94 protein-coding genes, 1 tRNA gene, 1 pseudogene and 2 CRISPR repeat arrays (2 of these 98 running past the window's edge) are annotated in these 115,343 nt (G+C 65.2%); of the genes and pseudogenes, 62 read left to right on the top strand and 34 right to left on the bottom strand.

Going from position 1 to position 115,343, the window contains the following annotated elements:
* Positions 1-147: the 3' end of a BtpA/SgcQ family protein gene (locus ACNSN7_RS04295; protein WP_418280919.1), read on the top strand. Its footprint begins 681 nt before the window's first position; the window shows 147 of its 828 coding nt (coding positions 682-828); its start codon lies off the left edge, out of view; it ends in the stop codon at positions 145-147.
* Positions 148-198: 51 nt separating this feature from the next.
* On the opposite strand, the gene ACNSN7_RS04290 is transcribed toward ACNSN7_RS04295, so the two are convergent.
* Complete coding sequence (locus ACNSN7_RS04290) at positions 199-924, bottom strand: guanosine phosphorylase (RefSeq protein WP_418280918.1); 726 nt, start codon at positions 922-924, stop codon at positions 199-201.
* A 153-nt stretch (positions 925-1,077) separates the two neighbouring features.
* Between ACNSN7_RS04290 and ACNSN7_RS04285 the strand changes: the two genes are divergently transcribed.
* The 5 genes from ACNSN7_RS04285 (at position 1,078) to ACNSN7_RS04265 (ending at position 6,319) form a co-directional block, all read left to right on the top strand.
* A complete protein-coding gene (locus tag ACNSN7_RS04285) occupies positions 1,078-1,278 on the top strand; it encodes a hypothetical protein (protein ID WP_418280917.1) in 201 nt (66 codons plus the stop codon).
* Positions 1,279-1,456: 178 nt separating this feature from the next.
* Positions 1,457-3,664, top strand: coding sequence for a hypothetical protein (locus ACNSN7_RS04280; protein ID WP_418280915.1), 2,208 nt, complete (start codon positions 1,457-1,459; stop codon positions 3,662-3,664).
* A gap of 106 nt (positions 3,665-3,770) precedes the next feature.
* The gene (gene hmgB / locus ACNSN7_RS04275; protein WP_418280913.1) at positions 3,771-5,114 is read left to right on the top strand and encodes a hydroxymethylglutaryl-CoA synthase; all 1,344 of its coding nucleotides are present in this window, start codon (positions 3,771-3,773) and stop codon (positions 5,112-5,114) included.
* Between the two features lie 101 nt (positions 5,115-5,215).
* Entirely contained in the window at positions 5,216-5,671 is a 456-nt protein-coding gene (locus ACNSN7_RS04270; RefSeq protein WP_418280912.1) for a 30S ribosomal protein S19e, read from the top strand.
* 144 nt (positions 5,672-5,815) lie between these two features.
* Positions 5,816-6,319 (top strand): DUF367 family protein, encoded by a 504-nt coding sequence (locus ACNSN7_RS04265; protein ID WP_418280911.1) that lies wholly within the window; start codon positions 5,816-5,818, stop codon positions 6,317-6,319.
* Positions 6,320-6,341: 22 nt separating this feature from the next.
* Here the strand turns inward: ACNSN7_RS04265 and ACNSN7_RS04260 are convergent, their stop codons facing one another.
* Positions 6,342-6,986, bottom strand: coding sequence for a phosphoribosyltransferase (locus tag ACNSN7_RS04260; protein ID WP_418280910.1), 645 nt, complete (start codon positions 6,984-6,986; stop codon positions 6,342-6,344).
* A 215-nt stretch (positions 6,987-7,201) separates the two neighbouring features.
* Here ACNSN7_RS04260 and ACNSN7_RS04255 point away from each other — a divergent pair, with 215 nt between their 5' ends.
* Entirely contained in the window at positions 7,202-8,485 is a 1,284-nt protein-coding gene (locus ACNSN7_RS04255) for a tRNA pseudouridine(54/55) synthase Pus10 (protein WP_418280908.1), read from the top strand.
* A 66-nt stretch (positions 8,486-8,551) separates the two neighbouring features.
* Here the strand turns inward: ACNSN7_RS04255 and ACNSN7_RS04250 are convergent, their stop codons facing one another.
* The 3 genes and pseudogenes from ACNSN7_RS04250 to ACNSN7_RS04240 all read right to left on the bottom strand — a co-directional run bounded on the left by ACNSN7_RS04250 (position 8,552) and on the right by ACNSN7_RS04240 (position 11,345).
* Positions 8,552-9,757 (bottom strand): DUF418 domain-containing protein, encoded by a 1,206-nt coding sequence (locus ACNSN7_RS04250; RefSeq protein ID WP_418280907.1) that lies wholly within the window; start codon positions 9,755-9,757, stop codon positions 8,552-8,554.
* Positions 9,758-9,933: 176 nt separating this feature from the next.
* Positions 9,934-10,344 (bottom strand): annotated as a pseudogene (locus tag ACNSN7_RS04245) (Gfo/Idh/MocA family protein); the annotation flags it as partial.
* A 2-nt stretch (positions 10,345-10,346) separates the two neighbouring features.
* Positions 10,347-11,345, bottom strand: a complete 999-nt coding sequence (locus ACNSN7_RS04240; protein ID WP_418280905.1) for an HVO_0234 family beta-propeller protein — start codon at positions 11,343-11,345, stop codon at positions 10,347-10,349.
* Positions 11,346-11,445: 100 nt separating this feature from the next.
* On the opposite strand from ACNSN7_RS04240, the gene ACNSN7_RS04235 reads away from it, so the two are divergent.
* Positions 11,446-12,426, top strand: coding sequence for a nucleoside recognition protein (locus ACNSN7_RS04235; RefSeq protein WP_418280904.1), 981 nt, complete (start codon positions 11,446-11,448; stop codon positions 12,424-12,426).
* A gap of 7 nt (positions 12,427-12,433) precedes the next feature.
* Here the strand turns inward: ACNSN7_RS04235 and ACNSN7_RS04230 are convergent, their stop codons facing one another.
* On the bottom strand, positions 12,434-13,771 hold the full coding sequence (locus ACNSN7_RS04230; RefSeq protein WP_418280902.1) for a hemolysin family protein: 1,338 nt from the start codon (positions 13,769-13,771) through the stop codon (positions 12,434-12,436).
* 186 nt (positions 13,772-13,957) lie between these two features.
* Between ACNSN7_RS04230 and ACNSN7_RS04225 the strand changes: the two genes are divergently transcribed.
* Complete coding sequence (locus ACNSN7_RS04225; RefSeq protein ID WP_418280901.1) at positions 13,958-14,365, top strand: DUF8147 domain-containing protein; 408 nt, start codon at positions 13,958-13,960, stop codon at positions 14,363-14,365.
* 19 nt (positions 14,366-14,384) lie between these two features.
* Here ACNSN7_RS04225 and ACNSN7_RS04220 read toward each other — a convergent pair whose 3' ends face one another.
* Entirely contained in the window at positions 14,385-15,596 is a 1,212-nt protein-coding gene (locus ACNSN7_RS04220; protein WP_418280899.1) for an MFS transporter, read from the bottom strand.
* A gap of 389 nt (positions 15,597-15,985) precedes the next feature.
* Between ACNSN7_RS04220 and ACNSN7_RS04215 the strand changes: the two genes are divergently transcribed.
* From ACNSN7_RS04215 to ACNSN7_RS04205, 3 genes are all read left to right on the top strand, one after another.
* Positions 15,986-17,965, top strand: coding sequence for a hypothetical protein (locus tag ACNSN7_RS04215; protein WP_418280898.1), 1,980 nt, complete (start codon positions 15,986-15,988; stop codon positions 17,963-17,965).
* Positions 17,966-18,086: 121 nt separating this feature from the next.
* Positions 18,087-19,472 (top strand): CapA family protein, encoded by a 1,386-nt coding sequence (locus ACNSN7_RS04210; RefSeq protein ID WP_418280897.1) that lies wholly within the window; start codon positions 18,087-18,089, stop codon positions 19,470-19,472.
* Between the two features lie 453 nt (positions 19,473-19,925).
* On the top strand, positions 19,926-23,147 hold the full coding sequence (locus ACNSN7_RS04205; protein WP_418280895.1) for a right-handed parallel beta-helix repeat-containing protein: 3,222 nt from the start codon (positions 19,926-19,928) through the stop codon (positions 23,145-23,147).
* Between the two features lie 230 nt (positions 23,148-23,377).
* Here ACNSN7_RS04205 and ACNSN7_RS04200 read toward each other — a convergent pair whose 3' ends face one another.
* The 3 genes from ACNSN7_RS04200 to ACNSN7_RS04190 form a co-directional block, all read right to left on the bottom strand.
* Positions 23,378-24,079, bottom strand: a complete 702-nt coding sequence (locus ACNSN7_RS04200) for a DUF2270 domain-containing protein (RefSeq protein ID WP_418280894.1) — start codon at positions 24,077-24,079, stop codon at positions 23,378-23,380.
* Positions 24,080-24,150: 71 nt separating this feature from the next.
* On the bottom strand, positions 24,151-25,125 hold the full coding sequence (locus ACNSN7_RS04195) for a DUF7972 family membrane protein (protein ID WP_418280893.1): 975 nt from the start codon (positions 25,123-25,125) through the stop codon (positions 24,151-24,153).
* A gap of 521 nt (positions 25,126-25,646) precedes the next feature.
* The gene (locus ACNSN7_RS04190) at positions 25,647-25,922 is read right to left on the bottom strand and encodes a PadR family transcriptional regulator (RefSeq protein ID WP_008001139.1); all 276 of its coding nucleotides are present in this window, start codon (positions 25,920-25,922) and stop codon (positions 25,647-25,649) included.
* 172 nt (positions 25,923-26,094) lie between these two features.
* Between ACNSN7_RS04190 and ACNSN7_RS04185 the strand changes: the two genes are divergently transcribed.
* On the top strand, positions 26,095-26,373 hold the full coding sequence (locus tag ACNSN7_RS04185; protein WP_418280892.1) for an amphi-Trp domain-containing protein: 279 nt from the start codon (positions 26,095-26,097) through the stop codon (positions 26,371-26,373).
* Between the two features lie 210 nt (positions 26,374-26,583).
* Here the strand turns inward: ACNSN7_RS04185 and ACNSN7_RS04180 are convergent, their stop codons facing one another.
* The gene (locus ACNSN7_RS04180) at positions 26,584-26,730 is read right to left on the bottom strand and encodes a DUF8555 family protein (protein ID WP_418280890.1); all 147 of its coding nucleotides are present in this window, start codon (positions 26,728-26,730) and stop codon (positions 26,584-26,586) included.
* A 98-nt stretch (positions 26,731-26,828) separates the two neighbouring features.
* On the opposite strand from ACNSN7_RS04180, the gene priS reads away from it, so the two are divergent.
* Both priS and ACNSN7_RS04170 read left to right on the top strand, forming a co-directional pair.
* A complete protein-coding gene (gene priS / locus ACNSN7_RS04175; RefSeq protein WP_418280888.1) occupies positions 26,829-27,992 on the top strand; it encodes a DNA primase small subunit PriS in 1,164 nt (387 codons plus the stop codon).
* A gap of 16 nt (positions 27,993-28,008) precedes the next feature.
* Positions 28,009-28,962 carry a DNA replication complex subunit Gins51 gene (locus ACNSN7_RS04170; protein WP_418280886.1) on the top strand — a complete coding sequence of 318 codons (954 nt, stop codon included), beginning with the start codon at positions 28,009-28,011 and terminating at the stop codon, positions 28,960-28,962.
* Between the two features lie 28 nt (positions 28,963-28,990).
* Here the strand turns inward: ACNSN7_RS04170 and ACNSN7_RS04165 are convergent, their stop codons facing one another.
* On the bottom strand, positions 28,991-30,109 hold the full coding sequence (locus ACNSN7_RS04165; protein WP_418280884.1) for a 60S ribosomal export protein NMD3: 1,119 nt from the start codon (positions 30,107-30,109) through the stop codon (positions 28,991-28,993).
* Between the two features lie 141 nt (positions 30,110-30,250).
* Between ACNSN7_RS04165 and ACNSN7_RS04160 the strand changes: the two genes are divergently transcribed.
* From ACNSN7_RS04160 to hisS, 4 genes are all read left to right on the top strand, one after another.
* Positions 30,251-30,601, top strand: a complete 351-nt coding sequence (locus ACNSN7_RS04160) for a DNA-binding protein (protein WP_418280883.1) — start codon at positions 30,251-30,253, stop codon at positions 30,599-30,601.
* Entirely contained in the window at positions 30,602-31,195 is a 594-nt protein-coding gene (locus ACNSN7_RS04155) for a DUF7411 family protein (RefSeq protein WP_418280882.1), read from the top strand.
* Positions 31,196-31,385: 190 nt separating this feature from the next.
* Entirely contained in the window at positions 31,386-31,748 is a 363-nt protein-coding gene (locus ACNSN7_RS04150; protein ID WP_418280880.1) for a DUF5518 domain-containing protein, read from the top strand.
* A 134-nt stretch (positions 31,749-31,882) separates the two neighbouring features.
* Entirely contained in the window at positions 31,883-33,205 is a 1,323-nt protein-coding gene (gene hisS, locus ACNSN7_RS04145) for a histidine--tRNA ligase (protein ID WP_418280879.1), read from the top strand.
* A gap of 28 nt (positions 33,206-33,233) precedes the next feature.
* Here the strand turns inward: hisS and ACNSN7_RS04140 are convergent, their stop codons facing one another.
* The 7 genes from ACNSN7_RS04140 to ACNSN7_RS04110 all read right to left on the bottom strand — a co-directional run bounded on the left by ACNSN7_RS04140 (position 33,234) and on the right by ACNSN7_RS04110 (position 39,944).
* Positions 33,234-34,013: an ABC transporter permease gene (locus ACNSN7_RS04140; protein WP_418280878.1), complete on the bottom strand. Its 780-nt coding sequence runs from the start codon at positions 34,011-34,013 to the stop codon at positions 33,234-33,236.
* Complete coding sequence (locus tag ACNSN7_RS04135; RefSeq protein WP_418280876.1) at positions 33,979-35,301, bottom strand: ABC transporter substrate-binding protein; 1,323 nt, start codon at positions 35,299-35,301, stop codon at positions 33,979-33,981. The genes ACNSN7_RS04140 and ACNSN7_RS04135 overlap by 35 nt, the downstream gene beginning before the upstream one ends.
* A complete protein-coding gene (locus tag ACNSN7_RS04130) occupies positions 35,301-36,146 on the bottom strand; it encodes an ABC transporter ATP-binding protein (protein ID WP_418280875.1) in 846 nt (281 codons plus the stop codon). The genes ACNSN7_RS04135 and ACNSN7_RS04130 overlap by 1 nt, the downstream gene beginning before the upstream one ends.
* A 3-nt stretch (positions 36,147-36,149) precedes the next feature.
* Positions 36,150-37,085 carry an ABC transporter substrate-binding protein gene (locus ACNSN7_RS04125; RefSeq protein ID WP_418280874.1) on the bottom strand — a complete coding sequence of 312 codons (936 nt, stop codon included), beginning with the start codon at positions 37,083-37,085 and terminating at the stop codon, positions 36,150-36,152.
* A gap of 244 nt (positions 37,086-37,329) precedes the next feature.
* The gene (locus ACNSN7_RS04120) at positions 37,330-38,130 is read right to left on the bottom strand and encodes an Nmad3 family putative nucleotide modification protein (RefSeq protein ID WP_418280872.1); all 801 of its coding nucleotides are present in this window, start codon (positions 38,128-38,130) and stop codon (positions 37,330-37,332) included.
* A gap of 18 nt (positions 38,131-38,148) precedes the next feature.
* Positions 38,149-38,640 (bottom strand): DJ-1/PfpI family protein, encoded by a 492-nt coding sequence (locus ACNSN7_RS04115; RefSeq protein ID WP_418280870.1) that lies wholly within the window; start codon positions 38,638-38,640, stop codon positions 38,149-38,151.
* A gap of 401 nt (positions 38,641-39,041) precedes the next feature.
* Positions 39,042-39,944 carry an acyltransferase gene (locus tag ACNSN7_RS04110; protein ID WP_418280869.1) on the bottom strand — a complete coding sequence of 301 codons (903 nt, stop codon included), beginning with the start codon at positions 39,942-39,944 and terminating at the stop codon, positions 39,042-39,044.
* 142 nt (positions 39,945-40,086) lie between these two features.
* On the opposite strand from ACNSN7_RS04110, the gene ACNSN7_RS04105 reads away from it, so the two are divergent.
* From ACNSN7_RS04105 to ACNSN7_RS04095, 3 genes are all read left to right on the top strand, one after another.
* Positions 40,087-41,160, top strand: a complete 1,074-nt coding sequence (locus tag ACNSN7_RS04105) for an aldo/keto reductase (RefSeq protein ID WP_418280867.1) — start codon at positions 40,087-40,089, stop codon at positions 41,158-41,160.
* 436 nt (positions 41,161-41,596) lie between these two features.
* Positions 41,597-42,268 (top strand): deoxyribose-phosphate aldolase, encoded by a 672-nt coding sequence (deoC, locus tag ACNSN7_RS04100; RefSeq protein WP_418280865.1) that lies wholly within the window; start codon positions 41,597-41,599, stop codon positions 42,266-42,268.
* Between the two features lie 52 nt (positions 42,269-42,320).
* Positions 42,321-43,412 (top strand): bactofilin family protein, encoded by a 1,092-nt coding sequence (locus tag ACNSN7_RS04095; protein WP_418280864.1) that lies wholly within the window; start codon positions 42,321-42,323, stop codon positions 43,410-43,412.
* A 115-nt stretch (positions 43,413-43,527) separates the two neighbouring features.
* Here ACNSN7_RS04095 and ACNSN7_RS04090 read toward each other — a convergent pair whose 3' ends face one another.
* Entirely contained in the window at positions 43,528-43,905 is a 378-nt protein-coding gene (locus ACNSN7_RS04090) for an Hsp20/alpha crystallin family protein (RefSeq protein ID WP_418280863.1), read from the bottom strand.
* A 189-nt stretch (positions 43,906-44,094) separates the two neighbouring features.
* On the opposite strand from ACNSN7_RS04090, the gene gap reads away from it, so the two are divergent.
* Both gap and ACNSN7_RS04080 read left to right on the top strand, forming a co-directional pair.
* A complete protein-coding gene (gap, locus tag ACNSN7_RS04085; protein ID WP_418280862.1) occupies positions 44,095-45,147 on the top strand; it encodes a type I glyceraldehyde-3-phosphate dehydrogenase in 1,053 nt (350 codons plus the stop codon).
* A 96-nt stretch (positions 45,148-45,243) separates the two neighbouring features.
* On the top strand, positions 45,244-46,464 hold the full coding sequence (locus tag ACNSN7_RS04080; RefSeq protein WP_418280860.1) for a phosphoglycerate kinase: 1,221 nt from the start codon (positions 45,244-45,246) through the stop codon (positions 46,462-46,464).
* A gap of 33 nt (positions 46,465-46,497) precedes the next feature.
* Here ACNSN7_RS04080 and lrp read toward each other — a convergent pair whose 3' ends face one another.
* Positions 46,498-46,956: an HTH-type transcriptional regulator Lrp gene (gene lrp / locus ACNSN7_RS04075; protein ID WP_418280858.1), complete on the bottom strand. Its 459-nt coding sequence runs from the start codon at positions 46,954-46,956 to the stop codon at positions 46,498-46,500.
* 126 nt (positions 46,957-47,082) lie between these two features.
* Here lrp and glnA point away from each other — a divergent pair, with 126 nt between their 5' ends.
* Complete coding sequence (gene glnA / locus ACNSN7_RS04070) at positions 47,083-48,450, top strand: type I glutamate--ammonia ligase (protein WP_418280857.1); 1,368 nt, start codon at positions 47,083-47,085, stop codon at positions 48,448-48,450.
* A 100-nt stretch (positions 48,451-48,550) separates the two neighbouring features.
* On the opposite strand, the gene ACNSN7_RS04065 is transcribed toward glnA, so the two are convergent.
* Positions 48,551-49,510, bottom strand: a complete 960-nt coding sequence (locus tag ACNSN7_RS04065) for a phosphatase PAP2 family protein (RefSeq protein WP_418280856.1) — start codon at positions 49,508-49,510, stop codon at positions 48,551-48,553.
* On the bottom strand, positions 49,511-50,782 hold the full coding sequence (locus ACNSN7_RS04060) for a YihY/virulence factor BrkB family protein (protein WP_418280976.1): 1,272 nt from the start codon (positions 50,780-50,782) through the stop codon (positions 49,511-49,513).
* A 339-nt stretch (positions 50,783-51,121) separates the two neighbouring features.
* Here ACNSN7_RS04060 and ACNSN7_RS04055 point away from each other — a divergent pair, with 339 nt between their 5' ends.
* Together ACNSN7_RS04055 and ACNSN7_RS04050 are read left to right on the top strand one after the other, a co-directional pair.
* Complete coding sequence (locus tag ACNSN7_RS04055; protein ID WP_418280854.1) at positions 51,122-51,772, top strand: DJ-1/PfpI family protein; 651 nt, start codon at positions 51,122-51,124, stop codon at positions 51,770-51,772.
* Positions 51,773-51,858: 86 nt separating this feature from the next.
* Positions 51,859-52,092: a DUF7860 family protein gene (locus ACNSN7_RS04050; protein WP_418280853.1), complete on the top strand. Its 234-nt coding sequence runs from the start codon at positions 51,859-51,861 to the stop codon at positions 52,090-52,092.
* A 39-nt stretch (positions 52,093-52,131) separates the two neighbouring features.
* On the opposite strand, the gene ACNSN7_RS04045 is transcribed toward ACNSN7_RS04050, so the two are convergent.
* Both ACNSN7_RS04045 and ACNSN7_RS04040 read right to left on the bottom strand, forming a co-directional pair.
* Positions 52,132-52,533, bottom strand: coding sequence for a universal stress protein (locus ACNSN7_RS04045; RefSeq protein WP_418280851.1), 402 nt, complete (start codon positions 52,531-52,533; stop codon positions 52,132-52,134).
* A gap of 133 nt (positions 52,534-52,666) precedes the next feature.
* Positions 52,667-53,686, bottom strand: a complete 1,020-nt coding sequence (locus tag ACNSN7_RS04040; protein WP_418280850.1) for a succinylglutamate desuccinylase/aspartoacylase family protein — start codon at positions 53,684-53,686, stop codon at positions 52,667-52,669.
* Positions 53,687-53,887: 201 nt separating this feature from the next.
* Between ACNSN7_RS04040 and ACNSN7_RS04035 the strand changes: the two genes are divergently transcribed.
* A complete protein-coding gene (locus tag ACNSN7_RS04035) occupies positions 53,888-55,237 on the top strand; it encodes a putative ATP-dependent zinc protease (protein WP_418280848.1) in 1,350 nt (449 codons plus the stop codon).
* 209 nt (positions 55,238-55,446) lie between these two features.
* Here ACNSN7_RS04035 and ACNSN7_RS04030 read toward each other — a convergent pair whose 3' ends face one another.
* Positions 55,447-56,037, bottom strand: coding sequence for a DNA-3-methyladenine glycosylase family protein (locus ACNSN7_RS04030; protein ID WP_418280847.1), 591 nt, complete (start codon positions 56,035-56,037; stop codon positions 55,447-55,449).
* Positions 56,038-56,158: 121 nt separating this feature from the next.
* Here ACNSN7_RS04030 and ACNSN7_RS04025 point away from each other — a divergent pair, with 121 nt between their 5' ends.
* Positions 56,159-58,144: a 3-hydroxyacyl-CoA dehydrogenase/enoyl-CoA hydratase family protein gene (locus ACNSN7_RS04025; RefSeq protein WP_418280845.1), complete on the top strand. Its 1,986-nt coding sequence runs from the start codon at positions 56,159-56,161 to the stop codon at positions 58,142-58,144.
* 38 nt (positions 58,145-58,182) lie between these two features.
* Here ACNSN7_RS04025 and asd read toward each other — a convergent pair whose 3' ends face one another.
* Positions 58,183-59,226 carry an aspartate-semialdehyde dehydrogenase gene (gene asd / locus ACNSN7_RS04020; RefSeq protein ID WP_418280844.1) on the bottom strand — a complete coding sequence of 348 codons (1,044 nt, stop codon included), beginning with the start codon at positions 59,224-59,226 and terminating at the stop codon, positions 58,183-58,185.
* Between the two features lie 201 nt (positions 59,227-59,427).
* Between asd and ACNSN7_RS04015 the strand changes: the two genes are divergently transcribed.
* Entirely contained in the window at positions 59,428-61,107 is a 1,680-nt protein-coding gene (locus tag ACNSN7_RS04015) for a Na+/H+ antiporter NhaC family protein (protein ID WP_418280843.1), read from the top strand.
* 66 nt (positions 61,108-61,173) lie between these two features.
* On the opposite strand, the gene ACNSN7_RS04010 is transcribed toward ACNSN7_RS04015, so the two are convergent.
* Positions 61,174-62,076 (bottom strand): Vms1/Ankzf1 family peptidyl-tRNA hydrolase, encoded by a 903-nt coding sequence (locus ACNSN7_RS04010; RefSeq protein ID WP_418280842.1) that lies wholly within the window; start codon positions 62,074-62,076, stop codon positions 61,174-61,176.
* A gap of 98 nt (positions 62,077-62,174) precedes the next feature.
* A complete protein-coding gene (locus tag ACNSN7_RS04005; RefSeq protein WP_418280975.1) occupies positions 62,175-62,519 on the bottom strand; it encodes a DUF5802 family protein in 345 nt (114 codons plus the stop codon).
* Between the two features lie 151 nt (positions 62,520-62,670).
* On the opposite strand from ACNSN7_RS04005, the gene ACNSN7_RS04000 reads away from it, so the two are divergent.
* Both ACNSN7_RS04000 and ACNSN7_RS03995 read left to right on the top strand, forming a co-directional pair.
* Positions 62,671-63,120, top strand: a complete 450-nt coding sequence (locus ACNSN7_RS04000; protein WP_418280840.1) for a universal stress protein — start codon at positions 62,671-62,673, stop codon at positions 63,118-63,120.
* Between the two features lie 82 nt (positions 63,121-63,202).
* On the top strand, positions 63,203-63,988 hold the full coding sequence (locus ACNSN7_RS03995) for a sulfite exporter TauE/SafE family protein (RefSeq protein WP_418280838.1): 786 nt from the start codon (positions 63,203-63,205) through the stop codon (positions 63,986-63,988).
* An 18-nt stretch (positions 63,989-64,006) separates the two neighbouring features.
* Here the strand turns inward: ACNSN7_RS03995 and ACNSN7_RS03990 are convergent, their stop codons facing one another.
* Positions 64,007-65,485, bottom strand: coding sequence for a cryptochrome/photolyase family protein (locus tag ACNSN7_RS03990; protein WP_418280837.1), 1,479 nt, complete (start codon positions 65,483-65,485; stop codon positions 64,007-64,009).
* Between the two features lie 191 nt (positions 65,486-65,676).
* Between ACNSN7_RS03990 and ACNSN7_RS03985 the strand changes: the two genes are divergently transcribed.
* From ACNSN7_RS03985 to ACNSN7_RS03920, 14 genes are all read left to right on the top strand, one after another.
* A complete protein-coding gene (locus ACNSN7_RS03985; RefSeq protein ID WP_418280836.1) occupies positions 65,677-66,129 on the top strand; it encodes a DUF7969 family protein in 453 nt (150 codons plus the stop codon).
* A gap of 102 nt (positions 66,130-66,231) precedes the next feature.
* The gene (gene mch, locus ACNSN7_RS03980; protein ID WP_418280835.1) at positions 66,232-67,170 is read left to right on the top strand and encodes a methenyltetrahydromethanopterin cyclohydrolase; all 939 of its coding nucleotides are present in this window, start codon (positions 66,232-66,234) and stop codon (positions 67,168-67,170) included.
* Positions 67,170-67,796, top strand: coding sequence for a double winged helix-containing putative transcriptional regulator (locus ACNSN7_RS03975; RefSeq protein WP_418280834.1), 627 nt, complete (start codon positions 67,170-67,172; stop codon positions 67,794-67,796). Before mch ends, ACNSN7_RS03975 begins: the two co-directional genes overlap by 1 nt.
* Before the next feature lie 35 nt (positions 67,797-67,831).
* A complete protein-coding gene (locus ACNSN7_RS03970) occupies positions 67,832-69,037 on the top strand; it encodes a potassium channel family protein (protein WP_418280833.1) in 1,206 nt (401 codons plus the stop codon).
* 66 nt (positions 69,038-69,103) lie between these two features.
* On the top strand, positions 69,104-69,490 hold the full coding sequence (locus ACNSN7_RS03965) for a nuclear transport factor 2 family protein (protein WP_418280832.1): 387 nt from the start codon (positions 69,104-69,106) through the stop codon (positions 69,488-69,490).
* A gap of 82 nt (positions 69,491-69,572) precedes the next feature.
* Entirely contained in the window at positions 69,573-70,562 is a 990-nt protein-coding gene (locus ACNSN7_RS03960; RefSeq protein WP_418280830.1) for a class I SAM-dependent methyltransferase, read from the top strand.
* Between the two features lie 585 nt (positions 70,563-71,147).
* Positions 71,148-71,220: transfer RNA gene (locus ACNSN7_RS03955), tRNA-Thr, on the top strand.
* 93 nt (positions 71,221-71,313) lie between these two features.
* On the top strand, positions 71,314-76,617 hold the full coding sequence (locus ACNSN7_RS03950; protein WP_418280829.1) for a hypothetical protein: 5,304 nt from the start codon (positions 71,314-71,316) through the stop codon (positions 76,615-76,617).
* Between the two features lie 111 nt (positions 76,618-76,728).
* A complete protein-coding gene (locus ACNSN7_RS03945) occupies positions 76,729-76,869 on the top strand; it encodes a hypothetical protein (RefSeq protein ID WP_418280827.1) in 141 nt (46 codons plus the stop codon).
* 5 nt (positions 76,870-76,874) lie between these two features.
* Positions 76,875-77,210 carry a hypothetical protein gene (locus ACNSN7_RS03940; RefSeq protein WP_418280826.1) on the top strand — a complete coding sequence of 112 codons (336 nt, stop codon included), beginning with the start codon at positions 76,875-76,877 and terminating at the stop codon, positions 77,208-77,210.
* An 866-nt stretch (positions 77,211-78,076) separates the two neighbouring features.
* Positions 78,077-78,721: a hypothetical protein gene (locus ACNSN7_RS03935; protein WP_418280824.1), complete on the top strand. Its 645-nt coding sequence runs from the start codon at positions 78,077-78,079 to the stop codon at positions 78,719-78,721.
* 28 nt (positions 78,722-78,749) lie between these two features.
* The gene (locus tag ACNSN7_RS03930; protein WP_418280822.1) at positions 78,750-80,465 is read left to right on the top strand and encodes a helicase HerA domain-containing protein; all 1,716 of its coding nucleotides are present in this window, start codon (positions 78,750-78,752) and stop codon (positions 80,463-80,465) included.
* 528 nt (positions 80,466-80,993) lie between these two features.
* Complete coding sequence (locus ACNSN7_RS03925; RefSeq protein WP_418280821.1) at positions 80,994-81,749, top strand: hypothetical protein; 756 nt, start codon at positions 80,994-80,996, stop codon at positions 81,747-81,749.
* 246 nt (positions 81,750-81,995) lie between these two features.
* Positions 81,996-86,078 (top strand): outer membrane protein assembly factor BamB family protein, encoded by a 4,083-nt coding sequence (locus tag ACNSN7_RS03920; RefSeq protein WP_418280819.1) that lies wholly within the window; start codon positions 81,996-81,998, stop codon positions 86,076-86,078.
* Between the two features lie 127 nt (positions 86,079-86,205).
* Here the strand turns inward: ACNSN7_RS03920 and ACNSN7_RS03915 are convergent, their stop codons facing one another.
* Genes ACNSN7_RS03915 through ACNSN7_RS03905 form a run of 3 tightly spaced genes read right to left on the bottom strand, consistent with a single transcriptional unit; the run spans position 86,206 to position 87,574 of the window.
* Positions 86,206-86,889, bottom strand: a complete 684-nt coding sequence (locus ACNSN7_RS03915; protein ID WP_418280818.1) for a zinc ribbon domain-containing protein — start codon at positions 86,887-86,889, stop codon at positions 86,206-86,208.
* Positions 86,886-87,272, bottom strand: coding sequence for a hypothetical protein (locus tag ACNSN7_RS03910; RefSeq protein WP_418280816.1), 387 nt, complete (start codon positions 87,270-87,272; stop codon positions 86,886-86,888). Before ACNSN7_RS03910 ends, ACNSN7_RS03915 begins: the two co-directional genes overlap by 4 nt.
* The gene (locus ACNSN7_RS03905; RefSeq protein ID WP_418280815.1) at positions 87,269-87,574 is read right to left on the bottom strand and encodes a hypothetical protein; all 306 of its coding nucleotides are present in this window, start codon (positions 87,572-87,574) and stop codon (positions 87,269-87,271) included. The genes ACNSN7_RS03910 and ACNSN7_RS03905 overlap by 4 nt, the downstream gene beginning before the upstream one ends.
* 192 nt (positions 87,575-87,766) lie before the next feature.
* On the opposite strand from ACNSN7_RS03905, the gene ACNSN7_RS03900 reads away from it, so the two are divergent.
* The 8 genes from ACNSN7_RS03900 to ACNSN7_RS03865 all read left to right on the top strand — a co-directional run bounded on the left by ACNSN7_RS03900 (position 87,767) and on the right by ACNSN7_RS03865 (position 92,864).
* Positions 87,767-88,582 (top strand): recombinase family protein, encoded by an 816-nt coding sequence (locus ACNSN7_RS03900; protein ID WP_418280814.1) that lies wholly within the window; start codon positions 87,767-87,769, stop codon positions 88,580-88,582.
* A complete protein-coding gene (locus ACNSN7_RS03895) occupies positions 88,575-88,982 on the top strand; it encodes a hypothetical protein (protein ID WP_418280813.1) in 408 nt (135 codons plus the stop codon). Before ACNSN7_RS03900 ends, ACNSN7_RS03895 begins: the two co-directional genes overlap by 8 nt.
* Positions 88,945-89,850 (top strand): DUF8172 family protein, encoded by a 906-nt coding sequence (locus tag ACNSN7_RS03890; RefSeq protein ID WP_418280811.1) that lies wholly within the window; start codon positions 88,945-88,947, stop codon positions 89,848-89,850. The genes ACNSN7_RS03895 and ACNSN7_RS03890 overlap by 38 nt, the downstream gene beginning before the upstream one ends.
* A gap of 597 nt (positions 89,851-90,447) precedes the next feature.
* Complete coding sequence (locus tag ACNSN7_RS03885) at positions 90,448-91,203, top strand: hypothetical protein (protein ID WP_418280810.1); 756 nt, start codon at positions 90,448-90,450, stop codon at positions 91,201-91,203.
* A 91-nt stretch (positions 91,204-91,294) separates the two neighbouring features.
* Entirely contained in the window at positions 91,295-91,690 is a 396-nt protein-coding gene (locus ACNSN7_RS03880; protein ID WP_418280808.1) for a hypothetical protein, read from the top strand.
* Positions 91,691-92,224: 534 nt separating this feature from the next.
* Positions 92,225-92,497: a hypothetical protein gene (locus ACNSN7_RS03875; RefSeq protein WP_418280807.1), complete on the top strand. Its 273-nt coding sequence runs from the start codon at positions 92,225-92,227 to the stop codon at positions 92,495-92,497.
* Positions 92,494-92,682, top strand: a complete 189-nt coding sequence (locus ACNSN7_RS03870) for a hypothetical protein (RefSeq protein WP_418280806.1) — start codon at positions 92,494-92,496, stop codon at positions 92,680-92,682. The genes ACNSN7_RS03875 and ACNSN7_RS03870 overlap by 4 nt, the downstream gene beginning before the upstream one ends.
* The gene (locus ACNSN7_RS03865; RefSeq protein WP_418280804.1) at positions 92,682-92,864 is read left to right on the top strand and encodes a hypothetical protein; all 183 of its coding nucleotides are present in this window, start codon (positions 92,682-92,684) and stop codon (positions 92,862-92,864) included. Before ACNSN7_RS03870 ends, ACNSN7_RS03865 begins: the two co-directional genes overlap by 1 nt.
* Here the strand turns inward: ACNSN7_RS03865 and ACNSN7_RS03860 are convergent.
* Positions 92,861-94,093, bottom strand: coding sequence for a tyrosine-type recombinase/integrase (locus ACNSN7_RS03860; RefSeq protein WP_418280802.1), 1,233 nt, complete (start codon positions 94,091-94,093; stop codon positions 92,861-92,863). The two genes, ACNSN7_RS03865 and ACNSN7_RS03860, sit on opposite strands and share 4 nt — an antisense overlap.
* 420 nt (positions 94,094-94,513) lie before the next feature.
* Positions 94,514-99,963: direct repeats of the CRISPR family, unit length 30 nt; unit sequence GCTTCAACCCCACAAGGGTTCGTCTGAAAC.
* Between the two features lie 584 nt (positions 99,964-100,547).
* Here ACNSN7_RS03860 and cas6 point away from each other — a divergent pair.
* The 8 genes from cas6 to cas2 are packed head-to-tail and all read left to right on the top strand — an operon-like array spanning position 100,548 to position 109,941.
* A complete protein-coding gene (gene cas6 / locus ACNSN7_RS03855; RefSeq protein ID WP_418280800.1) occupies positions 100,548-101,360 on the top strand; it encodes a CRISPR-associated endoribonuclease Cas6 in 813 nt (270 codons plus the stop codon).
* A complete protein-coding gene (cas8b, locus tag ACNSN7_RS03850) occupies positions 101,357-103,513 on the top strand; it encodes a type I-B CRISPR-associated protein Cas8b/Csh1 (RefSeq protein WP_418280799.1) in 2,157 nt (718 codons plus the stop codon). The genes cas6 and cas8b overlap by 4 nt, the downstream gene beginning before the upstream one ends.
* Positions 103,506-104,636 (top strand): type I-B CRISPR-associated protein Cas7/Csh2, encoded by a 1,131-nt coding sequence (cas7b, locus tag ACNSN7_RS03845; protein WP_418280798.1) that lies wholly within the window; start codon positions 103,506-103,508, stop codon positions 104,634-104,636. The genes cas8b and cas7b overlap by 8 nt, the downstream gene beginning before the upstream one ends.
* Entirely contained in the window at positions 104,636-105,430 is a 795-nt protein-coding gene (gene cas5b, locus ACNSN7_RS03840) for a type I-B CRISPR-associated protein Cas5b (RefSeq protein ID WP_418280796.1), read from the top strand. Before cas7b ends, cas5b begins: the two co-directional genes overlap by 1 nt.
* Positions 105,427-108,084 carry a CRISPR-associated endonuclease Cas3'' gene (locus ACNSN7_RS03835; RefSeq protein ID WP_418280795.1) on the top strand — a complete coding sequence of 886 codons (2,658 nt, stop codon included), beginning with the start codon at positions 105,427-105,429 and terminating at the stop codon, positions 108,082-108,084. Before cas5b ends, ACNSN7_RS03835 begins: the two co-directional genes overlap by 4 nt.
* The gene (locus ACNSN7_RS03830) at positions 108,081-108,686 is read left to right on the top strand and encodes a CRISPR-associated protein Cas4 (protein ID WP_418280793.1); all 606 of its coding nucleotides are present in this window, start codon (positions 108,081-108,083) and stop codon (positions 108,684-108,686) included. The genes ACNSN7_RS03835 and ACNSN7_RS03830 overlap by 4 nt, the downstream gene beginning before the upstream one ends.
* A gap of 2 nt (positions 108,687-108,688) precedes the next feature.
* Positions 108,689-109,681 (top strand): type I-B CRISPR-associated endonuclease Cas1b, encoded by a 993-nt coding sequence (cas1b, locus tag ACNSN7_RS03825; RefSeq protein WP_418280791.1) that lies wholly within the window; start codon positions 108,689-108,691, stop codon positions 109,679-109,681.
* On the top strand, positions 109,681-109,941 hold the full coding sequence (gene cas2, locus ACNSN7_RS03820) for a CRISPR-associated endonuclease Cas2 (RefSeq protein WP_418280790.1): 261 nt from the start codon (positions 109,681-109,683) through the stop codon (positions 109,939-109,941). The genes cas1b and cas2 overlap by 1 nt, the downstream gene beginning before the upstream one ends.
* Before the next feature lie 114 nt (positions 109,942-110,055).
* Positions 110,056-115,343: direct repeats of the CRISPR family, unit length 30 nt; unit sequence GTTTCAGACGAACCCTTGTGGGGTTGAAGC (it continues 1,102 nt past the right edge of the window).

The raw sequence follows: 115,343 nt of genomic DNA, 5'->3' as shown, positions 1-115,343 counted from the left end.
GTTCGACCGGAGACGGTCGCGGACCACCTCCGACTCGCGGACGGCGTCATCGTCGGCACCGCGCTCAAACGGGGCGGCGAGACGACCGCTCCCGTCGACGGCGACCGCGTGACCGAACTGGTGGCCAGAGCCGACGACGCGCGGTAGCGACGGTCGGCGAGTCGGAGTCCAGCGTCGATGCGTCGACGCTCGCGGAACTTATAAGGAAACGACCGCGTTCAGCGTGATCCGGATCGCGCGCTCGACGTTGTTCTTCGCCTTCTCCGGCAGTTCACCGTCGGAGTCCGCGCCCTTTTGCGTGCCCTCGACGAGGTTGCCGTCGACGGTGCAGATCGCGCCGGCGCGCAGTCCCTTTCGGCGGGCAAGCGCGAACACCGTGGCGGCCTCCATCTCGATCGCGAGCAGGTTCGCGGCCTCCCAGTCGTCGACGAACTCGTCGCTCTCGTTGTAGAACGCGTCGTCGGAGACGATCGGTCCGACGTGGACGTCCTCGTCGTTGTCCTCGGCGGCGTCGACGAGCCCGGAGAGCACGTCGTAGTCCGGGACGGCGGGGTAGACGGCGGACTCGTAGCGCTTGCTCGTCCCCTCCTCTTTGGCCGCGCCCGTCGCGACGACCATGTCGCCGATCTCCATGCCCGCCTGGAGCGCGCCGCAGGTGCCACAGCGGACGAACGTCTCGACGCCGACGCGAGACAGTTCCTCGACGGCGATGGCCGCCGACGGGCAGCCGATGCCGGTCGAACAGATGGTCAGCTCGTCGCCCTCGTAGCTCGCGTTGACGACCTTGTACTCGCGGTTCTCGGCGACGACCTCGCTGTCGTCACAGAGGTCGGCGATCCGGTCGACGCGTCCCGGATCGCCGGGGATTATCGCGGTCTCGTGGACGTCGCCCTCCTCGATCAGCAGGTGCGGCTGTTTCGCCATGTACACGACTGCAGCCGCCGACCGCAAAAACCGACCGGTCCGGCACCACGGTCCGACTGTTCACATCGACGATCGGCCCGTTACATATCGACGATCGGCCCGTTGCATATCGACGATCGGCCCTTTTAGGTGGCGGGCGAGCGGGGTACGCGCATGAGCGACGACAACGACGTCTCCGAGCCGGGACTCGGCGCGGTACTGGCGGCAGCGATCGTCTCCTTTCTCGTGATCGTTCCGGTCGCGACGTACCTGCTAGGGTTCAACACGACGCAGGCGGTCCTGATAGGCGGGTTCTCCGCGCTGGTCGCAGCGTTCGCCGCCGTGAGGAGCGGCCGGCGGGCCGCGCAGGACTGACCTGTCGCCGATCGCGACAGCCGCCGGCGTGTGTTCGACGAACACGTGTCCGACGACGGGCGTCCGACGACACCGGACGTCGACACCGGGTGTCCGGCGACGCGCGTCCGACGACGTCGCGTATCACCCGTGAGCGGTGGTGCCGGATTTTATAAGCGTCCGCGTCGGAGAACGAGCAATGCGATTCAGCCACGACCGTCGGGGGCAGTCGGTCGTGATCGGGACGGTGATCCTGTTCGGCTTCCTGATCGTCGCGATGGCGGTGTATCAGGCGCAGGTGGTCCCGACGGAGAACGCGAACGTCGAGTTCGAGCACAGCCAGCAGGTGGAAGGCGATTTCGTCGATCTCCGGAACGCCCTCCTGAGTGCGGTGCAGACGGGGGACGGCCGTTCCACGTCCGTAACGCTCGGCACACGATATCCGCAACGGACGTTCTTCGTGAACCCACCCTCCGTGACCGGATCGGTCTCGACGACCGAGTCCCGCGAGCTGCGGGTCTCGAACGTCACCGTCGACGCCGAGGACAACGCCGCCTTCTACTGGGACGATAGGACGGGGGAAAACGACACGATCACCTTCGACACGCGATCGCTTCGGTACTCTCCGGAGTACAACGAGCTTCGGGACGGCCCCGACCTCGTGTACGAACACTCGCTCGTCGTCGGCGAGTTCGACGGGGCCGTGCTCGGACGCACCGGTCAGACCACGGTGAGCAGCGATCGGAACCGGATCCGGCTGACGGCGCTCGATGGTGACCTGTCGGAGTCCGCGATCGAGCGCCGGACCGTCGACCCGGTTCCGATCTCACAGAGCCGACGGTCCGTGGCGCTCAACTCGACCGGGGACGATCCGATCGTCCTCGAACTTCCGACCGACGTGTCGATGGAGAGGGCCGACGATCTCGAGAGCGAGTGGGAACGTCGACTCGGCGCGAACGCGGAGAGCGTCACGGTCGCCGACGGCGTGATCCGGATCGAGCTCGACGGCGGGGAGGGATACCGCCTGGACCTGGGGAAGGTCGGCGTCGGGACCGGGGCGACCGTTCCGAACGAGTCCGACGGCTACGTCGTCGCCGTCCCCTCGAACGACGACGCCGCGGTCGTGGAGGTCCGCGATCGCTTCAACAATCCCCTCCAGGGAGCCAACGTCTCCGTCTTCGTCGACGACGACCTCGAGACCACGCGCCGTACCGACGACGACGGGCGTGCCGAGTTCACGCCGGAGCGAAGCCCGAGAGTCGAGATGACGATCAACGACGGCGAAGCGCCGTGGGAGGGGGTCCTCTTCCGTGCGGGCACCGTCGGGAGCGGTGCCGGCGGCGACAACATCAACCCGAGCGGGGAGACGGACATCGTCCTGAACGACATCGGGCAACCCGGCAACGACGTCGTCGAGTTACAGTTCAAAAACGCCGGGGACGAGCCACGGGAGTTCCGGGAGGCCGAGTTTACCCTCTACTACCGCCCACAGGGGGCCACGCGGGAGACGTTCACCATAACGGGTCCCGGAGATCGCAACCAGGAGCTGAGTCTCCGTGGCGGCTTTCAGGACCTGGACGAGCCGTTCGAGATCCTGGCGGGTGCAACCAAAACGATGACGTTCCAGTTCCAGGATAACGTGGGCGGTGATCTCCTCGGCGTGAGCTTCCGTGACGACCTGAACCAGCAGTCCCTCTACCTCGCCGGCATCGAAGGCGATATCGAAGAGGGGGACGGAGGCGGTGAGAACGGCGGAGACGGTGGGGATGCGGGCGACATAGAGATGCGAGTTGACGACTTGACTCGCCTCGCGTCCGACGACCCGGAGTTCTACGTCTCCTACGACGTCGGCGTCGACTTCGACGAGATACAGATCTCCGCCGAGGACTCCCAAAACGAGTTCGGGGCGAGCGATCAAACGACCGCTACTGACGGGCGAAACGGCGTCACGCTCGAGCCGGGATACGATGCCGGTTCGGAGTTCGCGGTGACGGTGACGGCGACCGAGGGCGGCGAGGTGGTCGCCGAACGGACGATACTCACGGACGCCGACACGCAGAACCCGACCGAGAACGACGACCTCTCGCTGGGTACCAGCGCGACGCTCGACGCGTCCGACATCATCGACCGTACACAGACGGCCCAGGACAACGTGAGGTACCGGTTCGACTACGACGTGTCCGGGACGGGGTCGTTCTCCGAGACCCAACTCCACGTCGTCAACCGGAACGGAAACGGTGCGTCCGGATCGACGACGCTCACGCAGCGGAGCGTGAACAACGCCGACGTGGAACCCGGTAACGGAGCGAACACGGAGTACAAGCTCGCCATCCTCGTCGTCGACGCCGACGGTGCGGTCGTCGACGATCGGATCGTCGTCGACGTCGCGGACGGAACCGATCCCTGATCGGACGACCGGAGGGTCCAGTCCGCCTCGGTGCCGAACAACTCATCGACGATCGACGTAACTCTCTATCGACAGGCCCATATGCCCGCTGTCTGAACCTCCACCCATGACCGCAGTGGGGATCGACGCCATCGAGATCCGATCGGGGAACTTGAAACTCGACTTACCGAACACGTTCGCGCCGCAGAAGGGCGACGACCCGGAGAAGTACACGAAGGGACTCGGCCTCGTCAACTCCTCGTTCCCGGACGTGTACGAGGACATCGTCACGATGGGCGCGAACGCGGCGAAGCGTCTGATGGACCGCAGGGGGCTCGAACCCGCCGACATCGGTCGGATCGACGTCGCGACCGAGTCCGCGTTCGACCACTCCAAACCCGTCTCGACGTACATCGCGGGCTGTCTCGAGCAGGTGTACGACGGTGACTTCCGCCACGCTAACAAGGGCGAGCGCAAGTTCGCCTGCGTCGCTGGCACCCAGGCGATCGACGACGCGTACAACTGGATCCGGGCGGGGCGCAACCGCGACCGAGCGGCGCTCGTGATCGCGACGGACACGGCGCTGTACGCGCGCGGCGACCCCGGCGAGGCTACCCAGGGCGCGGGCGCGGTGGCGATGCTGATCGACGAGGACCCCTCCATCGTCGAGCTGTCGACCCATCAGGGGTACGGCTCGATGGACGAAACGGACTTCCTGAAGCCGAACCAGCAGTTCCCGAGCGTCGACGGCAAGCGTTCGATGCAGGTGTACCTCTCGCGGATGCGCGAGGCGCTGGAGGACTACCAGTCGGTCGCGGGCAAGGTCCACCTCGAGGACTTCGCGTACGCCCCCTTCCACACGCCGTTCCCGGGGATGGTCCGCAAGGCGGCGCTTCTCGCGTACCGACACGTCATCCGCGACACCGAACACGAGGACGCGCTCGCGGAGCGGATCGGCCGTCAGCCCCGCGAGGACGAGTTCGCGGACCGCGAGGCGTTCGAGGAGGCGATCCGCGAGCACATGGACGAGCTGAAGACGACCGAGGAGTATCAGGCGTGGTACGACGACGTCGTCGAGCCGACGCTCGGGCTCTCGCGGGAGGTCGGCAACTGGTACACGGGCTCGGTCCACATCGCTCGCGCGAGCGCGCTCCGGGACGCTGTCGACCGCGACCGCGACCTCGTCGGCGAGTCGCTGCTCGTCGGGTCGTACGGCTCCGGCGCACAGGCGGAGATACACGCGGAGACGGTCCGGCAGGGCTGGCGCGAGGAGATCGAGGCGCTCGACATCGACGAGCAGCTGGCGGCGCGCTACGACCTCACGTGGGACGAGTACGAGGACGTCCACGACGTTCACGAGTACGACATGGACGTCGACCGCGAGATCGAGGAGTTCACCCCGCCCGAGGCGGAGTTCGTCTTCACCGGTTGGGGCCGGATGAACGAGCGGAAGTACGACTACGTCGCGTGAGATCCCGCACCGAAAGCCGCGGCACGAGCGCGTGAAAACCGGTCACACGCGGCTTCTCCAATACGATGGGTTTAAACGACGTTAGGCTGAATTCTTCCCCAATGGTAACCATCTACGACGTGCCGGCCGACGCCCTCATCGAGGAGGTCGCCGCACGGCTCGAGGACCGGATCGACGAGCCCGACTGGGTCGCGTTCGCCAAGAGCGGTGCCGGAAACGAGATGCCCCCCGAACAGGAGGACTTCTGGTACGTCCGCTCCGCGAGCCTGCTCCGGAAGGTCGCACAGAACGAGCCCGTCGGCGTCGAGCGGCTCGCCACGGAGTACGGCTCAAAGAAGCGCGGCTCGAACCGCTACATCGTCCGCCCCGGCGAGCACGCCGGCGGCTCCCGAAAGCTCATTCGCGCGTCGCTGCAGGCGCTCGAGGAGGACGGACTCGTCACCACCGCCGCCGGCGAGGGTCGCCGGATCTCCGAGGAGGGCGAGGCGTTCCTCTCCGAGGTCGCCGCCGACGTGCTGGAGGACCTGGACCGGCCGGAGCTCGAACGCTACGCTTGAACTCCTCCCCGCGCTGAAGCGCGAGGATTCCTCCGTGGGTAACCGACGGGTTCCTGCGACCGGTTCTTGCGGCGGAGCTCGTGACGCGGAGCCGCAGCGCTGTCGCTCCGCGCCGCTTATAAGCGTCTCCGGCCAACGGTCGGCGTGGATCTACACGTCCGGTACGAGGGCGACGACGACCCCGACAAGTGCACCGCGCGCAAGCTCGCGCGGTTCGATCTCGCGACCCTCCACCGGTCGGACCGTGCGATGCCGTACGGGGTCGTGTTGAACCCGCACGCCGAGCGCGCGCTGTCGCCCGCGGACGCCGAGCGTGCCCGCGACGAGGCGCTCATCGCGCTCGACTGCTCGTGGGAGTCGGCCGGCGAGAAGCGGTTCTCGCTGCCGGGCGACCACCGCGCGCTCCCGTACCTCGTCGCCGGCAACCCCGTGAACTTCGGACGGCCGATGAAGCTGACGACCGTCGAGGCGTTCGCCGCCGCGCTCTCGATCCTCGGCGAACGCGACCACGCCGAGCGCGTCCTCTCGAAGTTCACGTGGGGCGAGACGTTCCTCGATCTCAACGCGGAGCCGCTCCGGCGGTACGCCGCCTGTGAGGACTCCGCGGCGGTCGTCGAGGTCCAACAGGAGTACCTCGATCGGGAGTAGCCGGTCGCTCCCGGGACGGCGCTTACGGCTCCGCCTCGAGGTACGCCATCGCCTCCGCGTCGGACACCTGATCGAACCGCGCGTAGAACGCGCCGACCCCGCTGAAGCGGCTCGGCGTTTGGAGGCAGACGACCTCGTCGGCCAGCCCCCGTAGCTCGCGGATCGTATCGGGCGGACCGACGGGAACCGCGACCACGATCCGTGCGACGTCGGTGTTCTCGAGCATCCGAAGACACGCCATGAGCGTCGACCCCGTGGCGACGCCGTCGTCGACGACGACGACGGTTCTTCCCGTCACGTCGAGAGCCGGCCGGTCACCCCGGTAGCGGTCGACCTTCCGACGTGCGACCGCCATCTCCGTTTCGCGCTCCCGCTGGAAGTACACCTCGTCCGCGCCCGTCCCGCGAATCGCCGACTCGTTGCGCCAGACGCTCCCGTCGCTGGCGACGGCACCGACGGCGTACTCCGGGTTCCCCGGCGCACCGATCTTCGACGCGACGACGATATCGAGGGGGACGTCGAGCGCGTCGGCGACGGCCCGTCCGATCGGGAGACCACCCCGCGGGACGGCGAGAACGAGATCCGCGTCGATCTCGCGCTCCCGAATCGCCTCCCCGAGCCGTTCGCCCGCGTCGGTTCGGTCCGCGAAGCGAGGAGGTGTGGACATTGGCTCGGTCGGAGATACGTCCCGAGATGACATGTAGCATGGGGGCGTTCTCGACGGGTCGGGAACGGGTCGGAACGATGGGTCGGGAACGGATCGATGAACGCCACGTGGCGATTCGAGAACACACCGAACTCCCGCACGATACGCCCGCTGCTCCGATGACGGGAGTGGCTCGGATCAGTAAGACAGTTACCCCGCGGGGCGCTGGTGTCGCTATGGACGTACTGGAGGTCGCGGCGGACGCGGTCGCGACGGGCCCGGTGTGTGACGCCTGTCTCGGCCGACTCGTCGCCGACCGGAGCTTCGGACTGTCGAACGCCGAGCGGGGGAAGGGGCTCCGGGTGTCGCTCTCGCTCGCTCGCGACGACGACTACGAGCCGGTCGACGTCGCCGACTGTTGGGTGTGTGAAGGCCACTGCGCCGACTTCCACGAGTGGGCGGAGCGGGCGGCCGACGCGGTCGACGACGTCGAGTTCGCGACCTACAACGTCGGAACGCGGCCCTCGCCGCTGATCGAGGAGAACGAGGCCCTCCTTCGTGAGGAGGCCGGACTCGACGCCGACGCGGGCGAGCCGTTCAAATCCGAGTTCAACCGCGAGGTCGGCAAGCGCGTCGGTCCGCTCACCGGGACGGAGGTCTCCTTCGACCGCCCGGACGTGCAGTTCACGATCGATCTCGCCGAGGACGAACTGGACGCGAAGGTGAACTCCACGTTCGTGTACGGCCGGTATCGCAAACTCGACCGCGATATCCCGCAGACGGAGTGGCCGTGCCGGGAGTGCCACGCGTCGGGTCGACAGGGGCGGGAGCCGTGTGACCACTGCGGCGGGTCGGGGTATCTCTACGACGACAGCGTCGAGGAGTTCACCGCACCGGTCGTCGAGGACGTGATGGACGGCACCGAGGCGACGTTCCACGGGGCCGGGCGCGAGGACGTCGACGCGAGGATGCTGGGGACGGGTCGCCCGTTCGTGATCGAGATCGAGGAGCCGCGGCGTCGCCGCGTCGACACCGATCGGCTCCAGTCGGACATCAACGCGTTCGCCGAAGGAGCCGTCGAGGTCGAGGGACTTCGACTCGCGTCGTACGACATGGTCGCTCGCGTAAAGGAACACGACGCCTCGAAGCGCTACCGGGCGGAGGTGGCGTTCGACGACGACGTGCTCGCGGACGCGCTCGCGGACGCCGTCGACGAGCTGGCGGGCGCGACGATCGAACAGTACACGCCGAACCGCGTCGACCACCGTCGCGCGAGCGTGACTCGCGAGCGCGACGTGTACGAGGCGACCGCTGAGCTGGTCGACGCCCGTCACGCGACGGTGGAGATCCACGGTGCCGGCGGTTTATACATCAAGGAACTGATCTCCGGCGACGAGGGCCGAACGGAGCCGAGCCTCGCCGGGCTGCTCGGCGTCGGTGCCGAGGTGACGGCGCTCGACGTCCTCGCCGTCGAGGGCGAATCGGAGCCGTTCGAGCGCGAGGAGTTCTTTCGGGACTGATCGCGATCGAGACTGATCGCGATCGAGACTGATCGCGGCCATCCCAGCGTCCGAGCCGACGGCGCGTCACGTCCTGAGGGGCTGTCGTTCACCGTACGTCAGCGTCCGCCAGAGCCACTCGACGGGGCCGAACCGGAAGACGCGGAGCCAGAGAACGGACAGCGGCACCTGTACCGCCCAGACCGCGACGACGACGCCGAGGAGTTCGACGCGGTTCAGGTGGCCGAACAGGCCGAGACCGTGTCCGTAGAAGATCGAGGTCGCCACGATCGTCTGGAGGAGGTAGTTCGTGAACGCCGTTCGACCGACCGCCGCGAGCGCGTCGGTGACGACGCCTGCGGGTCGCCACCGGCACCACAGGGCGACGAGGCCGATGTAGCTGCCGGCCAGCGGAAGGCTCCCCCAGTAGTTGAACTGTCGCCAGAACAGCGCCGCGCCCGCCTCCCAGTCGTTCGCCTCGATGTAGAGGACCCCGGTAACGATCGGGACGAGTCCGGCGACCGCACCCGCCGCGACCAGCCGCCCGTAGAACCCGCGCGACCGCTCCCCGCTCAACACCCCCCACTTAAAAAGCGCCATGCCGAGCAGCATCGAGCCGCCGACCCGCCAGACGGTGGCACCGACGAAGCCGGTCGTCTGTCGCGATCGGGCGGCCGGCACGCGGTGCTCGAGCTGGTCGAGCCAGCCGCCACGGTAGGCGTTCACCTCCGCGTCGATCACCGCCGCCGCCGGTCGCCACGTGTCGGCGACCACGTCCGGCGACGACGACAGCGCGGTTAGTAACTCCAGCGCCGATGGAACCGCGACGAGGACGACGCCGATGACGAACTGTGTGGCCGGCGCGTACTCCCGGAGCGCGACGACCCACAGCGCGCAGACGCCGTACGCGACGAGGATGTCCCCGTACCAGAGGAGGTACGCGTGGCCCATGCCGATGGCGATCAGCCAGAACATCCGTCGAACGTGGAGGCGGATCGCCGCCGCCTCGCTCCGCTTGTCACTGTCGGTGAACAGCACGATTCCGGCTCCGAACAGGACCGAGAACAGGGTGATGAACTTCTCCTGGAAGAACACGTGGCCGACGAGCCACGCCCAGTAGTTCGCTCCGGTGAAGTCGCCGTAGACGGTCGGATTCAGAAGCGTCGTCTCCGGCATCGCGAACACCCACATGTTGATCAGTAGGATGCCCAACACGGCGACGCCTCTGAGAACGTCCAGACTGACGATCCGTTCGGCGGGCGGCGTCGGAGCGGGAGCGGATCTCGAACTCACGGACGACCGTGACCGACGGTGTCGAGCACCGAATAGGTTCGGTAATCGATCCGCACCGGTCGGTCGCGTTCCGACGGTCGACGTGCCGCCCTCAGTCGCGCCGGATCGCCGTCACCTCAGCCGAGCCGGATCCCCCGCCCCTCCTCCGAGGACCGGTATATCGCATCGATGACTCGCTAGACGGAGAGCGCCTCCTCGACGGTGTTGATCGACGGTGGCTCGCCCGCGGCGACCGCCGCCAGGAACACGCCCTGCTCGGTGGCGTGGCTGTCGTCGTCCCCGGTCTCGACGTCCGTGTCCGAGAGGTGGTGTCCGCCGCCGATCGCCGCCTCGTGGATCGTCAGGTCGTTGCTCCCGCGGTCGAACGTCGCACCCGCCTCCGTGCCGCGGACGACGAGCTCGTCGTTCGTCGGGCGGTTCGTCGCCCACGCGACCTCGAGTGACACCGTGTTGCCGTCGGCGTCACGGATGAACGCGGACGCGGAGTCGTCGACGTCGAACCCCTCGGGCCCGTCGTCTTCGCCCCACATGTGGACGAACGCGTAGTCGTCGCGGCCACCGAACTCCGAGCGCGTCTCGCCGAAGGGCCTCACCGCGAGCGGGCACCGTCCTCGTCGACGGCCGCCAGCGCGATTCCACCAACGTCCGGGACGCCGATGGTCTGATGTCGCCAGCCGTCTCCGACGTCGACACACAGCGTTCCATCGACGGTGACGACCGCGGAGATCCCCGGTCCGTAGCCGAGCGCGACGGGGCGTTCGTCGACCGGAAGCGTCGACGACGCCCACGCGTCGGTCGACCAGTCGGTACCGGTGTCGTCGTCTCCCGCGTGGACGAACAGCGCTCCCTCCGTGACGGCCATCGCGTGCCCGTTGCCGTCGGCCGCAACGGCGTCGAACGAACCCGCCAGCGCGTCCATCCACCCGTTTCCCAGCCAGTAGAGCCCGTCCGACGTCGCCGCGAGCGGAACGCCCGTCCCCGCGACGTCGCGAACGTCGTCGAGCCCGACCGCCTCGATCCGAGGGCCGTCCGCAGCGTCGACCACGCGGTGAACCCCGCCCGAGCCGGCGATCAGCGGGCCGTCGATCGCTCGCGGCTCGTCGACGCGTCCGACTCGATCCGCGGCCGCAGCGAGCCGTTCCTCGCCCGTACCGCCCTCGAGCCGGAGCCGCGTGATCGTCCCGTCCGCGCTCGCGGCGAGAACCGCGCCGTCGTGAGCGCCGACGGCGACGGCCGCTCCGGGAGCGGCGTCGGGTGCGTCGCCACTGGCGTCCGCGTCTCCGGCGTCCGAGTCGACGATATCCTCCACGGCGACGAACTCATGGTCCCGGTCCGCATCGTCGAGCGTCGCGAGTCGGAGCCCCCGCTCGGTCGCGACCGCGAGCACGTCCGCCGCGCTCGCTCGGCCGAGCACAGCGACGTCGCACGCCGACTCGCGGTCGACCAGCGAGAACGTACCGATCTTGTCGCCGGAGACCGCCACCCGGACCACGCCCGTTCGCGTCGCGAGGTAGACGTCGGTTCGCCCCGCCCGGGCGGCGTACACGCGCTTCTCCTCGATCGAGATGTCGTCGTCCGCGGGTGCCATTACGCCGTGGATGCGCGACACGTCGGGAAAAGCGTCGCGGGACGAAGCGAACGTCGCCGACACCGACGTTGCTTTGTTTCATCGATCCGCATTCTCGAACGTGCAATCGGTCGTTCCCGAGGTCGTCGCCCTCCTCGCCGAGGTCCTCCCGCGGCTCGTCCGGATCACGCTGTTCATCTCGGTCGGCGTGTTCGCGGCCAACGTCGCCGTCGCGTTCGGCGCTGTGCGCCACATCGCCGGCGTTGCGAGTTACCTCACTCGTCCGGCGAACCTCCCCGACGAGGTCGGGACCGCGATCCTGACGACCGCGGCGTCGACGACCGCCGGCTACGCGACGCTCGCGGAGTACCGCGAGTCGGGACTGCTCGACGACCGCGCGACGCTCGTCGCCGTGATGATAAACACGTTCTTCGGATTCGTCCAGCACGTGTTCACCTACTACGTTCCCGTCATGCTCCCGATCCTCGGGTGGTACACGGGAACGCTCTACGTCACGTTTCGCGCGGGGATCGCGCTCGCTATCACGCTGTCCGGCGTCGTCATCGGCGGACTCCTGGTGTCCGATCGGAACGTGGACCGCGCCGCGGTGGCCGACATCGAGGCGAGCGCTCCGGATGCCGATGACCGGGACCGTCGCGAGCGCGTCCGCGCCGCGGGCGAGACGTCGTGGGGGACCCTGCGTCGGATCGTTCCCCGACTGGCGGTTGTGTACACGCTCGTCGCCGCGTTCGTCTCGAACTACGACGTCGAGGCGGTGACGAGTTTCGCCGAACCGCTCAGTTCGATGCTCGGCCTTCCGAGTGCTGCGGTTCCCGTGATCGCCGTCTACTCCCTCGATACGACCGCCGGAGCCGTCGCCATCGCACCGCTGCTCGACGGGACGTTCACGCCCCGAACGGCCGTCGCGACGATGCTTCTCGGCGGGATCGTGTCGTTCGCGGTGTCGACGTTTAAACGGTCGATCCCCTTCCAGTACGGGATCTGGGGCGCGGCGTTCGGGACGAAGGTGATCGTCGTCAACACGGTCATGAAGGTCGCGTTCATCGCCGCGAGCGTCGTGCTGCTGCTGGGTCCGTGGTGATCGTCGTTCACGCGCTCGTCGGCTCGTCCCGGTCGTCGGTTTCGCGCACACGGAGCGTCGATACCCGAGTGCCGTCGACGGTCGTCACCTCGATGACGTATCCGGCCACCTCGACGGAGTCGCCGACCTCCGGGGCGCGGCCGAGCCGATCGAGCACGAAGCCGCCGATCGTCTCGAACCCCTCGCTCACGAGTTCGACGCCGAGCACGTCGCTAACGACTCCCAGCGAGACGTCCCCGTCGACGTCGTATCGCTCGCCGTCGAGTCGCCGCACCGTCGGTTCGTCCGCGGCGACGTCGAACTCGTCTCGGAGGTCCCCCACGATCGCCTCGACGACGTCCTCGACGGTCGCGATCCCCTCGAACGCGCCCCACTCGTCGATCACCGCGGCCATCTGTTGGCGCTCCTCCCGGAACTGCAACAGGAGCTCGTTCGCCGCCGTCGTCTCCGGCACGACGATGATCTCGTGTGCGAGCTCTCTCGCCGTCGAACCCTCCCCGTCGAGCGTCTCGGTCGCACGCAACACGTCCTTGACGTCGATGAATCCGACCACCAGATCACCGTTGTCCGGCTCGACGACCGGATAGCGCGTGTGCCCGGCCTCGAGAACCGTCGACCGGATCGCCGCAAGCGAGGCGTCAGCGGGAACGCTCACCACATCCGGTCGCGGTACCAAGATCGACCTGACGTCGATATCATCGAGCTCGAAGACGCGTTCTATCATCTCCACTTCCGCGGCGTCGACGTTCCCCTCCTCGCCGGCGCGTGCCAATACCCGTCGAATCTCCGGTTCTTCGAGCGTCTCGTCGGTTTCCGAAGCGGGCGGGACACCGAGCAGCCGCGTGAACGCGTTTGCCGTCCCGTTGAACACGACGAGTCCGGGGTAAAACAGGTAATAGAAGGCCTTCATCGGCGGCGCGACGAGCAGGGATATCCGCTCGGCTTGGGCGATGGCGATCGTCTTCGGGGCGAGCTCGCCGAAGACGACGTGGAGGAACGTGATGAATCCGAACCCGATCCCGAAGGCGACGAGATGGATCAGGTTCGGCGGGAGAACCGACTCGAGTACGGGTTCGATGAGCGAGGCGACGGCGGGCTCACCGACCCATCCCAGGCCCAGCGAGGCGAGCGTGATCCCCAACTGCGTGACCGCGAGGTAGTCGTCGAGGTTCGCCACCACCTCCTGGAGCGTGTCCGACCCCGCACGACCCTCCTCGGAAAGCCGTTCGACGGAGGTCGAACGGATCCGGACGAACGCGAACTCCGAGGCGACGAAGAAGCCGTTCAACACGACGAGGCCCAACGCCACGAGGAGACGGCTCGCCGAGAGCGCGACGTCTACCATCGCACCCATCTCGCTCTGTCGTCGTCCGAATCGTGTGAGGACATACCGATGCTTCTCGGCGTGCCGCCAAAAGCGTTGGTCGAACGGTTCGGTGACCGCCCCCTCGCACGCCTGAAAGTACGGCGATCTCGCTCACGAGTTCGCCGCCGCGCGAGCGTTATTTTCGATCCGGACGTACGTCCACACATGTCAATATTCAAACTACCCATCGCGGGCGGCGTCGGCGTGACCGCGTTCCTCCTCGGGAGCGTCGTCGGGTTCGAGCTCCTCTTCGGGCCCGATTTCCCCTCGGTGTTCCTCGTGCTCCCGTTCGCGACGCTGCTGGCGGTCGGCGCGGGAGCGGCGTCGTATCGCCTCCTCGGGCGGCGAGACGAACGATCCGTATACGGCGGCTTGGCGGGCCTCGCCGCGTTCGGCTACGGCGTGCTCCTGCTGTTGCTGATCGACTACTCGGTCCCGGCGTCACGAGACCTCCTCACGGTGGACCGAATCCTCGCCGTAGGCGTCGCCCTCGCCGCCGTCGTCGCGGTCGTCGGGTGGGTTCGCCCGCCCACGGACCGCGGACGCGAGGACGACGGCACCGACCGGGACTGACCCCGAACCCGTCCGACGATCACAGTCGCGTGAGCGTGAGGACCAACCCGATCGTTCCGACGGCGGCAAGCAGCAGGAACCCCTCGTCGAACGAGCCGTAGTCGGCGAGCACGCCGATGATCAGCGGCGACGTCGCGCCGGCCGTCATCCAGCCCGCCTTCAGCGTTCCCATCCCGGTCCCCTGCATGTCCTCGGGCAGCGAGCTCGCGATGTACGTCTGTGTGGCGACGCCACAGCCGTTCCAGGTGCTGGCGAGGACCGTGAGCGCGACGAGCGGGACGAGCCCCTGAACGAACGGCAACAGCCACAGCGCGACGATGCAGCCGCCGAGCGAGACGGCGAGCGTCGGGCGCGTTCCGAACCGGTCGAGCATGCTCCCGGAGAACGGTTGAATGAGCGCTCCGACGGCGAAAAACAGCCCGAAAAGCGTCGCCGCGAGCTGCGGGGACAGCCCCTTCGCAACCGCGAGGTACGTCGGATAAAAGGAGGAGAACCCCTGTATCACGAACGAGACGGTGACCTGAACGAGCACGACGATCGGAATGGACTCGCGGCTGATCCCACGTTTGATCCGCGCAAACACCTCCCAAGAGAACTCGTCGACCGCGCTCGAACCCGAGGACGTTCGCTTCGGAACGGCGATCCACAGCGCCACGGCGACAGCGACGAACAGCGGACCGAACGCGCCGATCCCGACGCGCCACGTGGCGTACGAGGCGACGACGGCCGCCGCCACGGGGAACACGGTGTTCCCGACGCTGCCCGCGGCCATCGTCAGCCCGATCGCCGAACCGGCTCGGTCCGGATAGATGTCGGTGAAGATGGTGAACCGGGTCGGGCCGTACAGCGCTGTCGCGAGTCCGAACGCGATCGTGCCAGCAAACAGCATCGGGAGCGTCACGGACGTCGCGACGACGAGCACCGCTGCGGCCGAGACGAGGGTACTGAGGACCACGACGTTCCCCTCGCCGATCCGGTCACCGAGGACCCCGCCGGGGACGTGACCGACGGCGTAGGCACCCCACAGCAGCGTTAACAACAACCCGGTCGTGGTCAGTCCGATCCCGAAGTCGCTCTGGAAGTACGGGACGAGAGCCGGATAGACGAACCGTACGCCGATGGAGAGGGACCAGCCGATCCCGACGGTGAGGAGGATCCATCCGCGTCCGTCCGACCACAGGTCTTCCGTCGCCGTCTTCGCGTACCGTCCGATCGCTTGGAGATGAGACACGATTCAGTCGTTGCCGTTCATAGCAGCACCCCGGCTCCTTGCTGTTACGTCGCCGGCCAATCCTTCCGGAACGCGTGCGGAACTCCCGCACGCCCGGTTCCGATCGTCGGCCTCGGTACACGTTCCGCGAGGCCGGCCATGGACGGAGCGGAACCGCGGCCCGGAGGAAAGCAGTTATACGACGCACGCGTACCGGGTTCAGATCACCCATGCCGACAACGAACGGAGACGGAGACAAACGACCGTCAGACGGCCGACGACGCCGGTTCCTCACGTACGCGGCTCTCGGGGTGATCGGGGGGAGCGGCGTCGTCGGGGCGTGGATCTCGTCCCGATCGGACGATTCACCGGAGCCGGACCTGACACCGCCGGCCGCTCCGACTCCCGGTGTGGACGACGAGCCGACGGAGAACGAGTCCGCCGGGGACGTTCCCGAACTCGTCGCGCGCTACGCGCCCGATCTGTACTTTGGTGCCTTAGAGAAGTGGTTTCCCACCGATCCGAGACGATATATCATCGAGACGGCCGACGGTCCGGTCGTGGACGGATTCACGGCACTTGAGGGATACTCCGCGGCGTTCACGGAGGACGAGACGCCGCCGGATCCGATGGCGTTCTACCGGGTCGTCGAGGCGGCCGACGGCGTCGACGCGATCCAGTACTGGTTTTACTCCGCGTTCGATCAGTTCACGGTTAACTTCCACTGGCACGACTGGGAGCTCCTACAGGTGTTCCTCGAGCGAGAATCCGGGTCGCCACTCCTGCTGTCGGCGAGTGCACACTCGCGCGCGAGCCCGAACAACGAGTACCTCGATCCCGACGTCACGGGGGACCGTCGACTGGGAATCCTTTCGGAGGTCGGCTCCCACTCGAGCGCCAGCGAGATCAACGACGTGGTCCCGAGCTTCGAGCGGCTCCCGAGCAGCGACTGGGATTCGGACGTGACCAACGACCTCCTGGAGGTTACGAGCAGCCTCGCGGCACCGTTCGCCTACGGACTCCCACGCGACGAGGGAGCGAGGCTCCCCTTCGTCATGCCGGAGCTCGACGGGTACCGACTCGACGATCACCCCGCGCTGTCGGTCGGTTCCGAGGACTTCATCGACGAGCGCGTAACCGTCGGGAGCTGGCTCGGACTGCCGCGACCGCCGACGGATCTCCCGCTCCGGGAACCGGGGCTCGTGCTCGCCGCTCCCGGGAGCCCGACCGAAGCGAATGCGACGTACGAGCTCGAACCGATGGCACACGTTCGCGACGTGACCGACGGGTTCGTCGGCCCCCAGTTGAGCTTCGAGTTCGCGATCCCCGGATTCGTCGAGAACCGGTTCGCCAGTCACGTCACGTCCGTCGAACTCCCGTGGGAGCAGGACCGATTCACCGACCCGCTCGCCGACGTCACGGACCCCGCTCATCGCCGACGGATCGACGGGGAGCTCCCGCCCGGACTGTCGAACCGAGTCGTCGGACGGATCCGGCTCCTCGGCTCCGGGACGAGCGGGGCGCTCGGTCGGGTGACCGACGAGGCACGGGAGTCGCTCGACGACGCGATCGCCGTCTCGCTGTACGGGTTACCGGTGGAAGCCGCGGTGCGTCTCGCGAGCGAGGATCCGGTGGCGACGGTCACTCGAGAGGGCGTGTTCGGGTACCTCCACGTCGATCCCGGATCCCATCTCCTCGTCGTCAACGGCCCCGGCTTTGCCCCGTTCGCACAGCGGTTCGTCCACGAAGGCGGGCGCTTCCGAGCGGGCATGGACGGCGAGCTCACCGTGGTCGCGACCGAGGACGCGGGATGGATCCGCGGCGATGGGCGGGACGCGAACGGGATCGCTCACGTCCGCGTGAGAGAGGACTACGCCGGCGTCGTGTACGACGGGCGACCGGCCGAGGACGATCGCTTCGCCGTGGCGGTCCACCGCGACGGTCGGTACACCGTCGAGGTCGTCGACGCCGACGGACGGCGCGGCGCGTACCGGGTCGGTCCGCAGTCGTTTGACGACGAGTTCGAGGCGGTCCGTGAGAACGTCGAAACCGGGAAGGCAACGCTCTCAGAGACCCTCCGCGGGGAGATCGAGGAGCTACGGGACGTGGCACGGAGCCTCGCCGCACGGGACGGAGACGACGAAGTCGGGGACCGGCTGTCCCGTGCCGTGGAGGAAGCCGCCGCTGCGACGCAGGTCGCCACGCGCGGCGACGCAGACACGGCGAACCGGCGGCTCTCGAACGTCGTTTCGCTTCTGGAGGAGGCCCTTGAGGCACTTACGAGCGACCGGCAGCGGGCGTACGACGATGCCGAGGTTTCGGCACTCCGCCCGCGTATTCACGCGGCGCTCGACCGTGCCGACGCGGCGATCGAAACCGAGACCGTGTGAGTTCGCTACTCCGGACCGTTCGACGCTCGATCGTGGAACGCTCGTGCGTGCGACGCGAGATCGATCGTCCCGAAACGAGCACAACACGCAGCTATAACCGGTCCGTCTCGAAAGGGAAGCCATGAGTTCGCAAGGGAATCGACCGTTCACGCTCGCTGCGACCGGGGATTCGATCCTGACACGTTCGGTGGTCACACGCGAAGGCGACCCCCGGTTCAACGCGATCCTCGAGCGACTTCGTGACGCGGACGCGACGCTTACGAATCTCGAGGCAGTCGTCACGGATGGATCGTCCTACGCGACGCCGCCACAGGCGATCCGCGACCAGTACCAGTATCTCGCCGCCTTCCCCGGAATGGTGCTTCGATGTCCGCCGGCCCTTCTCGATGAGCTGACGGCGATGGGGATCGACCTCGTATCAGCCGCTTCGAACCACTCCCGTGATTTCGGCCGATACGGGATGCGCTCGACGATGCGGGAACTCGAGGATCGGTCCATCCCCTACGCCGGTCTCGGACGCAACCTCCCCGACGCACGGGCCCCGGCGTACGAGACGACCCCCGGCGGTCGGATCGGGGTGGTCAGCGCCTGTACGAGCGTCGCCCCCGAAAGCGAGGCCGGCGCGCCGTCGTCGCTCCTCCCGGGCCGCCCGGGGATCAGTCCGCTTCACACGAACTGGACCTACCGGGTGACCGAGGAGCGACTCGACCGAATACGCGAGATCGGACGCGCCGTCGGCATCGACGACGTGAGAGACACGTGGCGCAAGCAACCGGACTCGATGGACGAAACGGACGACACGTACCAGTTCATGCATATGACGTTCGAGTCGGTCGACGACGAGGACGACGAGGGGATCTCGCACTCGCTGCACCCACCGGACCGCGAGGCGGTGATTGCGGGAGTTCGAGAGGCGAACGCGACCGCCGACTGGGCGGTCGTCTCGATCCACTCGCATCAGGGGCCGTCGGGGACGCGGAACGTTCCCGAGACCCCGGCGATGCTCGAGTCGTTCGCCCGCGACTGTATCGACGCCGGAGCCGACGCCGTGATCGGGAGCGGGCCACACGTCCTCCGCGGGATCGAGGTGTACGACGGGAAACCGATCTTCTACTCGCTGGGGAACTTCTTCTGTCAGTTCGAAACGCTGGACCGGCTCCCGGCTGAGAGCTTCGACTACTTCGGCGTCGAGGACGACCGCTATCCATCGAGGGTGTTCGACGCGCGGTACTACGAGGACGGCGAACCGACCGGCAACCTCGCGTACCCCGACTACTGGCGCACCGTGGTCGCGACCTGTGAGTTCGACGATGACGGTCGGATCGACCGCATCGAACTGCTTCCATGCTCGCTGGGCCGAACCGCGGACCGTCCCGATCGGGGAACGCCGATCCGCGCCGACGACACGGAGGCCGAGTCGATCCTCGATCGGCTCACGGCGCTCTCCGAACCGTACGGGACCGCGATCGATCGTGTCGACGGGATCGGGGTCATCGACCCCTCGTGACCGAGCACTGACTGCGAGTCCCGGCGACACCGCTCGCGCGCGGTCGGACGTGACGTTTCGTCCCGAACCGGCGAATCGACGACGTTGCAACCCGGATCGCGAGACGCTGGACACCGGCGTGTTCGATGATCTGATCCGACGACCTCCGCTCCACGCAGACGAGCGGGAGACGAGGTGTTGACCGCGAATATGCTGAGATGAACCGACGGTAAGCCGTTAGCAAACCGGTCCAGCGGTGACGCGGAAACACCCAAGCGTGAGCGGCTTGGATCGGCTTATTCACCGACCTCGTACAGCGACGTCGTCGACGCCGGATCCCGTCTCCGTGAAATTACATATTATTCCAAATAGCCACCATATAGCTAAACGATCGATCTACGTATGTCGGGTACGATGTCTGATGAGACGCATGATCCGTCCGTAGAGAAAACCACGTATCGACGCCGAACCGTCATGGGAGGACTCGCGACCGGTGCGGGGATGGGCGCACTCAGCTCGGAGGCCGCCGGAGAGTCTCGAAGCACCAAATCGGACGCTGACTTGCGTTACGAGGTCGCAGAGTACGAGTGGGTCCCGCCCGATGCGAGCGAGGCGCACGTCGCCGTCCTCTCGGGGGACCAAGCGGGCGTCCAGACGACGGCGAGCGGCTGTGTGCACGTCTCCCCGGGCGAGGAGGGGACGCTCCTGTTCGACGTCGTCGTCGAGGACGCACAGTGTCTCACCCAGGCACACGTCCGTGAAGGGGGCCGAGAGGAGGACGGGGAGATCGTCGCGACCCTGTTCGAGTACACGGCGGAGCCCGATGGGACCGGCGACGGCGACCCGCTGACGACCACTCCGGAGACCCCGTTGATTCAGGGCGCGCTCGTCGACGACCCGGACCTCGCGGCGGCGATCCTCTCCGACCCCGGTAGCTATCACGTCACCGTCCACACCACACGCAACCCCGAGGGGGAGATTCGCGGACAGATCCGTGGATTCGAGCGCGGCAGGGACACCGAGATCGAACCGGTTCCCGCTGAGTTCACGGTTTCGTCGCTCCGCCCGCGGAACGCGACCGTCGTTCGTGGGGACCGGATCGACGTCTCCGCGCGGATCCGAAACGTCGGCGACGTCACGGCCACGCGGACGGTGCAGCTCCGGATCGACGATACGGTCATCGCCGAACGGGACGTCGAAATCGGCTGTCGGCGGGCACGAACCGTCCGGTTCGAGGACGTCGACACCGAGGATCTCGAGCCGGGCGAATACGAACACGGCGTCTTCACCGACGACGACTCGATGACGGGGACGCTCAGGATCCTGCGGCCGGCCGAGTTCACCGTTTCGGCTCTCGATCCGGACGACGTGACCGTGACTCGGGGCGACCGGATCGACGTCTCCGCCCGGATCGAGAACGTCGGCGAGGCGAAGGGGAGACAGGACGTCGAGCTCCGGATCGACGACGAACTGGTGAGGAGTCGCCGCCTTCGGCTGGACGGTGGCGACTCCCGAACCGTCACGTTCGAGAAGGTCAATACCGAGGACCTCGATCCCGGCGAGTACGAACACGGCGTCTTCACCGACGACGACTCGGAGACCGGTCGGCTTCGGATTCAGACACCGGCCGAGTTCACCGTCTCGGATCTCGACCCCGATGACGTGACCGTGAGCCGCGGCAACCGGATCGACGTCTCCGCCCGGATCGAGAACGTTGGCGAGGCGAGAGGGAGACAGAACGTCGAGCTTCGAATCGATGACGACGTGGTAGCCAAACGGGCGCTCGAACTGGCGGGAGGCGACGACGAGACGGTCACGTTCGAGAGCGTCGATACCGGGGGTCTCGAGCCGGGCGAGTACGAGCACGGCGTCTTCACCGAGGACGACTCGGCGACCGGTCGGCTCCGGGTTCAGACACCGGCCGGGTTCACCGTCTCGGATCTCGATCCCGTCGAGGCGACCGTGACTCAGGGCGACCGGATCGACGTCTCCGCGCGGATCGAGAACGTCGGCGAGGACGCTGGGACGCAGGACGTCGAGCTCCGGATCGACGACGACGTGGTGGCGGACCGCGAACTCGAACTGGCGGGAGGCGACGACGAGACGGTCACGTTCGAGGACGTCGACACCGAGGACCTCGAGTCGGGCGAGTACGAACACGGCGTCTTTACCGACGACGACTCGGCGACCGGTCGCTTGACGATCGAAGCGGCGACGGTCGACCGCACGATCGATTCCTGTACGATAATCGATGAACCCGGTGAGTACGAGCTGGTCGACGACATCACCGGCGGTGGCCAGGCATACGACGACCTCTACGTCGACGCCTGTATCTGGATACGATCGGGGGGCGTGACTCTCGACGGGAACGGATACGCGATAGCCGGCGAGGGCGAGGGGGTCGGCGTCTTCGTCGGCGACCCCGACGAGTGGCTCGAGGACGTGACGGTTCGTGACCTCGACGTTACTGGGTTCGAGGAGGGGATCAGCTTCGGCACCGAGCTGGAGTGGCCGGTACAGGGCACCCTCGAGGACGTGACGGCGACCGAGAACGAGTCGGTCGGGGTCTTCATGTTTGCCGCGGGCGGGTCGACACTCCGAAACGTCACGGCTTCCGAGAACGGTGCGGACGGGATCCTGCTCTGGGAAACGTCCGATCTCGTGGCCGAGAACGTCGCCGCCACTGAGAACGGAGCGTACGGGATCCAGTGTGCGGACCTCGTCGATAACGCCGAGTTCACCGGGATCACGGTAACCGGAAACGACGGTGGCGGTATCCAGACGGGGATCGACGTGGCACGGAACACGTTCACGGATCTGACCATCGCCGGGAACGGCGGTCCAGGGTTCTCCGCCGCCGATGGCGGACCGGACACGCTCCGTGACGCGGTGATCGAGGACAATGACGGGACTGGCGTGGTGGTCATGTCGAACCGGCTGGAGTTCGAGAGCGTGCTCATCCGCCGTAACGACGGGTGGCAAGTCGAGAGTATCAGAGATTCACTCCTAACCGCGTCGGGGCTGGGAATCGGCGACGAGGCCGTGTTCGGGTTCAGTGACGAACGGGTCTCACTCGATGCCATCGGCCGTGACGATCTCCCCGCGCTCCCCGACGACGTGGCCGCGGTCGGTGACGGAGTCGAGGTCCTCGATGTCGATACGGCCGACGCGATCCTGACCTACGACGGAGACGACGTCGTTGGGGACGTGGTCGAGCTGTGGCGGTACGACGACGGGGAGTGGACCGTCGTCGACGCGTTCGACGCGGACGGAACGATCGACACCGCGTTGACTCAGGACGGGATCTATGCACCGGTCGAGGACGCACGAGACCCGAGTGACGAACCGGACGAGCCGGACGAACCGGACGAACCGGACGAACCGGACGAACCGGACGAGCCTGACGAGCCTGACGAGCCGGATGAGCCGGATGAACCGGACGAACCAGACGAGCCTGACGAGCCGGATGAACCGGATGAGCCGGACGAGCCGGATGAGCCGGACGAGCCGGATGAGCCGGACGAACCGGACGAGCCGGACGAACCGGACGAACCGGACGAACCGGACGAACCAGACGAGCCTGACGAGCCGGACGAACCGGACGAACCGGACGAACCGGACGAACCAGACGAGCCGGATGAACCGGATGAGCCGGACGAGCCGGACGAAGAAGCCGAAGAAGCGGACGACTTCTGATCCCTCCCTTTTTGAGTCGATTTTTCGGAAGCCAATCGGAGGGACGTTCCGGCCGGTACCACGTCGGTCGAGACCGATCGATCGCAACCGTTCGCTACGAACCGATGGATCAGGCCCCAATGAGATTCGGCTTCGACCACGACGAGGGTGGCGTTGCCGTGCTGCGTCGATCCGTCGGAGACGAACGGCGACGATCCGACCGAGATCGAAGACCCCACTGATCCCGGTCCTCAATCGTTCGAGTCCTTCCACTCGCCGATCGCTTCGTCCTCGAATTCGCCCTTCGCCTCGCGTTCGGTTCGTCGGAGGGCGATACCGAGTAGCCCCAGATAGAAGACGCCGACGATACCGAGGACGACCGTGCCCGAGAGCGTCTCGATCGACGCAGCCTCGAGAAGCGACGTCTCGGGCATGAACGCGGTGATTCGAAAGATCCAAGCGAGCAACAGAACACTGATTAGCTCGAGGTAGATGCGCCGGAGTCGGTGTTCGATCGCCTCGAGTAGCGTGATCTTCATCGTCGGGTTTCGATAGTCCGCGGCGAGCTTTTCGCGCCAGTCATCGTGCTCGAGTTTCTGTGTCGGATCGAGGGTGGTCACGAGCAGGTTCTGCTGATAAATCCTGACTCGTGCGCGATAGACGTCGTAATCTCGATACCGTCGTGCCTCGATGAGTAAGAACAGCGTCGCGACCAGGATGCCGACGAGGATGATATAGTGGGGGTTGTCGGGACTCGAGAACGCCCAGGTGAGGATCGCGGCTATCATCGTCACGCTCCAGGTCGTCGTCTGATCGAGCCGTGAGCGCCAGGTGGTCTCGCGATCCAGTTCGCCGCGATAGGCATCGCCGAGAACGGAGCTCAGTTCGGAGACGTCCTGCCCGACGGTATCGCCCACGTCGGCGCCAGTCTCAGTATCGGTGTCGTCGTCCATCTGGAACCACGTGTGACAGACGACCGCCGGGAGGAAATACTCGATCGTTGCGTGGCTATCGGTCGGGCGTACTACCGGTCGAACTCCAGTCCGACATCGGCCTTGAGGGTGAACACCGTCGATTCGAGGGAGTGTTTCGAGACGGTAAGCATGCGAAGCATGTACGAACTGAGAAGGACGTACGGGGAAAGCGCGATGACGAACGCGAGGTTGACATAGAGGAGTCGTGATCGGACTCCGGGGAGCGTCGTTTGCGGGAAGAGGCCGGTATCTATCGCGAGCAGGACGTACGACGTGAAGACGATGACCGGGAGCGAGAGAATGAGGAGGGCACTCGAGAGGTTCCGGAGTTCCCGCTTGAAATACAGCGTCGTGAAGTACTCTCGACCGGACGCGAGGATGGTGAGAATCCGGAGCAGCGTCGCGAGCGAATCGTGATCCGATTCCGTGAGTGCGTCCCCGTGGGTGGCTTTCAGGCGGCGGGTCACGTTGATGTGGCGGGCGTAGGGGTAATCGAGCGTGCTCAAAAGGAGAATCGACACTCGAGGGTCGCTTTGTTGGATGCGCCTCTCGATCTGGGACAACCGTGTGTCGATATCGTCGACGAAGGCAAGCAGGTCCGCTCGCGCTCGATCGTCCGTCGTCGAGTTATCGGGGGCCCGGAGCGATTCCGATTCGGAATGGATCGCCTCGATGACGTACTGGAGAAACGGCTGTAGCCCGGCCGGACTGATGCCGTCCTCCACGAGCTCCTCAAGTTCGATCTGGAAGTCGATGGAATCCTCGATGCTGGCCAGCTTGACTTGGAGGGGAGCGAACTCCTGGGCGAGGGCTGCAGTATTGATCGAGAGGACGACCGAGACGAAGAGAATGATCCCGCCGAGCAGCGTGTTGAACAGGGTCTGGACCGCTCGCGTCTCGGTGACGAGCCGTTCCATCTCGAACTCCCAGATCGTTCCGACCGTCAGCAGCGCCGCCAGGATGACGACCTCCGTGACGAGTGCGAGCGCCCGTCGATCCCCGGACAGGAAAACCCATCGAACCACCCCAGTGAGCGGACCGTTGGGGTCGCCTCCGGACGCGTCGGAATCCGCTCCTGTGTCGGCTGTGTCTGTGGCCTGGTCGGAGATAGTATCATCAACCCGATTGATCCGACTAAGCCGGGGTGTACTAATCACTAGTTGGCTGTTAACGACGGTAGGATTCAGATACCGTGAGCACGACGGTCGTGATTCGCTGACGACTGCTCGGCTCTTCTCGAAAACGCCTGGATAGAACGCTGTTAATCGAAGAAACGCAGACGCACACCGAAATCGGTAGACAGTACGGGGACACCCATCGAGATGCCCATTTGTAACGGAACACCTCGCGACTGCTCACAGCGGTCCGTGCTACTCAATTATTAAGGAGTTCAACGAAGCCTTCGATCGGCATCCATTCGGAGCGATGCGATCGAACAGGGGCCGGGGCGGTCGAGCGTGGGGAAACAGACGCCGAGCGGAGACCGAGAACGACCCGAAGGCGACGGCGTCGGAGGCTGTGACGAGCGATCGACGTACTGCGAACGTCAGTGATCGACGTACTGCGACTCCCAGTCCGTGCGGGCGTCGATCTCGCGGCGACCACGACGCGTGAGCGTGTAGTAGTTCGTCCGGCGATCACGCTGGCCCTTCTCGACCAGTCCCTTCTCGACGAGCGTGTCGAGGTTCGGGTAGAGACGACCGTGGTGGATCTCCTTTTCGTAGTAGTCCTCGAGTTCCTCCTTGATGGCGAGGCCGTGGGGCTCGTCCAAGCCGGCGATCACGTAAAGCAGGTCACGTTGAAAACCTGTGAGGTCGTACATGGTACTGACGGTAGTTACTTGTCGAAAATAAATAAGTATGTCGTTCTATACCCACGAGAACGCATACGTTGAGCCCGGTATCGGCGGTAACGACGTTCTCGGTGTTTTGTCACTGAGTCCACACTCGTCGGACGGCCGTCGTGTTTATAATTGTAGAAGACCAACGGGAGGTATGCCAGAAGAAGTGCTGTTCTCGACGGAAACGACGGAAGACAGAGAAACGATCGCGGCGTCGCTCCGCTCGGTTGCGGACAAACTCGACGCGGGGGAGGACGTCACGCTCTCGGCTGCCGGCGACTCGATCACGCTCGCGGTGCCGGCGAGGGCCACGTTCGAGGTGAAAGCCGAGCGGGAGACGGGATCGGGCCCGGACGAGCTCAGCATCGAGTTCGAGATCGAGTGGGACGACGTCGACGACGCCGGCACGGATCCGTCGCTCTCGGTCGAGTAGTCGTCATTGGTCGGTTGGACACGCCTCGGTGCATAATCGGCGCATCCCGGCGTCGGCACTCGGAGTCGTTCGAAAGAGAAGCAAGCCCCACGCGGAAAAAAGCCGCGTGAGGCCTGCCGCCCTAAATTGGTCCCCGCTGACGCTTCGGCCCTCCAGACGAAGCGTCACCTGACGATACCGTATCCCGGTTGATAAAGATTCCGGGAGCGCTCACATGTGCTCCTCTTCGAGCACCCACCCGAGCGCGCGCCGGTAGTGGGTGAACAGCTCCTCGACCCCGCGGTGGTTCATCTCCTCGTCGTCGAGCTGCTCGATCAGGAACTCGTACTGCTCGCGTATCTCCTCTTCCGAGCGCATGGAACGACGTACGCGCGACAGGTCGTTAGGAGTGGCGATCGATGACGCCGCCCGCGAACGACAACGATTATACTTCGACCGACGATACGACGAGAGAGATGGACGATCGGACGCGCGAGTACCTCGCGGGACGCTTCGGTGACTACTACCGGAGCGTCTCCCTTACCCCTCCGCCGGACGCACACCTCCGTGAGTGGGGCCATATCCCGTGGACGCCCGGCACGGGAACCACCATGGTTCGTCACCAGTCCCTGTACGATCTGGGCGACGTCGACACGTTCTTCGCCGACAACGCCCCACGGCACGCGTACTTCTCTGCGGCCCGCTACGACGATCCCGGGGCGTCGACGATGTCGCAAAAGGGATGGCGGTCCGCCGACCTCGTGTTCGATCTCGACGCCGACCACCTCCCCGGTGTCGACCCCGAGGCGACGAGCTACCGGGAGATGCTCGCCGCCTGCAAGGACGCGCTGTATCGGCTCCTCGCGTTTCTCGAGGACGATTTCGCCTTCGAGGATCTCACCGTCGTGTTCTCGGGCGGTCGCGGCTATCACGTCCACGTCCGCGACGAGTCGATCCGGGAACTTGACAGCGAGGCCAGACGGGAGATCGTCGACTACGTTCGTGCGATCGATCTCGACGTGGAGAACCTGATCCACACGGTCCAGGAGCGCGGGACCAACAAGCGCGTCCTCCGGACGGCGGGCGGATGGGGCGCGCGCGTTCACGACGCCCTGATCGAGTACGCGGACGACCTCCGCGAGATGGACGACGACGCGGCCCGCGAGCGGCTCATGGAGCTCGACGGGATCGGTGAGGGGCGCGCGAAGACGATCCTCGGCGCGTTCGAGCGCAACCCGGAGGCGGTCCGCGCGGGCAACGTCGAGGCGGGGGGCCCCGGCGTCCGCCGGCTGGTCTCGGCGCTCGCTGCACGGGTGACCGCGACGGCGACCGCTCCGATCGACGAACCGGTCACCACCGACACGCGCCGACTGATCAGGCTTCCGGGGACGCTTCACGGCGGCTCCGGTCTCGTCGTCACCCCCCTCGATCGCGACGAGTTGGACGCGTTCGACCCGCTTGCGGATGCGATTCCGGAGCGGTTCGTCGGTCGGGAGATCGCGATCGAGTGCGAGGACGAGCGGACGGTAGAACTAAACGGGGAGCGGTTGTTAGTGGAACCCGGTAGAACCTCGGTCCCCGAGTACGCGGGCGTCTTCCTGATGGCCCGCGGCGAAGCGCGAAAGGCACCCGAACGATGAACGACATGACCGACGAATGAACCTCGACGAGCTGCGATCCGTACAGGCGAAGGAGCGTCGGAAGGACAGCCTCCAGCACCTGCGGGACTCCTTTTATGACGACGTCGCCGCGTACATCTCGGATCTCCGTGCGGCCCGCGATCGTCGCGCCGCCGCGGTCGACAAGCCGTTCTCCGACGACGACGTCCGGCGCATGTCCGACGAGATCGAGACCGCCGAGGAGGTCGCGGAGGCGCTGTACGAGCGCCGCGTCGGGAAGGTCGTCAAGCTGGCCTCGTTCGCCGCCGCCGACATGCCCGTCGAGACGGAGGGACTGACCACGCAGGAGCGGGACCTGTTCGACGACCTCGTCGATCGGATCGGCGAGAACAAATCCACCGTCCTCGACGCACTCGCCGGCGAGACCACGCCGACGACCGCGTCCGTCGGAGCCGGGGACGACTCGCGGACAGCGACCGATGTCGTGGCCGATCCCGCCACGGAGAGCGGCACCGTGGACTCGCCCGATACCTCTGGACCCGCTACTGCCCCTTCCCCCACCGACGGCGCATCGGATCGGACCGACGACCCCGAGCCAGTGGCCACCGACGATGCTGACGGCTCGGGCGGCGACGGTGCTCTCGCGAGCGCGATGGGCAACACCGAATCGGACTCGTCACCGGACGAACCGAGCACATCGATCGACGACTCGGCCGAACCGACGCCCGTGGACCCCGAACCCGCCCCGCCCGGCGCACCCGGGGTGAGCGACGGTGGCCGGATCGCGGAGAGGGAGGACGGAGCGGAAGCGGGAGACATGGTCCCCGACGAGGAGACGGAGCGAACGACGGTCCGGATCACCCGAGACGTGGGCTCGATCCTCGGGGTTGACGAACGGGAGTACGACCTCGCCACCGAGGACGTCGTCACGCTGCCGGCGGCGAACGCGGACCCGCTCGTGCAACGCGACGCTGCCGAGCGGATCGACTGAGAGACCGATCGACAGGCTCCGTTGCGGATCAGCTCGACGGGGGCTCCTCCGGGACGACGTGGACGTCTTCGCCGTCTTTGAACGCCAGCACGGAGTCGTCCTCGTCGTCGAAGAAGTCGGGTTTCGGGACCGTTTTCGCCTCGTACGTCTCCGGATCGAGCAGCTGGACCGCGTTCTCGTCTTCGACGGTGACCACGGTGGTTTCGCTCGCGTCAGCGTGCGTGCCCAACCGGGCGGCGTCGGGCGCGTCGCCCTCGTCGAACGACGACGAGTACTCCTCGCCCGTGGCGAGTCGGATCCCCTGGAGGCGACCGGACACACCCGTCACGAGGACCGGACCGTCACCGTCCTCGGGATCGATTATCTCCCCGGGAGCGTACCGGGGGAGCCGTACCGCGAAGGTGACGCGGTACACCTCGTTGCCGTCGCCGTCCTCGGTGACGAGCGTCGGATACGACTCGAAGCTCCCGCCGAGTTCGTCGGTGAGCCGGGTCGCGACGTTCTGAGCGAGGCGGTTCGAGGAGAGCTTCACGTCCGGGCCGTCGTCGGTCTCGTTTATCTCCGTGATGAACGCCTCGCGGTCGCCGCCCCGTTCCTGTTCGGCGACGTACGACTCCGCGATCTCCAGGGCCCGCGCGCGCTCCTCGGCCGTGAGCTCGCGGTCGTCCGTGCGGACCTGTACGACGCCCGCGTAGTACCCGCCCGCGATCCGCCCGCAGCGGTCGCAGGTCCCGCGAGACACCTTGACCGGGACGGTGACGTCCGCCGATCGAAGGGTGCCACGGACGACGCCCGAAAAGCGGCAGTGCATCCGGATCGTGTTCTCGTCGACCTGCTCGGGGTCGACGCTCCACTCGACGTCCTCGGCGTCGACGTGGACGCCGAGCGCCGACGCGACCTCGTCGACGGCGACCTCGGTGTAGTCGCGCGCGCCGACGTCGCGCCAGGAGTCCCCCCGGTGGACCGCGCCGCAGCCCGAACAGACCAGCACTTCGATCCGTTCCGGGGCGTCGACCAGCTCGAAGTCCTCGAAATAACAGTCGTCACACAGCAACGCGTCCCGGCCCCGCGGATCTCCGGGCAACGGCTCGCGTCGCTCCGGGACCGCGTCGCCACATCGGGGACAGAAATCGCGCGACTCGCTCATGTCCCGTCGGTACGCCGTTGAACCGTTTAAAAAGAGCGAACCGCTTGTGACGGTGAGCGACGGATCGAGGCGGCGGGGGTCGCGTCGTCGGGCACGGATGGCTCCGAAATCGTTTTTCGCTCGGGCCGAGAAGGGCACCGTATGAGCGAGAACCCTGACGACGAACGGCTCGAGGAACTGCGCGAAAAGAAGATGCAGGAGCTGCAGGACCGCACACAGGAGGGCGGCGACGCCGAGGCCCAACAGGAGGCCCAGGAGCGTGCCGAGGCCCAACAGGAGGCGGTGCTCAAACAGCATCTCACCGACGGGGCGCGCCAGCGTCTCAACGCGGTCGAGATGTCGAAGCCGCAGTTCGCAAAGCAGGTGAAACAGCAGGTCGCCGCGCTCGCCCAGAGCGGTCGCGTGCAGGGGCGGATCGACGAAGCGCAGATGCGCGACCTGCTCAAGGAGCTTCAGCCCGAGCAGAAGAGCTTCGACATCCGCCGCCGGTAGATGGAGCTCGCGCTTCTGTACAGCGGCGGGAAGGACTCCTCGCTCGCGGCGCTCCTGCTGGATCGCTTTTACGACGTTCGGTGCGTGACCGGTAGCTTCGGGCTCACCGACGACTGGGAACACGCCGAACGTGCGGCGACCGCCCTCGGCTTCCCGTTCGATCGGGTCGAACTCGACCGCGCCGTCGCCGAGGAGGCCGCCGAGACGATGCTCGCCGACGGCTACCCGCGAAACGGGATCCAGCGCGTCCACGAGCACGCGCTGGAGTCGATCGCCGAACTCGACGTCGACGCGGTCGCGGACGGAACCCGACGCGACGATCGCGTGCCGACGGTCTCACGAGCGCAGGCGCAGAGCCTCGAGGACCGCCACGGGGTCGATTACATCTCGCCGCTCTCGGGATTCGGCCGCCACGCGGTCGATCGCCTCGTGGAGGCGACGTTCGAGGTCGAACAGGGACCGAGCGAGGAGATACCTAAAGCCGACTACGAGGGTGAGATCCGTGCACTGATCGCCGAGACGCACGACGAGTCGGCGGTCGCCGCGGTGTTTCCCGACCACGACCAGACGTACGTCCACGGCCGGAACGATTGAGCCGTCTACGGCCGGGACGATCGAGCCGTCTACGGCCGGGACGATTGAGCCGTCTACGGCCGGGACGATCGAGCCGTCTACGGCCGGGACGATTGAGCCGTCCACGGCCGGAACGAGACGGTTTATCGACGCCGACCACGGTGGTTCCGCGTTCGTCAATTCTTATCCCCGTCGGGGAACTACCGAACGTATGACTGACTGGCGTGCGGTCGGATACGGGTTCGTCGTGATGGTGATAGCCGGACTGTTGGCGACGTTCGCTCCCGTGATCGGTCACATCGGTGCCGGCCTGATCGGCGGGTTCGTCGCCGGCTACGTCGCCGGCGGCGGGCTGCTCTCCGGAACGTGGCACGGCCTGCTCGCCGGCTCGGTGAGCGGGATCGTCGTCACCCTCATACTCGCCGCGTTCGGGGGGCTCGTCGGGCTCGTCGGCGGACCGCTCGGCGGGCTGTTCGGTAGCGCCGGGATCCTCGTCGTCGGGCTGTTCCTCACGCTCCTGTTCGCGATCGACTCCGCACTGGCGGGTGCGATCGGCGGCGTCCTCGGCGACTGACGGCCCTCGTCACGACGGTTTGAGGGGAGTCCCTGACGACGGTCCCGTCGAGACCGGAGCGACGGGCCCCGTCGTCGATCGCGTCCCGAAGCCAAAGGAATGGTTTCAAGCGGCCCCTCGCCGAAGCCGCGTTCATGTACGACGGACTCAAAGGGTTCCGAGATTTCTATCCCGGAGAGCAGTCAGCACGCCGCGAGGTGACGGACGCGATCGAGGGTGCGGCCGCACGCTACGGCTTCCGTGAGGTCGCGACCCCGGCGCTCGAACGCACGCAGATGTACGTCGACAAGTCCGGCGAGGAGATCGTCGACGAGCTGTACGCCTTCGAGGACAAGGGCGGCCGCGAGGTCTCGATGACGCCCGAGCTCACGCCGACGGTCGCCCGGATGGTCGTCGCGAAGGGCCAGGAGCTCTCGAAGCCGATCAAGTGGGTATCGACCCGCCCGTTCTGGCGCTACGAACAGGTCCAACAGGGCCGGTTCCGCGAGTTCTACCAGACGAACATCGACGTCTTCGGCTCGTCGGCCCCCGAGGCCGACGCCGAGGTGCTCGCGGTCGCCGCAGACGCGCTCACCGGTCTGGGACTCACCGGCGACGACTTCGAGTTCCGCGTCTCCCACCGGGACGTCCTCGGCGGGCTCGTCCGGGCGCTCGCGGACGACCCGGACGCGGTCGACACGGCCGACGCGATCCGCGCGGTCGACAAGCGTGCGAAGGTCGACGACGGCGAGTACTTCGGTCTCCTCTCGGACGCCGGCCTCGATCGCGAGGTCGCCCGCGAGTTCGACGACCTGATCACGGGCGTCGACGACGTGGACGACCTCGACGCCGTGGCCGAGGCGGGCGGCGAGGACGTCGAGGCCGCCGTCGAGAACCTCCGTGCAGTGCTCGCGGCAGCCGACGACTTCGGCGCGGGCGAGTTCTGTGACGTCTCGCTGACGACCGCACGCGGACTCGACTACTACACCGGCGTCGTCTTCGAGTGCTTCGACTCCACCGGCGAGGTGTCCCGTTCCGTGTTCGGCGGCGGCCGCTACGACGACCTCATCGAGAGCTTCGGGGGCCAGCCGACCCCGGCGGTCGGCGTCGCACCCGGCCACGCCACGCTCAAGCTGCTGTGTCAACGCGCCGGCGTCTGGCCCGACGAGGAGCTCTCGACGGACTACTACGTCCTCTCCGTCGGCGACACCCGCGCCGAGGCCGCCGCGGTCGCCCGCGAGCTCCGCGCGCTCGACGACGACGTGGTGGTCGAGAGCGACGTCTCCGGTCGCTCGTTCGGCGCGCAGCTCGGCTACGCCGACTCCATTAACGCCGGGACGGTCGTCGTCGTCGGCGAGCGCGACCTCGCGAACGGCGAGTACACGATCAAGGACATGGCGAGCGGCGACGAGACCACCGTTCCGGTCGAGGAGTTCCCGCCCGAGTCCGGACGGCCGACGTACGACGACTACGAGTAGCCGACGGACGGTTTGGTGGAATCCCCCGTCACTCCCAGTTCCAGCGGGCATGGAGCCGCCGGACCGACAGGTCGAGCCAGTAGCCGATGAAGCCGATCACCAGCATGACCGCGGGGATCTCGGCGTACGAGAACCGGTCGCGGGCGTCCAAGATGAGGTATCCGAGCCCGGTGTTGACGCCAAGCATCTCCGCGGGCACAAGGATGATCCAGAGGATCCCGATGGAGAGTCGGATCCCCGTGAGCATGTCCGGCACCACGGCGGGGACGACGACCCGACGAAGCACCGCCCGGGTGTCACCGCCGAGCGACTCGCCGACCCTGATCCAGTCGTCGTCGATCGTTGCGATCCCGTGAGCGGTGTTCAACACGATCGGCCAGAGTCCGGCCATGAACATCACGAACACCGCCGAGCGCGTCCCGACGCCGAAGACGATGATCGCGATGGGAAACCAGGCCAGCGGCGAGATCATCCGCATGAACTGGAAGAGGACGGTCGTCGCCCGCTCAGCAGCGCCGAAGTAGCCGACGACGACGCCGAACGGGAGACCGATCACGAGACACAGTCCGAGGGCGATCCCGAACCGATAGACGCTCACGAACACGTGGTCGTAGAAGTCGGGCGAGACCACGAGGTCAGCAAGGATCGAGAACGTCGCGGCCGGCGCGAAGTTCGTAATAACGCCGCTCCCGAACGCCGTTACCGCCCACCAGACGGCGAGGCCGCCGAGGAGTCCGACCGCCGGCAGCAGGCGGCCGGCGTCCTCGAGGGTCTTAGAACTGTATAGTCTCCTGTCTCTCGTAGCCATCGTTCTCCGGGATATCGAACGCCGGCGGGCCGCCGGCTCCTTCCAGCGCTGTGCGAACGGGATCGTACGCGACGAGGTCGTCGGCGACCTCCGCGGGATCGAGGTCATCGAGGAACGTGTCCGCGCCCTCGACGCGGGTGTCCCGCATGCGGCGCACCAGCTCTTCCGTGTACGACGGGTACGGGTACGGATAGAAGCCGATACGGTCGATTCCCCACTCCGGGTTGCGTATCGCGCCGCTTTTGAGGTACTCGTCGTGGTCGTCGTAGTGAGTAAGCGCGCGATCGATCGGCTCAGGTCCCTGGGGGAGCAGCCCGCTCCCCTCGGAGGAGAGCAGCTCGGCGGCCTCGGAGCGATTCTCACGGAGGTACCGCTGTGCGTCGACGAGTCCGCGCATCACGTCGGTCGTCCACTCCGGCTGCGCCTCGACGAGCTCCTCGCGCATGACGACGACACAGCAGGCGTGTTCGCGCCATACGTCGCCCGTGAACCGGAGGATCTTCCCGTCCGCGTCGAGCTCGCCGATCGCGTTGAACGGCTCGGCGACGATGTACCCCTCGATGGAGCCGTTGTCGAGCGCCGCGGGCATGTCGGGCGGTGGGGTCACGACGAGGTTCACCTCGTCGTCGGCGACCGTGTCCGCCGAGGCGTCCGTTCTGGGGGTGAGTCCGTGTTCTCTGAGCCCCATCTGGAGGATGACGTTGTGGATCGAATACCAGAACGGCACCGCGACAGTGCCGCCGCCGAGGTCCTCCCACGCGTCGATCTCCGGCTGGACCGTCAACGCCGAGCCGTCCGTGTGATCCCACGCGACGACCTGCGCGTCGGCGTTCAGATCGTCGCCGTAGCGCATCCACACGGTCATCGGCATGAGGAAGTGGGCGACGTTAACGTTTCCCGACAGGAACGCCTCGGCCAGATCCGACCAGCCACGGAACAGCGTCGGCTCCGCGGCGTCGACGCCGTGGTCGGCGAAGTGGTCGTTCGCGTAGCCCGTCAATAGGGGTGCCGCGTCGGTGATGGGTAAGTAGCCGATCTCGGCGGTCGGTGGTCCGTCGTCATCGCCGAGACACCCGGCAGTCGTGCCGAGGCCGGCGGCCGCCAGCGAGGCGAGCCCCGATTCCTTCATGAACTCGCGCCGTGAGAGTCCGCGGGTTCTGGCCGTCTCGGAGGGGTCACGCCAGCCGACTCCGCCGACCAGTTCGCGTGCACGCTCGGCGACGGCGGGATCGACGTCTCCGTCCTCGTGTGTCGTCTCGTGCGTGTGGTATTCGTATCCGTCTCTCATTACAAACCGACCTCTTTTAGATGGTCGAACAGCACCGCGCGCTCGTCAAGGAACGTCTCGTTGTCACGCGAGCGCGTCTCGCTCGCGATAGACTCGACGTGACAGATCCCGTCGGGGATGGTCCCCATGACGGCGACCCGGTCACCGAGATACACCGCTTCGTCGATGTCGTGCGTGACGAACACCGCCGTCACGCCCAGCTCTTCGACGATCCGCAACAGTTCGTCCTGCAGCTGCATCTTCGTCAGCTGGTCGAGCGCGGAGAAGGGCTCGTCGAGCAGCAACACTTTGGGGTCGTTCGCGAGCGTCCGAGCGAGCGATGTGCGCTGTGCCATCCCCCCGGAGAGGCTCTGCGTGTCGGCGTCCGCGAAGCCGTCGAGTCCGACCAGTTCGATGAGCGCTGCGACGTGCTCGTCGTCCGGCTCCGATCCGCGGAGTCGTGGCCCGATCTCGACGTTCTCACGGACGGACAGCCACGGGTACAGCAAGGGGTCCTGAAACACGACTCCCCAACGGTAATCGGGACCAGTGACCGGCTCGCCGCCGATCTCGATGCGGCCGTCGCTCGGTGCTTCGAGCCCCGCCAGCAGGTGGAGCAGCGTCGTCTTTCCACAACCGGACGGGCCGAGCAGACAGACCACCTCGCCGGGCTCGACCGTGAGATCGAGGCCCTCAAAGACGAGCGTCTCGTCGTATCGCTTCGTGAGGTCTCGGGCCTCGATCCCGGCGACGTCCGTCGAATAGCTGGGAGGGGCAGACGACGCGTCGCCGACCGTCGAACGGGCCGTTCCCGAAGCGGGAGTTACGTCGGTCTCGTCGGTCTCACTGGGGGACTCGAGCGACATCGATCAGTCGGCCGTCGTTTCGACCTCGTCCTCGGCGGGGATGACCTCGTCCTCGTCGAGTTCTTCGGCGGTACCGATATCGGCGTCGTCCGAGACGAACCCCTTGTCGCGCATCCACTCGGTGGTTGCGCCGATCCGATCCTCGTCGGGCGCACGGACGGGGAGGAACTCGCGCAGTTCGAACTCCTCGTGGAGGCGCTCGAAATTCACGTCGCCGAACGCGTCACCGTCCGCAGCCTCCGACTCGAGCAGCTCGACGTACCGGTCGGTGAACCCCTCGAGATCGTCGTTGATGTCGGCGACGGCACGATTAAGCGCCGTGAGGAACCCCTCCAACTGCTCGGGGTCCGGCTGTTCACGCGTCGTGATAGCCGCGCGGCACGGCCCGTCGAACACCTCCTTCAGCTCCTCGTCGTATCGACCGAGCGTGACGAACGGTTCCAACACCGCAATGGAGTCTACCTCGCCGGCCTTGACCGCCTCGAAGCGCTCCTCCGCGGAGCCAACGTGTTCCAGGACGATCTCGTCGTCGTCGAACCCTTCGTTTTCGAGCATCTCTCGCATCGAGTAGAAGGAGGTAGCGTACTTGTTGATCCCAACCGATCGACCTCGCAGGTCGTCGATCGTCTCGGCGTCGTTAGCGGCGTCGACGAACACGACGCGGTCCCACTCGCTGTACGATCCGACGATGTCGCGGTCGGTCTCCGAGACCTCTTGGATCGCGTTCCACTCGCAGACGCCGTGCGTGCCGCCGTCCTCGTCCATGTCGTCCCACCAGTCGGCGTCGAAGGCGTTCTCGCCGTCGAACTCCTGCGTGCCCGGCGCGAAGTACGAGAGGTCCGCGTCGACTCCCTCATCCTCGAAGTACCCGTTCTCCTCGGCGACGTCCTGCACGAGCTTCCACGTGAAATATTCGTGCGAGACATTTAGATCTGACATCGAATACCTCTTGGTTTTATTGTAGTGTATAAACTCGGAAACCGACAAGGATGAGCGGTGAAACCGCGTTCGCGCAAGTATTGCGATAGCCGAACGAGTTCGGTCGTCCGTTCGTTCACCGAATCGTCGGTTTTCGACCCTTTCGCCCATCCGAGGGGGGACGGACGGTCCCCGTTACGGTCACCAGCGTCCGGGATAGCCACAATATTTGTTCGTTTCTCCGGTGTTCGCGAGATCCGACGTCTCAGGCTCGCTCGATGCGATCGAGCAGTATCTCCGTCGCATCAGCGTCGAACCGCATCGGCCGCCGCCACCACGGCCCCTTCCCGGAGTCCGACGACAGCGACGTCACGAGTCGGTTCGCGTCCGCGCCCGCCTCGGGCGTACTTAAGGGAACGACGCGCTCGAACGCCCCCGACTCCTCCCGGTCGCCCGCGACGACGACGCGCGCGTCGAACGGGTCGCGTTTCAGGTGAGCGTTGGTCGAGGCGAGGTCGGCCGCGACGGCGCGGTCGGGCTCCGAGACGGTCCGTGCGACGCGGAGCCCCGCGAACAGGTACGCGCCCCAGTCGGGAGCGAGGTCGTCGTCGACGTCGACACCGCGCTCGCGGAGCCAGCCTCCGTCCCGGTCGTCGGCACCGCCGTCCCCGACGGTCGCCTCACCCGGCCCCGTCCAGTCGGCCGGGCGGAGCGTGAGCGTGGCGTAAAAGAGGAGCCAGTCGCCCGGCGACAGCTCCCCGATCGGGCCGGCCTTGATCCCGTACGGGTCGCCGTAGCTCGCGCGGTCCCGACCGTGAACGTCCGGGAACTCCGGATCCATGTGAGTCGGCGTCTCGCGCAGGTCGGCCGGCACCCTGAACGGGAGATCGAGGTCGGCGTAGGTCGGAAGCGGCTCGTCGACGGGGAACCGCTCGCGCGGGAGCGTCGCCGTCGACTCGGGGATCGGGACGTACGCGAACGATCCGTCGGGATAGACGGGGCCTCGGAACCCGGGTTCGTTCGTGTTGGCGGCGACGTTGACGGCGACGGCGCGAGGGTCCGGCATGAAGGATGGCGAGGCGGGTCAGTCCGCCGTCGTGGCGGTCGCGCCGTGGTCGATCTCCGTGCCGAGCAGGTCGAGCACGCCCGCGGTCGTCGGGCTTCGCCCGACTGCCAGAGGCGCGTAGCGCCTCGCTGCCGCGAGGATCTCCGGACCGTGGCAGATCGACGCGACGGGCTTGTCCGCCTCGAAGAAGTGGCGCACCGCGTCGAGCACGACGTCGTACCCGCGGAGGTACTCGGGGGCGCGTCCGCCCGGGACGACCAGCGCGTCGTACTCCGCCGGGTCCACCTCGTCGAACCCGTGAGTGAGTGCGAAGTCGTGTCCGCGGGTTTCGAGGTACGTCTGGTCGCCACGGAAGTCGTGGATCGCGGTCTTGACGCTGTCACCGTCGTCCTTCTCGGGACAGACGGCGTGGACCTCGTGGCCGACCGCCTGGAGCGCCTGAAACGGGACCATGATCTCGTAGTCCTCGCCGAAGTCACCGACGATCATCAGTATTCGGTTTCCTGTCATATTTATAACACTCTACGTTACGCACGTACTATGGCCACATAACGATGCTGGTGAGTGGTACCCCGCCATACGCCGTCCGGAGAGACGCGAGCGTCGATCCGCCGCCGACAATGAATCCCGTCGACGGCACTTATAATCAATGAATGCGGTGGCGCGCCCGCTCGCGCCCTTATAAGGGCGCGAGCGGAGCGCGAGGGACGCGGTGAGCGCTCGGAGAGCGCGAACCGCGAGGCTGGGGAGGCGTGAGGTGCGGGGCTGTGCGGTGCGGGACCGTACGGGACGAGGTCGTGCGGTGCGGGACCGTACGGGACGAGGTCGTGCGGTGTCGGGCGGTGCCAGACGAAGGTTTGGGGGCTCATCGCCGACGCAGTGGTTTATAAGTGCGACTGAAGCCGCAGCGGCTATTTCGGCGGCGTGAGGTCACGCCCGAACTCGTCGAACCGATCGAGGTCGTCGGGGAGGTCGTATTCGATCTCGCGTTCGTCCTGCCTGTTCGGCAGTCGACCGTCCTCTACGTCCGCCGCTTCGGACTCCCAGCCGGGTTTCACGCGGACGCTTCGAGCGGGGGTACCGACGACGACGTGGTGATCCGGCACGTCGCCTTGCACGACCGCGCGCGCACCGACGACGCTGTTCTCGCCGATCCGGCAGCCGGCTCGCACCATCGCGTCGTAGGTGACGCGGGCGTCGTCGCCGATCGCCGTATGGAAGTTCCGAACCGCCGTTTGGTCGACGACGTCGTGGTCGTGGCTGTACACGTGGACGCCGTCGGAGATCGATGCGCGGTCGCCGATCGTCAGCTTCCCGCGGTCGTCGAGGTGAACGTCGTCGTGGATCACGACGTTGTCGCCGATCTCGATGTTGTGTCCGTAGGTGACCGATATTCCCTTGAAAAAGCGGCAGCCGTCGCCGCACTCCGCGAACAGGTGCCTCCCGAGCATCCGGCGGAACCGCAGCGCGAACTCGACGTTGTCGGCCATCGGCGTGGCGTCGAACTGTCGCCAGAGCCACTGGAGGTGTTTCGACTCTCGGAACCGCTCTTCGTCCTTCTCCGCGTAGTACTCCGACTCCAGCGTCGCGTTACAGGGGTCGTATCCCTGGAGCCGGACGCGCTCGGCCTTCGAGACGGACGCTCCGTCCTGCCACGCCTCCCACGCCTCGCGGTCGCCGAACAGGTCGATCAGCGTGTCCCGTACGACCTCGCAGGTGTCCTCGTCCGAGGAGAGGCGGTCGTCCACCTCGGCGATGAACCCTCGGACTCCGGCCTCCGCGCCGTCGGGGAGGGACACGTGTCGCTTCGTCATCACCCCCCGTTTGACGCCATCACTCAAAGGGGTTCGGTTGTGCGTCGTCCTCGGACTCCGACGTGCGTTTATATATGGCCTCGTGATCCCGGAGTGAAAGAGCGACCGCATCCGCTAAGTGCCCCGATCCCCAAATCGGGGTATGCACTACCGAGAACTCGGTTCCTCCGGCGTCGAGGTGTCGGAGATCGGCTTCGGCGCGTGGGTCGTCGGCACGGACTGGTGGGGCGACCGCTCCGAGGAGCAGGCGGTCGGGATGGTCGAGGACGCGCTCGACGCGGGCGTCACCTACATCGACACCGGCGACGTGTACGGCCACGGCGACAGCGAGTCGATCGTCGGCAAGGCGATCGACGGCCGCCGCGACGAGGTGACGCTCGCGACGAAGATCGGCTACGACTTCTATGACAACCCGCAGGCCGGCCACGGTGAGCTCCCCAAGGAGCTCGACCGCGAGTACCTCGAAACCGCCTTCCAACGCTCCCTCGAACGGCTCGACACCGACTACGTCGATCTGCTCCAGTTGCACAACGCGAACGTCGACGAGGTGACCCCCGAGGTTCGTGACCTGCTTCGCGAGTGGAAGGCCGACGGTCGAGTCCGCGCGCTGGGGTGGGCGCTCGGCCCCTCGATCGGCTGGCTCGCCGAGGGCGACGCCGCCGTCGAGTACGAGGAGTTCGACGCCGTCCAGACCGTGTTCAACCTGTTCGAGCAGGAGCCCGGCCGCCACTTCGTCGACACGATCCGCGAGACGGGCTCGGACACCTCCGTCATCGCCCGCGTTCCGCACTCCTCGGGGCTGCTCAACGAGCAGGTGACGCCCGATACCGTGTTGGAAGACGGCGACCACCGCTCGCACCGTCCGCAGGAGTGGTACGAGACGGGTTGGGAGAAGGTCGAGGCGATCCGGTTCCTCGAGGAGCCGGACCACGCCGACGGGACCCGCACGCTCAGTCAAGCGTCGATCCGCTGGCTGCTCGCGCACGACGAGGTCGCCTCCGTGACGCCGACGTTCCGCAACGGCGACGACATCGCGGAGTGGAGCGCCGCGAGCGACGTCCCGCCGCTGTCGGACGCCGAGTACGACCGCCTGGAGGAGCTGTACGCACGCAACTTCGATATCGACGGCGACGACGGGATGGACGCGCTTCGCACCTCCGTCGACGGCGAGGACATCGAGGCCGCGGGCCTCGACAAGCGCGCCGCGTCGTACTGAACGCGTCTCACGGACTCGACCGTGAACGCATCTCACGGACTCGACCGACCCCGGTTCTTCTCGTCGAAACCGCACCACTCGACGGCCGTTCGATGCTGGCGAACCACGTTCACTCCGGTCCCGCCGCTACGAACGATCGGACGTGGTGGCTCGGTGGAAACCCGTCATCACAAGGGGCTCAGTGGGGGTAACTGAATCGTCACGGCCACCACGTGCTGAGATTGCGGGCTGAGGGTTATAAAGCGTGTGAGACGTGTGCGTTTCTCCGATGCTGATGACTCCGGCCTCGTACTCTCCGATGCTGATGACTCCGGCCTCGTGCTGTCGCGTGGGAATGCGCCCGACAGTACGACACAGCTACCGGGAGGCGGCACGACCGGACGTTCCACGTTGCGTTGCGGCGGAGTATTTTATTCGCTCGCACCGAAGGGACGGTATGTCCCTTGTGAGCACACTGGAGGACGACCCCGAGGCGATCGTCTCGATCATCGAGCACACGGACGTCGACCCGACGTCGACCGAAGCCGAGATCCGTGACCTGTGTGCGGAGGTCCTCGAGTACGGCTTTCGTTCAGCCGTCGTCGTTCCGTATCACGCGGAACTCGCGCACGAACTCCTCTCCGGACGCGCGAACGTCGTCGCCGTCGTCGGGTTCCCGTACGGCATACAGAACTCGCGAGCGAAACGCGAGGAGGTCGAGGCGCTCCTCGATCACGTCGACGAGCTCGACATGGTGATGAACCGAACCGCGTTCGCGAACGGGGACGACGAGCTCGTCGTCGACGACGTCGAGGCGGTGAAGGACGCAGCCGGCGAGAAACCGTTGAAGTGTATCATCGAATCGCCGGCGTTGAGCCCGTCGGAGATACGACGAGCCGCCGAGCTCGTCGAACGAGGCGGTGCCGACATCGTCAAGACCGCCGTCGGCTACGACGGCCCGACGGATCCCGCGGAGGTGGAGGCGATCCGGAGCGGCGTCGGTTCGGACACCGGGATCAAGGCGTCGGGCGGAATCGACACCTTCGAGGAGGCCTTCGAGATGGTAACGGCGGGAGCGACCCGCATCGGGGCCTCCTCCGGGGTCGAGATCTACGAATCGATACGATAACGCTAAACATACTGGTACGAACGAATACCCGTCCGGTCAGCGTTCGATCGGTATGGTCTCACCTCCGCGTCGTCAGGCGCATCGGATCGCCGCCCTCGTGCTCGTCGCTGTCGTCGCGCTCCCGCTCGTGACGGGCGTCGGTGCCGCACAGTCGGTTCAGGGAGCGTCCGGGGCGATCGTCGTCGAGGACGGTCAGACCGTCGACGGGATCGACGGCGTCGCAGGTACGATCGTCGTCCGGGGGACGGTCGCCGGCGACCTGTCCGGCGCGGCCGGATCGATCCGGATCGCCGAGACCGGTCGCGTCGACGGGACCGTCGAGGGAGCCGCCGGGACCGTCATCGTTGACGGGACCGTCGAGGGCGACGTCAGGGTCGGGGCCGGATCGTTCGAGCTGACGGATACGGGCCACATCGGCGGCTCGCTCGTCGTCGGCGCTGGCGCGGTCACCATCGACGGGGTAGTCGGGGGAGACGTTCGTGCGGCCGGCGAATCGGTCGTTCTCGGGCCGAACGCAGACGTCGGCGGCGAGTTTCGGTACGACGCCAGAGAGCTCACCCGCAGCCCCGATGCGAGCGTCGCGGGTGGCGTCGTGGCGGATTCGGATCTCCGCGGGGGCACCGGTCTCGGCTTCGGTACGGACGTCATCCCGTGGTGGCTCGGAACCGTGTACGCTCTCGCCGCCAACCTCGTGCTCGGCGGATTCCTCATCGCCGTCTTTCCCCGGTTCTCTCGTGACGTGGCCACACGGGTCCGGGCCGACCCGCTCGTCAGCGGCGGCGTCGGGTTCGCGACACTGATCGGCGTTCCGATCGCGCTCGCTCTCGTGGCGGTTACGATCGTCGGGATCCCGCTCGCGCTCGCTGGGATCGTCGCGTACGTCGCCGCGCTCTGGATCGCGTCCGTCTACGGGAAATACGCCGTGGGGACGTGGGCGCTCGGCCTGGCGGGCTGGGAGAACCGTTGGGTCGCGCTCGTCGTCGGACTCGTCGGATTCACGCTTCTCGGACTGGTCCCCTTTTTGGGCGGCGTTCTCGAGTTCCTCGCGTTGCTGCTGGGGCTTGGCGCGTTCGGAATCGGACTGTACGATCGGTATCGGCGGCGGCCGACGCGGAAAGACAGTCCCGTCGGGGAGAGCGTTTAAACGGGAAGGGTGTACAAACGGGAAGGGTGTACAAACGGGAAGGGTGTACAAACGGGAAGGGTGTACAAACGGGAAGGGTGTACAAACGGGAAGGGTGTACAAACGGGGAGCGCGTTTAAATGACGTCGATGGAGGCGGAGTCGTCGTCGCGGTCGAACTCGATCTCGAGGACGCCGTTGTTGAACGTCGCGCTTCCGGAGTGTTCGTCAACCGGCGCGGGGAGTTCGACGGTCTCGTCGTACTCGCGCCGGTCGGACGCCGCGGAGATGGTGAGCGACTCGCCGTCACACTGCACGGAGAGCTGCTCTTTCGAGACGGCCGGGAGGTCGGCGACGAGTCGGACGGTGTCCTCGGTCGTGTACGCGTCGACGTGCGTCTCCGAGCCGAACCCGGCGTCGTCGCTCGTTGGCTGACCACTCGCCATCTCGTTCATCATCCGTTCGATCTCCTCGAAGAACTCTCCGAACGGATCGTCACGGTCGTCTCTGTCCATGCCCGACGTGATGACCGTCACCCCGATAAGCCTTCTGTCCATCCGCGTATTCGCCGAGAACCGACCACGGCCGTTCGCCGAGAACCGACGGCGGATCCATCGAGACGCGACGTTCCGGTCGAACGCTCCCGATCGATCGACCGAGTCGTCTCGGTCGAATTTAAGTATCTGGCGCACCCTTATTCGGATATGAGTAAATCGTATCTCTCGGCGGGCGACGACGTCCCGGACGACGAGGTCGTGCGTGTGGGACTCAACGGGTTCGGTCGCATCGGCCGAAACGTGTTGCGTGCGACGTTGGAGAACCCTCGCATCGAACTGGCCGGGATCAACGACGTCATGGACTTCGACGACATGGCGTACCTCGCGAAGTACGACACCGTTATGGGTCGTCTCGAGGGTATCGAGCGTGCGGACGAATCGCTGACGATCGGCGGCACGTCGGTTCCGCTTTTCAACGTGCAGGACCCGGCGGACCTCCCGTGGGACGAGCTCGACATCGACGTCGCGCTCGAGTGTACCGGTGTGTTCCGAACGAAGGACGACGCGAGCGCGCACCTCGACGGCGGCGCGGAGACGGTCGTCATCTCCGCACCCCCGAAGGGCGAACAGCCCGTCAAGCAGCTCGTATACGGCGTCAACCACGACGAGTACGACGGCGAGGACGTGATCTCGAACGCCTCCTGTACGACGAACTCCATTACGCCCGTCGCAAAGGTGCTCGACGAGGAATTCGGCATCGACGCCGGAACCCTGACCACGATTCACGCGTACACGGGCTCGCAGGCCCTCATCGACGGTCCGAAGGCGAAGACCCGTCGCGGGCGCGCGGCCGCCGAGAACATCGTTCCGACCTCCACGGGTGCGGCCGGCGCAGCCACGAAGATCCTCCCGCAGCTCGAGGGAAAGATCGACGGGATGGCGGTGCGCGTTCCGGTTCCGAACGGTTCGATCACCGAGTTCGTCGTCAGTCTCGACGAGGAAGTCACCGCGGAGGCCGTCAACGCGGCGTTCCGCGACGCCGCCGATGCCGGCCCGCTCGCGGGCGTGTTGGGCTACACGGACGACGAGGTCGTCTCCAGCGACATCGTCGGGCTCCCCTTCTCCTCGTACGTCGACCTGCAGTCGACGAACGTCGTCGCCGGCGGGAAGCTCCTGAAGATCCTCACCTGGTACGACAACGAGTACGGCTTCTCGAACCGGATGCTCGACATGGCGACGTACGTCACCGACGAGTCGTAGACCCCCGAGACGCGCCTCGGTCGAAAACCACGGCCACGGCCGACGCGGTCGGCCGAACCGCCCACCCATAAATACCTGCCAACCGATTCTCGATCCATGCCACCGTTCAGAACCCTCGACGATCTGCCCGCCGCCTCGCGAGTGCTCGTCCGCCTCGATCTCAACTCCCCGATCGAGGACGGAGCACCCCAGGACAACCGCCGATTCGACCGGCACGCGGGGACGGTCCGCGAGCTCGCGGAGGGGGGCCACCGCGTCGTGTGTCTGGCCCATCAGGGTCGCCCCGGACGCGACGACTTCACGTCCCTCGCGGGTCACGCCGAGATCCTCTCGAACCACATCGATCGCGACGTCGGGTTCGTCGCCGACACGTACGGTGACGAGGCCGTCGACGCCATCGAATCGCTCGAAGCCGGCGAGGTGCTCCTCCTGGAGAACACGCGGATGTGCGAGGACGAGCTCCCGGAGGCGGAGCCGGCCGAGAAGGCCGACACCGAGTTCGTTCGGACGCTCGCACCGTATTTCGACGCGTACGTCAACGACGCGTACTCGGCGGCTCACCGCAAACACGCCTCGCTCGTGGGGTTCCCGCTCGTGCTCCCCGCCTACGCGGGACGCGTCATGGAGACGGAGTACGAGGCCAACACCGCCATCGCCCGCACGGAGTTCGACGGCCCCGTCACGATGGTCGTCGGCGGGACGAAAGCGACCGACGTGATCGGCGTGATGGACGCCTTGGAGGGGGACGTCGACCGGTTCCTGCTCGGCGGTGTCGCCGGCGAGCTGTTCTTGCGCGCGGCGGGCCATCCCGTCGGCCACGACCTGGAGGGGATGGATCTGTTCGACGATCAGTGGGAGAAGAACCACGAACTCGTCGAGGATCTCCTCGCGGAGCGCGGCGAGGAGATCCACCTCGCGACGGATCTCGCATACGAGGACGCCGACGGCGACCGGGCCGAGCAGTTGGTCGACGACGTCGTCGAGAAGACGGACGCGTACCTCGACGTCGGCTCCGGAACCGTCGAGGCGTACGACCCACTTATCAGGGAGTCCGAGGCCGTGTTCGTGAAAGGTGCACTCGGCGTCTTCGAAGACGAGCGCTTCTCGATCGGGACGGTCGGTGTGCTCGAAGCGATCGCGGAAACGGACTGCTTTTCGGTCGTCGGGGGCGGTGACACCTCCCGAGCGATCGAGATGTACGGGCTGAGCGAGGGCGAGTTCTCGCACGTCTCCATCGCCGGCGGGGCGTACATCCGTGCACTGACGGGAGAGCCGCTGCCGGCGGTCGAACTGCTCGAAGCGGCCGCTGACGACTGAGCGTGCGGACTCCACATCCCCCGGTGTTCGGGACTACTCGTGGAGGTCGAGCTCGAACTGTTCGTTCTCGCTGACGGCGTTGAGCACGACGCTGGTGTTCGACTCTCGGATGTTCTCGTCGGTGAGCAGTGCCTTGATCTGATCGTTCATCCCGTCGGTGTCGGTGAACTTCCCGATCGCGATGACGTCGTAGTCGCCGGTGACCTCGTACACGCTTACCATCTGTTTCTCCTGCCGGAGCTTCTCCGTGACGTCCGGCAGCGCGGAGCCCTCGACTTTGAGTTGGAGCACGGCGGTCACGTCGTATCCGAGCTTGTCGTAGTCAACGATCGGTGTGTATCCACGGACAACGTCTTCGTCCTCCAGATCACGGAGGTGGTTGGAGACGGTCGTCACGGAGACGTCCAGTTCCTCACCGAGGCTCCGGAGGCTGGCGCGACCGTTGCCGAGTAGCGAGTTTACGAGCTTGGCGTCGAGGTTTTCGTACGTCATTACACCCACCAACGTCGTGGGGGGTTTAGAATTTTACGAACGTCCACTACTCAACGGAGCCCGGCGGTTCATGCACCAAGCGACAAGGCCTTTATACTGGGTGATGCAGAACTAATCGTCCAGAACATGACGGACGAACACGCAAAGACGGACGGCGGACTCAGTGCGGAAGAGCAGGCGGTCCTCGACGAGATAGACGAACAGAACGTCGATTTCCTTCGGCTCCAGTTCACAGACATTCTCGGCGTCGTGAAGAACGTTTCCGTCCCGGCCCACCAGGCCGAGAAGGCGTTCACCGAGGGAATCTACTTCGACGGCTCCTCGATCGAGGGGTTCGTCAGGATCCAGGAGTCGGACATGCGGCTCGTGCCCGACCCCGACACGTTCGCGGTGCTCCCGTGGCGCAGCGGCGACGACGGCTCCGCGGCCGCACGGCTCATCTGTGACATCGTCACCACGGAGGGCGAGCCGTTCGATGGCGGTCCCCGGCAGGTGCTCAAAAGCGTTCTCGAGCAGGCGGACGACATGGGATACTCCGTCTCCATCGGGCCCGAACCGGAGTTCTTCCTCTTCGAGACCGACGACGACGGCAACGCCACGACGATCCCCCACGACAACGGTGGCTACTTCGATCTCGCGCCCAAGGACCTCGCGAGCGACGTCCGCAAGGAGATCATCTTCATGCTGGAGGACATGGGATTCGAGATCGAGGCGTCCCACCACGAGGTCGCCGAGGGGCAACACGAGATCAACTTCAAGTACGACGACGCGCTTTCGGCCGCGGACAACATCTCGACGTTCCGCGCCGTCGTCCGCGCCGTCGCGAGCCAACACGACCTCCACGCGACGTTCATGCCCAAGCCGATAGCGAAGATCAACGGCTCGGGGATGCACACCCACATCTCGCTGTTCGACGACGACGGAAACGCCTTCGCCGACGACTCCGACGAGTTCAACCTGAGCGAGACCGCCTACCAGTTCATGGGCGGCATCCTGAACCACGCGCAGGCGTTCACGGCGGTCACCAACCCGACCGTCAACTCCTACAAGCGACTGGTGCCCGGCTACGAGGCCCCGATCTACGTCGCGTGGTCCGACACGAACCGCTCGGCGCTCGTCCGCGTCCCGGACGCCGCGGGCGTCTCCGCGCGCTTCGAGGTCCGCAGCCCGGACCCGTCGTGTAATCCGTACCTCGGACTGGCGTCGATAATCGCCGCCGGTCTCCACGGCATCGAGACGGGAGCGGACCCCGGCGAGCCGGTCCGCGAGGACATCTACGAGTTCGACGACGAGAAGCGCGAGGAGTACGGCATCGACACGCTCCCGCCGAACCTCGGCGCGGCCGTCGAGGCGCTCGAAGCCGACGAGGTCGTCTCCGAGGCCCTGGGTCCGCACGTCTCCGAGAAGTTCGCCGAGGCGAAGAGCCAGGAGTTCAGCGAGTACCTCACCCAGGTGTCCGCGTGGGAGGAGGACCGCTACCTCGAGACGTTCTAGCGGGACTCACGACTCCGTTTCTCTTCGTTCAGTTCGACCGACCCGCGGTTTCGACGTCTCCGATCCCTCCGACGTCTCTACGCTCTCCGATCCCTCCGATTCACGACACCGACGGTCGTCCGTCGGTGGCGAGTCTCCTCGCCAGTCCGGGCGCGGCGATCACCGCCGCCGCCGTCAGCGCCGTGAGAACCACGGCGATCGGGAACGCCGGCTCGACGACGAACACCGCGATCCAGATCCCGCCCGCGACCGCGAGCGTCGGGACGGCGATCCGTCCGGGAACCGGCGGCTCGTCGCCGCGGAGCGTCCGCCACCCGATCGCGCCGCCGATGGCGGTGCCGACGCCGATTCCTCCCGAGACGACCTCCTCTGCGTGACCGCCGACCACTGCCGCCGCGACGGCGGCCGCCGCGAGGACGGCCGCCAGGAGGAACACGGGGACCGGATCGATCGGTCGGCCGGTCCGATCCGGGCGGAGCCGCTCGTCGCCCGCGAGCCACAGTCCGACCGCGAGGACGGTGACGCCCAGGACCGCACCAACGACGATGTCGGCGAGGTAGTGCACGCGGATGACGACCCGCGAGACCGCGACGGCACCGACGACGACCGCAGCCCCGATGAGGCGACGGCGCGGGGCGGCGACCCGGTCGAGGAGAAGCGCGAACGCCCCGTAGGCGACGATCGCGCCGGTCGCGTGCCCGCTGGGAAAGCCGAACCCGTCGGACTCGATCTCGCCGGCGAACCACTCCGCGAGGAGCCCGGGAAGCCACGTCGGGACAGCGGGCGTCGTCGGCGGGCGTGGGACGGCGATGGCGGCTTTGCCGAGCGTGACCGCCGCGAGCGCACACGTCACGAGCGCGATGGCGACCGCGCCGGCGCGTCGGGGGTTCTCGGCGAGCCGGTCGTCGCCGAACCAGTAGACGGCCGCCAGCAGCGCGAAGAGGAACCAGACGTCCGCGAGCTGCGTCACCGCCGCGAAGAACACGACGACCGCGTCAGGGAGGTGCTCGACGACGGCGAACTCGCCGACGCCGCGCGCCGTGAGGGAGAGCCCGTCCATCTACTCGTCGCCGCGGTCGCGCGCGTAGTCGATCGCCTTCCCGGGCGTCTCGAGCAGGTTGAGCCCGATCCCGACGATGATAAAGAGGGTGTACAGTCCGAGCGTCGACAGTCCGAGGACGATCATCGCGGCGATGGCGTAGATCCCCTCGAGGAAGGTGAACGCGCCGAGCGTCAGTATCGTCCCGTACAGTAACACGAGGTACGGACCCCATCCGCGGGCGTGACCCCGTCGCATTCGCGATCGGACGTACCCTTTCAGCTCCGACTCGAGGTCCGGTCGGTCGACGGTACGGCGCTGGACGTCCGCCTCGAACTCGTCGAACTCCGCGCGAAGCCGGGTGACCTCCGCCTGCAACGCGGCGACGTCCGGTGCCTCCCGCGGACGTTCGTCGTCGCCGTCGGCGGTCCCGCGGTTCGACTCTCCGTGCATACCTGTGGATCGAACGCGCCCGTGTTGTAGCTGCCGGTCCATTGCGTCGGCTGGGGTCGGACCCTGCCCCGGACGGGCGTCCGGACCGCCCATCGGTTCACCCGGGAACCCCGGTTCGTGTCCCGCGAGCACGACGTTGATAATGGCCCCCAGCACGACGACGATGGCGGCGATGTACAGCCACGTCACTAAAAGCAGGATGCCGCCGATGATGCCGTACACCTGGTACTGTCCCGCACTCGCGGCGTATATCTGGAAGCCAGCCTGCAGCACCGTCCACCCGATCGCCGCGAAGACCGCTCCGGGCAACGCCTCTCGGACGGTCACCTCGGGGTTCGGAAGCAGGTAATACATCGGGAGGAACACGACCGTAAGCAGGACCGGTAACAGGAGGATGCTCACGGTTCCGACGAAGGGAACGGCGTCGACGGCGGCGAGGAACGCCCCGACTGCGACCATCGCGCCGAGCCCGAGCCCGATCCCGACGACGACGGAGGTGGCGTCCGTCAGCTGGTCGAGGAACCCCACCTGCTCTTCGACGCCGTACACCTGCAGGAACGCGGTGTCGAGCCCGCGAAACACCTTCAGCGTCGACCACAGAAGCACCGCCACGCCGAGAACGGTCGCGCCGGATCGTCCCTGTGCGGAGGCGACTGCGAGTTCAATCGTCTCCTGACCCGCAGGCGTGAGGAACTCGCCGGTGGCCGAGAGCAACTGCCCGGCGATCGCCTCGCCGAAGACGCTGCTGGCGATGACGACGAGCAGGAGCAGCGCGGGGATCAGCGAGACGAACGCGTAGTAGGCGACGCTGGCGGCGAGAAACGTCACGTTCTGATCCATCGCGGCATCGACGACGAGCCGAACGTCTCCGACGACGGCGGTCCGTTCTCTGGTCACACGGTACCGTTCGGCCGACTGATACAAAACGAGTTGGGTCGGAGATATCGCGGACGGTCTCCCCGGACTCACGGACGTGCCCGCCGGAACCGTCGGCGGGATACGGGTGTCGCGGCATCGTCGGGCCACTGCGGCATCGTCGGGTCACCGCGGCATCGCCCGGCCGCCGCGGCATCGTCCGGCCGCCGCGGTCACACACGTGGAATCGGACCGGAAACGTGACCGGATCTCGGACACCTCACGGGGGCAACGCACATGGTTGCCACCGGCGTATGGACAGCCATGAACGTCGACGTGTTGCTGTACGACGGCTTCGACGAACTCGACGGGATCGGCCCGTACGAGGTGTTCGACTACGCGATCGGCTACGCTGCCGACGGCGAGGACCGTCAGGGGGGCGATCGGGTGGACGCTCACTCCGGACGGGTCCGATACGTCACGCTCGACGACCGAGAGGCCGTGACGGCGAGTCACGGGACTCGCGTCGGCGTCGACGGGACGCTCGCCGACCCGGACGCGTCGGACGCTCCTGACCTCCTCGTCGTTCCCGGTGGGGGATGGAACGCGCGCGACGAGGAGGCGAGCGCGTGGGCGGAGGCCCAGATCGGGGCGATCCCTGCGGCGCTCTCGACGTACCACGAGGCGGGCGTCCGGATCGCGTCCGTCTGCACGGGAACGATGTTGCTCGCGGCGTCCGGCGTCACTGACGGTCGGCGAGTGGTCACACACGCGGGTGCGCTGGCGGAACTCCGGGAGTCCGGCGCGGCAGTCGTGGACGCTCGGGTCGTCGACGACGGCGATCTGGTGACGGCCGGCGGCGTGACCTCCGGACTCGATCTCGCCTTATACGTCGTCGAGCAGGAGTTCGGCGAGGCGATCGCCGAACGGGTCGCGACGGTCATCGAGTACGAGCGCCGCTACGAGGTGCAGTGACTGCCGAGCGGACCGTTCTCCCGCTCACCGACCGACTCGGTCCTGCATCCAGAAAAGCTATGCACGCCGCTCGATGAGCGGGTCGTATGGCACGACGCAGCCACGGCCGCGAACTGGACTACTCCCGCATGACGAAAGCCGGCGTGTTCATCGGTGTCGCGCTGTTTCTCGTCGGCGTGGTCGCCGAGTACGGCCTCCACGCGACCGGCTCGGCGACGGAGACCCTCGACGCCGTGTTCCTCACGATGGAGCTGTCAGGGCCGCTGATCGCGGTGCTTTCGGTGTTCGTGTTCGCGATCGCGCTCCCGTTGATCGAGTGAGTGCCGGTCGAGTGAGAGCCGCACTGGCCGGCGTTCGCCTCACCCGTCGACGGTGACGACCGTACAGTCGAGTTTCTCGCGGAGGAACGCGTCGATGTCGGGGTCCGAGAGCAGCTTCTGGACCATCCGCCGCCAGCGCCCTGCCTGCTTCGAGCCGATGACGACGACGTCCGCGCCCTCGGCGGCGATCTCCTCTAAGATCGTCTCCTCGACGAGAAACCCCTTGCGGACGACGTAGCGCGCACGGTCCAGCCGCCCGATCCGACGCTCGACGGCACGTTTCAGCTCCGTCCGCGTGACGCCGTGGCTGTTCTGATACAGGTCGACGTGGAGGATGGTGAGGTCGGCGTCGCGTTCCTCGGCGATCCGAACCGCCTCGCGCAGCGTCGCCTCCGAGTGTGCCGACGGCGGGTAGCGTACCGGCACCACGACCAAGCTCATACCGGTCGGTTGCACGCGTCGTATAAATACGCTGTCGATACACTCCGCCACGGGCCACCGGACTCAACGAGACCCTCGGAGGAGCATCACCGGATTCAGGGGCGAGCAGCGGATTCAGGGGCGAGCAGCGGATTCAGGACATGTCCGAGACGGCTCGCTCGTTCTCCAGCGCGCGTCGGGTCGACTCGTCGATCTCGACGAGGTGACACAGCGGGTTACCGGGATACACGACCGGGTTCTCCAGCACGCCGATCAACAGCCCGGTGAACGGCGCTTTGATGCCGAGTGCGTCCTCCTTGAAGGGGTTGGTGATCGTCGCGATCCGGTCGCCCTCGTGGACGAGCGAGCCGCTCTCGTAGTGCGTATCGACGATCCCGCCGGCGTCCGCACGGAGCCATGTCTTCTCACCGGACCCGGCAACGAGCGTCCGCCAGCCGGGCCACCGGACGGTGTCGGTTTCGAGCATCCCGTACTCCGCGAACACCGACCTGACGCCCGCGAGCGCGTCGTCGATGAGCTCTCGCTGAAACCGGTGAGCCTCACCCATCTCGATCGTGATCGTCGGCGTCCCCGCGTCGGTCGCCTCTCCGCGGAGCGTGCCGCTCGGACCGTCGCTGTCGAGGATCACGCTGGAGCCGAACGACATCGCGAGCCGGTGGACCTCGTCGTCGGTCATGTCGCCGCGAACGTGGAGCATGTTCGTCCGACCGCGCGTCGACGTGTGGAAGTCGAGCCCGAGATCGCACGGCTCGATGAAGTTCGAGTAGATCCGGTGGGCCATCCGATTCGAGCTGGTCGATCCCGGTTTCCCCGGAAACGACCGGTTGAGGTCGCGGTCGTACACCGGCAGGTAGCGCTGCTGTGCCAGAAACCCCGGCACGTTCAACACCGGGAGACAGACCAGCGTTCCCGCCAGATCGCGCAGATCCCACTCGTGAGCGACCTCTCGGACGACCTCGATCCCGTTGAGTTCGTCACCGTGAGCGGCCGCAGAGAGGAACGCGGTCGGCCCGTCCCGTTCGCCGTTGATGATGGTCACCGGGATCCGAACCGGGTCCCCGAGGTACGTCTCGCTGATTCCGTAGCGGATGTTCTGGGTCTCTCCGGGCGGGACCGCACCGCCGTTGTACGTGAAGACCCGGTCGTCGCTCATGTCCCACCGCAACAGCGGCGTAGGTATATATATAGCGTCCCGGAGGAGGATGTCAATAGTCCCCGATCCGCAATCGGTATCTGTGACGGGAGTTCGCATCCTCGAGGTGCGGAAACGACGCGTACACGGAGGCGATGACGACCGCGACGCCCTCGCGGATCGATCGAGTGTGTTTTTACGCCGGCTATCACACCAGAACCCATGACTCAGGATTCAGTTCGGGTGGGAGTGCTCTCGCTTCACAACAGCAAGGAGACGAAAGCGATATGCAACGCGATAGAGGACCTCGGCCACGAACCCGTGTGGCTGCGCGAGGAGAACGTCGCGATACGCGTCGACGACGGTGACGTCGACATCGAGCCCGCGGTCGACGTCATCGCGAACCGGCTCCTCCTCTCGAACACCGATCAGCCCGCCGAGCTGCTCGGGTTGGCGAAGACGTTCGAGCGGATCCGCCCGACGCTGAACGATCCTGACGCCGTCCTCACTGCGGTCCACAAGTTCGCGGCTGCCGCGACCCTCGCGGACTGGAACATCCGCGTCCCCGACGCGCTGCTCGCGCTGTCGAACGATCGGCTCAACGAGGGCCGCGAGCGGTTCGGCGACGTGGGTGTGTACAAGACCGCCATCGGAACGCACGGCGGCGGCACCTGGAAAGTCGACCTCACGGAGCGCGTGAACCCGAAGGTCGGGAACCGGCAAGCGTTCCTCCAGCGACTCATCGATCGCGACGACGAGGAGCACCGCGACCTCCGCGTGTACACCGTCGGCGACGAGATCGTCGGATCGATGTACCGCTACGCGCCGGAGGGCGACTGGCGAACCAACGTCGCGCTCGGCGGTGCAGTCGAGGACGCCACCGACGACATGCCGGACGAGGCGGCGGAGACCGCCCTCTACGCCGCGGAAGTGATGGGGCTCGATTACGCCGGCGTCGACCTCGTCGAGGGGTACGACGGCTGGTACGTCCTCGAAGTGAACCCGACGGCCGGCTTCAAGGGCCTCTTCGAGGCCACCGGTCGGAGTCCCGCCCCACACATCGCGAGGCTCGCCATCGAGACGGTCGGCGGCGAGGTCGACGACGAGACGGTCGAGCGACTGTCGGCGACGCTCGACGACTCGCGGCCGTCCTGTGCGCCCGTTCCGAAGCAGATGCCGGACGAGCAGCCCGTCATCGGCTACATCGAGGAGGTCGTCGCCACCGGAACCTCGGGGTCGACGCAGGCGCTCGCGAAGTCGGACACCGGAGCGACCCGGACGAGCATCGACACCTCGCTCGCGGCCGAGATCGGTGCCGGCCCGATAAAGAGCATGACGCGCGTGAAATCCGGGAGCATGAAGGGCGGGAAAGCGCGCCCCGTCGTCGATCTGGTCATCGGCATCGGCGGCAACCAACACACCGTTACCGCGAGCGTCGAGGACCGCGGCCACATGGAGTACCCGCTGCTGCTCGGTCGGGACATCCTCGAACACTACAGCGTCGACGTTCGCAAGCGGGCGGACGCCGACCCCGCCGAACGCGGCGAGAGCGCGGAACGACTCGAGGAGTAGCCGGCGGCAGCCACTCCCACCCCGTGGACCTCCCACGGTCGGTCCACAGTTTATAAACGATACCGAGCCATCCCGGTCCGTGACCTGAGTCCCGACACGCGACGGTTCGCGGGCGTCCGGCGTCGCCGTCGCGTGCAACCTGCGTACCTCCCGATCGACCGTCGACGCCGGCTGTTCGCCATTTCACGTCGCACGTCGCCGACGGTCCGCTACGGCTCGTAGGCCGCCCACACGTACCGCGTCCCGTAGCTCCGGTACGGTCGCCACGCCTCGGCGATCTCGCGCATCTCCGCTCTCGACAGCTCCTCGCCGTCGTTGTACAGCGCCTCGAGCCCGCGCCGGACGGCGAGGTCGCCGAGCGGGAGCACGTCCTCACTTCCCAACGCGAACAGCAGATACATCCGCGCGGTCCACTCGCCGACGCCCGTGATCGTCGTCAGCTCCGCGACGACCGCCTCGTCGTCCGCGTCCGCCAGCGCCCCGCGAGTCAGGTCCCGTTCCTCGAACGCCCTCGCCGCCGCCCGAAGGTACGCCACCTTCGTCTCGCTGAGCCCGGCGTCCCTGAGTCGGTCGGCGTCCGCCGCGAGCACTCGCTCCGGGGATACCTCGTCGTCCAGAACGGCAAAGGCGCGCTCGCGGATCGCGGCGGCGGAGGCGGTCGACAGCTGCTGGTTGACGATCGACACGCAGAGCCGGCGGAACCCGTCGTCCGCGGGCTCGACCGCCAGTCGACCGTGCCGGTCGATCAGCGTCGCCATCGTCGGGTCCGCTCGGAGTGTCCGCTCGACATCGTCGTCCATCGCTTCCCGTTCCGGCTCGGAGCCGCAAGTCGGTTTCGCGTCGGCATTGAATTCAACTCTACGTGAGTTTCTCGTTTCAAAAAGGGAAACGTTGAACCGAAACGGTTCCGACCGGTGGAACATGGAGCTCGAAGACGTGCAACGAGTGACGGTGCTCGGTGCCGGGAACATGGGTCACGGCATCGCGGAAGTCGCTGCGCTCGCCGGCTACGACGTGGCGATGAGAGACATCAACGAGGAGTTCGTGCAGAACGGCTACGACCAGATCGAGTGGTCGCTCGGCAAACTCGCCGAGAAGGACCGGATCGGGGACGAGGAGGCCGATGCCGCGCTCGACCGCGTCGAGCCGTACGTTGACCTGGCGGACTCGCTCGCCGACGCCGACGTGGTGATCGAGGTCGTTCCGGAGAAAATGGCGATCAAGCAGGACGTGTACGAGGAGGTCGTCGAGTACGCCCCCGAGGAGGCGATCTTCGTCACCAACACGTCCAGCCTCTCGATCACCGAGCTCTCGGAGGTGACGGACCGTCCGGAGCGGTTCTGTGGTATGCACTTTTTCAACCCGCCCGTTCGGATGGATCTGGTCGAGGTGATCTCCGGTGCACACACCGACGAGGCGACGCTCGACCTGATCGAGGGGCTTGCGGAGTCGATGGGGAAGACGCCGGTTCGCGTACGCAAGGACAGCCCCGGGTTCATCGTCAATCGAATCTTAGTCCCGCTGATGAACGAGGCGGCGTGGATAGTCGAGTCCGGCGACGCCGACATCGAGACGGTCGACTCCACGACGAAGTTCGACATGGGGCTCCCGATGGGTTCGTTCGAGCTCGCCGACCAGGTCGGGATCGACGTCGGCTACCACGTCCTGGAGTACATGCACGAGGTGCTCGGCGACGCCTACCGCCCGTGCCCGCTGCTCGCCGAGAAGGTCGAGGCCGAGGAGCTCGGCAAGAAGACCGGCTCCGGCTTCTACGACTACGAAAACGGCGGCGCGCAGGTCCCGACCGACGCGGTCGACGCGGACGTCCGTCGCCGCCTGCTCGCGGTGATGGCCAACGAGGTCGCCGGACTGATCGGCAACGACGTCGCCGACGTCGACGACATCGATCGGGCGGTGATGCTCGGTGCGGGCTTCCCGGACGGTCCCGCCAAGCTCGCCGACAGCGAGGGACTCGACGAGCTCGTCGAGGTCCTCGACGCGCTCTCCGAGGAGACCGGCGAGGAGCGCTACGAGGCGACAGACCACCTGCGATCGGCCGCCCAGGCGGGCGGGTTCCGCGGCGGTGACGCGGAGGCCGAGGACGGGGACGGCGATACGGGAACCGACTACGACACGCTCACCGTCTCCGTCGAGGAGCGGATCGGCCACATCGAGATCGACCGCCCCCACAGGATGAACACGATCAGCGGAGAGCTGCTCGACGAGCTCGCCGACGCGATCGACCGGCTCGACGCGGACGACGAGGTCCGTGCCATCCTCCTGTCCGGGGCGGGCGACCGCGCCTTCTCCGCGGGAGCGGACGTACAGAGCATGGCCGCGGGCGGCGGTGATCCGCTCGAGGCGGTCGAGATCTCCCGGAACGGGCAGCAGACCTTCGGCAAGCTGGAGGAATCCGATAAGCCCGTGATCGCCGCCATCGACGGCTACTGTCTCGGCGGCGGGATGGAACTCGCGACCGCGGCCGACCTTCGGATCGCCTCCGAACGGTCGGAGCTCGGCCAGCCCGAACACGACCTCGGACTGCTTCCGGGGTGGGGCGGCACCCAGCGACTCGCCCGGATCGTCGGCGAGGGACGCGCGAAGGAGATAATCTTCACCGCCGACCGCTACGAGGCGGAGACGCTGGCGGAGTACGGCTTCATCAACGAGCTCGTCCCCGACGACGAGCTCGACGAGCGAGCGTGGGAGCTCGCCGAGCAGCTCGCCGCCGGCCCGCCGATCGCCCAGCGCTACACGAAGCGTGCGATGCACGCCGGTCGAACCGACGACGAGGCCGGCCTCGAGGTCGAGGCGCAGGCGTTCGGACACCTGATGAACACGGAGGACCTCATGGAGGGGATGACCGCGTTCATGGGCGACGGCGAGCCGGATTTCAAAGGGAAGTAGAACGTACGCCGTCTTCGATCGGCGGTCGCTGATCCCGCTTACACGTACCCTTCTTCGACGAGCAGTTCACCGTTCAGAATCGATGCGCCTGCCGCGCCGCGGATCGTGTTGTGTGCGAGACAGTTGTACTTGAAGTCGGAACCCGATCGCTGGATCCCGCCGGCAACGATCCCCATTCCGTCCGCGTACGTCCGGTCGAGGCGGGGCTGCGGGCGGTCGGGCTCGTCGTCGCCGTACACCTTGATCAGCTGGTCCGGTGAGCTGTGCAGGTCGGCGCTCTCGAAGCGCTCCATCGCGTCGCGGACGTCCTCGATGGACGGGTCCGCGTCGAGTCCGACGAACACGTTCTCCAGGTGGCCGTCGAGCGTCGGGATCCGGTTACAGGAGGCGGCGACGTCGGCGTCATGGAGGCTGAGCTCCGCGCCGTCGAACCCGCCGAGGAGCTTCCGCGACTCGGTCTCCATCTTCTCCTCCTCGCCGCCGATGTGGGGGATGGCGTTGTCGATGATCTCCATGGAGGTGACGCCGGAGTAGCCGGCACCGGAGACCGCCTGTAGCGTGGAGACGTGAACCGTTTCCAGGCCGAACTCGTCGAGTGCGGCGAGCGTCGGGACCATCGTGATCGTCGAGCAGTTCGGGTTCTTCACCAAGGCCCCGTCCCAGCCGCGCTCGTCGCGCTGGACGTCGATGAGCCCGAGGTGATCGGGGTTGATCTCCGGGATAGTAAGGGGAACGTCCTCGGCCATCCGATCGTTCGAGGAGTTCGAGGAGACGACGTACCCCTCCTCAAGGAAGGCGGGCTCGACCTCCGCGGCGACGCCCGACGGGAGCGACGAGAACAGCAGATCGACGTCCGCGTCCGCGATGGCGTCGGGGTCGGTCGCGACGACCTCCATCCCGGCGACGTCGTCGGGGATCTGCGTGTCGACTCGCCACTTGGCCGCCTCACGGTACGTCTTCCCCTCGCTCGACGCGCTCGCGGTCACGGCCGCGAGATCGAACGTCGGGTGGTCGTCGAGCAGTTGAATAAACCGCTGGCCGACGGCTCCGGTCGCACCGAGGATTCCGACTCGTACTGACATTGCACGGTACTGAGTCACAGCCACGTAAGTGCGTTCGGATATTCGTCCATCCGCCGGTCGTGACGACTCGTCGGAATCCCGGTCGATCCATCGACGATTCGTCGGCTTCTCACCGAAAGCACCGATAAACCGGCGACAGAACCGCCAGCGCGTGGCCGTCTCCATGCCTATTTATATATTTGCGCGTTGCAGTACGTAGTCATGTCCGAGTTCGGAGCGTTGTCGGTCGTTCCGCCGTTGCTCGCGATCGTTCTCGCGATCCTCACCCGCAAAGCGGTGTTGTCGCTGTTCCTCGGCATCTGGTCGGGTGCCGTGATATACACGGGCGGGCTCGGGATCGTCCAGACCTTCGAGTGGATCGTCGCCGCGGTCGCCGACGAGTTCCACGCGACGATCATCGTGTTCACGCTGCTGCTCGGATCGGGCGTCGCGATGGTGTGGAACCTCGGCGGGACGTACGCCGTCCGCGACTGGGCGATGAAGCGACTCGACACCCAGCGGAAGGCCGGACTCGCGGCGTGGGGACTCGGCATCCTCCTGTTTTTCGACGACTACGCGAACACCGCCATCGTCGGCTCCGCGATGAAAGACGTCTCCGACGGACTGCGGATCTCCCGCGAGAAGCTGTCGTACATCGTCGACTCCACCGCGGCACCGGTCGCGACGCTCGGGATCTCCTCGTGGGTCGCGTTTCAGCTGTCGCTCATCGTCGAGGGGTACGAGGAGGCGGGCGTCGCCGCCGCTGACCGGCCGAGCACGTTCGAGGTGTTCCTCGCCGCGATCCCGTTCAACATGTACGCGATCCTCGCGATCGTCATGGTCGTGGTCGTCGTCGGGTGGGGGCGCGACTACGGCGAGATGCTGACCGCCGAACACCGGTCGTGGACCACCGGCAAGGTGACCCGCGACGAGGCCGTTCCGATGCAGGACGTCGCGACCGAACTCGGCGATCCCCCGGCGTCGACGCCGCGGCTCGTCAACTTCTTTGCCCCCGTCGCGGCGCTGGTCGCCGTCACCCTCGCGACCGCGCTGTGGACCGGCGGCTTCTCGCCCGTGGCGTTCGCGACCGACCTCTTCACCGGAAACGCGGAGGCGGCCGGCGGAGCCCTCTGGGACGCCGCGATCGGTGCCGCCTACGAAACCGCGTTGATGATCGGCTCGTTCGCGATGGTCGCGACCGGATTCCTGCTCGGGAAGCTGTACGACGTGTTCGGCGTCGGCGACGCGACCGAGTACACGATAGACGGGTTCGGGATCATGATCACCGCGGTGTCGATCCTCGCGCTCGCGTGGGGGATCGGCGAGGTCATCTCCGCGCTCGAAACCGGGGACTACGTCGCCGAACTGACCGTCGGAGCCGTCTCGCCCGAGCTGCTCCCGGCGCTCGTGTTCGTGGTCGCCGGCTTCATCGCGTTCTCGACCGGGACCTCGTGGGGAACGATGGGCATTCTGACCCCCATCGCGATCCCCGTCGCCTGGACCATGAGCGGCGGCGGCCCCGAGGGCCACACCTTGGTCGCCGTGATGGTCGGCGTCATCTTCTCGGGGGCGATCCTCGGCGACCACAGCTCACCGATCTCGGACACCTCCGTGCTGTCCGCGACGTTCACGGGCGCGGACCTGATCGACCACGTACGAACGCAGCTGTACTACGCCGTCACGGTCGGCGTCGTCGTCGTGCTCCTCCTGCTCGTCTGGGGATACACGGGGATCACGCCGCTCGTCCTCCTCCCGATCGGCGCGGCGATGCTGGTCGGCCTCGTCTACGTCCTCTCGGAGTTCGACGCCGATCGGAAAGGGATCGATCCGGTGTCGGTCGAGGAGCCGCGTGGATCGCCTCCCGAGGACGCACCCGCCGCCGGGAGCGAGAACGGAGAGTAGTCAGTCCGTCCGTTCGCGTCCGGGCGGCACCCGCCGGGCTCGTCCGGAGCGCCTCCGCCCGATCGGCTAGATCGCGTGGATCCGTACGGTCCAGAAGTCACGAAACGCGTCCGAGAGGGCGTCTCTCGGCGCTCCCGTCGCGTCGGAGACGTCGACGTGATCGGCGTACTCCCGGACGTCGCCGAGTACGCTCCGCTCGCCGACGACTATCGTTCGGTCGACGTCGTCGACAACGGCCGCGAGCTCGGACCGGACCTTCTTCAGGTGGTCGTCGATCTGGCCCTCGCGCCGTCGCTCGAAGCGCCCCTGTGAGAACCCGCCCTTCGAGTGCGCCTCCTTGACGTCCGAGACGAACCCCTCGAAGGCGACCCGCTCGGTGCCCTCGTACGTTCCGACCGCGAAAACGTCCGAGCGAACCAACGCGAAGGCGAACCGTCCGGTCGGACGGAACCACTCGTCTCGCAGTCGGAACCGGCTCTCCCACTCGTCGAACGGATCGGGCGGGAGCGCGGGCGAGAGCGTGCCGCTGACGACGCCGGTGTCGTCCGTGACGACGACGGCGGGTGCGGCACGCCGAACCAGACGACTCCGGTCCCCGAGTCGGTCGGAGACGCTCGTCGGAACGGCGTCGTCGTCGGGAACGAACGCAGTGAGCAACCCTTCGGGATCGTCGCTTTCGATCGCCCGGAGGCGTCCGAGCACGTCATCGAGTCGATCGCCGCGGACGTCACTCACGCGACGGAACTCGACGTCCACCGCGTCGCTCTCGGCGCGAGAGATCCGATCCTCCAGCTCCTCGATCCGGTCATCGAGGCGGTTTGCGCGCTCCTCGACGCGCTGTTTGTCTGCGACGGCGTCGGACCGTCGGTCCGCTTCGGCCTCGGCGCGACGTTCGAGGTGATGGTTCCGCTCCTCCAGCTCCTCGATCCGCTCTTTCAGCTCGGCGCGACCAAGCAGCCTGTCGATCATACCGCATGACCCGTGCGCGTTCGCTTAAAGGGTACCGTCGTTAATCGCGCTACAGTGAGGGATAAGGTACCATCGTTGATCGCGCCACAGCCAGCGGATCACGCGTTCGTGAACGGCTCCCACCCTTCCCACCGGAGGAGGTTCTCCGCGCGGTCGGCGTCCGCAAGCAACACGTTCCGGCGGCCCGGGAGACGTTCGTCGGCGATATCACGGGGAACTGCCAGCGTCCCGGTCGGAACGCCGTCGTCGCCCTCGACGGGGATGTGGCCCGCGTCGAGTTTCATCACGAGCGGGGTGTCGAGCCGTTCGATCCCCGTTCCGTCCGCGTACAGTTGCTCGGTGACGTGTTCGTGGTCGGCCCGCTGCATGACGGCGCGGTCGACGTCGTGAGGTTCCACGTACAGTTCCCCCAGGTAGTAGCCGCTCGAGAAGCGTTCGAACATTCTATTCATGGTAACATTTAGCATGGGTGAGGAAAAGGGTTGCCGAAAACGTTTATATGGTCGTGCAACTCGATGGACCACCCGGGCCCGATTCGGGGCTTGATCGTCGACGTCCCATCGTTTTAACAGGTCATCGACCGAACGTCGAGATATGTACGATCGGATCCTGCTGCCGACCGATGGGACGAAGGGCGTCGACCGGGCGGTCGATCACGCGATCGACGCCGCGAATCGGTACGACGCGACGCTACACGTGCTCTTCGTCGTCGACAGCGACATCGTCAACGCGTACTCGGGCGACGAGTTCGTGGACGAGGCGGAAGGTGCCGAGTCGACGCTCGAGGACCTCGGCGACGTCGCCGTCGAGGACGTCGCGACGCGTGCCGCGGAGGCGGGCGTCGACACGGTCACGGCGGTGATCCACGGCGTGCCCCACGAGGAGATCCTCCGGTACATCGACGACGAGGAGATCGACCTCACGGTCATCGGCTCGAAGAACCGTCCCGGCGACTACCGTCGAATGCTCGGCTCCGTCACCGAGCGCGTCTCTCGCATGTCGACCGCACCGGTTAGCATCGTTAAAACGACCGTCTCCGGCTAGCCGGACCGGCGACCGCCCCCGGTCGTTCGGGTCGCATACCAGAGGCGTTACTACGCCGTCTCCCCTTCGTTCAGAGAGCGATATGATCGACTCCCTACTGCGCGTCGACCTCCTCTTGTTTCTGGTGATCGGGCTGTTCGGCGGCGCGCACTGTATCGGGATGTGTGGCCCGCTCGTCACGGTGTACGCCGGAGAGATGGCTGAGGAGCGTTCGGACTCCCGGGGCCACCTGACGACCTACGAGGTCCGACAGCACGCCCTGTTCAACCTCGGCCGAACGGTGAGCTACGCGGCTATCGGTGCCGTCTTCGGTGCGATCGGTGGCGTCGTCTTCGTCGGAACCGACACGCTCGTCGCCGTTGCGGACCCGATCCGCGGGTTCGTCGGCATCGGCGTCGGCGCGATCATCGTCGCGCTCGGCGTTCGATACGTGCTCGGGAACGCCGCACCCGGCCTTCCGGTGTCGATCGCCCCCGCGTCCCGGCTCGTCGCGTGGCTCACCCAGCGCGTGAGTCGCCTCGCCTCCGGGCCGGGCATCGTCGCGCTCGGCGGGCTCCACGGGCTGTTGCCGTGTCCGATCCTGTATCCGGCGTTCCTCTACGCGTTCGCGATGGGGGATCCGGTCGTCGGCGCGGTCGCGCTCGGCGCGCTCGGGCTCGGGACGTTCCCCGCGGTGTTCGCGTACGGGACCGTGATTGGCTCCGTCGACGCGGTCCATCGACGTCGCGTTCACCGCCTGCTGGGGGTCGCCTTCGTCGCGCTCGGCTACGTGCTGTTCGCCCACGGGCTGATGTCGTTCGGCGTCCACCTCCCGCACCCGGAGCTTCCGCACTACCAGCCGCTCGGGGGCGGGCACGCTGGCCACTGAGTCGGACGCGCTCCGCGCTCACGCTGCCGGGTCCTCTCCGCGTGCTCGCTTGAACATCGCCAGTGCGGCCTCACGGCGCTCGGAGTGGTCGACGATCGGCGACGGATAGTCGGGTGCGGCGTTCGCGCGCTGAGTCGGTGAGAGCTCGTGCCATCCGTGAACGACGTCGGCGGCGACGCCGCGGAGCTCCGGGACGTACGCCTCGATGTACTTGGCGTCGGGGTCGTAGCGTTCCCCCTGCGTCATCGGGTTGAAGATCCGGAAGTACGGCTGGGCGTCCGTGCCGGTCGAGGCCGCCCACTGCCAGCCGCCGCTATCGTTTGCGGTGTCGTGGTCGGCGAGCCGCTCCCGGAAGTGGTCGTAGCCGTGCCGCCAGTCGGCGAGCAGGTCCTTCGTCAGGAAGGAGGCGACGATCATCCGGACGCGGTTGTGCATGTACGCCTCCTCGCGGAGCTGTCGCATCCCGGCGTCGACGATGGGATACCCCGTTTCGCCGCGCTTCCACGCCGCGATCTCCTCGGGGTCGTCGCGCCAGTCGATCCCCGCCTCGTACTCCTTGTAGTCCTCCGTCACGACCTCGGGATTGTGATACAGCACCTGTATGTAGAAGTCCCGCCACGCGAGTTGCGCCCGGAACTCCTCGACGCTTTCGACCGCGTCCGCCTCGGGACGGTCGTTCGCGGCCGCCATCGCGCGCTCGATCGCGGCGTCCACCTCACGGATCCCGATCTCGCCGTACTTGAGGTACGTCGACAGCCGTGAGGTTCCCTCGCGTCCCGGGTAATCGCGGTCGGTCTCGTACGAGAACACGTCGTCGTCGAGGAACTCGTCGAGGCGTTCCCGGGCGGCGTCGGTCCCGGCGGGCGGGAGATCGACGGCCGGGTCGGTGAAGCCGAGCGCCGCTGGCGTCGGGAGATCTCCGACGCCGACCTCGAACCCGGCTTCCGACCGGACGGTCGTCGCGTCCGCGAGCCTCGACGCCGCGGCGAGCGCGGACTCCTCGGGCGTCGGCGCGGGCGCGCCCCGCTCGCGGTCGCGCCACTTCTTCCAGTAGTAGGAGTAGACGGAGTACGGGTCGCCGGCGTTCGTGCGGATGGCGTCCGGTTCGTGCCCCACGGCGTCGTGATGGGTCTCGCGGCGAGTTCCGGCGTCGTCGAGCGCCCGGCGGACGCGGGCGTCGCGCTCGCGGGCGAGTCCCGAGTAATCCCTGTTCCACACGACGCGGTCGGCGTCGAGTCCGTCGGCGAGCGCGGGGAGAACGTCACCGGGATCCCCGCGGGCGACGAGGAGATCGCTGCCGCGAGCGCGGTACCGCGACCGAAGCGCGGCCAAACCGTCGAGGAGTCGACGGACCCGGACGTCGCTCGCGTGTGCGAGCACGTCGTCGTCGAGAACGAAGACCGGTGCGACCGGTCCCGTCGCGTCTCGCTCGGACGACGCCGCGAGACCGACGTTGTCGGCGATACGCAGGTCCCGTCGATGCCAGAACAGTTCCATATCGCCCGTTCGGATGCGACGGTCCTGAAACCACCGGGACGACCCGGACGCAGACCTCGGGCGTAGACCCCGGACGCAGACCTCGGGCGTATACCCCGGACGCAGACCCCGAACGCAGACCCCGAACGCGATCAGGAGGCTCACGTCGGGGTCGCCGACGATCGTTTATCGGCTCGGCCCGTACGATCCGTATGTCGTTTCCGGTCACCTACTACTGCCCGCACTGCGGGACGCTCGTCGAACTCGATCGCCACGGCTACCTCGCCGACAAGGCGGTGACGCCGTACCCGTTCGAGGGCTGGCGATACGTCGCGCCGACGGAGCCGTTCGAGGACGCCGCCGCCGACGGCGTCAGGTTCGTCTGCGGCGAGAGCGACGGCGTCGAGTGGGATCCGGAGCGGGGTGTCTCGCCCGTCGGGAGCGAGGACGCTGGTCCTGATACGGGAGAGACGGACGCTTCCGATCGGGAGAACGACCCCGGCTGTGGCGAGCCCTTCTACCTCTCTTTCGTTCGCTACGAGGACGGTCGCGAGGTCGATCCCCGTTCGGAATCCGAACTCGTCGCGATCGATCCGGACCCCCGTCGATCGGGCCCGCGAGGCCCCGACGGTCCCGACGGCCCGAACGGTGGCGGGTTCTGGTAGCCGCGTTCCGCCCCTCCCGGATCGCCTCGTCGCCGCGTGCGAGCCGGTCTCGCGGTCGCATCGACTGAAAAACCCCTTACGCACGGAGTACGCAGGGACGGTATGGAGAGCATCAACCGGACCGCGATCGAGCTCGTCGACGAGGCGCTCGATTTCGCGGGCGAGCTCGACGTGGTCGGCTACGAACTCGACAACGGAGCGACCGTCGTCGACTTCGGGGTGGACGCCGTCGGCGGCGTCGAGGCGGGACTGCTGTTGGCCGAGATACAGACCGCCGGGCTCGCGAACGTCCGCACCCGGATGGGATCTGTCGCCGACTCGCCGCGCGGGTACGTCGAACTGTCCACCGATCACCCCGCGATCGCGCTGCTGTGTTCACAGAAGGCGGGCTGGGAGCTCGCGTTCGAGAACGGCTTCGAGGGGCTCGGCTCCGGGCCGGCCCGCGCGCTCGTCGGCCGCGAAACGGAGTTCGAACGGATCGGCTACTACGACTCCTCGGAGTTCGCGACGCTGACCGTCGAGTCGACGTCGCTGCCGGACGAGACCGTCGCCGAACACGTCGCCGAGCTCTCGGAGGTCGATCCGGAGGGCGTGTTCCTCCCGACGTACGCGACCGGCTCGACCGCGGGCTCCGTGGCGACCGCCGCACGGGCGGCCGAGCTCGCCGTCTTCCGGCTGTTCGAGATCGGTTACGAGCCGACCGACGTCCTCCACGCGTCCGGATCCGCGCCGATCGCTCCGGTCACGCGCGACGAGGACGTCGCGATGGGGCGGACCAACGATGCGTTGGCGTACGGCGGGGAGGTCCACCTCCAGGTCGCGCGCGACGACGACCGGTTCGACCGCATCGTCTCGACGGTCAGAGACGACTACGGAACGCCCTTCCTCGAGGTGTTCGAGGAGTCGGACTGGGACTTCTATTCGGTGCCCGAGAGCGTGTTCGCGCCCGCGAAGGTGACCGTCGACGTCGTCGACGGCCCGGTGTACACGGCCGGCGAGACGGACGAGGAACTGCTCGCGGAGTCGTTCGGCTACCGCTGATGCGACTCAAGCCGGTCCCGGAGCCGCCGGACGACCTCGGCGAAGTCGCCGCGTTCCAGCGGGCGGTCCCTCTGGTCCCCGGCACCGAGGACGACTGCTGTGCGCGACTCCGCGACCGGCGCGACCTCCCGAACCGGCAGGTCGCGAACGACTGGCTCGCGTTCCTTCGCGCGCTCGGACTCGCGACGGAGACCCCGAGCGGGTTCACGCGAACCGACGCGGAGCCGACGGCGGAGCGGATCCGGGACGGGCTCCGCGACGGCGTGTTGTTCGCTCCGGAGGCGATCGAGCTCCTTCGGGCGGCGTCGCACGCGGATCCCGTGACGGCGACCGACCTGTTCGAGGCGACCCGCGAGTCGGTTCCGAGACACGACCGAGCGCGGGACCCGAACTGGGAGGCCGCGTGGCGGGAGCGGGCCGACCGGCTGCTTCGATGGTTCGTGCTCGTCGATCTCGCCGAGCCCGTCGATGTCGACGCCGACGCTGGTACCGACGTCGACGCTGGTACCGACCCGGGTGCCGACGTTGGGACCGACCCGGGTGCCGCCGATCGGATCGGGACGGGATCCGCCGCGTACCTCGTCGGCGACGCGGTCCGCAGCGACGACCACCGACGGTCCCCGTGACAAGTCTTTTACTCGGAGCCGGTGAGTGGATCCACATGGGACGATTCGAGGGGCGGGACCCACCGCAGACGGTCACATACGAGCCCGCGAGCGTCAAGGATCTGCTCGTTGAGATGAAAGACACTGCGGAACTGCTCATCGATCTGTCGTACTCCGCGGTCCTCCACGGAAGCCCCACGGTGGCACAGGAGGTCATCAAGCTCGAGAACAAGATGGACGTCCTCCAGATGCGGGCACGGATGAGCCTGATGCTGGCCGCTCGGAACCCCAACGAGGCCGAGAAACTCGCACCCGTGCTCGGGGTCGTCGCCGCCGCCGACAAGGTGTCCGACGCCGCCGGCGACATCGCGAAGATCGTGTTAGAGGAGATCGGGCTGCCGGATGCCATGCGCGGCGCGCTCTCCGAGGGCGTCGAAACGCTGGTCCGCGGGACCGTCGACGTCGACTCCGTGTACGCCGGCCGAACGCTGAAGGACATCGACATGGAGTCGAAGACCGGCGTCCGCGTGATCGCCATCCGTCGCGACGACGACTGGATCCTCAATCCGGGTCCGAACACCCGGATCGAGGGCGAAGACGTGGTCCTCCTTCGCGGCCCCGAGGCGAGCGTTTCGGATCTACACCCCGAACTGATCGGCGAGCCGTTCGATCCGGCCGAACCGGACGACCCCGCGATCGACGATCTGGAGCGTGCGGTCGACTCCATCGTGTTGATGAAGAATCTCTCCGAACTCGCAGTCGATCTGGCGTACGGCTCCGTCCTCTTCGACAACGAGGAGTTGGCAGAGGAGGTGAGCAACCTCGAAGTGGAGGTCGACGCGCTCCAGTCGCGGTTCGAGGCGTGGACGCTCCGCGCCGCAAAGGAGGCCGACGACCCCGTCTCCCTGCGCGGACTCATCCACCTCGGCGTCGCGACCGAGGAGATCTCCGACGCCGCACTCGAGATCACCGAGGGCGTGGTCCGGGACCTGGAGGTCCATCCGGTCGTCGAGATGGCCGTCAAGGAGTCCGACGAGATCATCACTCGGACGACGATCGGGGAGGGAAGCGAGCTCGCGGGGACGCGGGTCGCCGGCGGCGTTCCCACGACCGACGTCTCGACGAGCGTGCTCGCGATCCGCCGCCCTGACGAGGGGTGGCTGGTCGGCCCCGACATCGACACGACGCTCAGCGTCGGGGACGTCGTCATCTCGAAGGGGACGCGGACGTCGGCCGCCGAGTTCAACGAACTGGCGGCGTAGGCCGCCCCGGCGTCCGATGGGCCGATCGATCCGCCCGCTTTTGGCGTCCCGGACCCGAGGCCGGGTATGGAGGGTCCCGTGGACCGAGACGGTACCGACTGTCGAACGGATCGAGTCCGAGCCGAACGAACCGTTCGCGCGTACTACGAGGCCATCGACGCCGACGAGTACGACCGACTGATCGACCTCCTCGATCCGGCGTTCGTCCACGACCGTCCGGACCTGACGCTCGACGGTCGCGACCGGTTCGTCGCGTTCATGCGCGACGAGCGACCGATGACGGACACGGACCACGTCGTCGACCGCGTGTACACGAACGGCACCGGTGTGGCCGTTCGGGGGCGACTGCTCGACGCCGACGGCGCGGAGCTGTTCGGGTACGTCGACGTGTTCGCGCTCGGCGGAGACGGACGGGCGATAACGCGACTGGAGACGTACGTCTCGACGGAGTAGCGATCGACCGTCCGGATGCGACGCGAGGCGTGCTCGCCCCCGAAGCGTCACGCTTTATCGGGCGGGCCGCCTGTCTCCACCGATGAGCGTTCCCTGTGTCGCCGTCGATCGCGAGCGCGGCGAGGCCGTCCGGACGCGGCTCGCCGACGCCGGCGTCCTCGACGGCGACCACGAGATCGACGTCGTCGACGACACCATCTACCTCCCCGTGACGGAGCCGAGCGCGGTTCCCGCGGCGTTTCGCGACCGGGTCGTCGAGCGCGACCCCGACGAGCGCGACCGGCCGCGCACGCCCGCCGAGATACTCGGGGACGAGCCGTCGCTGGAGCGGCTCGGCGAGCTCGTCATCATCGACGAGGACGACGAGGACCGCGCCCGCGAGATCGCCGACGCGGTGATGGCGTCGGACGTCCCCTGCGAGACCGTCATCAATCGCGCCTCGCCGATCGAGGGCGAACTGCGCGTGCGTCGGTGGGAGGTGCTGGCCGGGGACGGCACCGAAACCGTCCACCGCGAGTACGGTCACGAGTTCCTGCTCGACGTCGCGGAGGTGTACTTCTCGCCGCGGCTCGCGACCGAACGACGCCGGATCGTCGAGACGGTCGAGCCCGGCGAGACCGTCATCGACATGTTCGCGGGCGTCGGCCCCTACGCCATCCCGATGGCTGCTCGCGGCGCTGACGTCGTCGCCTGCGACCTCAACGAACGGGCGATCGAGTACCTGCGGGAGAACGCCGAGCGGAACGGCGTCGCCGATCGGATCACCGCGATCGCTGGCGACGTCCGGGCGGTCGCGGACGAGTACGCCGACACCGCCGATCGGCTCGTGATGAACCTCCCGCACTCCGCCGACGAGTTCCTCGACACCGCGGTGCGGCTGGCGGGCGAGGAGTGTCTCGTTCACTACTACGACATCCAACACGAGGACGACCCGTTCGGACCCGGCATCGAGGCGATCCGCGAGGCGGCCGGCGAGGCGTACGACGTCGACGTCGAGACCGAACACGTCGTTCGCTCGTACGCGCCCCACGAGTACAACGTCCGACTGGACGTTCGGCTGACTCGTCGGTGAGGTCGTCCATCCGTCTCGGCGACGGATCGAGAAAACCGCCCACCGCACCCGGAGGGAGGCCGGGTCGGTCGGTGTGGGGCCCGTCACATGACAAGAGGTCGCGGCCGGTTGGACCGTCGGACCAGAGGCGATTTGGCGCGTGGCACGTCGAAGACGTGAATCACGTCGGCCGCGATGGATCGCGACAGTGAATCGGTCGACGACGGCGGGGCGTGGGGAGTCCCCGCCGACGTGACCGCTCGCCCGGTACGGGCTCCGACCGGGCAGACACCACCGAGGGAGTCGATCCCCGCCGTCTCGGCACGCGAGTGGTGTTGTCGATGTCCGATCGAAGTCCGAGCTACTATTTAGGTTTTGTCCTTATATACGTCATATTATATTTCGATCGGTGGCGTGATTCGCGATATAATACGTCATATATGTTTAAAAACGGGTTGGTGGTGGACGGCGATCGTCCGTCGGTCGTCGTCGACGACTCCGGACCGGTCGTGTGGCGATCGTGTGTCCCCCTCACACGAGAGGACCCGACAGCGTGCCTCCGTTTCGGAACCCTTATTTTCCTCTTCGGGATACGTGTGAGTGAGCGCCGGAGTAGCTCAGCTGGCAGAGCGATTCCTTCGTAAGGAATAGGTCGAGGGTTCAAATCCCTCCTCCGGCTTGGAACTTTTAGTTCAAAGCCGTGCGGTGGGGCGGCTTCAGATTCTAAACTTCAGCCGTTGGCTCCGGCCACCGGAAACGGGGGTGTTGCCGCGTGACGGACCTCGGTCGCGACGCCTGGAGCCGACTCCTCGCGCAGCTCGACGACCCGCCGGTCGGCACCGTCGCCGAGGCGCTCGCCGACGCGCGAGACGTCGAGATCGGCGCCGCGTACGACGCCGTTGAGGCCGCGATCGACGACGGGACCCTCGTCGAGGAGGACACCGGCGGTGCCTTCGACACCGTCCGACTCGCCGACGAAACCCCGGAACCGCCGGAACCGGCCGATATGGAATCCCGAGGAGCCGGTTCTCCCGACGACGACCCCCAGGGTAAAACCGACCAAACCACCGAGGAGGAGGCGGTCGAGGCGTTCGACGACGCGATCGGTTGGTTCTCCCGGCAGCTCGACGCCGATCTCCCCGAGGAGGTCGAGCACGCGACGCCCCGGGACTACTACCGCGACGTCCGGGGTTGGGAGGAGGAGACGATCGACACGAAACGGCTGGGCTACGCCCCGGCCGACACCCGAGACCAGCTCCTCGTCTACCTACACGGCCGAGGATACGACCGCGAGACGATCCTCGCGACGGGCCTCTTTCGCGAGTGGGGGGACGGGAACCTCTCGGCGACGTGGTCCGGTCGGTACGTCCTCCCGTATTTCGACGAGGGCGGCCGCGCCGTGTTCGCGATTACGCGGGCCCTCGACCCGGCCCACCCGGCCGACTGGGCGGGCCGGTACGGTGAGGAGGACGACCCAGCAAAGTACCACAAGATCGCGGTCTCCCGCGACGAGGTCGTCGTCGAGGAGCCGATTTACGGTCTCGACACCGTCCGCGAGGGCGAGCCGGTCATAATCACCGAGGGTATCGCCGACGCGATCACGGCCCACCAAAACGGGATCCCAGCCCTCTCCCCGGTTACGACCACGTTCAAGAAAAGCGACCGTGAGGACCTCCTCGACGTCCTACAGGCGTATGAGGCCCCCCGAGTCTATGTCGTTCAAGACGCCGAGGAGCCCTCCTCCGCGATCGACGAAAACGACCGGCTAACACTCCCCCAGTACGGCGAGGGTCTCCGAGGCGCCGTCTCGACGGGCGCGTTCCTCGCCGAGGCCGGCGTCGACGCGCGGATCGCGGAGCTGCCGCGGCCCGGTCTCTCGAAGGTCGACCTCGACGATTACCTTATCGAGTGGGGGGGCGACCTCGGTCCCGTCCTCGCGGCCGCGGTCCGTGCGACGGACCACCCGGCCCATACCGAGCCGTCGAGCAGCTCCTCGCGGGACGACACCGAGGACCGAGACACGTCGACGGTCTCGTCCTCCGACGGCCGGTCGGCGCTATTCGACCTCGACATTACCGACGTCACAGGCCTAAGTGAGGGTGACCGTGGGAAGAACCCGCTCGGACACCACGGTGAAAGTGAGAATTACTTTGTCGTCGACGACGACGAGCTCGCGACCGATTTCAAGTATGGAGTTAGTTACAACGCGCTTACGTACATCCTGGTCGAGGCCGACGAACGTCGCGCCGACGCCCCCGACGGGAGCCTCGACGACGACGAGGTCTTTACAGCATGGAAACACGCAAAAGACGAGAGTTACGTCTCGGACGACGACCCGGTCCCGTACCGCGGTCTTATCGGTGTCGCCGTCGAGGACGGCCTCGTCGACGACGACGAGCTCGTCCGCCGTGATAGTGACACCGGCGGGGTCGTCCACAATCGGGAGGACCACGACGGGACCACGTACCGGGCGCTGCCGTCGGGCGCGTATAACCAGCTCCTCGACCACATCTCCGAGGAGTACGACGTCGATCCCGGCCGCGAGCCGGCGGGCGGGTTCGACGACGAGGACGACGACGGCGAGGAGTGGCGCGACGACCCGCGAGAGGTCGGCGCGACCGTCGACCCCCGTCGTGCGTGGGACGCTGCCGGCCGTGTGACGCCCGACGAGGTCGAGGACCTCGACGCCGCCGCGAACGCCCCCGAACGCTTCGCGTGTCCCGCGACCGGCGAGGCCGTCGACGTCGTCCGCGCTGTCGCCGTCGAGGAGGGGCTCGTCGGCGCGTGCGACGACGCGCTCGACGCCGAATACCCCGAAGCCTATACCCTCGCCCGCGAGGAGTACGGCGCCCCGCTTCCCGAATACTACACGACGACCGACGCGATCGCCGAATTCGACGCCGTCCTCGACGTGATCGGCGAGGTTTCGTTTTTCCACCTCGACGAGGACGCCCTCGCGACCGAGATCACGGCGACCGGTGACGACGTCTCCGGCGAGGCTGTCCGGGCGCTCGATCCCGCGTGGCGCGACTCTGAAAGCGGGGAGTCGGTCCTCGTGTTCGACAGCGGTACGATCTGGGACGCCGATTCAATGCGTGTCGTCGACATTCTCCGGTTTGTGGCGCTCGACAGCGGCTTCCTCAACGACCCTCGCGAGGTGCTGAAAGGGTCCGACTTTACCGACGCGTACGGCCTCGCCCGTGAGGAGTACGGCGCGCCGCTCCCCCGCTGGGAGCCGGCCGAGGACGGCGCCCGCGAGATAACGCCCCAGCTGCCGCCGAGCGACGAGCTCGTCGACGCGCGGGACGTCGAGGGGGTCGACCCCGACGCGCTGGAGGACGCCCGTGAGGACGTCGAGGCGCTCCTCGGCGAGGCGACAGCCGACGACGACGCGCCGACCGTCGTCACGGCGCTGCCGGCGACCGGGAAAACGACCGGCACCGTCAAAACGGCGAGAAACAGGCCGCTGTCGTACCTTGCGCCGCGAAAGGAGCTTCAGGCGCAGGCGCTCGACAAGGCCGACCGCTGGGGCGTCGACGCCGAGGTCCTCCCCGTATTCTCCGAGGAGCGCGTTCGCGACGGAGTCCTCGCCGCCGCCGTCTCTCATGTTCGCGAGGCCGGAAAGACGCGGCTCCGCGACCGGTGGGCGATCCTGTCCGCCGCGTTCGACGAGCTGGAGGAGGCGGACGCCGACGACGTCGATGCGAGCGATATATTCGACGACGCCGAGGCGGACGGCGACGCACCCGAGCTTGACCGGCCGACGTGCGACACCGCCGAGGGCGACCACGGCGTCGCGTGGGCGCTCGCCGTCCACGTCGCCCGGCGTCTCGGCTACACGCCGCGAGAGATCCACCAACAGGCGCAGGGGCTATTTGGTGCGCCGCTGCCGTGTTCCGACCACGAGGAGGACGGCGATCGGTGCGAATACGGCGAGGGGTGGGACCGTGTCACCGACGCCGACGCGGCGGCCGATCTCCTCGTCGGGAGCTACATACACGCTCACGTCGCGAGCGTCCGGACGCATTTCTCCCGCGCCGCGGACGGGAGTGTCGACGCCGAGCCGCGGGCCGTCGTCCTCGACGAGTTCCCCGGCGAGGCGTTCGTCTCCGAGTTCGGCGAGACCGCCGAGGACTTCGCGACGTGGCTCGCCGGGTGCCTCCGGGAGGACGTCGACGACCGCCGTGATATGCTGGAGGCGGACCTCGCCGCCGACGGGTGGGTCCGGGCGTGGCTCGACGGCCGCGCCGCCGAGGCCGACCCCGGCGTCGACGACGCGATCGCGACGCTCGGCCGGACAAAGGAGCTCCTCGACGCTCGCGACGAGGCCGCGGAGATCCTCACCGAGGTCGACCGCGACACCCTGGAGGCGCTCAGTCTCCGCGAGCCGCTGGCGGCGGTCGTCGACGGGAAGGCCGATCCCGCCGAGGCTTACGACGAGCTCGTCGCCGCGATCGGTGCGGTCGACGTCCAGCAACCGGCGTCCGGGCTCGCCGGGTGGGCCGACGACGCCGTCCGCGAGCCGCTGGAGCGTGCGACGGACGGCGGGCTCGTCTCTCCGACGCCCGACGCTGTCGACGCCGAGACGCTGCCCGTGGCGGACGACCTGCGGGCGCTCGTCGCCGACGCTGCCGACGCCGCTCGCGACGGTCGCGAGGGCGCCCGGGCCGTCCTCGACGCCGCCGTGACGGCGCTGCGGGGCGGTGGGGAGGGCTGCCGGCGGCTCGCCGCGTGGGCCGACGACGGCTACGCACACCCCGACGCGCACCACATCCTCGGTGCCGTCGTTGAGCCGGAGCCGGAGCGCGTCCATACCTCAAAGTGGGCGTTCGACCCCGACGCGACCGACGGGACCGTCGTCGACGTCGCCGAGACGGGCGAGCGTGCGCGGACCGTCCTCGACCGGAATGGACACGGCGCACGGCTTCATACGCCGCCCGCACGGACCGACGCTGCCGGCGAGGACGTGCCGCTCGTCGGGCTCGACGCAACCGGGCGCGCGCCGCTGTGGTCCGTCGCGCTCGGCGAGGAGGTCGACACCGACGACATCCACGACACCGCTCGCGAACGCGCGGAGTTCCTAGAGGAGGCGCTTGATCTCCGTGTCCTACAGGCGGACGACCGGCCGCGGCCCTACTCCGGCGATCCCGAGACGAAAGACACCGACGGCGACGCCGCGCTCTTAGAGGCGATCGCCGACGAGTACGCCGGGATCGACGCGCCACGCCAGCGCGGCGAGGAGGCCGTCGAGGTCGGGCGTCCCGCGGCGATCACGACGAAAGGCGTCCGCGAGGTGCTGGAGGACGACGCACGGCTCGACGACGTCGTCTCCGCGTGGGATCACTACGGCAACGTCACCGGGTCGAACGACCTCGGCGACCACCGCCTCGCGGCCGTCCTCGGGTCGCAGCACTACGGCGACGACGCGATCGAACGGTTCTGTGCGCTCGCCGGTGAGGAGGTCAACACCGACCGCGACCGTGGGCGCGGCGCCGATCTCGACTACGGCAGCCCGCTCGCGAACACCTACCTCCAGCACATGCGCGATGACCAAACCACGCAGGCGATCCTCCGGTTCGCGCGGGGTGACAGCGGGGCGACCGTCGTCGCGCGGACCTCGGCGCTGCGGGACGATCTCCCCGTCGTCGGTCGCGGGCAGGTCGTCGAGACCTGGAGCGACACCGCGACTGCCGTCGCACGGGAGTACCGCCGCCTCGGCGGCGAGTTCACGATCGGCGACGTCGCCGACGCGGTCGACGTCACCCGGCGACAGGTTCGGCGGGTCCTCGCCGAGCTCGCCGAGGCCGGCTACCTGCGGCGCGTCGACGGTGGCCCGGGCGTCGCGAACGTGTACGAGCCCGCGGACACGCCAGGTGCCGGTGAGGTTGACCTCCCCGATCGGGGCGATGCGATCCGCGCCGAAGGCGGACGCGCCGCACATACCCAATACTATACGTGGAATGTCCGGGTGTTCGGGGGTGAAACGCCCTCGGGTACAGCTCGCAGCACACCGGAAGTGCGACAGCGGGGCGCTCCTCCCTCGCCGACCGCCGTCGAGGGTGCTCTAGGGGACTAAGCCCCGATATCAAAACGAGTCAGTCGCCCTCGGGTGAAGCGACAGCTCTAGCAAAGCAGGTATATCCCTCTCTGGGATACATTCTTATCCCTCCAGCAACGAAGGTGGTGTATGGCGGTTGAACACGACGAAGAACCTGATGGAGTCGTCCTTGGCAACGGCGACACGCTCTCAGAACGCGTCTCTGAGATCGATCTGGAAGAAGAAGAGACGTGTTCGACTGACGAGATGCGGGACTTACTCGACCTCTAATACGCGTGGCGGGCGTTGACTCGGTGGAACTTGTTGAGAAGTGGGTACAGAAGGATCTTTCTCGCTCAATATTTACAGATGAAGAGAAAAGGCGGGTACTGGACGATATCGACAAGATCGAAGAGGACCTCACCCTTTGGGATCGCGACCTGCTGAAATGTGTCTCCATCGTCAAAGAGATTGACTCGGTGACGGTATATCGAAGCAAACCCGGCGATCTTCGTTCATACTTTATCAGAGAAGAGAACACGCTCTACTGCATCGGCGTGGGAAAACGAAGAACGACCTACGATCGCGATCTCGGCACTATGGAGGGGAGGGCGATCGACTATAAGGAGTGATCAGGGGCGGGGTTATGTGTCCCGGGGGACCCACAAATTTGAAGCGAATACCTTAGTGTAATCTCGCAATCTCATAGCTAAGCGCGCGCGTTACATTACAATATAATGTGTACCTGCTGCGCCCTCCCAATACGCAAAACAAAAACGAATAATCGGTAGCCTGCGGCATGATCAGTTAGAGATAGGTGTAAAAATGATCGAGGTTATTGGATCCCACTCGACTCGACAGAACCACCGACCGAATACGCGGCGTATTCGACCGTAATCTTCTTCATAAAGAGACGTCTCTCCTCGTGTGACCCCGTCGCTGCCGGCGTGTGCCGCTGTTGGTCACCATGCGCGACGAACGCAAACACAGCTGTCCGATTGCCGTAGCAGGGCGGGCTCACTTCTACACTCTTGAGCGACAGCGCTCACCAACCCCGTGCACCGTTAGTCCTGAATCCGTGCCGAGAGTCGTTGACGCTGCTCCCTTCGAGCGGTATCGGTAGCGGTACCGAAACCGATACCGATAACGATACCGAAACCGATACCGTCCATAGACCGCCTCTGAGCGTCTGACGTCTATAGCTCTCCAACTGGTGCCGTCGTGTGCCCCACCGAACCGCTCAGAAAAAGCGACACCGTAGTGTCCGCCGATCGCCTCAGATCTACCGGCGCGCGCATAGGTAGTGGGTACGCCGCTCCGGCAGCGGGGAGCGCGAAACGCGAGACACATGCTCCGAACCGCACGACTGCGAAACGATAGGCCGTTTCGCGAAACGCACTACCTTTCGAATCAATCTCGCAAAACGCGCGCGGATGTTGGCGTGTAGTTGGCAGGCGAACACTTCTTTAGAGGTAGATCTAAATACAAATCGAACACGATGAAACAGACAACGCTCCGGATCTCGGAGGACCTCCACGAGGAGATCGAGGCGGAGTCGGAGGAGACAGGGAAGTCGGTCTCGCGGATCATGCGCGAGCGACTCGGCGAGCCTCGCCTTCGCGAGGAGCTTCGCGACGAGCTCGACGACGTGGAGAGTCGTCTCCGCGACGAGTTCCGTGGCGAGATAGCCCGCATCGAGCAGCGTATCTCGGAACAACCACATGCCGAAGAAGCCCCTTCTCCCGACAGAACCACCGATACCGAACACGATACCGATAGCGATACCGCCACAGAACGACCGCTGTCGGACGCCCTCGCTGGGGAACAGGTGGATATCGCTCAGATCCTCCCGTCGGACGGCGACGTCCTCGAACGCGAGCGAGACGCCGTCGAGGCGTGTCTCCACACGCTCATAGTCGCGGGACGTGCGACCCGCGATGAACTCGCCGGCCTCTACGCGGACCACCCCGCCGGGCACGATGACCCCGAGGTGTGGCTGTCGGAGGTCATCACCCCGGTACTGTACGCCCTCGCTAAGGAGCGAGGCGCGCTCTACACACCGGAGGGGGAGGGAGGCGGCCGGTGGGTGGTTCCGTCGTCGATCACGCTGAGCGATCCGACACCGCCCGCGAGTGGTGACTGATATGTCGAGTGAGACACAACAGACAACCATGACGACCGAGGAGGACCACATCTCGCTCGACGAGAGCGGCGATACCACGCTGCCGATCGTCGAGATCCTCACTGGGCGCGGGTTTATCACCGGGAAGAGCGGCTCTGGAAAGTCGAACACGGCGAGCGTGGTCGTGGAGGAGTTGCTCGACCGAGGCTTCCCGGTCCTCGCGGTCGACACAGACGGCGAATACTGGGGGCTGAAAGAGGAATACGAGATTCTCCACGTCGGAGCAGACGAGGAGTGCGACCTCCAGGTCGGTCCAGAGCACGCGGAGAAGCTCGCCGAGCTTGCCCTCGAAGACAACGTACCGATCATCCTCGACGTGTCGGGGTTCCTCAACGACGAGGAGGCGAACGCCCTCGTTCGCGAGACCGCTGCGGCGTTGTTCACCAAGGAGAAGAAGCTGAACAAACCGTTCCTGATGCTGCTGGAGGAGTGCCACGAGTACCTCCCGGAGGGCGGCGCGCTCGACGAGACGGGCGAGATGCTGATCCGCGTCGCGAAGCGCGGCCGGAAGCGCGGCCTCGGCCTCTGCGGGATCAGCCAGCGCCCGGCCGACGTCAAGAAGGACTTCATCACCCAGTGCGACTGGCTGATGTGGCACCGGCTCACCTGGGACAACGACACGAAGGTCGTGCGCCGGGTGATCGACGCCGAGCGCGCCGACGCCGTTCAGGACCTCGGCGACGGCGAGGCGTTCCTGATGGCGGACTTCCTCGAAGCGGACGTTCAGCGCGTTCAGGTGCGGCGGAAGCGGACGTTCGACGCCGGCGCGACGCCGGACCTCGGCGAGTTCGAGCGGCCGGACCTGAAGAGCGTCGGTGGCGATCTCGTCGAGGAACTCGAAGCGATCTCCGAGCAGGAACAGCAGCGGCAGGACCGCATCGCGCAGCTTGAGGCCGAGATCGAGGCGCGCGAAGACACCATCGAGGAGCTTCGCGACGAGCTCGAACAGGCGCGCGACATGACCGACATGGCCGAGCAGTTCTCGCAGGCGTTGATGTCGTCGGCCGGCGGCGACGAAGGGGGTGAGGCACTCCAGGCGAAGATCGACGAGATCCGCGACGAGAAGAACGCCCGCATCACGGAACTCGAACAGGAGAACGAGGCGCTCCGCGACGATCTCCGCAAGAAGACCGAACAGGTGGCGGACCTCGAAGACCGCGTGGCGGACCTCGAAGAGTACGAGCAGGCCGTCGAGAACATGGACGAACTCCGCGAGGCGGCCGGGCGGATGAACGACGCCCTCGGGCTCGACACGGCGGCGTCCGACGAGAAGCTTCGAGAGCGGCTCGAACAGCGCGAGGAGCGCGTCCGTGAGTTGGAGTCCGAGGTGTCGCGGCTCGAAGAACAGGGCGGTGGCGTCAGCGTGCCGACCGACTACGAGGACTTCCTCGAAGAGGACGTCGTTCAGGACGCCATCGAGGACGCCAAGGACGGCGCGACGTGCTCGCCGCGGTACGTGAAGGGTGTCGTCGCTGCGATTCTCGAAGAAGGGGGCGAGGTCGACTACGACACCATCGCGGAGTACCTCGGCGTCTCGACGACGTCGGACGTGAGCAAGGCGTCGTCGGCGCTTCAGTCGCGCGGCGTCGTTCAGAAGACGCAGCAGCGCCCGGCGAAAGTGGACTTCGATCTCGATTCCGTCGCGGAGATCAAGGAGAAGAACCGCCGCCGTGACCGGGCGCAGGACATCATGGAGGAGCTGTGATATGAGTATGGACACACCCCGCGGCGGCACCCGCCCCCCGCTCCAGGAGCCAGCGTGTTTCCGGAATTCCCGCGCAAATTCCTTCCACAAACTCGCTGAAGACGCCGATCGGCCGGCGTGCATGGTCGGTAACCAGTCACCTCCGGGAAAATGGCGGGTTGCTGAGCACCGGGGCGAGCTCCCGCTGGGCGCCGGGCCGTGTAAGAGGTGCTTCGGCGATCCCGACCCTCCGAGCTCGCCGGGACCGACCTGCCCGCTCTGCCGTGAGCCGGTCGCGAGCGTCGGTATCGACACCCACCTCTCTGACTGTCCCGCCCGCGAGTGACTCGCCGAGAAAGTTGTCGCTACAACCTTTATACCGGGTGCGTGCGTCAGTTAGAGTAGACTGAGAGGCAGACGGCACGCCCGCCATGCTCCGGTCGGATGTGGTCGCTGACTCGTCCGCCGGAACGCGTCGCACCGCGCGACGGGCCGATTCTGCTCTCGGATAGATAGCGGCAGCGCGGTTCTAGCCGCCGCACGACAGTTATGACCCAGGTTCAAACCCGACGAGAGACATCTCCAACCGGTGGATCGACCCCGCGGGAGTCGCCCTACCCCCGCGAGAATTACTTTGCGAGCGTCGACGGCGCGTACGACTTTGAGCGCGAGACGCTCGACGAGTCGACACACCTCCACGTCGATCTAGAGCGAGGAACCTCAAAGGATGAGTGGATTCTCAAACAGCTCTGGAGTGACCGAGCGACGATGCTCTGTCCGTTCGCGATGTTCGAGGAGCCGGATCGCGGCGGGTCGGTCGCCGAGCTCTTCGCGTGGCTACACGCTGAGACCGTCGCTGAGCGCGCCGAGGTCGACGGCGAGCCGTGGGCGGTCGTCGACGACGCAGAGCTGTACGGCGGCCACACCGGCGCGCTACACCGCGAGAACCGACAGGTCGTGCTCACGGCACCGTCGGAGTACACGCCACCGTCGCCCTACCTCGGTGACGACGACGCTGCTCCGAGCGCGGAGTGGCGGGTAAATCCCGAACACGGATATCTCGTGCTCGGCGGCGTCGCTCGCGACCTCAGCAAGGAGGAGCTGCTCGGCAGCTTCGAGGAGATCGTCGACGGGATCGAGACGGACCCGCTCGACCGCGAGATCGCGGACGCCCGCCGACTCGTTCGGCAGCTGAAGACGACGGGCGGATACCGGGACATCGATATCCTCACGTACGTCATCGGCCGGCTCACGGCCGGCGAATCGGTCGCAGAGAGTTCGCTGGCGGGAGCCGGCGATCGCTGACTTCACACACAAACCATGTTACGAAAAATCGTATCCAACAGTCGAATCGCTCGCTCACTGACTCCGCGTCGCGTGCTGCCGTTCGCGTTGTTGTTCCTGATCGCCGACCTGGCGATCACCGCTGCGCTGCTCGGACTCGCCGTCGAGGCCAACCCGATCGCCGCGTGGCTCTTCGAGACGGTCGGGATGACGGCGACCGGGATCGTCGCCGTCGGGTTCGTCACGCTCGCGTACGCCGGACTCGACGTGCTCGATCGCTACGACCGGACGCGTAGTGTCGTCTCCGTCGGGCTCCTCGCAGTGTTGGTTGTCCCCGTCGTGTGGAATGCGGCGATATGGGTCCGACTCGGGACGCCCGACGTCGTGCTCGGTGGCGTCGTCGAGACGATCGCTCCGGTCGCGGTCGCTGGCGTCGTCGCGCTCCTCGCGACGAGCGTCGACGTCGACGTTCGGAATCTCCCGCGCCCCGATCGCGAATCGGCTTTTTCGGTCGTGTTCTCCGTGCTCATGGTGACGTCGATGGTTGGTGGGGTTGCGTTCGTCGGGACGCAGCCGTTTGGAGGGAGCGAACATGAGGGGACTGTGAAAGCAGAATCACCAGACGACCACGTGGTGTACTCGGGGTCAAGCGACAACACTGTGAAGGCGTTGGACGCAGAGACAGGGGATGAGATTTGGACGAGTACTGCACACTCGGATTCGGTGGAAGGAGTCTCTTCTTCCCCATCCGGCGACGTAGTGTACTCAAGCGCCCACGACAACACTGTGAAGGCGTTGGACGCAGAGACAGGGGATGAGATTTGGTCATCGAGTGCCCACTCTGATTGGGTGAGTTCGGTCTCTCCGTCCCCATCCGGCGGCGTGGTGTTCTCAGGATCCGCCGATGACACGGTAAAGGCGCTGGACGCAGAGACAGGGGATGAGATTTGGTCATCGAATACCCACTCTGATACGGTGGAAGGAGTCTCTTCTTCCCCATCCGGCGACGTAGTGTACTCGGCGTCATCGGACTATACAGTGAAGGCGCTGGACGCAGAGACGGGAGCGACGCTCTGGACATCGGGGCATTCGACCACGGTGTATACGGCCTCTCCGTCCCCATCCGGCGACGTAGTATACATAGGAACGAGTGACGGCGAGGTAAAAGCACTAGGCGCAGAGACAGGGGATGAGATATGGTCATCGAACCCTCCGGGGTATTTTGCAAATATGTATGAGGTCTCTCCGTCCCCATCCGGCGGCGTAGTGTACTCGGGGTCTTTTGACGAAGAAATATATGCATTGGACACAGGGACGGGAGATACGATCTGGTCATCGAGTGTCCACGGGTCTCGCGCTCGAACTGTGTCTGCGTCCCCGAACGGCGGCGTGGTATATTCAGGGTCAAACGACAACACGGTAAAGGCGCTGGACGCAGAGACAGGGGATGAGATTTGGACGAGTACTGCACACTCGGATGCCGTCGGCGCTGTGTCTGGTGAGTCTCCCTATGCCTCTCCTGAGTCCACCTACACCTTTGACGGCTGGGAGGACACCGCTCCGCTTCTCCGCGCGGTCGATCAGAACGGCGATCCGGTCCACAACGCAACGATCGAGGCGTGGTCAGTCGACGTCGACCAGGTCAGTGACGAGATCGAGGACAAGGAGGCAGAAGCCGAGCGGATTCTCGACGAGGTTGAGAACGTCGAACCCGAGGACTTCCGACCGCCCCAAGAGGTCGACATTACGTACGGCGATCTGACGGATCTGTTCGACGGCGACCAACCGGACGGCGTCTACCCGACTGCACACACCGAAGGCGACATGGGGATCGCCGGGTGGGCGGATACACATGACCTCATACCTCGCTTAGAGTTCGAGAGCGGCGAGACGGTCTATCTCTACGCGTGGGACGCGACCGAGGGCGCGAACATGGGGCTGACGAGTGATGGCGTTACGAGCGAGCACTACGGAGCGATCGCCGACGATCCGACGTTCACGATCACGAAGCTCGGGCCGAGCGGTGAGACGATGGACCATCACAACGTGACCTCTACGTCGGGGGAGGCGTACTCCGGTGGCGTGTGGCCGGCGAGTTACGAACACGATTACGCCACTGCTGACCTCCCGGATGGCTACTACATGGTTGAGGTTGCAGAAAGTGACGCTCCCGGATACGTGATCAAGGTCGGGGAGGCGACCGACGTGCTGACGAGCGAGCTCCGAGACGAGGCCGATCAACTCACCGAGCAAGCAGAAATGCTGCAATCGTATCTGGGTGAGGACACGTTGATGCGGGATCGCGTGAATGCGACGAAAACGCTGGTGAAGATGCATCACGAGCAGGACGGCATCCCGCCGATCGACATGAGCAAGATGGATTACGGGGATGGATACGTCAACCCCGGACTTGCGCCGTCTGGCTCCGATCCAACTGACCTAGAGCCGAATCGTCAGGAGTATTTCCCGGACGTCTCTGGGTCTGAGATCTACCTTCAGGGCTACAAGGGACCGGACGTCGGCATCGACGACTTCGAGGACCAAGATGCACAGGACATCATGGAGTTGGCACAGAGCGTCGATGGGACGATCTACGCCAGCACCGAGCCAAAGCGGGTTGATCTCAGCGAGTACGACGATCCGAACAACGCAACCATCGAGGTTGAGCTCCACAAGTTCGGCGGCGGGCTCAACCCCGATATCGAGACGCACGAAAACCGGCTGCAAGATCTCGCAGATCAACTGCTCAACGACTCGACTGCCGAGTTAGAGAGTGCGTTTCGCGACCTCGTTGGCGACTTGAACCTTGATGACCTAACGGAAGGGGAACTCAAAGACCGATTCGAGGAACTTGAAGAGCGGTTCGAGACGAACACCGACCTCGAAGAGCGGATCGAAGAGCTCCGGGGAGAGATAGAGAATCCGGACGACATGACCGAGGAAGAGCTTCGCGAGCAACTCGAAGACATGGAACGTGCGATCCAAGAGGAGCGCGCGGACGACCTTCAGGATGTCGTCGAACAAAACCAAGATCTCAAATACCGCGTCGAAGAGTTGACGGGCGAACTCGAAAGCGTCGAGAACGCCAGCGACGAGGATCTCCAAGCCCAACTCGCGGCAATGGAGCAGGCGCTCGCCGATATGGAGCAGGGGATGGAGTCCGGCCCCCCGAACTTCGATATCGTTGATGGCGCGCTCTCGGGTGAGGTACCGTTCATGGACGCGCTCGATGAGGATGCGACGGCAGTCATCCTGCATTATGAGGACGGCTCGTCCCGGACCTTGAGCGACGACTACTGGAGCGTCGAATCAGGCGGACTCCTCGACGATGGCGATACGGTCGTGGTCGATGAGTTCCCGGTGCCGGACGATCGGGCGGTCGCGGACGTTGACGTTCGGGCGGTCTCGCAGGCCGGAGCGATCGGGCAGGGCGGCGGGTCGGCGCTGAACCCGGCGTTCGAGGGAGAGATTCCTGACGTCGACGCGATCGACGTGTCAACGCTGCGGCCGGGGGTTGACGAGTCCGTCGGGATCGTCGCTCGGTCATCCGATGACAGCTTCGGTGCGACGGAGGGCGCACAGGTGTACGGGCCTGATGGGTCGGAACTGAACGTTACGCAGAACAACGAGCGCGTTCGGTTCACGCCTGAGACGGCCGGCACGCACACCGTGCGGTTGACGTACTCGAACGATATCGGCGGCGAGTTCACGGAGACGTTCCGAATCTCGGCGAAAGAGAGTCCGACCTCGAACCCGGCGACGCTCCGTGTGACGGACGGAATCGGTGGGGACCTGGTGCTCGCGGGTGACGGCCTCGAAAGCGGCTCACTCGACATGAGCGGTGATGAGGTTGACATCGTTGCACAGGCCCCCGGAGACGAATCTCCGAGCACGCTCGACATTCGGGCCGAGCAGCTCCGTGTCGACGCCATGAACGTCAACGTTGTACAGGGGAGCGACCAGCGGTCGGTCGATCGCCACGTCTCGTTGCGTGTCTACGCGAACTTCGATGCGGAGAACGCACTTGTCCACCGAGACGCCGGTCAGCCGATCACGGCAAGTGAGGACACCCGCTACGGGATGTTCGAGACGCGTAAATCCGACAGCGGGGACACGCACCAACTCGTCGAGACGTACACCGAGGCGGACGGGACGACAACCGTGCAGGTCAACCGCAACCCGTCCATCTTCGATCGCGCTCTCTACCAACTCGCGATCTGGGGGGTCGGCTTGCCGCTCTCGACGACACCGATCGCGCCGAGTGACGCCATCCTCACGATGAACACCTACACCCCGGCCGTCGACGAGGCGACGCCCGGCGAGGTCGTTTCGGAGTCAGCAGCGATCTAGAGGTCGGTTCTCCCACCCCTTACCCTGGGGTGAGAGCCTCCAAGATGCCGCTACGCATTCGGCGAGAGAAGGCAAAACCCGTTCGGCGGCCTTCTCACGTTACTATATTATAGTAACGTGGGGCCGATCACTCCACCGCTTCGAGTGTTCCCGGCTGCGTTCGCTCGTCTCGGCAGCGGTCTTCGCCGAGCTGCTCGTCGAGGCGCCGCGCGAGAACACCGGCCGCGTTCCGGTCGCGGTCGGCGGTGTCGACGGGGCAATCGGCGTCGGGACACTGGATACACGAGGACCACCGGGTCTCGACCCGACCGCCGCAGCGGTGGCACTCTTTCGAGCTCCCGTCGCGGTCGACTCGTCGGAGCGGGATATCCGCTTCGGCGGCGGCCTCCTCCAACCGCTCGCCGAACCGCGGGAGGATCCAGTGACCGGGTTCGGTGCCGCCGGCGACGAGCTTGATCAGTGGCGTCGGTGCGTCGTAGCTGCACTCCTCCAACGCGATCGCCGGCTGCTCGAACCCGCGGGAGTACGCGATTACTTGCTCGACTGCGGTCTCGACCTGCTGATCGAGGACCTCTCCGAGCTCGGTGAGCGACTCGGCCTCGCCGCGCCAGTGCTCGCCGCCCTCTTCAGCGAGATAGTTCATCCGGCGCCGAAACCCGTGGAGCACGCCCTTCACGGTACACGATCCCGCGTAGATCGCGTCTGGTTGGTCGGGGTGCGGCGACAGCGGAGCAGCGACAGCTATGTCTTTTACGCCGGGGTCGACGCCGACGATCGTGTGCTCCGTGCCGATCGTCTCGCGGTCGGTCATCGGTCCCCCTCACGTCGCTCCAGCTCCTCGGCGGCCTGGAAGATCGCTGCGGCGATCTCTCTTGCCTGTTCGGGTGAGACCTCTGCGAGCCCGCCGGCGCGTGTGTCCTCAGCGCTGCCCTCGATCGCGAGCTGGACCCCTTCGCTATCGTACGTCACTTCCAGCGTACGATCGGTGAGATCGTCGTCCTCGACGAGCCAGTCGGCGGCGGGGTCGTTCCCGCTTGTAAGCAGTGACTCCGGCGAGAAGACCCCTGTCGTGTAGAGCCCGCCTTTAATCGGGCCCCACTCGTCGACGGCGTCGATATCGTACTCCGCGTCGTTCCACCGCGCCGCAGCGAGAGCCGCGACACCCGCCAGGTACTGCCGGCGGGTCGCGCTCATCGGCCGCCCTCCGTCGCCTGCCGCACTGTCGCGTCGTCGAGGTCGCCAGCGCGAACGTCGCGGGCGTCGAAGGCGGTGTCGGCCTTGGTGGACGCGCCGCCGTCGGGACGCGCCTGCGTCCGCTCACGCGCCTCCGTGAGCCGCTCTGTGAGCGCCGCGGCCTCGGCGGTCGTCATTCCGTCGACGGCGGACCAATCGACCCCTTCGAGGAGATCGAGGACGTCGTCGAGCTGTGCTATCGTCGTCGGTTGCCCCTCGCCGGATTCAAGTCGGCTGGGGGCGGAGTCTCGTGTTGCCGTCATGGTGGCGGCACCTGTCTGGGGAGCCCTTACTCCCCGGACGTTTCCTACGACCCCGCTGAGAGTCGCGAACGTCCTCGGTGCCTACTCACACGGTCAAACGCTTGGCACTTAGTCTTTTCTCAAAAGGTAGTCCTTTCTGAATCATTCTCAAAAGACCCACCCTTTATATGCTACGCTGAGTAAACCAGAACTATGACGCGAATCGGGCTGTACGCCCGCGTCTCCACTGACGAGCAGGATGCCACTCGACAGATCGAGGAGGCGCGAGAGTACGCCCTCCGCGAGTACGGCGAGCCGGAGGTTGAGCTCTACGCCGACGTGATCGGCGGTGCCGAGGAACAGCGCGGTGAAGAGTACGAGCGGCTGTGGAGCGATATCGGCGACGGAAAGCTCGACGCCGTCGTAGTTCACGAGCTCTCCAGACTCTCCCGGCTCGGCGCCGGCGCGACGCACGAGTTCCTCGAACACGCGCTCGAACACGAAACGTCGGTCAAGGACCTGGAGGTCGGCCTCGAACTTGACCTCGACGACGGGATCGTCGACCGGGCGGTGAAGCAGCTGATCGCCGGCGTGATGGGCGACCTCGCTCGCGTGGAACACAAACAGAAGCTCCGGCGGATCAGGTCAGGGATCCGTGCGGCTCAGGAGGCCGGGAAGTGGACCGGCCGCCCTCCCCGCGGGTTCGAGGTCGACGACGATTCCCGCCTCCGTGTCGACGTCGAGGAGTTCCTCCGAACGCGGGAGGCGGTCGCGAGGGTCGAGCGCGGAGAGGGGAAATCGGCTGTCGCTAAGGACACGGGTGTTCCCGTGAGCACGCTCTCGCGGCTCCACGAGGAGCGTGCGGAGCTTTTCCTCGCAGGTGAGGGTGATGAGCTCGATGGGCGAGTCGACGCCGCCGTAGAGGAACTGCGGCCGATCGAAGATCTGCGGGGTGAACCGGCGGAGGACCTCGACGAGCGGATCCGCTCGGTCGTTCGGGAGGAGCTGGAGGCAGCCACCGATGAGTAACGACGAGACGATCGTTGAGGAGTACGAGCACGACTGCCGAATCGTGCGCGAGCACATCGAGGGAGAGGAGGACCGATTCCATTACGAAGGTCCGCTAGGGCGCGTGAAGTCGTTCTACTCCCCGGAGAAAGCGCGACTCTACGCCGACGTGCACACCGTCACCGGCGGGTTCCGTGAGGGGAAGACCGGGGAGCGGGGTGTTCCTCCGGCCGTTGCACGTGCTCGCGAGGATATCGTGATGGCGTACCTCGCCTCGAACCCCACGATGGGCGTCAAATGGGTCGCTCGCGCCTACGATCTCAGCGAAGAGCAAGTCCGCACGTACATCGAATTAGTTCAAAAACGAGCGGCTGAGATGCAAGATGGCGGCCCCGAAGAGGCTGATACGAATGAGTTCTAACGAGGAGACACTTGTACTACAGTATCACCACCCCGATGACCGACGATACTCCATCGAATTCATTACTAACGACCGCGAAGAGTGTGTGAGACGCGCGGACGCGTATACAGACAAGGAACACGTCACGCTGAAGCTGCGTGTAGAGCAGATTGGTGATGAATTGATTTATTTAATTTACACGTGGGAGAGCTACGACGCCGGACTTCCAGACTCTGATGACAACGGCGTGGAGTGGATTCTGGAGAATTTCACGCAACGGAGCGCAGTTGTCGTGTCGACCGTACTGGATATCTTTGATGGGATTCTTGAGGAGAAGGTGGACCAGGGCAATGAGTTCCGGACGTACAAGGGCATACACCTCGACCGTGTTCCAGACGTTCTGAGTCGGGTACAGTGGAAGCAGCCCGTACCCGACGTAGCGGCGGAGCTACTGTCCAATTTTGTGCTCATACACCCAATGCCGAACACCAACCACCGGACAGCAATCGGCTTGGTTGATCGCTATCTCACGTCCTACGACGCCGACTTCGAGATGCCCGACACAGGCGAGGAGGGAGAATGGTACAACTGGATTGCGGGGTTCATCTACGACTCAAAAAGGATTCTCACGCTACGGAATCACCTCGCGCTATTCCGGTGGGCAGAACACTACGGGTACGGTGCTGTTGAGCGGAAGGAAGGAATCGTCATCTCGTTTGACGATGTCGATCTCGATCGACGGGGCCACCACGAGTACTACACTCAACGGCACCGGGAGAAGACTCGGGAATTCGTGAGGCGACTGTTAGAAGAGGCAGATGTCACTCACCTACGGGAGGTCACTGATGATGGAAGAAGGGCGTTTATCGACAGGCTACAGGCGGAGTAAGCACTCAGTCTGGGAGGTTGGCGAGCTTCCGACCAACCTCACGCGAACCTTTACTAAGCTGGGACCGCTCACCAGCGCGGTCATTGAGGGCAGATCGAAGTTCTTCGTAATCCATGCTTGCTCTGATCTACGCCGCTCCCACTTATGAAGATGGTGTTCGAGCAAATTGTTCCCAATCAGCTGCTCCTCAACCCGGAGCAAATCTCTATAGCAGTAGGCCGGATTTCGCCGCCTATGTTGCGGTCGGGCGTAAACTAGACCCTGGTGTTGTCACCGACTTTCGCGTCCCTCACGTCGGCGTCGCGAACCGCATGGAGCGTCTCTTGGCCGTTGAGCCGGAAGGCAGCGGGATCACTGAAGTGGTAGGGGAGTTCGTGGTTGAGTGCGACCCTACGCACGCAGACAGACAAATCCTGAAACAGATGGTGTCAATTAACTACCTATATTGAATAACATGGCTCTGTTGAAAATCCTCTTCTTCAGATACAAACCACTCTGAAGCAGCCGGTCAATGAACCCTGCATACATAGTGACAACCGATCTACTCTGAGCTTCCACAGGATTAATGCTCTTCACTGGTCCTTGCCAAGATACATTATGACTATTTCTAGGGAAATGAGAGAATTCTTATTTTCGGTGATTGCTCCCGTGCCTTATCTTATCATTCTATTGATTGTATTGCAAATTCCTGCCGCTGCGAATCCAGCACCCTTCCTATTTGTGTACACCCTCGTTGTGTCGTTTTTCTATTTGATGCTAATCCGTACTGTTACCTTCACCCGGTCCAACTTATCGGAGCGGAAAGAAAACGCACCTTCTCCTAATACGAAATACGAGGGTACAACATACTCAGAACGCTTCTTGAATATTTCCTATGAGGCTCTCTTTTCTCACGATAGCGATGTCGAGCCAATTAGTGAATATTCAAACCGTCCCCTCTTTCGCTTCGCTGTCTATTCATTTTGGGGGTTTGTCTTCTCTATCGGCGCGTTCCTAATCAGCGGTAGTCTCTTGGGGAGGTTAGTGACTCTTGGCGCTCTCGACTCTATAGCGAATATTTCTGTTTCAAATGAAGCGTTCCAGAATGCACCCCTTGGAATGGTGAACTTCCTACTGGCCATCGTCCCGATCTTCGAAGGGCTTGACTTCGAAAATCAGGTGTTCATTGGCGGTGTGATGTTTTTGACTGGATTCTTCTTTCTGACCGCTGCTAGGAATCTATCAGAGATCTCAGATGACGTTCATAAGCGCATCCTCCGACTCATGGTAGCTTGGAATCCCTTGACCAAGAACGAGCTATTTCATGCCCTACTAATTACGGGCTTCTATGTGATTGTACTTTTCCTCACGTAACCCTTGGCCTGTTTAATTGATGAATCAGCTCCTCTGTACTGAGCGACCGAGGACGTGAAACCATCAACTACTGAGGGTTTCAACAAAGCCAATGACATATCTATCCAACCTCCCTTTGTTTACAGCGGCAACACGGGGTGTATCGGAGTACGTGTGCGGGTTCGAGGTCGACGACGACTCCCGCCTCCGCGTCGACACCGAGGAGTTCCTCCGAACACGAGAGGCTATCGCGAGAGTCGAGCGCGGGGAGGGGAAATCGACCGTGGCTAAGGACACGGGTGTCCCCGTGAGCACGCTGTCGGGGCTTCACGAGGAGCGTGCGGGGCTTTTCCTCGCAGGTGAGGGTGACGAGCTCGATGGGCGAGTCGACGCCGCCGTAGAAGAACTGCGGCCGCTCGACGAGCTGCGAGGCGAATCGGCGGAGGACCTCGACGAGCGGATCCGGTCGGTCGTTCGGGAGGAGCTGGAGGCGGCCACCGATGAGTAACGTCTCGGGGCTATGGGGACCTGGGCGATACAGGCCCCGGACCGCCCCAAACACACTTCAGACGCGGTATACCGGCAGACACCTATTGAACACAAATTTATCAGACTTATTACTTTATATGAATTCTAAGCCCATTCTACATAGTGGTGTTAGGAGGTCTATAACGCCTGAAATATATCCTGAGGGAGAAGTGTATTTACAAATATGTCTTAGGAAAGATATTAGTGGAGTGGCTCCAATTGGGGAACTACAACTCAGAGAGAAGCCACTAATCGATATCACTCATCGATATAAGCCAAAATGTCCCGCGCGACCACGCGGGACAACTTCTGAGCCGGCACAACCCCCTGTAAGTGGATGTGTGGGCTCGCGTGTTATTACTCCCGCCGTGGGGTAATAGTTTTTCCCTCGCTGGGGCACGCTGAGCTCACTAAAGGGGAGGTGTGCCGGGGTGATCCCGGACATGATCCAAAAATCACACCCCCACGACCGCACGAATCGGACGCTAGACACCTCTAAGCGGAGGATCAACCGATGAGCGATTGGATCGTCTGGGGGCTCGCTATCGGCGCTGTCGCCATTACCTTCGCCAACCCCGGCGGGTTTGTCATCGGCGCCGGGATCGCGTTACTCCTCCTCGGTGGCCGGTACGGGCTTCCGTTTATCGCCGACCTGATCCGGTCTCGGCAGCACGGCGTCGGCCGCGCGAAGGCCTCGCAGAAGGCACGGGAGAAGGTTCGCGGTGGCCGTGAGCGCGTCGAGGAGGCGCGCGACCACGTCGACGACGAGTGGAGGGAGCGTCGATGAGGGCCCGCGATCTCTCTCCAAATCCACCCGGTCAGGTGATCATGGTCGACGCCGAGCGCAGCGCGGCGTGTCAGGGCGGCGTGTGTACTCGCGACGGGCGGCGCGTCCGCGTGCGAGAGGAGACAACCGTCGAGACGAACCTGTGCCGTAAGCACCGCAAGGAGTTCCTCGGGGTGTCCTCGTAATGGTCGACGGATCACCGAGCGCCGGCTGGCGCGAGGTCGCCGATGAGATGGGCGTCGAGGCGGGCCTCGGCGAGTACGTCGAGGAGAACCGCGAGGACCTGGAGGCGCTCGCGGAGGAGGATTACCCCGTCTCGCCCGTGATTAAGACGCTCCTCACTCGCGTCGAACGGGGGGCCGTTTAATGCTCGCCGTCGAGCAACCCAGCGATCTCGTCGATCGCCTCGGCCCGGAGCTGGGGGTTGTCCTTCGCGGCGTTGCGGAAATCGAGGAGCCGCTCGGCGTCCTCGCCGTCCGCCTCGGCGAGCGACTCGACGATGAGGTCCTCCAGGTGCTCGGCCTTCCGCGCGGCGTCGGGCGCGAGCGCCTGCCCGCACCACACACACAGGTCCCGCTCGCGCGGCGTGTCCTCGCCGCAGCGCGGGCACTCGACCGGGGCCGTGGGGTCGGGCTCGGTCGTCTCAACGTCCTTCCCATGGACGCGGGCGAGCTCGCGATCCGCGTCCTCGGAGAACACCGAGACGTACCGCGCCGCGACAGAGCTGCCGCGGACCCACCCGTGATGGTCCTCCAAGTGCGGCTGCCGCATGCCGCGGCTCGCGAGGTAGCTCGCCGAGGACTTTCGGAAGTTCGTGGGGGTGACGGGCTTCGTAACGCCTGCTCGCTCCGCCGGCGATCCGAACATCTTGGTGATCATCTTGTACGACAGCGGCTCAGGCGCCGAGAGCTTCGACCACAGCGGCGCGTCGCCGTCGGTCGGCACCGGGTGGTCGGAGAGCCACCGTTGGACGTGCGGGACGGCGAGGATGAGCGTCACGGTGCGTTTGCCCTGCTTGCCGTTAACGGTGACCTGGAGGCCGTGTTTGTGATCGGTCACATCGCCGACGGTGAGTGCCTCAAATTCGCCGCCACGGAGCCCGGCGTCGAATTGAAGCGCGAGGGCGGCCGCGTCGCGGGCGTTCCGTGCCTCGTCGATCATCGGGAGGACGTCGTCCTCCCAGTCGAGCATCTCACCCGGCTCGGGCGCGGGGTCGTAGTTCGACGACGTCGACGACGAGATCCACGCGAGCGCGTCGGGGGTCTCGTCGCCGTCCGTGACGCGACGACCGAACACGCGGAGCGCGACGCGATAATCGCGGTTCGTCTCCTCGTTCGTCCGGTTCGTATGGATCCACCGCACCAACTCCTCGGCGGCATCGCGGTCGTCGAGCGCAGCAGCCACCCCTCCCACCTCCTCGGCCAAGATCGTGACGTGCCGGAGGAGCTTCAGTCTACGATGATCCGAATACTCCGAGTTAAGAAGTTGAAGCGTGCGGTCGAGTTCGAGCAGGGCGTCGCGGTCCGCCTCGGCGATCGCGTCGGCGCTCCGGATTCGGCCCCGGAGAGTGTCAAGTTCGTCGCTGGGATCGGTCACACACGCGATGAACACCGCACCCATCTTATAACCCCGGCTTTGAACCAATGGTTCAGCGCCCTCCTCCGGCTTCCACCTTTCTGTTTACATCCCACGTTGAATACTCGTAGTGTTCGTTCATTGAAGAATCCGTCCAATCAGTTGGGACCTGCGCACCAGGTCACGGGACGGTGGTCCGGAAATCATCCGTGTTCTGAGCATGTGGAGTGACGTGAGTGGCTGCCGCAGCGAATTTGGGGTTGCAACTTCGAGGTGGGGTGCTAACTCTCAGTTACGTGTGTGGCTAAGGAGTCACTGGAGTAAGCCACTGCCTCGCTTCGCTCGACAGATTACAGCAGAAACACAGGGAGTCGGCGCACCTGACCCGGAGCACCTTGCTAGAGTTGCTTGTGATGGCAATTCATAGGGCGAGTACTACACTCTACAACCTCACAAGGGTCCGTCTGAAACAACCTCGACGTCGCGATCTCCTCGAAGATACAACCCCTTCAACCCCACAAGGGTTCGTCTGAAACCGGTAGTGCTGATACAAATTCGTTCACGTACCACACTGCTTCAACCCCACAAGGGTTCGTCTGAAACCGGAGCGTCCAGTAGGGCGAGAGCCCGTACTCGCCGCTTCAACCCCACAAGGGTTCGTCTGAAACCGATCTCGACAGTGAGACCTTCGGCTGGGTGCAAGCTTCAACCCCACAAGGGTTCGTCTGAAACGCGCGCGCCTGTTCGCCGACGACGATCTCGTAATCGCTTCAACCCCACAAGGGTTCGTCTGAAACACGACGTCCTCCACCCACTCGGGGATCTGGTCGTTGCTTCAACCCCACAAGGGTTCGTCTGAAACACCGACCGAGATGGAGGTCGGCGACTCAACTGTTCAGGCTTCAACCCCACAAGGGTTCGTCTGAAACGATCGGCGTAATGTGGTCGACCTCCAGCGACCGGCCGCTTCAACCCCACAAGGGTTCGTCTGAAACTCGACGTAGTGACGCGGCAGCTCCTCTTTGTGCGCTCGCTTCAACCCCACAAGGGTTCGTCTGAAACCTTGATCGCGGCCCAACCGAAGAGGAGTTACGCGAGGCTTCAACCCCACAAGGGTTCGTCTGAAACGCGGGCAGGTGTGGCGATCCGACCGCCACGCACCGCTTCAACCCCACAAGGGTTCGTCTGAAACGCTCGCGACGGCCGCGTCTATCTGGTTTGAGCGGCTTCAACCCCACAAGGGTTCGTCTGAAACGCTCCCACGCAAGGAGGAGAGTTTCCCCCAGATGCTGCTTCAACCCCACAAGGGTTCGTCTGAAACTCGTTCGATCGGCGTCCGGCGGCGATCGTCGAGGACGCTTCAACCCCACAAGGGTTCGTCTGAAACCGCGTCGATCGAGCACGCGTTGCACCGTCGCGACCGGCTTCAACCCCACAAGGGTTCGTCTGAAACACGCACTCGACGACCGCGAGTTTGAGCTGTTGCTCGCTTCAACCCCACAAGGGTTCGTCTGAAACCGGCGCCGGTGACGTCGGCGTCCTCGTCGAACCAGAGCTTCAACCCCACAAGGGTTCGTCTGAAACTGCATACACGATCTCGTCGACGTCGTCGATTCCGCTTCAACCCCACAAGGGTTCGTCTGAAACGGTTGCCTCCCCGAAGTCGACGACGTTCGCGTTCTCGCTTCAACCCCACAAGGGTTCGTCTGAAACACCCGTCGACGGTGTCCTCGGCGATGTCGACGCGGCTTCAACCCCACAAGGGTTCGTCTGAAACGGGTAAGAAGTCGACCCAACCGGGCGGCGAAAGTGGCTTCAACCCCACAAGGGTTCGTCTGAAACCCGGTTGAAGTAGCCACCCTTCGAGTCGCTCTGTAAGCTTCAACCCCACAAGGGTTCGTCTGAAACAGTCCCACGCAGAACGATCCCGAATCTGCTGGAGCGCTTCAACCCCACAAGGGTTCGTCTGAAACTTCTCACGGTCCCACGCCAGCGTTCGCCGGTACGTGCTTCAACCCCACAAGGGTTCGTCTGAAACGCCAAGCGTCGTGATTGCGGTCCGCTCCTCCGGCTTGCTTCAACCCCACAAGGGTTCGTCTGAAACTGTGGTGAGGTGGTCGACCTCCATGGAGCGACTGAGGCTTCAACCCCACAAGGGTTCGTCTGAAACACGAGCGTGGGCTGTGGACCATTCTGTACGCACGGCTTCAACCCCACAAGGGTTCGTCTGAAACGAAATCGTGAACTACTCCGAAAAGGCCTATCAGGTGCTTCAACCCCACAAGGGTTCGTCTGAAACTCCGTCCGGGGAGTCGTGGTCAACGTCCGAAACCTCGCTTCAACCCCACAAGGGTTCGTCTGAAACAGTGCCGACGCCACCTTGACACCGCCGTCCGACGTGGCTTCAACCCCACAAGGGTTCGTCTGAAACGATGTCGCCGTCGGCGATCGGTTCGGGACTCTCCTCGCTTCAACCCCACAAGGGTTCGTCTGAAACGCCGATTCCTCAAGCGGCTCGACGCTGATCGGGACGCTTCAACCCCACAAGGGTTCGTCTGAAACACGAGGACGAGCCCGCCCCGGATCACGGGTGGGGCGCTTCAACCCCACAAGGGTTCGTCTGAAACTCAGCTTTTGGCGGTTGACCACTATCCGCACGTCGCTTCAACCCCACAAGGGTTCGTCTGAAACTCTTGATAATTGCGAAAGCCGTCACGTTGGCTGGTCGCTTCAACCCCACAAGGGTTCGTCTGAAACATACCGATTGTCGGGTGCAGCGGCGTCGTCGAAGCGCTTCAACCCCACAAGGGTTCGTCTGAAACCCGTCTCGGTCGAGATAGCCGTCCACGTCGAACACGCTTCAACCCCACAAGGGTTCGTCTGAAACTGTTTATCCCGCTCGTCGGCCGGGATCGTCTCCGGGCTTCAACCCCACAAGGGTTCGTCTGAAACTCGCGGACCGCGTCGGTGTTGGCCGCCCACCGCAGGCTTCAACCCCACAAGGGTTCGTCTGAAACACCTGTTGGGTGGTCCTGAACATCATCGTCGCCAACGCTTCAACCCCACAAGGGTTCGTCTGAAACCTCGTGCGCCCACAGGAGGACGTCCTCCCGCGAGGCGCTTCAACCCCACAAGGGTTCGTCTGAAACGTCCTCGTCGCTGTGTGTTTCGTTCATGTCGTCCGCTTCAACCCCACAAGGGTTCGTCTGAAACAGGTCGTAGAGGAGACGCTCGTCGAGCCGACGGGTAGCTTCAACCCCACAAGGGTTCGTCTGAAACACCGCACCTTCTCCGTCACCGTCGGTCCGGTTCATAGCTTCAACCCCACAAGGGTTCGTCTGAAACGCGGCTCGTCGGGAGAAGACCGAGAAGCTGATGGACGCTTCAACCCCACAAGGGTTCGTCTGAAACACGGACGGGGGGCGGACGCTGGAGGGGGATACGGAGCTTCAACCCCACAAGGGTTCGTCTGAAACACAGTGCGTTCGCCTCGTGGCTCTCGCGTGCGTCCGCTTCAACCCCACAAGGGTTCGTCTGAAACTCGTACGAGGCCGCGAGGTCGACCTCGGTCTCGGCGCTTCAACCCCACAAGGGTTCGTCTGAAACGAGCGCGGACGCGGAGGCGACAAATGACAGATACAAGCTTCAACCCCACAAGGGTTCGTCTGAAACGTACTCGAGCTGAGACATCTCCGGCGTGTGCTCGTCGCTTCAACCCCACAAGGGTTCGTCTGAAACGCTCGTCTCCTCACACCCGCGATGAAGCGGGTCCGGCTTCAACCCCACAAGGGTTCGTCTGAAACCCCCGGGTGCGCGCGGACAGACGGAGGTGCGAGCATGCTTCAACCCCACAAGGGTTCGTCTGAAACCCGCGGCGTGCGCGACCTGGCGGGCCGTGCGAAGGCTTCAACCCCACAAGGGTTCGTCTGAAACAATTTTGAACGGGTACAATCGCTTCGACCGTTTGCAGCTTCAACCCCACAAGGGTTCGTCTGAAACTTCCATAGCGCGCCGGGCGTACGAGTCTTCGACGTCGCTTCAACCCCACAAGGGTTCGTCTGAAACCCGTTGGGATCGATGTTGGAGGAAATATCGATCCGGCTTCAACCCCACAAGGGTTCGTCTGAAACCGCGTTCGTGTCGATCTTCTCAACGCTGGTGGTCCGGCTTCAACCCCACAAGGGTTCGTCTGAAACAGTTGAACCCCTCCCGATCCCACGCCGCCATGCCGCTTCAACCCCACAAGGGTTCGTCTGAAACCACATGACACGTGCCGGCGAAGTTGACAGCGACGTGCTTCAACCCCACAAGGGTTCGTCTGAAACTCCTCGCGACGGTCGTGATCGACGCAACCCGCGTGGGCTTCAACCCCACAAGGGTTCGTCTGAAACCCCGGGAGCGATCGCGGGATCGATCGCCGGACTAGGCTTCAACCCCACAAGGGTTCGTCTGAAACTCCCGGGAGCGATCGCGGGATCGATCGCCGGACTAGGCTTCAACCCCACAAGGGTTCGTCTGAAACGCTTTTCGACGACGCTTACCCCGGGCTCGAGACGAAGCTTCAACCCCACAAGGGTTCGTCTGAAACCGACGCTCTCGAGTACGACTACCTCCTCAACAACGGGCTTCAACCCCACAAGGGTTCGTCTGAAACTACAAGTGGCGCGACGAGCGTTGATCGATTCGGCGCTTCAACCCCACAAGGGTTCGTCTGAAACAACACGGAGACGGGTTCGATCATCGCTCGATCGTGCTTCAACCCCACAAGGGTTCGTCTGAAACACGTCGTCAACTTCCGTGGCGGCTACGGCTCGGGGCTTCAACCCCACAAGGGTTCGTCTGAAACGTCCTTGGCGTCGATTCCGACCGCCACCGTTGTCGTGCTTCAACCCCACAAGGGTTCGTCTGAAACGCGATGTCGTGTTCGTTCCGCTCGCGGTACTCGGTGCTTCAACCCCACAAGGGTTCGTCTGAAACGTACCCAGGGGGAGCCGAGGACCTCGCACAGTGGGCGCTTCAACCCCACAAGGGTTCGTCTGAAACCACGCGGTAACGAGCCGGATCGCGATCGGGTCGCTGCTTCAACCCCACAAGGGTTCGTCTGAAACGAGCTCGACCTGCGGGCAGCTGTCGAGATCGGCGCTTCAACCCCACAAGGGTTCGTCTGAAACTCGATGAGGCGCTCATCGAGGAGAAGGGTCTCCGAGAGCTTCAACCCCACAAGGGTTCGTCTGAAACGCTGCTATGCTCTTCGATGCTGTCAGGATGTCGTGCTTCAACCCCACAAGGGTTCGTCTGAAACGGTCGGCTTCGAGACGTCCCACCGGCGGTCGTGGACGCTTCAACCCCACAAGGGTTCGTCTGAAACACGTCGTCTGGTTCTCCGAGTCGACGTTCGAGTAGAGGCTTCAACCCCACAAGGGTTCGTCTGAAACCCAGCCGTACTGCCGCATGTTCTCGCAGAGGAGACCGCTTCAACCCCACAAGGGTTCGTCTGAAACCACCGAGACACACCGAGCCACCGGCGTCTGAGTGGGCTTCAACCCCACAAGGGTTCGTCTGAAACTCGGGGTTGGGCCAGCCCTCGCGGTCGGGATCGACGCTTCAACCCCACAAGGGTTCGTCTGAAACCGTCCGCGAGTACTTCGGCGCCGTCCGGATTCTGGGCTTCAACCCCACAAGGGTTCGTCTGAAACTCGCGGACCGCGTCGGTGTTGGCCGCCCACCGCAGGCTTCAACCCCACAAGGGTTCGTCTGAAACAAGCTCCGCTGGCGTGTACAGATGCCGGGAACGGCGCTTCAACCCCACAAGGGTTCGTCTGAAACACGGCGTCGACGCCGGAGGAGTTGACCGAGCGAGGGCTTCAACCCCACAAGGGTTCGTCTGAAACGGTGGCTGATTCGGGCACCACAGGCTGTCTACTGGTTGCTCATACACAAACGTTTCCGTCGACCCTCAATAAACCCTGAACCCCCAGGGGGTCGACGACGCTTGCGGAATGCTTTGGACGCCGATCGCTCAACGGCTATTTGTGGAAACGGACCGCTACGACCGTACTTGGGGAAGTCGAGTTCTCGTTAACCGAGCGCCGGACGGACATTGGAGGCAGAGGTGCCGCTATGGATAAACGCTCGCACTTTCCTACCGATCCGCTCAACTGCCCTTCGACGACGGTATCGACGGTAACAAGAGCAGGTCGTTCCGCCAGCGAGCGATCCGGTTCCGTTTCAGGCCCTCTCGTACGCCGGAAATCCCTATCTGGTTGTGGATGGTTGAATGGTGTCTGCCGTTCGCATATATTAGTTTTCGCTGAACCAGAAATGATTGAAATCATGATCCGGATAATAAGGATAACACCGGTCCGAATTTCAGATGAACCCAGTTGTGGGAAAATTATATTAACCAACACTAAGTCGACAACACACGTCAACAATTGATGATTCAAACACACATCAACCGATCGATAACTGAGCAATGCGCGTTGTAGCGCGTCTGTCGGCGCGAGCGGACACCGCGTACGACAACGCGTACCACCACAAACTGCGCGGTCGTATGTGGCGGGCGCTCGATGGAACCCCGTACGAGACCGCACACGACACCAACGACCCGCCGGGATTCACGTTCTCGAACCCCTTCCCACCCCGCGACATGGCGGAGGGCGACAAGCGAACGCTACTCGTCGCCTCGCCAGACGAGGAACTCCTCGCGCACGTGGCGCGAGACCTCCAGCGGGATCCCGAGTTGAACGTGGGAGAGATGCCGTTCACGGTCGACGACCTCTCGGTGATCGAGCCCGACGTCGGCGAGCCGGGAAGCACCGGGGTTCTGGAGAGCGGCACCGGACTACTCATCCGGATCCCGCCGTGGCGCTGTGAGGAGTACGGTATCGACCATCCCGGCAGTGACACGGCGACGTTCTGGCAACCCGAGTTCGGCATGGAGCCGCTCCGGACGCAGATCGAGTCCAATCTCGACGCCAAACACGGGCGACACGCACCTGATCACCTTCCCGGTCCAAGCAACCGACCCGGAGAGCTCTTCGACGGCTATGAGCTGATCAAGACGTTCGCGGTACCAGTCGAGGTGACACAGGGGCAGACGATGACGTACGTCCTCAGCAAGTGGCGGCTCCCGTACGCGGTTCGCGACGACCACCACCGCCGCCACCTCAACCTCGCGCTCTCGTGCGGGCTCGGCGAGCGAAACGGACTCGGACTCGGGTTCCTGAATGTCGCCGAGAAACAAGGCCCGTTCGGCGAGCCGGCACCGGAGGTGCACGGCGGATGAATCTCCTTCCGGAGCCGAGGGAGTTCAGGAAGACGTACAAGGACGACGAGGAACTCGCCGCGGAACTCCCCGATCGTCCGATCGCTTCGCTACGCGACCTCCAGTACCTCTACGGACGGCTCTACACGCTAGCGACGGCCGGTGGCGGCGAGTTCGCGCCGTACCTCACACCAGAGAAGTCGACGGACCTGTTCGGCGAGCCGGAGAGCCTGGCGATCCTCCGCGTCGACCTTACCGGTGACGAGCCCGCGCTCGACGTGGATCGGCCGGTCGAGTTCCGAAGCTACACCCGCGACGACGTGGGGGCGGTCGCACACGCGTGGTTCGATGCTGCGGCTGGATTCGACCACAGCGTCACGCACCGCACTGGAAAGGGGAAAGAGCCCGAGAAGATCGCCGAATATCTGTTCCAGCGGTTAACGCGGTGGGCGGACGATGACGTTATCCAAGACGCCGCCGCCGAGCACGAGGACGGCTGGATCGTCGAGGCGCTCGCCGATCTCGGCGAGCGCGACGGCATCGAGGAAGCGATCGTCGACGCCGTCAACAAGCAATTGGAAGGGTCGACGACGGCGCTGACGACCGTTACAGTCAAACTTGATGCCGGCAGCGACTACGAGCTACCCGGTGCCTGTGGGACGACGGTGTTCAACGAGGCGATGCGCGCCCACAAACGCTCGAAGCTCGTCTCGAAGGGTGCCGCGACGAACTCTATCGGTCAGGCGACAGACCTCGTCACGGGGCAGGACGGGCCGACCGTCGGAACTGCCGAGGATCCGCTGAACTACTTCCTTGGCAAGCAGCTTGAGAAGTTCCCCGGACTTGATCCGGACGAGGCGTGGCGCTCACACCCCGTCTCGGAGGACGTCGCCGTCACGCTGATGAACGCTTCGACGTTCGTCGACGCCTGCTCGTACTACACGCTGGAGTCGAACGTCTACTATCTCCCGTACTTCTTCGGGCGACCGACGCCCGAGGACGCCCGCGAGCTGTACACCGCGCTCTACAGCGTGGTCGACGAGGATACGCTGACGCCGGTCGAGCGGATGTACAGGGACTACAACCCCGAGGACGGGTACGACCCCGACGGGGAGCGGCTCCAGTTCTACGTCGCCGCCGTGCTTCAGCACCAGACGAAGCGGTACGACGTGTTCGGCGACGACATGAACGCCTCGCTGGTGCATCCGGTCGAGCTCGCCCGCGAGCACTGTGCAGTGCTCTCCAGTTGGGCGTTCAACGAGGAAGCCATGCTCCCGCACCCGGACGTGCGACCCGCACTGCCCGCACACCAGGAGTGGTCGTTGCTGCGTCCGAACGTGGAGGCGATGGTCGGCTCGATCGCCGCCGGCGGCTACTTCCGGTCGACGTTCGCCACGCCGGACGACGACGACACGGTGTCCGCGGACGACCTTCGGGTCCAGGCATTGATCGCGTCACTCTCCGGGGGTTCGATCCCCGTCGACCGCCTGCTCGAGGAGTACGCCGACCGGTTGATCGAGGAGAGCGATGCGGACGACGAGGGGTTCCCGTCGATGTTCGTCGCGATGCAGCACGCACAGCTGTGCGCCTTCGCGGCGGCGGGCCTACTAGCGGGCGGGGACGAATCGCTGACGAAACCGGCGGAGTACGCGAAACCACAGATGCAACACGACACGACACGACGCGCACGAACCGACGGCGGATCGAAGGCCGTCAAACGCGCACAGAAACTCGAACAGTTCCTCGACGACACGCCGGCGCTCTCGCCCGAGAACCCGCAACGACGCGGTGGGTTCCTGCTCGGTGTGCTCGTCGGACAGGTCTCCAGCTACCAGCAGTCCTCGGAGGGGCGTTCGACGACGCTCGTCGACCAGTACTCGATCAAGTCCGTCACCGGCTCGAAGATCGAGCGACTCGCGAGCGACGTCCTCGACAAGAACGTCGTCTACTCCCGCGAGAACCGGATGGCCTCGACGATGTACGCCGAGGTCGTCGACGGGCTCGTCGAGACGCTCCCACGCGCGGAGCGTGACGGCGGCTGGGACATCGACACGAGCGAGCTACGCTACTACTACGCGCTCGGCGTCGCCTACGGTATGAACAACTGGATCCCGAACGAGGACGCCGACGAATCGAGCGACGACGACGACGCGACTACTGACACCAATGAGTGAACACGCCTACGCCGACGACGAGTACGAACCCGTGGAGAACCGGTCGGAGATCGTTTTCTGTTACGACGCGGTCGACGCCAATCCCAACGGGAACCCCCTGAGCGGAGCGAACCGCCCCCGGATCGATCCCCGGACCGAGCAGGCGATCGTTACGGACGTGCGGCTGAAACGGTACCTTCGCGACCAGCTCGATGCCGACGGACACGGCGTCTACGTGCGGAACGTCAAGAGCGACAACGGGAAACAGGCCCAGCGGTGGGAGCTCCTTCGCGACTGTCTCAAGTCGCTCGATCCCGACGAGTGGGACCTCGACGACCTCGACGAGGAGGAGGCGGCCCAGCTTCGTGAGGAGGTCTTCGGTGCCTTCCTCGACGACGCCGCCGACGTGCGCTACTTCGGGGCGACGATGAGCATGGACCTACAGGGGAGCTACGAAGGTTTCGAGGACTACCTCCCGGACCACTTCACGGGGCCCGTCCAGTTCTCACCGGGGAAGACGATCCACGCGGTCACCGAAAACGAGGAGTACAACAGCCTGACGAGCGTCATCGCAACTGGAGCCGACAAGGAACAGGGCGGGTTCGATCTCGACGACCACCGGATCCAGTACGGCTTTATCGCGTTTCACGGGCTCGTTGACGAGCACGGATCGGACGACACGAAGCTATCGCCTGCGGACGTCGAACGCCTGGACACGCTCTGCTGGCGAGCGATCAAGAACCAGACGATCAGCCGAAGCAAGGTAGGACAGGAGCCCCGGCTCTACCTCCGCGTCGAGTACGCGGACGAGGGGTTCCACATCGGGGGGCTCACTCGGGACGTCGATGTCGACGAGTCGGCATCGGAGCCGGTCGACGAGATCCGGAACGTCCGCGACCTCACGGTCGATCTGACGGACCTGGTCGGTCGACTCGAGCGTCACGCCGACCAGATCGAGCGCGTTCGTGTCGCAGTGAGCGACGTACTGGACGTGACCGTCGGCGGCGAGCGCCTTACAGCCGGCGACGAGATCGGCGATCACGGACTCCACGACACCCTTCGAGACACACTCGGGGACGGGGCCGTCGACGTGATCGACGTGTACGACGAGGCCGCCCAGACGATGCCGAGCGCGGGCGACTGATGACGCAGCACTCGCTCGACGACTGGGACCGTGACGACGAGTCCGACTCCGAGTCGGCGGAGTGCCTCTCCTTCGAGCTCCGCGGCCAGTGGGGACACTTTCGGCGCGTCGAGGGGAACATCGTCAAGCAGACGTACCGGATCCCCCCGCGAACGACGATTGCGGGTATCACCGCAGCGATCCTTGGGCTCGACAGGGACAGCTACTACGACGTCTTCGCTCCCGAGCGGTCGGCAGTCGCCGTCGAGCCGCTCGACGAGCTCCGCACGATGAACCTCCCGCAGAACACGCTGTCGACGGCGAAAGAGCACATGAAAACGGTGCCGACGCGGGGGCACGCGCGCGTCTCGATGCCGGATCCGACCGAGTTACGTCAGCAGCACAACTACGAAGTGCTCGTCGATCCGGCCTACCGAATCGACCTCCAACTCGACGACGAGCTGTTCGGAGAACTCCGTACCCGACTGGAGACGGGCACGAGCTACTACCCGCCGAGCCTCGGGTTGTCGGAGCATCTCGCCGAAGTGGTGTATCTCGGGACGTTCGACGTCGAACCGTGTGAGGAAGGGGATGTGGACGTCGACTCCGCCGTCGTCGAGGCGGTCGACGACGTCAAGCTCTCCCCCGGAAAACCCATCCGTGTCGAGCGGTCGCCAGGGTTCATGGCGGCCGATTCCGGCGGACGCACTACGACGGAGTTCCTCTCACTGGCCTACTCGCCGAGAGCGGAGCCGGTCCACGTCCACGATGTCGAGACCTCTCGCGTAGACGGACGGCGGGTGATGTTCAGTTGAACGGGATCGACATCGACGCACCTCCGTCACACTTCCGCGAGCGCGACGGTGCCGACGTACCGCTGGACGATCACCTCGCGGACGTCGCGAATCGAATCGAGGCACTCGTTCCGGAGGGAGCGACAACCGCGGACGGCGGCTCGGTCGTCGACATGGGGCAGCGGCTCGCGTGGGTTCACGACATCGGAAAGCTCACGAGATGGTTCCAGGAGCACCTGCATGCGGGCGATGCCGACTTCGCGATCGACGGCCCGTCCCACCACGCACCCCTCGGAGCGCTCGTGGCGTACTACGCGCTTGACGCCGCTGGCTTCGAGGGTGACGACCCGCTAGTCGGCTTCCTTGCGGTTGCGAAACACCACGGCCAGCTCCCGGACACGGCCGACTACGTCCGAAAGGCGGCCGCCGAGCGCGACGCGGGACCACTTCGACGACTGTTCCGTGAGGATGCCTTCGAGCAGGTCGCAAACATCGACGCGAACGAGTCCGCCGTCGCCGATGCCTTGATCGACCGTTCAACTGACGGCGAGGGCTCGTGGGAGGGATTCCGCGGGTGGCTGCACGGTACCCACGAGCAGGATCGGTTCGTGACGATCGGCGAGCACGTGCTTGGCGGTCGCAAGCTCTCCTTCGAGGAACCGTGGAACCTGTCCGAGCGGTTCTACGACGGAACCCTCCAGGTCTGGAGCGCGCTCGTGCTCGCGGACAAGACGAGCGCCCGTCACCTCACGAGCGAGGTGGACCTGCCTGTCGACGTGTACGATGCAACCACGCCGAGACGAACCGCGATCGACGCGAAAGTGCGGTCGATCCAGCGGAACGCCGAGCGCTTGGACGTGGACGACCGGACGCGCTCACTGAACGAGAAACGGGAACGAGCCCGCCGAGAGGCTCGTTCCCGTGCAGAGACCTTCGCGAAGTCGGGGGGGTCCGCCGCAACGCTCACGCTACCGACGGGACTCGGAAAGACGTTCACGGGACTCGACGCCGGTTTGACGGTTCTCGACCGGAAGCCCGGTGACGGGCGGCTCGTGTATGCGCTGCCGTTCACGTCCATCATCGACCAGGTGGCTGCAGAGAGCGAGTCCGTATTCGACGTCGATCGCGTCGACAGCGACGTATTGACGGTCGATCACCACCTCTCCGAGACGCGTGTGCCGCTTCTCAGCTCACCCGAGGAGGTTCCCGACGATACGCGTGCCGACGCAGAGTCCGTTCTCGGGGAGAGTTGGCGGTCGGGGATGGTCGTGACAACGTTCGTGCAACTGTTCGAGAGCCTCGCGGGTCCGGGAAACGTCCAGTCGATGAAGCTTCCATCCCTCTACGACAGCGTCGTGGTTCTCGACGAGCCACAGGCGCTTCCCCATCGATGGTGGGCGCTCGTAGAACGTTTGGCGCGCCTGCTCGTGGAGGAGTACGACGTGACGGTGATCGCCATGACGGCTACCCAGCCGAAGCTGTTCACCGACACCACAAACGGCGAAACGCCGAGTCTCGTTTCCGACCCCGAGTCCTATTACGAGGGACTCGATCGCGTTCGGTTCCAGTTGCATCCGTCGGTCGAAGCGGCCCTCGACGGGGAGCCGGAACCGGTAGGGTACGTCGACGCCGGATCGCAGATCGCGGCGGTCGTAGGCGAGGGGTTATCCGTTCTGTCCATCTGCAACACCATCGACAGTGCCCGCGAGCTGAGCGAGTCGGTCGAGCGACAGGCCGACCCACTCGTCGTCAACGACGTCTACGACGGCGTGCTTGCGAACGAAGGGGGGGACAGTTCCGAAGTGTCTCCCGACGCCACGATCGAGCGAACGATCGACCGACTAAACGACGATCAGCCGCTTCTCGTCCACCTCACGACACGACATCGCCCGATCGATCGCCAACACCTCATCACTGTCGCCATCGAGTTGACAGAACGCGACCTACCGATCGTTTTTGTCTCGACACAGCTCGTGGAGGCGGGCGTCGACGTGAGCTTCGATCGCGTGTTCAGGGACTTCGCCCCCCTCGACAGTATCGTCCAAGCCGCGGGACGGTGTAACCGGTCGTTCGACCGTGACACCGGTCTCGTGACGACGTGGGTCCTCGAACCGCCGGAAGGGAGGGACCGAACGCCGTCGACATCGGTGTACGATTACGACAGCGACAGCCTGACGAAGATCGCCGCGCTCGCACTGGCGGAGGTGTATGAGGGAGAGCCGATGGACGAGTACACCGTCACACGAACTGCCGTCGAGTCCTACTTCTCAATGCTGGACGAGCGTGGGGTCGGTGACTCGGAGTACATCGAGCACGTCAAGCAGGCAGACGCGGAGACGCTTGGCCAGCTCTCTCTGATTGACGAGCCGCCGGCGGTCGACGTAATCGTCACACGCACTCGTGAAGAGGCGATCCATGTCGAGGAGCTGCGAACTGCCTACCGTGAACACGACTGGGAGACGGTCAAAGCGAAGACGAACCTGCTAAAGCCGCTCCAGATCTCCGTGCCGATGTACGGTGAGGACGACGAGTCACTGTTCGCTCACTGTATGCCGATCGACAGGCAGGATGAACGTCTCCACATTGACGCTCGATCCAGCCGGTTCGACGAGTACTTCGACACGGTCGAAGGCGTCGTTACGCCCGACGATTCCGTGGAGGCACGCCTTCTATGAGTCCGGCGGGTGGATCGGACGTCGGTGGAGACTCCGGGGACGGTCTGTCGAATCCCGACGATGTCGACCCTGTCGACCGTCTCCGACAGACCGTCGCCGGCGAGCGCGACGCCGACCCCTTCCGCGTGACGGGCGTGATGATGCAGTACTACGTCGTCTGTGAGCGCGAACTCTGGTTCGCCAGCCGGTATCTGGAGATCGACCGAGAGAACCCTTCGGTGGTACAAGGGACACGCGTCGACGAGACGGCATACGAAGGGGAACGGGAGAAACTCTCGCTCGGAATGGTGTCGCTTGACCTCCTACAGGACGGGCGCGTCGTCGAGATCAAGCCCTCCTCGTCGCTGGTGGAGCCGGCCCGGATGCAGCTGTCGTACTACCTCTGGTATCTCGAAGAGTTCGCGGGGGTTGAGCGCGATGGGGTACTCGTTCATCCGACGGAACGATCACGCGACCCGGTTGCGCTCACCGCCGACCGCCGTGAGAAAGTCGAAGACGCGATCCGCGGGATCTACCGGGTCATCGCGAGTGACTCGCCCCCGCCGGCTACCGAGAAACCGTTCTGCTCGTCGTGCGCTTACCACGACTTCTGCTGGTGTTGATCATGGACAGGAACTACCACGTGTTCTCCGACGGACACATCGAACGACGAGACGACACGCTCCGTGTCGTCACCGACGACGGCGAGAAAAAGCATATCCCGGTCGAACACGCGGAGGCCGTGTACCTCCACGGACAGATCGACTTCAACACGCGTTTCGTCTCGTTTCTGAACTCTGAGGGGGTCGCTGCGCACGTTTTCGGCTGGAAGGACTACTACGCCGGGTCCGTCATGCCGGAGAAAGGCCAGACCTCCGGACGCACCGTCGTAGCGCAGGTCTCCGCCTACGAGGACGACGACCGACGACTACGGATCGCCCGCGAGTTCGTCGCCGGGAGTATCCACAACATGCGCTCGAACGTCTCCTACTACCACAACAGGGGGCGGGACCTCCAGCGGGCACTCGACGATCTCGACGACGCTGGAGAGCGCGTGGACGACACCGACGACGTTCCCGAACTGATGGGCGTCGAAGCAACAGCCCGAAAAGCGTACTACGGCACGTTCTCAACGATCCTTCCGGGCGACTACCCGTTTACCGGACGACGGTTCGACCCACCGACGGATGAGGTAAACAGCGTCGTCTCGTTCGGCAACTCGCTCGTGTACGCCAACTGCGTCTCTGCGATCCGTGCCACCGCGCTCGAACCCTCTGTGAGCTATCTCCACGAGCCCGGCGAGCGTCGCTACTCGCTCTCGCTCGATATTGCCGACCTGTTCAAGCCGGTTCTCGCCGACCGCGTGATGTTTCGGCTGTTCAACCGGAAACAGCTCTCCGATGCCGACTTCCGCTCTGAGGTCGGGGCATGTCTCCTCTCCGAGTCCGGCCGAAAGGCATACACACGAGAGTTCGAGAAGACGCTTGAGGAGACCGTCGAGCACCCTCGTCTCGATCGAAAGGTGAGCTACCAGTACCTCCTCCGGCTGGAGGCGTATAAGCTCAAAAAGCACCTCCTTACCGGCGAGCGTTACGAGGCATTTCGGAGGTGGTGGTAATGTACGTCGTGCTCGTCTACGACATGGAAGCTGAACGGACACAGCGAATGCTGAAGCTCTGTCGACGCTACCTCACCCACGTACAGAATTCCGTTCTCGAGGGGCACATCACCGAGGGAGACCTCGCACAACTCCGGAACGCCATCGAGGACCTTCTGATCACCGGCGAGAGCGTGATCATCTACCAACTCTCCTCGGAGACACTCGTCGATCGTGCGGTCTATGGCGATGACCCTGCCGAAGACAACCGACTTCTGTGACCCACGCCGGAGATCGTCGTCGACCCCCTGGGGGTTCAGGGTTTATTGAGGGTCGACGGAAACACTTGTGTGTGAGTAACCAGTAGACAGCCTGTGGTACCCGAATCAGCCACCGTTTCAGACGAACCCTTGTGGGGTTGAAGCACGTGTTTCGGCGCGACCTGCGGGATCTCGAAGGCGGTTTCAGACGAACCCTTGTGGGGTTGAAGCCTCCACCCCGCGGACCGCGACGACTTTCTCGGGAACGTTTCAGACGAACCCTTGTGGGGTTGAAGCATCGAGAACGGGACCCGCGTCCCCGACCCCGACGCGGTTTCAGACGAACCCTTGTGGGGTTGAAGCCGCGTCGCCGACGTACAACTCGACTCGACCGGGACGTTTCAGACGAACCCTTGTGGGGTTGAAGCGGCCACGACGGCGAGGAGTACACGTATCAAACCGGAGTTTCAGACGAACCCTTGTGGGGTTGAAGCAACGTCGGGGCGCTCCGGCCGGGCGAGGTCGTGCAGTTTCAGACGAACCCTTGTGGGGTTGAAGCCCGCAGGTGGTCATGCGCGACTGGCTTGACGCGAGTTTCAGACGAACCCTTGTGGGGTTGAAGCACGCTTCGCTGGGCGTCGGCCATGACCCGCAGTGCGTTTCAGACGAACCCTTGTGGGGTTGAAGCTTGTTACGGATCGCCGAGATGGTCTGATCCTTGCTGTTTCAGACGAACCCTTGTGGGGTTGAAGCCCGCTGAATCTCTACTTCTCGACCGCCGAGGGCCAGTTTCAGACGAACCCTTGTGGGGTTGAAGCCCGCGCTTGTCGGCCAGCCAGCCGGGGCCTCGAGGTTTCAGACGAACCCTTGTGGGGTTGAAGCTGCTGATCAGCCTCATCTCGGCGCTTCTCGGCGTCGGGTTTCAGACGAACCCTTGTGGGGTTGAAGCATCACTCATTATCACCGGCGTCGCCATCCTCGGCGGTTTCAGACGAACCCTTGTGGGGTTGAAGCGCCCGATCGTCGTAGGCGTTGGTCGGGTCGATGACGTTGTTTCAGACGAACCCTTGTGGGGTTGAAGCCTCGACCTCGCCGATCGTCCCGTCGAGGACGTCGGTTTCAGACGAACCCTTGTGGGGTTGAAGCACCGGCGGCCTCGCCACCGTCGACGCCAACGAGCGTTTCAGACGAACCCTTGTGGGGTTGAAGCCGAATCGCTTGGATGAGTCCGGGGACCAGGAAGTCCGTTTCAGACGAACCCTTGTGGGGTTGAAGCCTCATCGACGTCGGTAGAGAGGGAGACACGGTCGGTTTCAGACGAACCCTTGTGGGGTTGAAGCGTCCACACGGAACAGGTTGCGGAAGACGTACATCTGCGTTTCAGACGAACCCTTGTGGGGTTGAAGCGATCGCGGTCAGCTCGAAGAGATCGGGCTCGCCGGTTTCAGACGAACCCTTGTGGGGTTGAAGCGCTCGTCGGGACTTGTGAAGTCGTAAGAAGTCCCGTGTTTCAGACGAACCCTTGTGGGGTTGAAGCGCGTTGCGGCTCGGAGGGCCGGCGAAAGCAAACCATGTTTCAGACGAACCCTTGTGGGGTTGAAGCACTCCGTGACATCCATGTGCTCGGCGACAGCGTAGCGTTTCAGACGAACCCTTGTGGGGTTGAAGCGGTGCGAGTGACGCTCCCGCGAGCTCAAGCGGGTTGTTTCAGACGAACCCTTGTGGGGTTGAAGCCTCCTCGTTGATCTCCTCGGAGATGGCCGCGAGGTCGTTTCAGACGAACCCTTGTGGGGTTGAAGCACGCGCCGGGCAGAAAGCGTCACTGAAGATAAACGGTTTCAGACGAACCCTTGTGGGGTTGAAGCGACACGCTGCCGGCGGCGATGCGGGGCCTTCGGGAGTTTCAGACGAACCCTTGTGGGGTTGAAGCGTCAACTCCGAGATCCTGCCGTTCGCGTCGCTCCCTGGTTTCAGACGAACCCTTGTGGGGTTGAAGCGTCCGCGAATAAAACCACCTCGGAGGAGGTGCGCTAGTTTCAGACGAACCCTTGTGGGGTTGAAGCCAGGGTCGCCCAGCAGGAGGACGTGGAACTCACCCCGTTTCAGACGAACCCTTGTGGGGTTGAAGCTCACAGACGGTGAGCCGCTATGACTGTCAGCCAGACGTTTCAGACGAACCCTTGTGGGGTTGAAGCGTGGCCGAGCAGCCAGCAGCGCAGGTTACGCATCGAGTTTCAGACGAACCCTTGTGGGGTTGAAGCCGGCGATCGTGGGGGCTGACGAGTACCCGCCCGACGGTTTCAGACGAACCCTTGTGGGGTTGAAGCAGGCCTTACCGGAGTGCGCGACCGACCGCCAGGTGTTTCAGACGAACCCTTGTGGGGTTGAAGCCTGTTCGCGTTGATGCTCGAGACGTTCGAACAGCACACGAAACTGGTGCGTTTCAGACGAACCCTTGTGGGGTTGAAGCACCGAACGCGGCGATCGACGCCCAAGTACCGCCGGTTTCAGACGAACCCTTGTGGGGTTGAAGCACTTGTTTGTCGACGAGGAGCCGCTGAGCGAAGCGGTTTCAGACGAACCCTTGTGGGGTTGAAGCCGGCGATCGTGGGGGCTGACGAGTACCCGCCCGACGCGTTTCAGACGAACCCTTGTGGGGTTGAAGCTCACGTTTCGTCGGGTTGAGCAACGCGAGATCGGCGTTTCAGACGAACCCTTGTGGGGTTGAAGCTCGTCGAGCTCGACCACGACGATCTCTCCTGGCTGTTTCAGACGAACCCTTGTGGGGTTGAAGCCTCGTTCAGCTCGCCGATCCCAACCGCGTCGACCGTGTTTCAGACGAACCCTTGTGGGGTTGAAGCGAGCGTGAGCACAAAGACCGGACGACGGTCATCACGTTTCAGACGAACCCTTGTGGGGTTGAAGCAGGCAGTGGGTTTGAGGAATTAGAGCATCAGATGGTTTCAGACGAACCCTTGTGGGGTTGAAGCGAGGTCTATCAGCCTGACGGCGATGAATTATACGGGGTTTCAGACGAACCCTTGTGGGGTTGAAGCCTTCGACCGCTCCGGCGAGAGGAGCGCCTCCTCGTGTTTCAGACGAACCCTTGTGGGGTTGAAGCGACATCGGGGGCGACCCGAGCGTGGTCTACAACGGCGTTTCAGACGAACCCTTGTGGGGTTGAAGCGTCTACCGACGGCGGTCACAATCACAATCATGAAGGTTTCAGACGAACCCTTGTGGGGTTGAAGCCACCTGGTCGGCGCGCTCGAGCTCCCGGGCGGCCTCGTTTCAGACGAACCCTTGTGGGGTTGAAGCCCGTGTTCAACCATCCGGCCGAGGCGATCCCGGACGGTTTCAGACGAACCCTTGTGGGGTTGAAGCGGTCGCCGTCCCGCAGCGCTCGCAGTGACCGTCGGCGTTTCAGACGAACCCTTGTGGGGTTGAAGCTCGTGGTCCACGAGCTCGGGCTGGACATCGACACGGGTTTCAGACGAACCCTTGTGGGGTTGAAGCGTCCTCGGTCGACAGGTCGAATCCGTCGACCTCGTTTCAGACGAACCCTTGTGGGGTTGAAGCAAGGAGAAGTACTTCGAAGAGAAGGGGTCGAACGTCGTTTCAGACGAACCCTTGTGGGGTTGAAGCAGTTGCTCGCCAGCGACAGCTATACGGGGGGCGTGGTTTCAGACGAACCCTTGTGGGGTTGAAGCGCGTGTCACCTGCCGGTCGCGCATCCTGAGAACGCGGTTTCAGACGAACCCTTGTGGGGTTGAAGCACGCGATCCGACTCCCGCGATCGACGCCCCCGATCCGTTTCAGACGAACCCTTGTGGGGTTGAAGCGACGTCGGGTACACGACGCCGTCCGAGTCGCCGGAGTTTCAGACGAACCCTTGTGGGGTTGAAGCCGTCCATGACGCGGCGACGCCGACCGGCCCCGTGGTTTCAGACGAACCCTTGTGGGGTTGAAGCCACCTCAAAGACGGGATTCGTGGGTGGGTGATCCGGTTTCAGACGAACCCTTGTGGGGTTGAAGCGTCCACACCTCCGGCGCGGTCGGCGAGAGGGCGAGCGTTTCAGACGAACCCTTGTGGGGTTGAAGCGGATCCGTGCGGATAAGGTCCACTTCGCCGACCGTGTTTCAGACGAACCCTTGTGGGGTTGAAGCTGCAGGCGGGTTTCGGCGGTGCTACCCCAAGGGTCGTTTCAGACGAACCCTTGTGGGGTTGAAGCCTCACGTATCTCACCCCCGCCCAACTCGACGACGTTTCAGACGAACCCTTGTGGGGTTGAAGCGGACACCAACCCCACCGCACCCACGGACCTCGAAGTGTTTCAGACGAACCCTTGTGGGGTTGAAGCGCGCTTAGAGCGCATTGAGCGCGAAGAGGCACGGGGTTTCAGACGAACCCTTGTGGGGTTGAAGCGACGTTAACGACATTTATTGCGACGGGGAAATCACAGTTTCAGACGAACCCTTGTGGGGTTGAAGCGTCCGTCCCGAGGTCGTCACGCGTGTGCCGGGCGATGTTTCAGACGAACCCTTGTGGGGTTGAAGCGGCCGGCGAAGTGTTGGCGTCCGACGAGGCGACGGAGTTTCAGACGAACCCTTGTGGGGTTGAAGCCGCCAGCTCGTTACTCCGAATCGCTACCTCTCGCGCGTTTCAGACGAACCCTTGTGGGGTTGAAGCAACTCGGCCCGGCGTCGTTTCCCGTCTCCGTCGCGGCGTTTCAGACGAACCCTTGTGGGGTTGAAGCTCCGAGACGCTGTTCGCTATCGACGTCGTGGCGGAGTTTCAGACGAACCCTTGTGGGGTTGAAGCCCGTTCTCGTGGTACAACGAAGCCCCGATACAGTCGGTTTCAGACGAACCCTTGTGGGGTTGAAGCGTCTGGACGACCTCGATGGTCTCCTCGGTGAGATCGGTTTCAGACGAACCCTTGTGGGGTTGAAGCCTCTTTCGTCGGACGCTCAGACTCGGTCGGATCGCCGTTTCAGACGAACCCTTGTGGGGTTGAAGCGGCACGAACCGGCCGCTCTCGCCGACGATCGACTCGTTTCAGACGAACCCTTGTGGGGTTGAAGCGCCGACCGTCGGGCGTTCCCGCGCGACCTCACGACGGTTTCAGACGAACCCTTGTGGGGTTGAAGCGCGAAGGAAGCCGGACCATCCGTCGGTGTCCTGCCGTTTCAGACGAACCCTTGTGGGGTTGAAGCGGCCTGAAAGCGGCCCCCGGCGGCATAACGCCGGGGTTTCAGACGAACCCTTGTGGGGTTGAAGCCGGTCGTCGCGTCGACGGTCCGGAGCGCCTCGACGGTTTCAGACGAACCCTTGTGGGGTTGAAGCATCTCCAAACGTGACCGTCCGAAATATAACTGTCGTTTCAGACGAACCCTTGTGGGGTTGAAGCTTCCTCGACGAAT

Origin of the sequence: Halorubrum rarum (genome assembly GCF_048380895.1) — an archaeon.
Lineage (GTDB): Archaea > Halobacteriota > Halobacteria > Halobacteriales > Haloferacaceae > Halorubrum.
This window is presented reverse-complemented; position numbering and strand designations above follow the sequence as displayed.

Bases quoted from the DNA above. Each gene is read 5' to 3' on its own strand.
- ACNSN7_RS04290 (WP_418280918.1), bottom strand. From the start codon at position 924: ATGGCGAAACAGCCGCACCTGCTGATCGAGGAGGGCGACGTCCACGAG.
- ACNSN7_RS04285 (WP_418280917.1), top strand. From the start codon at position 1,078: ATGAGCGACGACAACGACGTCTCCGAGCCGGGACTCGGCGCGGTACTG.
- ACNSN7_RS04280 (WP_418280915.1), top strand. From the start codon at position 1,457: ATGCGATTCAGCCACGACCGTCGGGGGCAGTCGGTCGTGATCGGGACG.
- hmgB (WP_418280913.1), top strand. From the start codon at position 3,771: ATGACCGCAGTGGGGATCGACGCCATCGAGATCCGATCGGGGAACTTG.
- ACNSN7_RS04270 (WP_418280912.1), top strand. From the start codon at position 5,216: ATGGTAACCATCTACGACGTGCCGGCCGACGCCCTCATCGAGGAGGTC.
- ACNSN7_RS04260 (WP_418280910.1), bottom strand. From the start codon at position 6,986: ATGTCCACACCTCCTCGCTTCGCGGACCGAACCGACGCGGGCGAACGG.
- ACNSN7_RS04255 (WP_418280908.1), top strand. From the start codon at position 7,202: ATGGACGTACTGGAGGTCGCGGCGGACGCGGTCGCGACGGGCCCGGTG.
- ACNSN7_RS04240 (WP_418280905.1), bottom strand. From the start codon at position 11,345: ATGGCACCCGCGGACGACGACATCTCGATCGAGGAGAAGCGCGTGTAC.
- ACNSN7_RS04230 (WP_418280902.1), bottom strand. From the start codon at position 13,771: ATGGTAGACGTCGCGCTCTCGGCGAGCCGTCTCCTCGTGGCGTTGGGC.
- ACNSN7_RS04225 (WP_418280901.1), top strand. From the start codon at position 13,958: ATGTCAATATTCAAACTACCCATCGCGGGCGGCGTCGGCGTGACCGCG.
- ACNSN7_RS04210 (WP_418280897.1), top strand. From the start codon at position 18,087: ATGAGTTCGCAAGGGAATCGACCGTTCACGCTCGCTGCGACCGGGGAT.
- ACNSN7_RS04205 (WP_418280895.1), top strand. From the start codon at position 19,926: ATGGGAGGACTCGCGACCGGTGCGGGGATGGGCGCACTCAGCTCGGAG.
- ACNSN7_RS04200 (WP_418280894.1), bottom strand. From the start codon at position 24,079: ATGGACGACGACACCGATACTGAGACTGGCGCCGACGTGGGCGATACC.
- ACNSN7_RS04190 (WP_008001139.1), bottom strand. From the start codon at position 25,922: ATGTACGACCTCACAGGTTTTCAACGTGACCTGCTTTACGTGATCGCC.
- ACNSN7_RS04185 (WP_418280892.1), top strand. From the start codon at position 26,095: ATGCCAGAAGAAGTGCTGTTCTCGACGGAAACGACGGAAGACAGAGAA.
- ACNSN7_RS04180 (WP_418280890.1), bottom strand. From the start codon at position 26,730: ATGCGCTCGGAAGAGGAGATACGCGAGCAGTACGAGTTCCTGATCGAG.
- priS (WP_418280888.1), top strand. From the start codon at position 26,829: ATGGACGATCGGACGCGCGAGTACCTCGCGGGACGCTTCGGTGACTAC.
- ACNSN7_RS04170 (WP_418280886.1), top strand. From the start codon at position 28,009: ATGAACCTCGACGAGCTGCGATCCGTACAGGCGAAGGAGCGTCGGAAG.
- ACNSN7_RS04165 (WP_418280884.1), bottom strand. From the start codon at position 30,109: ATGAGCGAGTCGCGCGATTTCTGTCCCCGATGTGGCGACGCGGTCCCG.
- ACNSN7_RS04160 (WP_418280883.1), top strand. From the start codon at position 30,251: ATGAGCGAGAACCCTGACGACGAACGGCTCGAGGAACTGCGCGAAAAG.
- ACNSN7_RS04155 (WP_418280882.1), top strand. From the start codon at position 30,602: ATGGAGCTCGCGCTTCTGTACAGCGGCGGGAAGGACTCCTCGCTCGCG.
- ACNSN7_RS04150 (WP_418280880.1), top strand. From the start codon at position 31,386: ATGACTGACTGGCGTGCGGTCGGATACGGGTTCGTCGTGATGGTGATA.
- hisS (WP_418280879.1), top strand. From the start codon at position 31,883: ATGTACGACGGACTCAAAGGGTTCCGAGATTTCTATCCCGGAGAGCAG.
- ACNSN7_RS04140 (WP_418280878.1), bottom strand. From the start codon at position 34,013: ATGGCTACGAGAGACAGGAGACTATACAGTTCTAAGACCCTCGAGGAC.
- ACNSN7_RS04135 (WP_418280876.1), bottom strand. From the start codon at position 35,301: ATGAGAGACGGATACGAATACCACACGCACGAGACGACACACGAGGAC.
- ACNSN7_RS04130 (WP_418280875.1), bottom strand. From the start codon at position 36,146: ATGTCGCTCGAGTCCCCCAGTGAGACCGACGAGACCGACGTAACTCCC.
- ACNSN7_RS04125 (WP_418280874.1), bottom strand. From the start codon at position 37,085: ATGTCAGATCTAAATGTCTCGCACGAATATTTCACGTGGAAGCTCGTG.
- ACNSN7_RS04120 (WP_418280872.1), bottom strand. From the start codon at position 38,130: ATGCCGGACCCTCGCGCCGTCGCCGTCAACGTCGCCGCCAACACGAAC.
- ACNSN7_RS04115 (WP_418280870.1), bottom strand. From the start codon at position 38,640: ATGACAGGAAACCGAATACTGATGATCGTCGGTGACTTCGGCGAGGAC.
- ACNSN7_RS04110 (WP_418280869.1), bottom strand. From the start codon at position 39,944: ATGACGAAGCGACACGTGTCCCTCCCCGACGGCGCGGAGGCCGGAGTC.
- ACNSN7_RS04105 (WP_418280867.1), top strand. From the start codon at position 40,087: ATGCACTACCGAGAACTCGGTTCCTCCGGCGTCGAGGTGTCGGAGATC.
- deoC (WP_418280865.1), top strand. From the start codon at position 41,597: ATGTCCCTTGTGAGCACACTGGAGGACGACCCCGAGGCGATCGTCTCG.
- ACNSN7_RS04095 (WP_418280864.1), top strand. From the start codon at position 42,321: ATGGTCTCACCTCCGCGTCGTCAGGCGCATCGGATCGCCGCCCTCGTG.
- ACNSN7_RS04090 (WP_418280863.1), bottom strand. From the start codon at position 43,905: ATGGACAGAGACGACCGTGACGATCCGTTCGGAGAGTTCTTCGAGGAG.
- gap (WP_418280862.1), top strand. From the start codon at position 44,095: ATGAGTAAATCGTATCTCTCGGCGGGCGACGACGTCCCGGACGACGAG.
- ACNSN7_RS04080 (WP_418280860.1), top strand. From the start codon at position 45,244: ATGCCACCGTTCAGAACCCTCGACGATCTGCCCGCCGCCTCGCGAGTG.
- lrp (WP_418280858.1), bottom strand. From the start codon at position 46,956: ATGACGTACGAAAACCTCGACGCCAAGCTCGTAAACTCGCTACTCGGC.
- glnA (WP_418280857.1), top strand. From the start codon at position 47,083: ATGACGGACGAACACGCAAAGACGGACGGCGGACTCAGTGCGGAAGAG.
- ACNSN7_RS04065 (WP_418280856.1), bottom strand. From the start codon at position 49,510: ATGGACGGGCTCTCCCTCACGGCGCGCGGCGTCGGCGAGTTCGCCGTC.
- ACNSN7_RS04060 (WP_418280976.1), bottom strand. From the start codon at position 50,782: ATGGATCAGAACGTGACGTTTCTCGCCGCCAGCGTCGCCTACTACGCG.
- ACNSN7_RS04055 (WP_418280854.1), top strand. From the start codon at position 51,122: ATGAACGTCGACGTGTTGCTGTACGACGGCTTCGACGAACTCGACGGG.
- ACNSN7_RS04050 (WP_418280853.1), top strand. From the start codon at position 51,859: ATGGCACGACGCAGCCACGGCCGCGAACTGGACTACTCCCGCATGACG.
- ACNSN7_RS04045 (WP_418280851.1), bottom strand. From the start codon at position 52,533: ATGAGCTTGGTCGTGGTGCCGGTACGCTACCCGCCGTCGGCACACTCG.
- ACNSN7_RS04040 (WP_418280850.1), bottom strand. From the start codon at position 53,686: ATGAGCGACGACCGGGTCTTCACGTACAACGGCGGTGCGGTCCCGCCC.
- ACNSN7_RS04035 (WP_418280848.1), top strand. From the start codon at position 53,888: ATGACTCAGGATTCAGTTCGGGTGGGAGTGCTCTCGCTTCACAACAGC.
- ACNSN7_RS04030 (WP_418280847.1), bottom strand. From the start codon at position 56,037: ATGGACGACGATGTCGAGCGGACACTCCGAGCGGACCCGACGATGGCG.
- ACNSN7_RS04025 (WP_418280845.1), top strand. From the start codon at position 56,159: ATGGAGCTCGAAGACGTGCAACGAGTGACGGTGCTCGGTGCCGGGAAC.
- asd (WP_418280844.1), bottom strand. From the start codon at position 59,226: ATGTCAGTACGAGTCGGAATCCTCGGTGCGACCGGAGCCGTCGGCCAG.
- ACNSN7_RS04015 (WP_418280843.1), top strand. From the start codon at position 59,428: ATGTCCGAGTTCGGAGCGTTGTCGGTCGTTCCGCCGTTGCTCGCGATC.
- ACNSN7_RS04010 (WP_418280842.1), bottom strand. From the start codon at position 62,076: ATGATCGACAGGCTGCTTGGTCGCGCCGAGCTGAAAGAGCGGATCGAG.
- ACNSN7_RS04005 (WP_418280975.1), bottom strand. From the start codon at position 62,519: ATGTTCGAACGCTTCTCGAGCGGCTACTACCTGGGGGAACTGTACGTG.
- ACNSN7_RS04000 (WP_418280840.1), top strand. From the start codon at position 62,671: ATGTACGATCGGATCCTGCTGCCGACCGATGGGACGAAGGGCGTCGAC.
- ACNSN7_RS03995 (WP_418280838.1), top strand. From the start codon at position 63,203: ATGATCGACTCCCTACTGCGCGTCGACCTCCTCTTGTTTCTGGTGATC.
- ACNSN7_RS03990 (WP_418280837.1), bottom strand. From the start codon at position 65,485: ATGGAACTGTTCTGGCATCGACGGGACCTGCGTATCGCCGACAACGTC.
- ACNSN7_RS03985 (WP_418280836.1), top strand. From the start codon at position 65,677: ATGTCGTTTCCGGTCACCTACTACTGCCCGCACTGCGGGACGCTCGTC.
- mch (WP_418280835.1), top strand. From the start codon at position 66,232: ATGGAGAGCATCAACCGGACCGCGATCGAGCTCGTCGACGAGGCGCTC.
- ACNSN7_RS03975 (WP_418280834.1), top strand. From the start codon at position 67,170: ATGCGACTCAAGCCGGTCCCGGAGCCGCCGGACGACCTCGGCGAAGTC.
- ACNSN7_RS03970 (WP_418280833.1), top strand. From the start codon at position 67,832: ATGGGACGATTCGAGGGGCGGGACCCACCGCAGACGGTCACATACGAG.
- ACNSN7_RS03965 (WP_418280832.1), top strand. From the start codon at position 69,104: ATGGAGGGTCCCGTGGACCGAGACGGTACCGACTGTCGAACGGATCGA.
- ACNSN7_RS03960 (WP_418280830.1), top strand. From the start codon at position 69,573: ATGAGCGTTCCCTGTGTCGCCGTCGATCGCGAGCGCGGCGAGGCCGTC.
- ACNSN7_RS03945 (WP_418280827.1), top strand. From the start codon at position 76,729: ATGGCGGTTGAACACGACGAAGAACCTGATGGAGTCGTCCTTGGCAAC.
- ACNSN7_RS03935 (WP_418280824.1), top strand. From the start codon at position 78,077: ATGAAACAGACAACGCTCCGGATCTCGGAGGACCTCCACGAGGAGATC.
- ACNSN7_RS03930 (WP_418280822.1), top strand. From the start codon at position 78,750: ATGACGACCGAGGAGGACCACATCTCGCTCGACGAGAGCGGCGATACC.
- ACNSN7_RS03925 (WP_418280821.1), top strand. From the start codon at position 80,994: ATGACCCAGGTTCAAACCCGACGAGAGACATCTCCAACCGGTGGATCG.
- ACNSN7_RS03915 (WP_418280818.1), bottom strand. From the start codon at position 86,889: ATGACCGACCGCGAGACGATCGGCACGGAGCACACGATCGTCGGCGTC.
- ACNSN7_RS03910 (WP_418280816.1), bottom strand. From the start codon at position 87,272: ATGAGCGCGACCCGCCGGCAGTACCTGGCGGGTGTCGCGGCTCTCGCT.
- ACNSN7_RS03905 (WP_418280815.1), bottom strand. From the start codon at position 87,574: ATGACGGCAACACGAGACTCCGCCCCCAGCCGACTTGAATCCGGCGAG.
- ACNSN7_RS03900 (WP_418280814.1), top strand. From the start codon at position 87,767: ATGACGCGAATCGGGCTGTACGCCCGCGTCTCCACTGACGAGCAGGAT.
- ACNSN7_RS03895 (WP_418280813.1), top strand. From the start codon at position 88,575: ATGAGTAACGACGAGACGATCGTTGAGGAGTACGAGCACGACTGCCGA.
- ACNSN7_RS03890 (WP_418280811.1), top strand. From the start codon at position 88,945: ATGGCGGCCCCGAAGAGGCTGATACGAATGAGTTCTAACGAGGAGACA.
- ACNSN7_RS03885 (WP_418280810.1), top strand. From the start codon at position 90,448: ATGACTATTTCTAGGGAAATGAGAGAATTCTTATTTTCGGTGATTGCT.
- ACNSN7_RS03880 (WP_418280808.1), top strand. From the start codon at position 91,295: ATGACATATCTATCCAACCTCCCTTTGTTTACAGCGGCAACACGGGGT.
- ACNSN7_RS03875 (WP_418280807.1), top strand. From the start codon at position 92,225: ATGAGCGATTGGATCGTCTGGGGGCTCGCTATCGGCGCTGTCGCCATT.
- ACNSN7_RS03870 (WP_418280806.1), top strand. From the start codon at position 92,494: ATGAGGGCCCGCGATCTCTCTCCAAATCCACCCGGTCAGGTGATCATG.
- ACNSN7_RS03865 (WP_418280804.1), top strand. From the start codon at position 92,682: ATGGTCGACGGATCACCGAGCGCCGGCTGGCGCGAGGTCGCCGATGAG.
- cas6 (WP_418280800.1), top strand. From the start codon at position 100,548: ATGCGCGTTGTAGCGCGTCTGTCGGCGCGAGCGGACACCGCGTACGAC.
- cas8b (WP_418280799.1), top strand. From the start codon at position 101,357: ATGAATCTCCTTCCGGAGCCGAGGGAGTTCAGGAAGACGTACAAGGAC.
- cas7b (WP_418280798.1), top strand. From the start codon at position 103,506: ATGAGTGAACACGCCTACGCCGACGACGAGTACGAACCCGTGGAGAAC.
- cas5b (WP_418280796.1), top strand. From the start codon at position 104,636: ATGACGCAGCACTCGCTCGACGACTGGGACCGTGACGACGAGTCCGAC.
- ACNSN7_RS03830 (WP_418280793.1), top strand. From the start codon at position 108,081: ATGAGTCCGGCGGGTGGATCGGACGTCGGTGGAGACTCCGGGGACGGT.
- cas1b (WP_418280791.1), top strand. From the start codon at position 108,689: ATGGACAGGAACTACCACGTGTTCTCCGACGGACACATCGAACGACGA.
- cas2 (WP_418280790.1), top strand. From the start codon at position 109,681: ATGTACGTCGTGCTCGTCTACGACATGGAAGCTGAACGGACACAGCGA.